The organism is Aeromonas sp. ASNIH1, from assembly GCF_002934285.1.
In the GTDB taxonomy this organism is placed as follows: domain Bacteria; phylum Pseudomonadota; class Gammaproteobacteria; order Enterobacterales; family Aeromonadaceae; genus Aeromonas; species Aeromonas caviae.
Genome location: NZ_CP026228.1, coordinates 682,501 through 794,250 on the forward strand (window position 1 = coordinate 682,501; position 111,750 = coordinate 794,250).

Consider the following 111,750-nt stretch of genomic DNA (forward strand, 5'->3'; position numbering starts at 1 on the left):
CCTGTCCAGTTCCCGGCCAGACATCCTGTCTTGGCTTTCATCCATCAGGCTCCTTGAGGTTCATTGCACATCGGGCCCGCGAAGGGCCCGAACGTGAAGTGTTAACGCACGCTGCGCAGCAGGAAGTCCGGCTGGCCACAGGAGCTGCGCTCCCGCTTCTGCATCTCGTCGGAGCAGGGAACGGCATCCGTCCCCTGCTTGTTGATGCAGATGTAGATCTCCCGCAGGAAACGGCCCCCATCGGCGCAGGCCACCGTGATGTTATCGGGGGCCAGCCACTCGTTGGCGCTCGCCAGATCGGCCTTGAGCTGGAAGCTGTTTTTGCGCAGCGGCTCTTCCGGCGATTGATAGGCGGCCGGGATCTTCACTTTCTGGCGCAGATCGCTGGCCAATTGGTGAAATGCCTCCTGGCTCAGCCCGGAACAGGTGCCGTGCTTCTCCCATTCATGGCGATAGAGGAAGCGGCTGGGGTAGAGCCCGGCAAACTGCTGCTCCATGTCCGCATCCAACCGCTCGCGGGTGCAGCTGGCGGGGTAGCCGCGCTGATACTGGGGCCAGAGACCGTGCAGCACGAACCCCAGCTTGCGGGCGCACTGCTCCCGATCCCCTGGCTTGATGGCGCAGTGCTCGGGCGACCAGGAGAGTGCCATGGCGTAATAGTCAAACTCCCCCGCATGGCCCTTGCCCTGTGCGGCGGAGATCCACAACAGCGACCCCACCAGCCATACCATGACCTGCTTCATCTCTCGTTCCCCCTCATCTCTTTGCACCCGGTGGCGCCCCATTTTGCGCCCTTATGCTCCCATAACAGGGAGTCAAAGAACAATCGCTCAAAATGGCCTTACTCACTGTGGGTCAGACCAGTAAAAGGTTTCCCCTGCCGGATCAGAGGCGTAAGCTGGCTCTCCGGCGGGCCTTCATGACGCGCCACGTTTCCCCGATTTCATCAGCAACAGGACGTAACATGATCCGCAAGAATCCCTCAGGTCACCTGCCCGTTATCGACGAATCCGCCTATATCGACAAGACCGCCATCATCTGTGGCAAGGTGATCATCAAGGAGAACGTGTTTGTCGGCCCCTATGCCGTGATCCGCGCAGACGAAGTGGACGAGAGCGGTGACATGGAACCCATCGTCATCGGCGCCAACTCCAACATTCAGGATGGCGTCGTCATCCACTCCAAATCCGGCGCTGCCGTCACCATCGGCGAGTTCAGCTCCATCGCCCACCGCAGCATCGTCCACGGCCCCTGCGAAGTGGGTAACCGGGTCTTCATCGGCTTCAACAGCGTGCTGTTCAACTGCCACATCGGCGAAGGGTCCGTGGTGCGCCACAACTCCGTGGTCGATGGCTGCGATATTCCCCCCGGCTTCTATGTTCCCTCCACCACCCGCATCAACCAGCAGACCGATCTGGCGCAGATCCCGCGCGTCACCGTGGACGCCACCGAGTTCTCCGAGGATGTGGCTCACACCAACATCGACCTGGTCAGGGGTTACAAGGCGCTCTCCAACGAGTTTTGATCCGGCGAGCGGTTCACGACACACAACGGGCGCCACGGCGCCCGTTGTCACAACTGTAAAGAGGGCGAAAAGAGGGTGTAAAGGTGGTTGAGCCGGGCGCACGCGTCGCGTTTGATGGGTGCGTTCCCATCAATGGAGTCATCATCATGTCACGCTATCCTGTCGCCCTTGCCCTGCTGCTGGGCACCACACTCCTTCATGCCGGCGAGATGCCGCCCCCGATGGGCGCCCGCCAGGGAGGCCCCATGACACCGCCCCCCTCAGTGCTCTATCACGCCAGCAAGCAGGGGGCGGATCCCCAGGCCCTGGTCCAGGCGCTGTCCAAAAACATTGATGCCGCCAAGCCGGATACCCGCTACGAGGTCACGGTCAGCGTGCGCGAACTGCCGCCCCAGCCACTCAAACCCCAGCCCGCCGGTGCGCCGCTCAAGGGGCAATGAGATGAGTCTGCACCGCCCTTCACTCTGGCTGCTTGCCATGGCCATCGCCCTGCCCGCCATGGCGGGTCCGGGGAACATGGGCAGACCGGGCGGATGGGAGAGCCCTGCCCCGCAGTACGGCCATGGGGCTGGCCCTGGCTTCGGCCACCGCGTCGACAGGCTGCCGGGAGGGGTGGAAACCCTGCTGCTGGCCGGGCTCACCTACTATGTGCTCGACGGCATTTTCTACCGTCGGCAGGAGAACCACTATGTGGTGGTCTCTCCGCCTCCTCAGGTCCTGGTGGTGGCAGAGACAGGGCTCATCCCCCTGGATCTGGATGGCCGCCGCTATTACGTCAGGGAGGGTCACTACTACCTGCGAGAAATAGACGGGCGCTACACCGAGGTGCCGCCGCCAGCGGCGCTGCGCTGAATCGCACGGAGGAACAGATACGAACAGGGGGCCTTGGCCCCTAATGCCGATCAGTTAAGGATCCATTGACCGATCCTCAGGCTGTGTAAGAATCCGAAACTCCTTGTTGGGTTTCGGATTTTTTTATGCGTATCGACCAAGCTCTCGACTTCATTCACGCCTGTCCTCCCGGAAAGTTTGAGTCCCTGTCTGACCTGCTGTCACCTGAACTGGTGCAGGCTTGCTTGGCCGAGACGGGCTCCGTCTCCTTGCGCCGACGGCGCATGCCCATGGAGCGGGTGCTATGGGCCATTATCGGGATGTCCTTGTTTCGTCATGTCCCTATGGCCCAGCTGGCCAACCAGCTCGATATCCTGTTACCCGGCGACCGGCCGTTTGTCGTCCCCAGCGCCTTCATCCAGGCGCGCCAAAAACTGGCTGACCAAGCCGTTCGACAGGTGTTCCAGCAGACCGCCACACTCTGGCATCAGCTGTGTCAGCACCCCACCTGGGCCGGCTTGCAGCTGCTGGCCGTGGACGGGGTGGTCTGGCGCACGCCCGATACTCCGGACAATGCCGGCGCCTTTGCCAAGTCGAAAACCGTCCAGGGGGAGACGCAATATCCCCAGGTCCGCATGTTGTGTCAGATGGAGCTGACCAGTCATCTGCTGACCCAGACAGTGATGGACTCCTGTGCGGTAAACGAGATGGTGTTGGCAGAGCAACTGATTGAAAAAACACCCGATAATAGCCTGACCCTGTTCGATAAGGGCTTCTACTCACTGGGGTTACTCCATGCCTGGCAACGCCAGGGCGTAGCGCGTCACTGGCTTATTCCGCTGAAAAAGGGGGCTCAATACGAGGTCATCCGCAAGCTGGGGCGGCAGGATGTGCTGGTACGCCTCAGAGCCAGTCCGCAGGCCAAGAAGAAGTGGAGCGAGTTGCCGGAGCAGTTCGAAGCCCGGCTGCTGACCCGGACGGTAAACGGCAAGGAGCGGCAGGTGCTGACCTCGCTCACCGACCCGCTGCGCTTCCCGGCCAGCGAGTTGATGGAGCTATACCAGAATCGCTGGGAAATCGAGCTGGGCTATCGGGAGATGAAACATAGCCTGCAACAGCACCGGCTGACGCTGCGCAGCAAGAAACCCGATGGAGTAAGGCAGGAGCTATGGGGCTTGGTATTGGCCTATAACCTACTGAGATATCAGATGGTTAGGATGGCGGCGAGCTTAAAGGGCTATACGGCCAGCCAGTTGAGCTTTCACATGGCATCGGTGTATCTGCTGCATGAACTCAGTTGCCTGCCGTTTGTGTCACCGGGCATGGTTCCAGGGCGTGTCGCTGAGTTGGACAAACAGGCAGAGCAGTTCAAGTTACCCGCCCGCCGAGAACGAAGTTACCCAAGGTGCATCAAAGCCAAACCACAGAAGTATGCGACGAGAAAACCTAGTAAAAACAATGCCAGTCAGGCTTAACTGACTGGCATTAGGCCTTGGCCCCCTCTTTCATTACCGGAGTGTTTACCCCACTCGGGCCTGAGCCGCGTACCTCAGGAGGGCTCATGCAGGGGCAGCGTCATGGTCACTCTCAGCCCCCCCTGTGCACGATTGCGCGCCTGGATGGTGCCGCCCTGCAGAATCACCGCCTTGCGGGCGATGGCGAGCCCGAGCCCGTAGCCCTTGCCCATGCGGGGTGAGCCGATGCGCACGAAGGGGTCGAAGATCCCCGCCAGCTTCCCCTCCTCCACCCCGGGCCCCCGATCGGCGATGGAGAGCTGCACCTCCTGGCCCAGGCGCAGCAAGCGAACACTCACCATCTGGCCCGACTGCGAGAAGCGCAGGGCGTTGCGCACCACGTTCTCCACGGCGCAGCGCACCAGCTCCGCATGCCCCAGCAGGAGGCAACCCTCCCCCAGCGCCGCCTCGAGCCCTATCTCGACCCCGGATTGCTGGGCTTCGAACCTGGCATCCTGGACGACGGTCTCTACCAGCGCCCGCAGGTCGTAGTGGCTCTGCTCAAGCCCGTGGCCCTGCTCGGCACGGGAGAGGGTCAGCAGCTCCCCAATCATCCTGTCCATCCGCTCCGTCTCGAGCCGGATCCGCGCCAGGGCGTCGCTTGCCTTCTCCGGGCGCTGCTCCGCCAGGCCGATGGCCATCTGGATGCGGGCCAGGGGGGATCGCAGCTCGTGGGAGACGTCGTGGAGCAGCTGCTCACGCCCCTCGACCAGTTGCTGCAGCCGCTCCACCATGAGATCGAACTCCTGCGCCACCTCCGTCAGTTCGTCCCGACGCCAGCGCAGGGCGGGCCACAGCCGCACCCCCAGATCCCCCCTGGCCACCCGATCGAAGCTGCGCCGCAGGGCGTTCATGGGCCGGGTCAGGTGCCAGGCGAACAGAATGCTGAACAAGAGTCCCCCCAGGCCGCCAATCCAGAGCATGGGCGGGGGAATGTTGAGCCAGGAGAGGGGGCCGGGAGCCGGCCCGCCGGGGAGGATACGCGGGTCCGCTCTGGTCTGCAGCAGATAGGTCTGCCCGTCGCTGGCAATCACGGTGCGTGTCAGCACGGTGCCCGGGCCAGGTTCCCCGGAGGCTGGCAGCTTGGATGCCCGGGGCGCTGGCCGGGGAGGCGCATCGGAGACATCGAGGAGTGTTATCTGCAGCAACGGCGGCGACATGGCCTGACTCAATGCCGTCGCAGCCTCGATTCCCCCCTTTGCCAGCACGGCTGCCGCCATCTCCAGATGCTGGCTCGCCAACTGCTGGGCCAGGTGCTCTTCCGGGGGAGCACGCTCGGCACGAAAACCGAGCCAGAGCAGTTGGCTGACCAGCACGATGGCCAGCCAGAACCCCAGCAGAATCTTCCAGAACAAACGTCCCTTGAGGATCACCGTATCTTGTACCCTATGCTGCGCACCGTCTCTATGGTGACGGCCTCCCCCGCCTTCTGCTGCAGTTTCTGCCTCAGGTTGCAGATGTGCACATCGACGCTGCGATCATAGGCCTCCCGCAGGCGCCCTACCCCTTGCAGGGAGAGGGTGTCCTTGGTGACCACCTGCTCCGGTGCTCGCACCAGCAACACCAGCATGTTGAACTCGGTGGCGGTCAGCTCCAGCGGCTCCCCCTGCCAGAGGCAGACCCGGTTGGCCGGGGTGACCGTCAGATCCCCCAGGATGAGGGCATCCGGCGAGGGGGTTGCGCTCCCCCCCTCGTTGACCCGCCGCAGAACGGCCCGCAGCCGGGCCACCAGCTCCCTGGGGTAGCAGGGTTTGGGCACATAGTCATCGGCCCCCATCTCCAGTCCCACCACTCGATCCACGTTGTCCCCCTTGGCGGTCAGCATGATGATCGGCAGGCGGCTGCGCTGGCGCACCTGGCGCAGCACCTCGGTGCCGCTCAAGTCGGGCAGCATCACATCCAGCAGCAGGGCGCTGTAACGGCCGGAGAGGGCATGGTGCACACCTTCCCCTCCGGTCAGCACCTGGGTGGTATCAAACCCTTCTCCCCCCAGGTATTCACTCAACATGGCGCCCAGTTCGGCATCGTCATCCACCAGCAGGATCTTCATATGCGGTCTCCCTTGTCGGCGGCCATTTTCGCCGCTTGCCACGCACTTGGCAGCCATTTTTACGAAACCCTTACGCTTGGCGCAAAGAGCCTTAACCCGGCTCTGGGGTAGAGTGCCGCCGTGATCGTCATTCAGGATACAGGTTGTCATGCCCACGTTCTCCCCTCGTCTCTTCTGGCTGCTGCCCCTGTGCGCCCTCGCCCTGTTGCTGGCCTGGCGCCCCCAGGCCAAGGCACCCGCCAGCGACTACATCACCGCCAGTGCAAAGACCCGGGATCTGGAGCAGCTCATCATGGCGGACGGCACCCTGAAGGCGCGCAAGCAGGTGAGCGTGGGCGCCCAGGTGTCGGGCCAGATCAAGAAACTGCACGTGACTCTGGGGCAGGAGGTCAAACAGGGGGATCTGCTGGTCGAGATCGACGATCTGCCCCAGCAGAACGCCCTCAAGGATGCCCTGGCCCAGCGCGACAACCTCCAGGCCCAGCTGGATTCCAAAGAGGCCACCCTTCGCAATGCCCGCCTGGCATACCAGCGCCAGCGGCAGATCGTCGCAAGAGGTCTTGGCAGCACGGCCGACCATGACAGCGCCAAGGCGACCCTGGACGAGACCCTGGCCGATATCCGGGCCCTCAACGCCCAGCGGGTGCAGGCCGAGATCGCGGTGGACACAGCCCGGGTCAACCTGGGGTATACCCGGATCCTGGCCCCCCTCTCCGGTACCGTGGTGGCCATGCCGGTGGAGGAGGGGCAGACCCTCAACGCCAGCCAGAGCACCCCTACCCTGCTCAAGATTGCCCAGCTCGACACCATGACGGTGGAGGCCAGGATCTCCGAGGCCGACGTCATCAACGTCCGGGTCGGCATGCCGGTCTATTTCACCATTCTTGGCAACAGCCAGCGCCGCTTCGAGGGATCCCTGCGGGCCATCGAGCCCGCCCCCGACACCATCAATGACGACGACACCACCAGCAGCAGCGACAGCAGCGCCATCTATTATCACGGCCTGTTCGAGGTGCCCAACCAGGATGGCCAGCTCAGGATCAGCATGACGGCCCAGGTCTATCTGGTGATAGCCCAACTCAAACAGGCGCTGGTGATCCCGGCCATCGCCCTGCAGGGGGATCAGGTCAGGGTGGTCGACAACGGGGGCAAGATCAGCCTGCGCCGGGTCAAGGTCGGTCTGAACAACAAGGTGGACGCCCAGATCCTGTCTGGCCTGAGCGCCGGTGAGCGGGTCATCGTCAGCGAAGTGAGCGCAGGTCAGAGCAACGCCGCCGGGGGCATGCCGCCCCCCATGGGGATGTGACCATGGGCGCCTTGTTGCAACTGCGCGGCATCCGCCGCCACTTCGGAGAGGGTGAGCGCACCGTCACCGTGCTCGACGGTATCGATCTGACGATCGCCCGTGGGGAGATGGTGGCCATCGTCGGCGCCTCGGGCTCCGGCAAATCCACCCTGATGAACCTGCTGGGCTGCCTGGATCAGCCGAGCGAGGGGGCCTATCTGGTGGCCGGGCGCGATACCGCCACCCTCAGCCGGGACGAGCTCGCCGCCCTGCGCCGGGAGCACTTCGGCTTCATCTTCCAGCGTTATCACCTACTGGCGGACCTCGACGCCCGCACCAACGTGGAGGTGCCCGCCCTCTACGCCGGCCTGGATCCGGCCGAGCGACGCCAGCGGGCCGAGGCCCTGCTGACCCGGTTCGGCCTCGCCAGCCGGCTCAACCACAAACCGAGCCAGCTCTCCGGCGGCCAGCAGCAGAGGGTCAGTATCGCCCGTGCCCTCATCAACGGCGGTGAGGTGATCCTGGCCGACGAGCCGACCGGGGCCCTCGACAGCCAGAGCGGCGCCGAGGTGATGGCGAGCCTCCAGGCCCTGCACCGCCAGGGCCACACCCTGGTGATCGTCACCCACGACATGGAGATCGCCCGCCACGCCGAGCGGATCATCGAGCTCAAGGATGGTCGGGTGATCGCCGATCGCCGCACCCGTGAGCCAGAGGTTGTTCCCCAGGCTTCCCAGGCCGCCGCCAAGACGTCCGCCAGGGGGCAGATCCCGCTGATGGCGGGGCTCGGCAATGCCCTGCGAATGGCGCTGCGGGCCATGGTTGCCCAGCGTCTGCGCACCTTTCTCACCATGCTCGGCATCATCATAGGTATCGCCTCGGTCGTGACCGTGGTGGCCCTCGGCCAGGGCTCCCGGGAGCGGGTGCTGGAGAACATCAACGCCATGGGCACCAGCACTCTGGAGGTGTTCCCCGGCCGCGGCTTCGGGGACATGCGCTCCGCCACCATACAGACCCTGAGGATCGGGGACGCCGAGGCCATCGCCGGGCTGAACTACGTGCACAGCGTCACCCCCAGCCTCAGCACCAGCGCCACCCTGCGTCTTGGCAGCACCGCCGTCTCCGGCACCATCAACGGGGTCGGCGCCCAGTTCTTCCAGGTCCGGGGCTATCGACTGGCCCAGGGCATGGGCTTCGATCGCCAGAGCGAGGAGAGCCTGGCCCAGGAGGTGGTGATCGACGAGCACACCCGGGACAAGCTGTTCGCCCCGACCCAGTCCCCCCTGGGCCAGGTGATCCTGCTGGGGGATCTGCCCTGCCGGGTGATCGGGGTCGCCATCAAGAACCAGAGCGGCTTTGGCAGCGACGAGACCCTCAACGTCTGGATCCCTCATACCACCGCCATGAGCCGCCTGCTGGGGCAGAGCCATCTGCGCAGCATCAGCGTGCGGGTGCGGGACGAGGTGAGCCTGGACGCCGCCCAGGATGGCATCAGCCGCCTGCTCACCCTGCGCCACGGCAGCCAGGACTTCTTCCTGCTCAACACCGACAGCATCCGCCAGACCATCAGCCAGACCAGCGCCACCCTGACCACGCTGATCGCCCTCATCGCCCTCATTTCCCTGATCGTCGGGGGCATAGGGGTGATGAACATCATGCTGGTCTCGGTCACCGAGCGCACCCGGGAGATAGGGGTGCGGATGGCGGTCGGCGCCCGGACCCGGGACATCCAGCAGCAGTTCCTCATTGAAGCCGTGCTGATCTGCCTGCTGGGGGGCGTGCTCGGCATCGTCCTCTCCCTGGTGCTGGGCCAACTGTTCGACCACTTCAGCAGCGGCGTCCGGATGAGCTACTCCCTTGCCGCCATGGGGGTGGCCTGCCTCTGCGCCAGCCTGATCGGGGTGATCTTCGGCTTCGCCCCGGCCCGCCAGGCCGCCAGGCTGGATCCCATCCACGCACTGGAGCGCGAATAGCCCGCCTTGACGCCGGGGTGACGCCACTCACCCCGACACCGGATCGGGGGCCGATGCCCGGCCCCGCCACCAAGCCTGAACGCCCGCACTTCTTCCCAGACTGCGCGGGTTCTTTGACCGGGTCCCGTACCCGGTCTTTTTTTGTCTCCCGCCCGCCACACCCACAAAAAAGCCGCCCGAAGGCGGCTCTTGTCATCACGGGCCAGGCGGTTATCCGGGCCATCAGGCGCCGATGATGCCGCCATCGTCCCGGGTGATCCGCAACACGGCGGAGCGGGGAATGGCGGTGCCGCCGTCCGGGAAATGGGAGGGCGCCCCCTCCTCACCCGGGTGCTGCACCCCGACGAACAGGGTGCGCCAGTCAGGCGTGAAGGTGAGGCCCGTTATTTCGCAGGCCACGGGGCCGGTCAGGAAGCGGCGCACCTCGCCGCTCGCGGGATCGGCGCACAGCATCTGGTTGTTGCCCATGCCGGCAAACTGCTTCTCGTTGGAGTAGTCGCCGTCGGTCTGGATCCAGAGCCGCCCCGCCTCGTCGAAACCGATGCCGTCCGGGCTGTTGAACATGTTGTCCGGATGGATGTTGGCACTGCCCGCCATCAGCCCCTCCTTGTGCACGCCGGGGTTGCCCGCCAGCAGGAAGAGATCCCACTCGAAGCTGTCGCTCCCGTGATCGTCCCCCATCGGGCGCCAGCGGATGATCTGGCCATAGGGGTTCTCGGCCCTGGGGTTGGCGCCATCGAGAGGTTGGTTCTCCTTGATGCCGCGGTTCTTGTTGTTGGTCAGGGTGCAGTAGACCTCGGCCCTGTGGGGATGCACGGCCACCCACTCGGGCCTGTCCATGGTGGTGGCGCCGAGCCGGGTCGCCGCCTCCCGGGCGAAGATGAGCACCTCCCCCTGATCGGCGAAGCCGTTCTCCCGGGTCAGGCCGTGCTGGCCGTGTACCAGGGGCAGCCACTGGCCAGTGCCCTTGAGCTCCCCCTCCTTGGCCTCGAAGCGGGCCACATAGAGGGTGCCCTCGTCCAACAGATCCCGGTTGGCGGGGTCATTGCCCGGCGCCACCTTGTTCTTCGAGACAAAGCGGTAGATGTGCTCCCCCCGCTCGTCGTCGCCGAGGTAGACCACGGCGCGGCCATCCTGGTTGACGGTGAAGGCCGCATTCTCATGCTTGAAGCGGCCAAGGGCGGTACGCTTCTTCGGGGTGGAGGCGGGATCGCGGGGATCGATTTCCACCACCCAGCCGAAGCGGTGCGGCTCCTGGGGATGCTTCGCGAGATCGAACCGCTCGTCAAATTTGTGCCAGCCAAAGCCTGCATCCTCGGCGGCCAGGCCGTAGCGGGCGGCGCGCTGGTCCAGCACCGGCTTGCCCTCGCTGCCGAAGTAGCCGTTGAAGTTCTCCTCGCAGGTGAGGTAGGTGCCCCAAGGGGTCTGGCCATTGGCGCAGTTGTTGAAGGTGCCAAGGGCGGTGCGCCCCTCGGGATCGGCCTGGGTCTTGAGCAGGGCATGGCCCGCCGCCGGGCCGCTCAATGTCATGGGGGTCGTGGCGGTGATGCGGCGGTTGAGGGCCCCCTTGGGGTTGGCCTGCCACTTGCCATCGACGCGCACCAGCTCCACCAGGGAGACCCCGTGGGCCGCCTGGGCCTTGGCGACGGCGCCGGCACTGAGGGCCTTGCCGCCATCCGCAAACAGGTATTCGTAGTTGGTGTATTCGTTGTTGACGGCGAGCAGGGCGCGATCCGGGCCCAGGGAGAAGAAGCTCATACCGTCGTTGTTGTCGCCAAACTGGCGGGCCTGGGCCTTGGCATCGTTGCTTTGGGCAAAGGCGGGGGCATCGGGGAAGAGGGCATCTCCCCAGGCGATCAGCACCTCGGCCTTGTAGCCGGGCGGCACCACTATGGTGTCGGCCACCGAGGCGGGCACGGCCTGGAAGCCAAGCAGCGGCTGGGTTGCGGCGGCCACGGCCTGGGCCACGGGGCTCGCGGCAAAGAAGGCCACCATGCTGGCGGCGCCCACCCCTTTGAGGAAGCCACGGCGGCTGAGATCCGCCTCGATGAGGCGGTTGAACGCCGGCTCCTGCTCGCGGGGGTGGTTGGCACTGTCTTTCTCGTCAAAACGGCTCATCGGCTTTTCCTTGTTATCTCGGCGCAATCATTGCGTCATCACGGCGTCCGGCCACAGCATGGCAGCGCTTTATTAAACGAGAATGACAAATGATGAGATAACCGGCTGGCCCGGCAAGACGCCACCGCCAACGACAAGGGGCGGTGGACACCAGTCCCACCGCCCCGAAAGACACATCGCCGACAGAAGCTCTCCCTTCTAGCCGCACTTCTTCAGGCTGATATGCCAGTTGGCGCCGGATTGCACCTGATGTTTGGCGGCGAAGCTGTCCATGTTCAGCGCCACCGACACCTGCAACAGGCTGTTGAGGTAGACCAGGGGCTGGCCCTCCGGCACATCGCCAAAGCTGCTGACGTAGGGGGCCTTGCCCTCGTATTTCAGCGCATCCCCTTCGCTGATCCTGATGCAGGCGTTGTCCCCCTTGTGGATACCCGCCTTGGTCAGCAGGCTGTCGTCGATATTGGTCCAGACGTTGCCGTACTGCACGTCCAGGATCGGAATGGTGCCCTTGAGGGTACCGTCTTGCTCGGTCACCGCCGGCTGATAGGGGATGGTCACCACCTCGGCGGGCAGCAGAGGCCCCACCTGCTCGAAGCTGATGGCACCGGAGGCGAGGCGCGCGCCGGTGTAGGCGTAGACGTCGCGGCCGTGGAAGGTGTAGGACTTCTCGGAGCCCTTGAGGCGGTTGGTTTTCTCGTCTATCTGGCGCACCGCCTCGATGCCCAAGTGCTCCGCCACCAGGGTCAGGGTGCCGTTGTCCGGGCTGACGATGTAGTGGCCGCTCCTGGTCTTCAGTACCACCGACTTGCGTTCGGTGCCGACACCGGGGTCCACCACGCTGACGAAGACGGTGCCCGCGGGCCAGTATTGCAGGGTCTGATAGAGGCGGTAGGAGGCTTCCCAGATGTTGTAGGCCGGGATCTCGTGGGTCAGGTCATGGAGCGGCAGGGTGCGGTCCACCCCGAAGGCGACCCCCTTCATGGCCGAGACGGCGCCATCCTTGAGACCGAAGTCGGTCTGGAACACCAGAGCCTCGTTGGCAAGGGCACTCGCCCCCACCAGAGAGAGAGCGAGCACGAGGGCGCGGGGGACGATACGAATATCCATGTCAGGGCTCCTTTAAAGACGTTTGGACGTCCAGATTGCCACTCATGGGGATCTTTGCAACCCCTGATGCCCGAATGGGGGGCGAAATGACTCGCCAATCCGCCCCGTGCGGGTGTATCCATGGGGCATCCAACGCCGGGAGCACACCAGATGACCAGAGAGCATCACGACACCATTTTGCTGAGCCTGGGCAATACCCGAAGCCAGGTCGCGCTCACCGCGGCCGATGGCACCAGCCAGACATTTGCATTGACACTGGGGCTCGATGCCCTGACCCCGGGACCCTTTCGCCGGGATCCGCCGACGCCCCTGGAGCTTGAGCAAGCCATCATGGTGGTGGAGGATGTGCTGATGCCCCTCGCGGCACGGATCCCGCCCCACCCCGTGCTGCACCTGCAAAGCCCGGAGCCCCTGGCCGAGGTGCTAGGCAACCGGGTGCAGAACCGGGAAAACATAGAGCGGTTGTTCGGCCAGCTTGCCGCCATGGTGGAGGGGGATCCCCTGGCCTCGGCCCAGTTGCCGAGGGAGAGGCGCATCGCAGCAGCCCTGCTGATCCTGCGGGAGTGGATGCACCACCTGGATGCCGGGAGCGTCGTCCTGGTCGATGGGTGATGCCCTGTCACACAGCGGGCTCGAAGGGATGCCGTGACACCGCCCAGGCCAGCCCCAGGCTTGTCAGGGTGCTGCCGACGAAGAGCAGATCCAGCGCGACGCCAAGACCGGCCCCGTCGCTCACCCAGCCCAGCAACACGGGTACCCAGTTCGCCACATAGGCGATCACATAGAAGAGGGAGAGCAGCCGCGCGTGGCTGGTCGGGGGCGCGATGCGATTGATCAGGGTCGCACTGCCCACGAACACGGCCCCCTGGGCATAGCCCGCCACCAGCAGCCCGAGTCCCGCCAGCCAGCTGGGCAGGCCGTGAACGGCCCCGGCAAAGAGCAGCACGCACAGCGCCAGGGCCAGCACGCCGCTTTGCAGGGTATGGCGGGCATCGAGGCGACGGGCCCAGAGCTGGCAAAGCCCGGAGAAGACCAGATAGGCCGCGACAAGATAGCCGAACAGCCCCAGATCCGTCATGCCCAGCATCTCGCTCACCACCTTGGGACCCATGGCCAGCAAGCTGGCCGCCACCGCCCAGGCGGTGAAGAGCGCCAGGGCGCAAAGGAAGAACCCGGCCCCCGTGGCCCTGAGCCCCTCTCCCAGGGAGCCGCCACTCTGCCCGCTCGGGGCGGCCTCCGTCGCCCTCACCCCTTTGGGCCAGCTCAACACCAGCCCCCCGATGGCGCAGGCCGCCATCCCCAGGATCAGCAGAAACGGCAGCGTGGTCGGGTAGAGATCCTGCTGCAGCGCCAGCCCGCTGAACACGGGGCCAAGGGCCAGCCCGGCGGTGAAAGACAATGTGGCGCTCAGCGCCGCCCGCTTGCCCCCATCCCTGGGGCCAAAACGTAGCAGCGCCACATTGGCGGCACCGGTCAGGCTGCCCGTGCCAATCCCGGCCAGCAGCCGCGCCAGCAAAAGGGTCCAGAAGCTGTCGGCCAGGGAGAAGAGCAGGGCCCCGCCCCCGACCGCCACCAGGGCAGGCAGGATCAGGGTGCGCAGATCCGCCACGCGTCCTGCCAGGTTGCCCACCCCGAACAAGGCGATGAGCACGCCCCCCGCATAGCCGCCATAGATGAGGCTGAGGCCGAGATCGCTCAGGGCCAGCGCCGCCTGGTAATGGGGATAGAGCGGGGTAGGCACGCTGCTGTTGAGCAGGGCCGACATCAGGGCGAGGGAGAGAAACCAGCGCAGACGAGGATGGACAACCTGACCTGGCTCGCAAGCCGGGACGCTTGAGACAGACATGGACACTCCAGTGGCAGACGAATGAAGCCGCAATCGGGAGCGACATCATAGCGATCCCGCCCACCCCGGACTGCGGCAGTTCTGCATCACGCCGACTCAATCCTGCATCACGTCGAGGTGGCGCGCGCCCTTGGCCGGGGAGCCGCAGGCACGCACCGGACCCGGTCTATCCCCTTGTGCTGCCATCCCCGCTGGCATCTAATATTGCGGCGCCAATCGGGCGTTCTGCTTGAGTGAGGAGCAAGCATGATCAACTGGGACGATGCCCGCTTCTTCCTGGCCCTGGCACGGCGGGGCAGCCTGCGACAGGCCGGACTCGAGCTCGGGGTGGATCAGGCCACCGTCGGGCGGCGGATCACCCTGCTCGAGCAGCAGCTGGGGGCCAAGCTGTTTATCCGCACCCCCAGACACTATCGGCTCAGCCCCCTCGGGGAAGCGCTGCAGCCCCAGGCCGAGGCCATGGCGCAGGCGGCCCTGGCCATGATGCGCACCGCAAGCCTGGGGGAGCTGGAAGGGGAGGTTTGTATCGCCACTACGGATACCCTGGCCCAGGGCTTCGTGCTGCCCGCGTTCACCCTGCTGCGCCAGCGCCACCCCGGCATCCGCCTCAAGTTGCTGACCGCCGTCAGCGTGAGCGACATCCCCAATCAGGAGGCGGATCTCGCCATTCGCAGCGTGCGCCCCGAGCAGGGAGATCTCGTGGTCAAACGGCTCGCCACCATCAAGATGGGGCTCTACGCCTCTCCCGACTACCTGGCCAGGCGAGGCACGCCCCGCTCGGGTCAGGCACTGCAAGAGCACGACCTGTTGCTCTTTCCCAGAGAGCTGGTGGCCCGTCACTGGCTGAGTCTGTGCGGCGAACCGCTCCACGAGCCCAACGTGGTCCTGCAGAGCAATGCCCAGCTGGTGCTGATGGCCGCCGCCCGGCAGGGGCTCGGCATCGCCCTGCTCTCCACCTTCCTCGCCGAGGAGGATCCCGCCCTGGTGCGCCTGCTGCCTGACCAGCACGATCCCATCGACATCTGGATGGTGCTGCACCCGGACGTGCAGAAGACGGGCCGAATGCGCGCCCTGGTGGCAGCCCTGGAGGAGGTGTTCCAGCCCCTGCAACAGACCCAGCCCTCCGCCACCCCCTGTCAAACGCACAGGGATTGAGCGGGTATGCCCCCCATACGGGGCACTTTCTTCGCAACGAACCATGTTAGAGTCCGCCGCTGTTTTTTCCTTTGATAACGGGGCCTTACATGAAGAAGTTTGTTGTTTCATCCAGTGTCATCCTGATGGCGGGCTTGCTGACAGCCTGTGCGAGCGAGTCGTCGCGCACCCTGGAGGTACCCAAGGTTGCCTCCTATCAGAGCCACTATCAGGGCGCACGCAGCCCCATCGCCGTCGGCAAGTTCGACAACCGTTCCAGCTACATGCGTGGCATCTTCTCCGACGGCGTGGACCGGCTGGGCAACCAGGCGAAAACCGTGCTGATCACCCACCTGCAGCAGACCGGCCGCTTCAGCGTGCTGGATCGCGACAACATGGCGGAGATCCAGGCCGAAGCCGGGATCAAGCAACAGGCTCAGCAACTCAAGGGCGCCGACTACGTGGTCACCGGCGACGTCACCGAGTTTGGTCGCAAGGAAGTCGGTGATCATCAGCTGTTTGGCATCCTGGGTCGCGGCAAGTCACAGATCGCCTATGCCAAGGTCAACCTGAACATCGTCAACGTCACCACCTCGGAAGTGGTCTTCTCTTCCCAGGGTGCCGGGGAGTACGAACTCTCCAACCGCGAGATCGTCGGCTTCGGCGGCACCGCCAGCTACGACTCCACCCTGAACGGCAAGGTGCTGGATCTCGCCATCCGCGAGGCCGTCAACAATCTGGTGAACGGCATCGAGACCGGTGCCTGGCGCCCGGCCCAATGAGGAGAGACGAGATGACGCTGTTCCGTCCTTCTCTGCTGCTGGTCAGCGGCCTGCTGCTGAGCGCCTGCGCCCAGGGGCCGCAGACGCTCTACAACTGGGAGCAATATCAGGGAGTGGTTTACCAGCACATGCAGGGTGACGACACCGGGGTCGAAGCGCAGATCGATGCGCTGGAGAAAAACCAGCAAGAAGCGAGCGCCAAGGGGCAGGCTGTGCCACCGGGCTTTCACGCTCACCTCGGCATGCTGTACGCCCAGCTCGGCAAGGATGCCCAGACTCGCGAGCAGTTCGAAACCGAGAAGCGCCTCTTCCCCGAATCGGCCCCCTTCATGAACTTCCTGATGTCCAACAAGAAGGGAGAGACCCAATGACCCTGCGCCCCCTCCTTGCCCTCACGCTGGGCGCCCTCCTCCTGGGCGGCTGCGCACAGGGCCCCGGCTACGACTACAGCAACTTCAAGGAGAGCAGACCAACCTCCATTCTGGTGCTGCCGCCGGTGAATCACTCGCCGGACATCAAGGCGGGCCCCAGCCTGCAATCCCAGATCACCTATCCGCTCGCCGAGTCCGGCTATTACGTGCTGCCGGTGGCGGTTACCAACGAGACGTTCCGGCAGAACGGCGTGACCGAGCCCGCCGACATCCAGGCGCTGCCCATCAAGAAGCTCCACGAGATCTACGGTGCCGATACCGCCCTCTACCTCGACATCAAGGAGTACGGCACCAGCTATCTGGTCATCTCCAGCGAGACAGTGGTCACCGCCAGTGCCCGCCTGGTGGATCTGCGCACCGGCAAGATGCTGTGGGAAGGCAGTGCCAGCGCCAGCAGTGCCGAGCAGCAGGGCAATTCGGGGGGCGGCCTCATCGGCATGCTGGTGGTGGCGGTGGTCAATCAGATTGCCAACACCCTGACCGACAAGGGCCATGAAATCGCCGGCATCACCAGCGTCAGGCTGCTCAGTGCCGACATGCCCAACGGCATCCTCCCTGGCCCCCGCTCGCCGAAATACCAGGCTCGCTAAGGCGCCTGTCACAGTCCACACAAGAGGGCGCCATGCCCTCTTGTTTCAGCCCCCCCCCCTTTTCCCCGCCCACCATCGAATACGATCTTATCGTCTATCTTTTTGATATTACTGGCTCATTTTTGTGCATACCCCATGGCACCCCACCAACTTCATCTGGTGATGCCCGGCAAAATCAGTTACAAAAAAGGCCTCTGTCACCACGGAAGCGTTCACGCCATGGCCGCCTCACTGCTGCGTTTCCTCCCCCGTCGATGGCTCACCCGACTTGGCTGGCTCTGCCTGGCCCTGATGGGGCTCGGATTGGTGTGCAACTACACCTACTTCGTCATCAGGCACGACATGGCGCTCATCACCGCCAAGCAGCCCAACCTGTTCGAGGTGTTCTATCAGCGGGCTCGCATCCTGGCGCCAGAGAAACTGGCCGCCTTCATCGACAACAGCAGCATCAAGATGCCCATCTTCAGCGAGAACGGGGATGCGACGGCCTATGCCTATGGCTATGATCTCCCCACCCTGAAGCGCCTGGCGGTCATTCCCGTGTTGCCCCCGGCCAACCAGATGCTCCTCGCCTACCAGTACGTCATCTCCAACCCCGAGGTCCTCAACCTCTACGCCTTCTATGATGATCGCCGCATGCTTGGCATGGTCGCCAGCAAGGGGATGCTGCCGAGCCAGTTGTTGCCCATCAACACCGACCTCAATGACATCGAGCCCTGGACCCACTATTTCGGCTGCGCCTTTTTCGCGGCCACCCATGTCCCCTGCAGCACGGATGAAACCTGGGTATCCGAGATCTACACCGACACCTTCACCGGACTGAATACCATCACCCTCTACTTCCCCTTCGTCTATTACGAGCCTGCCATCAAGGACTACCGCTATGGGCTCAAGGGCATCGACATCGCCGTCGACCGGGCGTTCAAGGAGGTGCTGCACCCCTTCGAGAGCCTCAATCCGACCCGGACCGTCCTCTCCTTCGAAGAGGTCGAGCCCTGCCGCCCGTTCCACCTCTGCCTGAGCACGCCGCTGATGCGCACTCAGGCAGGCAATGACCTCTACCTCAAGTGGTCATACAGTTACGGCGATTTCATCCGGTCCGTGCTCTACGGGGCGGCCTTCAAGCTCTATCTCATCATCCTGCTGCTGATCATGCTGACGGGGCGCAGCCTGGTTACCCGCCTGCGCACCCTAGCCCAGACCGACCACCTGACCCGACTGCCGCGCCGTGACATCCTGAACGAGGCGCTGCTGCAGGAGCACGACTACCTGATGATCCTCGACATCGACAACTTCAAGTCCGTCAACGATACCCATGGCCACGGGGTGGGTGACCTGGCGCTCGTCGCCTTCGCCGCTCACCTCAAGGCCAATATTCGCAAGGGCGATGTCGCCATTCGCTGGGGCGGGGAAGAGTTCATCGTGCTGTTCAAGGGGATGGACGATGACAACATGGTGCATCACTCCGCCGCCCGCCTGCTGGAGCGGCCATTGCGCATCCCCGAACTGCCCGCCCCCATCACCTTCTCCGCCGGAGTGACCCGCATTCGCGATTACCTGACGGTGGCCGAGGCGGTGCAACTGGCCGACGATCTGCTCTATCACGTCAAGCAGCACGGCAAACGCAATATCGCCTATTACCAGGGGCAGACCATCCGCCTTGTCCGCGATCTGGGCGCCGATTAGGCCCCCTGAGCGCCCCGGCTTCTGCCGCGCCCCCGCTATCTGTTACCATCCCGCCACGCTGATTGTTTCCGTCCCTGCCACGGGGCGGGATAACCCCATACTGGTGCCCTATGTCCATTGCCTCCTTCGCCGAACTGGCCCTCTCCCCCCGCTTGCAGCAAACCCTGACCGAGCTCGGCTACGCCGCCCCCACCCCGGTGCAGGCCAGCGCCATCCCCCTGATCCTCGCGGGGCGGGATCTGATGGCGGGCGCCCAGACCGGCACCGGCAAGACCGCCGCCTTCGTGCTGCCACTGCTGGAGCAGTTGCTGCAACACCCGACGAGCGATGGCCCTCGCCCCATTCGCGCCCTGGTGCTGGTGCCGACCCGCGAGTTGGCGGTGCAGGTTGCCGAGAGCGTCACTCGCTACGCCAGGGGCACCGACCTCACCAGCACCCAGGTCTACGGCGGGGTGAGCATCGCCGCACAGGTGGAGGCGCTGAACGCCGGGGTGGATATCCTCATCGCCACCCCGGGCCGCCTGCTCGATCACCTGCGCCAGGGGGCGCTCACGCTGGCCGAACTGCGTCATCTGGTGTTTGACGAGGCGGACCGGATGCTCGACATGGGCTTTATGGACGAGATCAAGGCGCTGCTGAAGCAAATCCCGGCGGATCGCCAGACCCTGCTGTTTTCGGCCACCTGCGACGACAACCTCTTTGCCCTCTGCAAGGTGCTGCTGCGCGACCCGGCGCTGGTGGAAATGGCACCGCGCAACACCACGGCGGCCGAGGTGGAGCAGCGGGTCTATGCGGTGGACAGCGATCGCAAGGTGGCACTGGTCCAACACATGCTGACCGTGAAGGGCTGGGCACCGGCGCTGATCTTCAGCCGCACTCGCCAGGGGGCCGACAAGCTGGCCCAGCAGCTTGGCAAGGGGGGCATCAATGCGCTGGCCTTCCACGGAGATCTGTCACAGAGCGCGCGGGAAAACGTGCTGCTGGCGTTTCGCGCCGGCACCTTGCAGGCGCTGGTGGCCACCGACGTGGCGGCTCGCGGCCTCGATATCAGCGATCTCAACCATGTGATCAATCTGGAGTTCCCCCATCAGCCCGAGGATTACGTCCACCGCATCGGGCGCACCGGCCGCGCCGGCAACAAGGGGCTCGCTATCACCCTGTTCAGCCCGGAAGACGCCCCCCTGCTGGAAAAAGTCGAAGCTGTGCTCGATACCCGCTTGCCCCAGCAGTGGTTCCCGGGCTTTGAACCGGATCTCACCCGCTTCGACCCCGAGCCGCGCCGCGCCAGCAAGGGCGCCCAGAAGCAGAAGGCCAGAAAGCAGGCCCTCGCGGGCAACAAGGGCGGCAAGGGACGAAAATCCTGACACGACTGTTTGCTGGGACAGCCATGCGCCTGCCCCAGCATCACCACTCTCCAGACCCTGGCCTGTGGGGTGACGCCAACCGCTTTCCTGCCTCTCCCCCTTGTTTTTCTCAACGCCCTCCTCCTCAGTCCGCTTGCCCTGACCCGGCGACCCTTTGCCACACTCTGCTACAAAAGAGGTAGTCAGGGGGCACACTTTCGCCACAAAGCAGGCGTGCAATGGAGGCATGGACAAGGAGGACATCATGAAACCCGCATCCCTCGTCTGGGCCCTGCCCCTGACCCTCACCCTGCTCTGGCTCGCTGGCCTCACCCAGTGGCCCGCCGGTCTCTGGCCCTGGCGCCACGAACTGCTGATCCTGACCGGTCTGATTGGCCTTGGCGCCATGACCCTCTCTTTGCTGCTCGCCCTGCGCCTGCCCAGGCTCGAAGCCTGGTGCGGCGGGCTGGATCGCATGTTGCACCTGCACCGCAGCAGCGCCCTCTGGGCCACCGGCACCCTGGTGGCCCACTGGCTGCTGGTGGAAGCCCCCAAGTGGGCTGTCGCCGCCGACTGGCTGACCCGGCCGGCGCGCCGCGGAGCTGGTGCTGGTGCTGGTGCTGGTGCTGGTGCTGGTGCTGGTAACGATGCCCTCTGGCACAACCTCGGCAATACCCTGGGGGAATGGAGTTTCTATCTGCTGCTGGCGCTGGTGGTGGTAAGCCTGCTGGCGGTGGTGCGCTACGAGCGCTTCAAGGTGGTTCACCGGCTGGCTCCGGTCATCTATCTGATGGGCTGGCTGCACGGGCTCTGCCTGCTGCCGCGCATCGGCGCCCTGACCCCGGTCGGCCTGACCCTGCTTATCGGCGGCGGGCTGGGGGCTCTGGGGGCGCTCTACTCCCTGTTTGGCCGGGTGGGGCGGGACGCACGCCGCCAAGGGGCGGTCAGCGCCCTCACCCCTCTGGACGAGCGCACCCTGGAGATCCGGGTTGGCCTCACCGCGCCCCTGCACGGCTATCGCCCGGGGCAGTTCGCCTTCTTCGACTTTGCCGGGCGCGGCGAGCCCCACCCCTACACCCTGGTCGATGTCTCGGCGGATGGCCGCACCCTCACCCTGGCGGTGCGCGCCCTCGGGGATCACACCCGCTGGCTGCACCGCCACCTCAAGGTGGGGAATGCGGTCACCGTGACCGGCCCCTATGGCGCCTTCGCCTTGCCGGATCCGGCCCCGGCGCTCTGGGTGGGCGCCGGTATCGGCATCACCCCCTTCGTCGCCTGGCTGGAGGCCCTGGTACGCCGTGGTGAACAACGCCCCGGCACCACTTTGCTGCAATGCGCCCCCAGCGCCGAGGCCGCCCCCTATCACGGTCGGCTGGCCGAGCTGTGCCGCCGGGTCGGGATCGATTACCGGCTACACCTGGAATCCGAGCGTGGCCGACTGGATCTCGCCGCCCTGGGCCAGCGCCAGCACACCCCGGTGTGGTTCTGCGGCCCCGAGCCCATGGCCCACACCCTGGATGCCCATCTGGCCACCCCGCTGCACCGGGAGCTGTTTCGCTTTCGCTGACGGGCCAGCCGGCGCAGTCAGCCATCGGCTGCGCCGTTTTTCTCGGTGCGGGGCGCAGGCGGGCCGGCAAACAGCAAGATTGTCCAAGCGAGAGGCACACCCTTGGGGCTAGATTAGGGGGGCAGTCTGGTACAGGAGGGAAAGATGGCGCAGGACAACCAGTTCATATTCGCACACAGTCAGCACCTGGCAAGCCTGACTGCGCTGCGGGTCAACATGACGGAATTTCGCTACGACCGTCACGCCCACGAGGAGTACTCCTTCGGGGTCACTCTGGCCGGGCGGCAGAACTTCTTCTGCCACGGCGGAGCCCACTCCAGCCCGGCAGGCAGCGTCATCCAGTTCAATCCCGGGGATGTCCACGACGGTCATGCCGGTGACAACGCCAGCCTCGACTACACCATGCTCTACATTCCGCCCCACGAACTCACCCCGCTGTTTGCCGATGCCGCGGGCGAGCGGGCAATGGGGACCTATCGGTTGTTGCAGCCCCTGGTGCGCGATGAGGCGCTGAGCGCCTGCATCCTCGAGCTGGCCCAGGCGGTGCGCGGCCAGGCCGACAGCATAGAGCAGGAGTTTGCCCTCTATCGCCTCGCCACCCGGGTGATGCAGCAGGCGGGACGTTTTGAGCCCAATGGCCGGGTGAGCCGCATCGATCGCCTCCTGTTGCAGGCCAGGGACTTTATCCACGCCCACTTCCAGCAGGATATCTCCCTGGCCGACATCAGCGCGGCGGCCAACATCTCCAAGTACCACTTCCTGCGGCTGTTTCGCCAACAGCTTGGCATCACACCCCATCAATACGTGATCAACTGCCGCATCAATGCCGCACGGCGCGCCTTGGCCGCCGGAGAGTCGGCGCAGGATCTGGTGTACCGCTACGGTTTCACCGATCTCAGTCACCTCAACCGTCGCTTCAAGCGCATCTATGGCATGACTCCCACCCAATACAGTGCCAGCCTGATCCGCTGAGCCCAAGGAACACCCCATGATTGAGCTTCTCGCCTATGCCATCGGCATCATGTATACCCCTGGCCCCGTCAACCTTATCGGCCTCAATGCAGGCCTGGGTGGCCGCACCCGCGCCTCCCTTGGCTTCTTCCTCGGGGTCGGCTTGGCGATGTTCGTGCTCCTGCTGCTCTTTGGCTGGGCGGGCACCCGCCTGGTGCGGGAAGATACCCTGATCTATGTCAGCCTGGTGGGGTGCCTCTATATCGCCTATCTCGCCATCAAGATTGCCAGCGACAGCGGCGAGCTCGGTGCCAACGAGGCGCCTGCCCGCCCTCTGGGGGTGCGCAGCGGCTTCGTCATCCAGTTGCTCAACCCCAAGGCCATGATCGCCACCCTGCCCATCACCAGCATCCAGTTCCCGGCAGCCCAGATCCACGGCTGGAGCCTGCTGCCCTGGTCCCTGCTGCTCGGTCTGCTGGCCGCCGGCGCCCCCGGCAGCTACTCGATGGCGGGCAGTCTCATCGGACGTCATCTTCAACATCCTCGCTGGTTCAGGTACTTCAACCTGCTGATGGCCGCCCTGCTGCTCTACAGCGCCATCGCCCTGGCCTACCAGCATGTCTATCTACCGCTGGCCGGCTGATCCGGCGAAGCGCTCCATCAAGAACCCCGGTGACACACCCACCTATGCCGGGGTTTCGCCTTCGCCGAGCAGACACAGGGCGGGCACTGCTGCACCGGCCTTTTCGGGTCATTTTCGCCATGGGCTGACTATCCTCAACAGGGTCTTGTGCCCAACGTGGAGCTACCCATGGATCGCTACTACAAACACCTGGCCATCAGCGGCCTCATCTCCTTCGGAGGCCTTGCCCTGATACTGCTGCTGCAAACCATCCCCCTCATTTCCAACATCATGACCGCCATCTTCTTCGCCGGATCGGTGGGGGCCGTCATCAACAACTATTACCGTCTCGCCAGGCTGCACGACAGCGACGCCATAACCCACATCAGCCAACCCCGGGTGATCGTCACGCAATTTTATGTCTCCCTGCTGTTTTCCGGCATTCTCGGCTTTATCGCCTACGGACTCTTTGCCAGCAGCCTGCTCCAGGGGGATCTGTTTCCCAAGTTCAAACACATGGAGCACCCCTATGTCTCCTTGCAGACCCTGCTGACCCTGGCCTCTCCTGCAACCAATCTGGATGCCGCCAAGGCCATCATCTGGGCCTTTATCGCCGGTTTTTCCGAGCGATTCGTCCCCAATGCCATCGACGCCCTGACCAAGGCAGTCCCCCCTTCCGGGCAAGACACCCCGGGATAAGGGCCCGGACAAGCAGGAGCATTGCCACCCCGGGTGCAGACCGGACTACCCGGCATCCGGATGCAACACGCTGGCGCCACCTGTTGTTCTCGTATCGCCATCACGGGCCAGCACTTTATCTCCTGGTGTCAACGCAGCAGTACAGCTGCCACGAGCAAGCCCTCATTCGGGTATTGATGCATTCGGAATGAATAAGCATCATCTTGCGGCCCCTGGTCATGGATAAGAATGTTGTATGTCCTTTGATAAAAAGCACGGTGAGTTCATCTTCAATGTGCAGGAACACCTGGTCACCTGCGAGCTGATCGGCCCTTTCAATGAAGAGGGTATGCTGACGTGGATTACGGAGATTAAGCGCGTAGTAAACAGTCTCGATGGTAAGCGTTTCTGCGCCCTGGTGGACCATCGCCAGCATCAGGGGGTGGTGCTCTCCGCCCTGCCCCATCTGCAAGAGACCTATCAGTGGCTGACACAGAAGAATCTGGTGGCCATCGCCTCCCTCTATTCGGCCAAGGTGCTCCATCACATCGCCCTCTCCTGCCTCTCTCTCACCCATCCGGACCATATCCGGGCATTCAACGACCCCCAAGAGGCCATCGCCTGGCTGGATGCGCAATATCGGGCTCAGTGACCAACCCGGCCTGTGTTGATACGCCATATGCCGCGCCCTCACCGCCCTGGTCCGGATAAACAGGCCCCAATCCCTGCCCTGAGGTGCTGAGCCCGGCAGCAACCGATGGCTATTCCCCGAGCGACAGGAAAGAGGCCACCGTCAGACCCGCCGCATCTTGCCCGGTTATCTGTACCGGCAGGGCAGCATCCCAGCCAAGGGGCATCTGGGCCGCCCGCACGCTGCCGCCCCAGAAGCTCGCCACCAGTATCAAGGCCCCGGCCAACCCGCACTTTATCCAACCTTTCATCATCTTGCTCCCTCGAACCAACCGGCCCCTCGTCACCCCTGTGACAAGCCGGGCCCATTATCAGTGGGCAGAAAATACGGGGGATTTATGAAGGGAAAATGGGCTTGTGTGAAGTGAAGGTGAAGTCCATGAACAACAATGTGTCTTTCCGATCAAAGATACATCGTTCTTTCATTGCCAAAGGGCTTCATATGAAATTAATGTGACGGTACACTAATGATCTAGTTAGAGTGAGACCTTGGTCACCTCCTATAAAGAACAGGGACAGATAAATATGGATATTTCAGTACTTATAGGTAAAAAACGTTGGGAAAATGAAATAAAGCGTAAATATTATAAACATACATGGCGTCCTAGAAAAAAAACAAAAGCATAGCTATGAGATAATTCATATTCATGAAGAGTTTTGTGTATACAAAGCAGTCAATGATAATATTCAAGACGTTGATACTGTTAGAAAAACCATCAACTTAATAAATCAGATAAGATCTTCCAATGAACAAAATTTATTAATCAGCTTCGTTGATACCAAGAGAATTACCGTCGCGGCAACAGTTCTTTTGTTTGCAGCAATTGATGAGGCGATTTCGAATGGATGCAAATTCTTAATCAAGTCCTCATATCAAAGCAACCAAGTAAATTCATTAATAAAAAGGGCAGGGATACATAACAACCAACTTAAACTTGTCTGTACATCTGATTTCACGTCTCAAAAGCCTATATCAATAATCCAAGGGCGTGGAGCACAGTTTCGAGAGGAAATAATAGACCATATAAAATCCTTTATTTACGACCAAAACTTGTCAGCCACAGAAGAGCATAGATATGGTGATGCCGTACATGAAACAATAAATAATGTTTTATTACATGCATATCCAGAAATTTCTGAACGCGACGATAAAAAATGGTGGATGCTCTGCGACATAGTACAAGATGAGCTTTACTTGGCTATATTTGACCAAGGTGTTGGCATTCCGAACACAGTCATAGAGAATGGATGGTTTAAGCCTAGTTTACAATCTCTATTCCCTAAAAAATATAGAGATATTGAAAGCATGATTGGGCTACATGGCTTTGCCAAATTAACCAGTCGAATAGGATATCTTGACATCAGTGATGAGCAGTTAATACAGATATCGATGATTGGCGATATTAGTGGCACCAGAGAATTAAAACATGGTCAAGGTAGTAAAAGTATTAAAGCACTTGTTGAAGACCACCAGAATGGAAAGTTATGGATATTTAGCAATGAAGGGCTTTACACTTTAAGTGGAAAAGATAAGAAGGAAAATGTACACTCATTACCTATTAGTATTGGCGGCACGATTGTGCAATGGAACATCAAGCTATGAAAAATATGATAACAATTACTGTTATTAATGACTTCAGCAAGAAACCATATGGTCGCTATGAGTCCGACGGTGGGAGTGACTGTGGTTATTTATTTAGAAAAAATAAGCTAGTTCCTGCTCTGAAAAAACATGAAAAAGTTCATGTTGTTTTAACCGGATATAATAGATATGGAAGGTCTTTTATCGATGAAGCATTTGGGGGGCTAATTCGTGAAGATGGGTATACTCTCGACTACCTGAAAGAACATCTTTCATATGAACATGCTGATGTTAAAAGTATCGAAGCTCTTGTAACAGAGAGATTAGAGGCTGCTGAGGCGGATCGTGGATAGTATTAATGAATACATAAAATTACTTATCACGCCAGTCCCTTGGATTATTGCTTTTTTTATAAGCTATGTGACATTTCGCAAAAATGATATATCACGGCAGAAAGACAAAATATTAAGCCTCATTGAAAAACTATTTGATGAGCTTATTGAAATTATTGAAAATGGTAAAGGTAGTGAAGAGGAACTTGATTCATTCCTTTCTTACAAGTCATCAATCATAGAAATCCAAATTAATAGCATTGAATCCCGAGCACGAAAAAAAATTGTAGATAGAAATCAATATGCAATCATTCGTTCGCTTCCTATCGATTTACTAAAAAAACGGATCAATGCAGAAGCACGTCTTCACGAAAAAGAAGATGAGTCTATAAGACTGGAAAGGATTCAAAATACAAAAATAAAAATAAATAACGAACTTTTTGACTTATCCATTTTGATAATTTCAGACATTGAAAATAACTACAACTCTTGGTTTTTCAAAAAATGGCTTAGTTTTCCAAGAGCAAACTTTAAAAAACACCATAAAACCATCATGATCATATTAATCAGCTTCATTGTTGGCTGGTTATCAAGAAACGCATTTATAAAAGATCCAATACCGTATAAACGTAACTTGTACAGATCTAGTTATCACCTGACACCGGCCTCAAACCGGTGTCTTGTTTACGCTACTTTAGTGCGCACTTCCTTCGGTATCAATTTCAGACCCTTCTTGAACATGCTGTAGGGGGTCTGACCCTCCATCATCCTGCCCTGATGTGGCCGCTGGGTGTTGTAGTGTCCCAGGTAGCTATCCAGGTCTGTCTGCATCTGCTCCACTGATTCATACCAGGTCGTCCTCCCCTTGATACGGAAGTGTTCATCCAGCAGGGTGCGATGTAGCCGCTCGATAAAGCCGTTGCTCTGCGGCCTGCGTACCTTGGTGGTCCGGTGCTCAATCCCCTCCAGTTGCAGGAACAGCTCGTAGGGGTGATGGTCAGGGCGCCCGCAGAACTCGCGCCCGTTGTCCGACAGGATGGTATAGACCCGCGCCTCGTGAGCCTCGAAGAACGGCAGGACCGTTTCGTTGAGCACATGGACCGCGGTCACCGGCAGCTTGCTGGTGTAGAGCCGTCCCCAGGCGTGGCGGCTGTAGCAGTCCAGTACGGTTTGCAGATACACCTTGCCCACCCCCTTGAGTGCGCCGACGAAGAAGGTGTCGACCGCCACCAGTTCCCCGGTGTAGTGAACCTCAATTTGGCGTTCGCGAAACTCGGGGCTGAAGCGCTCGAGCAGGCGGATCTGCTCGTCATTGAGCTCAATCGTCTGTTCCCTGTGGGTTTTCTCGAGGCGCAACAAGCGGTCATGCTTGGAGAGCAAGTCGTGACGTTGCCACACGCCACGCACACCGCCCGCACTGACGTTGATGCCTTGCAGAGCCAGTTCTTGCGCGACCCGCAGCGGGCCATGGGTTGGTCTGGTGAGAGAGTAATCGAGGATGGCCTGTTCAATCTCGGGAGCGACCCGGTTGGGATGAGCGCCTTTACAGCCGGGGAGTTTGTCGAGCAAGCCCTCGGCGCCATAGGTCTGATAGTTACGGCGAATTTCGTAGAACTGCTGACGGCTGTAGCCGATGAGCTTGCAGGCTTTGCTGACGTTATTGAGCTCTTTGGCGAGCTCTAGCAGGCTGAGTTTACGACGTGCTACTTTCTCGTTGGTGGTCATACGGTGACTCCGGATAACACGGTAGGGGTACCGTTTTGTTATCCGGTTTGAAGCCGTATGACCACTCCCTTTTGTGGGCAACTGTCAGGTGAATACCATCTCCATACACGTAACTCACATAACAATACGCAATATAACGAAAGCGAAAAGAAACCACCAGCATGATGCCGGCGGTTTCTTGTTTTGTGTGTACAGTTCTAACTCGAAATATTTAACTCACAACGGCGGCGTCCGTGGCGGCACCAGACGCTTGCTGCCGGTGGACTCGAAGGCCGAGGCGAAGCGCAGCAGGTTGTTGTCGTCATAGGCGCGACCGGCGAAGGTCAGCCCCACCGGCATACCGATATCGGCCATCACCCCCATGGGGACGGTGACGGTCGGCACGCCGAGGTGGCGAATGGCGAGGTTGCCGTTGGCAACCCAGATGCCGTTGCTCCAGGCGATATCGGCGGAGGCCGGATTCACATCCGCATCAGCCGGGGCGACGTCGGCGACGGTCGGGAAGAGCACGGCGTCGAGCTTGAGCCCGTCCATCCAGTCTTCCAGATCCAGCTTGCGGGTCTTTTCAAGGCCGCGTAGGCCGTCCGGCACAGAGGCAATCTCGTCAAAGCGCTTGAGACCGCGCTTGGCCATGTTGACGTACTCATCCATGCCCGCCGCCAGATCGCCCTCGCGGTTCGGCAGGGTGCCAGGATCGTGGGGGAAGATCTTCGGCCCATCGACATCTTCAAGTTTGTTCAATTTGGGATCGCCATTGGCGCGCAGGAAGTCGTCGAACGCCCAGCCGGATAGCTCCCACAGCTCGTCGTTGAGAAACTCCGGGCTCACGATGCCGCGATTGAACACGGTCGGTGCGCCGGGTCTGTCCCCTTCGCAGTTGGAGACCAGCGGGAAGTCCACTTCGATGACCTCGGCGCCAGCAGCTTCCAGCGCCTTGCGCGCCTCTTCCCAGAGGGCAATCACGGCCTCGCGGGTATGGATACGCTGACCGGTCGGGCCGCCGATGCCGGGGTTGTCGCTGGTGCCCGCCAGTTCATCCTTGTTGATAAACATGCGTGGCACGCCGAGGCGCTTGCCCTTGAGGGCATCGGGCTTGGCAGCCAGCTCCAGATAGGAAGCCGGACGCACTTCGGAGGCTTTGGGCAGCTTGACCCAGGGCTGCATGCGCCACAGATCGCCACGGGTGTCGGCATCGTCGGCCACCACCACGTCGAGCACTTCCAACAGATCGGCCATGGTGCGGGCATAGGGCACCACCACATCCATGGTCGGGGTCAGGGGCCAGTTGCCGCGCACCGAGATGACGCCACGGGACGGGGTGTAGGCGCACAGGCCGTTGTTGGAGGCCGGGCCACGGCCGCTCGACCAGGTCTCTTCCGCCAGACCAAAGGCGGCGAAGCTCGCGGCGGTGGCGGTACCGGCGCCGTTGGAGGAGCCGGAGGCAAACGGCGCGGTCAGGTAGTCGGCGTTGTAGGGGCTCTCGGCACGGCCATAGACGCCGCGCTGCATGCCACCATTGGCCATGGGGGGCATATTGGTCTTGCCAAGGCAGATGGCGCCGGCGGCGCGCAGGCGCTCGACGGTAAAGGCATCGCGCTGGGCCACCAGATCCTTGAAGGCCGGGCTGCCGGAGGCGGCGGTCAGCCCCTTGACCAGATAGCTGTCCTTGGCGGTGTAGGGGATGCCGTCGAGCGGCCCCAGGGTTTCGCCACGGGCGCGGCGGGCATCGGAAGCCTCGGCCTCTTTCAGGGCATCGGGGTTGGGCACCACGACGGCGTTGAGGCGGGTTGCTGTCTCGGGGCCGTCATAGGCGGCGATCCGGGCCTGATAGGCCTCGACCAGTTCGACCGCTGTGGTGCGGCCTGATTCGAGCGCGGCACGCAGCTCGGCAATGGAAACCTCGGTCACTTCGATCATGGGGATCTCCTGTAAAAGGGTGACTGTTTGCCATGATGATCGCCGCATCAGCGCCTGCGACCATCACACCATCAAGAGAGAAAACCCCACGGCGTGGGGTTTTGAATACCAACCTCAGCTGGCTTGGAACAGGTTCTTACTTCCCTGAGGGGATTTGCTGAGTAATGCAGTGGATATTGCCACCCCCCAGCAGGATCTCCCGGGCCGGCACGCCGACCACGGTGTGCTCCGGGAAGATCTCTTCCAGAATGCGCTGGGCTTCGCCATCGGTGGCGGCATCCAGCAGCGGATAGACGATGCGATCGTTGGTGATGAGGAAGTTCACATAGGAACCGGCCAGACGGCCTTCTGCCTCGCGCGGCACACCGGTACCACTCTCGACGCCGGCAGACTCCTCTTCGGTGCAGAATAGCGGGCCCGGCTGGGGCAGCTTCCACACTTTCAGCTTGCGACCTTTGGCATCGACCGCCGCTTCCAGCACCTTGAGGGCAGCCAGGGAGCGGGCGTACTGGGGATCGTTCTGGTCGTCAGTCCAGTGCAGGGCCACTTCACCCGGACGCACGAAGCAGCACATGTTGTCGATGTGGCCGTCGGTTTCATCCATATAGACGCCTTCGTCCAGCCAGATAAAGCTGGTGACGCCCAGATAGTCGCGCAGGTGCGCTTCGATCTGCTCTTTGGTCAGGTGCGGGTTGCGGTTTTCGTTGAGCAGGCACTCGGCGGTGGTCAGGCAGGTGCCTTCGCCATCGACGTGGATGGAGCCCCCTTCCAGAATGAGCGGCGCGTCGTAACGATCCATGCCGTGCTGTTCCAGCATCCGGGCAGCGACCTCTTCATCCTGGTTCCACGGGTAGTAGAGACCGCCCTTGTGGCCGCCCCAGGCGTTGAAGCCCCAGTCCACCCCACGGCACTCGCCTGCGGCGTTGGTGACGATGGTCGGGCCGGTATCGCGGGCCCAGCAGTCATCGCTGGCCATTTCCACCAGGGTAACGTGGGCGGGCATGATGCCACGGGCCTGCTCCATAAACTGGGCCGGCACCCCCATAAAGACCGGCGTCGCGCCACCGATGGCATCGGCCACCTTGGCGAAGGTGGCCTGGGCGAAGCGACCGGCTTCCCGCCAGTTGTCCGGGCGGAACGGCCAGATCATCCAGACGGCCTGCTGGTGAGCCCACTCGGCGGGCATGGTGAAGCCGTCGGCGGCCGGCGTGGAATTCATGGTCTTGATGCTCATCGCAAGGCTCCTTGCATGGATTGAGGCCCCCGATTTGCCTGGGAACCCTGAAAAAATAAGAGTGGGTCGCAGTGTAAGAAGTTGCGTGCCCATCCATCAAATGAATAGGATTAATTGTCCCATAAACACGGCGAATAATCCCCCCATGAAACTGCACCAGCTCGACCTCAATCTGCTGCTCGCCTTTGACGCCCTGATGACGCAAGGGAGCGTGACCCGCGCCGCCGAATCGCTCTTTATCAGCCAGCCCGCCATGAGCCACTCCCTCGGCCGGTTGCGGGCCTTTCTCGGCGACCCGCTGCTGGTGCGCACGCCCCAGGGGATGTTGCCGACTCCCCGGGCCCAGCGCCTGCATCTGGGGGTGCAGCAGGCGCTGCGGCTGCTGGAGCAGCAACTCTGGGAGGAGGACGAATTCGCGCCGCGTCAGTCGAAGCGCCGCTTCGTGCTCTGCACCACGGATTACGTGGAATGCGTGCTGATCCCCCCCCTTATCCAGCGCCTCAGGAAGCTGGCCCCCGGCGTCACCATCGAAATCCGCATCCTGCGCGATACCCTGCCCGAAGCCGAGCTGGCGAGCGGCGAGATAGATCTCGTGCTGGGGTTTGACGAGTACATGCAGGTGCCGGGGTATCTGGGCAAGGAGACCTGGCTCACCGAACCCCTGGCCGGGCTGGTGCGCGCCACCCTGGAGCTGGAGGAGGAGCGCATCACCCTCGACCAGCTAATCGAGATGCCCCATGTGTTCCACTCGCCGCTCGGCACCTCGGAGGCGAGCCTCGACCGCTATTTGCAGAGCCTGGGCCATAGCCGCACCATCTCGGTCAACAGCCAGAGCTATATGTCCGCCGCCGCCATCGTGAGCCAGAGCGATCACCTCTTGGTACTGCCCAGCATGGTGGCCGAGCTGCTCGCCAGCCACTGGCCGCTGAAAAGCCTGCCCCTGCCCGACGACGTGCCGGACTATCACCTCAACTGCGTCTGGCACCCGGTCCACGCCCAGCAACCGGCGTTGATCTGGTTGAAGGCCTTGATGAAGGATCTGGTGAATCCGGGCTAAGCGGCTGCGGCTGGCAGTTCCTCCCCCTCATCCCCAACCCTTCTCCCATTCTTTTGTAAATGAGCGGGAGAAGGGGGCAAACCCCCTGCTGCGAGGGGAGTTCCCAGCAACAACAAAGGCTCCCGCGGGAGCCTTTGTTGTTTCCATCCTCGCCATCACGCCCGCAGGGCGCGCATCATCCGGGCAACGACACCGGCCAGCAGAGGGCGGTCGGGGTGGCACTGGGCGAAGGTGACCAGTCCCTGGATATGGACCTGCAAGAAGGCGGTCAGGGTGGGGATGTCCCCCTCTTTTGCCAGCTCTCCCTGCGCCTTTGCCAGGGCCAGCTGCCCGGCCAGATCCTGTTCCAGCTCGCCGTAGATGGCCTTGAAGCGAAGGTGCAACTCCTCGTCCTGCTCCGCCAGCTCCATCAGGGTGCGGGTCAGCAGGCAGGAGCCTTGCAGGGCATCGTCCACCACCTGCTCGAGGAAGGCGTGCAGCCCCGCCAGCGGGCTGGGCTGTGCCAGGCAGCGACGGCGCAGGGCTCCCTTCTCTGCCACATAGTGATCGACCGCCGCCAGCAGCAGGCCGCGCTTGTTGCCAAAGGCGGCATAGAGGCTGCCCGGGTGCAGGCCGGTTGCGGCCACCAGCTCCTGCATGGTGGTCTTGGCATAGCCTTTGGCGCGAAAGGCTTCCATGGCGTTTCGCAAGACGGCATCCCGATCGTATTCGGCGCTGCGCATGGGGTCTCCGGTGGCAAGGTCCCGCGGGACGGAAAAAACAGGGCGGCAAGTTTACCCCAGCCTCCCCCGTCAATCCATGTTGAATGCTTGCTCAAAAAATACTTGCACACAAACCAAAAAACGTCTTGAATGCCCGTTCAAGAATCACTCCCTCAGGACAGACGATCATGAATACCCTGTTTCAGCCCTATCGCCTCAACGACACCCTCACCCTCGCGAACCGTTTCATGATGGCCCCCCTCACCCGCTGCATGGCGGGCCCGGGTCTGGTGCCCACCGAACAGATGGCCGCCTACTACGGCCGCCGCGCCGACATCGGCCTCATCATCTCCGAAGCCACCATCATCCGTCCGGACGGGCAGGGCTACCCCAATACCCCGGGGCTCTACAGCGCCGAACAGATCGCCGGCTGGAAGAAAGTGACCGGCGCCGTGCATGCCAACGGCGGCAAGATCTTCGCCCAGCTGTGGCACGTGGGTCGTCTCTCCCACCCCTTCTTCCACCACGCCGAAGTGCTGGCCCCCTCTGCCGTCGCCCATGAGGGTACGGTGCCGCGCATGCGCGAGCTGGTCTATCAGGTGCCGCGCGCCCTGACCGAGAGCGAAATCGCCCAGCTGGTCGAGGATTATGCCCAGGCCGCCGCCAACGCCATCGAAGCGGGCTTTGACGGGGTGGAGATCCACGGTGCCAACGGCTACCTCATCGATCAGTTCCTGCACCACGCCAGCAACCTGCGCACCGACAACTACGGCGGCAGCCCGGAGAACATGAGCCGCTTCGCGCTGGAGGTAGTGGATGCCATCAATGCCCGCATCGGCGGGGATCGCACCGGCCTTCGTCTCTCCCCCGGCGCCTATGTGCACCTGGAAGGGGATGCCCGGGATCGCGCCGTGTTCGACCACCTGCTGGCCGAGCTGAACCAGCGCACTCTGGCCTATCTGCACCTGGGCATCTTCGATGACAGCCTCACCTTCGACTACCTGGACGGCCGCGCCTCCGACTACCTGCGTGCCCGCTACGACGGCCACCTGGTGGGGGTGGGCAACTACAGCGCCGAGACCGCGCTCGAGGCCATCGAGGCGGACCGCTTCGACCTCGTCGCCATCGGTCGCCCCCTCATCGCCAACCCGGACTACCTCGCCAAGGTGAAGCAGGGAGAGGCGCTGACCCCCTATGCCGACACCATGCTGGCGGAACTGGTCTAACCCTCGCCGGCGCCTTGCCTGACCAAGGATGGGATCCGCGCCCCCGCGCGGGTTTCCAATGTTTGGGCCCTCTCCCGGGCCCTTTTTTCTGCCTGCCTTTCGCCCTTTTTCACGCAAATAGTTGTCATCAACAACCAAAAGATGGTATTGGTTGCGCATAACAACCAAATACCATCACAAGGAGACAACCCCATGGATCCCCGCCCCCTGCGCGCCCTGTCGAGGGAACTGGTACGCGAACTCGGCATGCTCTCCCAGCAGTGCGGCTCGCTGGCCCTGAGCCCCCTGGAGGCCCACCTGCTCATCGAGCTGGAGAACGGTCCCGCCACCAACCAGCAGCTTGCCGAGCGCCTTCGCATCGACAAGTCCAACGCCAGCCGCCCCCTGGCCCGCCTCGCCGAACGGGAGCTTATCGCCTGGCAACCCCACCCCTCGGACGGGCGCAGCAAGGAGGCGAGCCTCACCGCGCCGGGCAAGGCACAGCTTGAGGAGCTGCACCGGCAGATGGACGAGACCATGGCGGGGGCCCTGGCCCAGCTCTCCCCCGCCGAGTGCGAGCAGATCTGGGAGGGCATGCGGCTCTATCGCAGCGCCCTCTCCCGCGCCCGCCGCCAACAGGGGTTCGTCATCCGCCCCATCACCCCGGCCGACAATCCCCGGATCGCCGCCGTGGTGCGCGCCGTCTCCGCCGAATACGGCCTCACCGCCGACAAGGGGTACGGGGTGGCGGATCCCAACCTCGATTTTCTCCACGAAACCTATCAGGGGGAGCGCAGCCGCTACTGGGTGATTGAGGGACCGGACGGCGCCATTCTCGGCGGGGGCGGCATAGCGCCGCTGGCGGGGGCAGCGGATGTGTGCGAGCTGCAGAAGATGTACTTCCTGCCCGCCCTGCGAGGGCTGGGGCTGGGACGGCGGCTGGTCTTGCAGGCGCTGGCCGAGGCTCGCGCCCTGGGTTACCAGCGCTGCTATCTGGAGACCACCGCCGTGCTGCGGGAAGCCACCGCCCTCTATGAATCCCTGGGCTTCGAACACCTGCCGGGGCCCCTTGGCTGCACGGGCCACGACGCCTGCGAGATCTGCATGGTGCTGGCGCTCGACTAGCTCAAACAACAACAAGGGGCCCATGGCCCCTTATTGTTTCATCTTGCGCCCCCTGATCAGCCAGCGCGCTGCTCCAGGGTCCCAGCAGGCCGGGAAAGCGGTCGCTTGGCCCAGACCCCGGCCAGCAGAGAGCCGGACAGGTTGTGCCAGACCGAGAAGAGGGTGCCAGCCATGGCCGAGGCGGGAGTGAAGAATTTCATGGCCAGCGCCGTGGCGAGGCCAGAATTCTGCAACCCCACTTCGAAGGCCACGGTGCGGCAGATCCGCTCCTCAAAGCCCAGCCAGCGACTGACCCAGTAGCCCGCCGCAATGCCGATGCCGTTGTGCAGGATCACCGCCAGCGCCACGATGGGGCCGATGCTGGCGAACTGCCCTGCGTTGAGGGCGACCACGATGGCGATGATCATGACGATGGCGGCCATGGAGACGAGCGGCAGCACGGGCTCGATACGTGCCGTCAGGGAGTGGAGGAAGACATTGGCAACCACCCCGAACACCACAGGGATCAGCACTATCTTCACCAGGCTCAGCAGCATGTCCAGCACCGGCACGTCGACGCTCTTGCCAGCCAGCAGCTGCACCAGCAGGGGGGTGACGAGGACCCCGAGCAGGGTGGAGAGAGCTGTCATGGTGATGGAGAGAGCCACATCGCCCTTGGCCAGATAGCACATCACGTTGGAAGAGGTGCCACCGGCGACGCTGCCCACCAGCACCATTCCCACGGTCAACTCGGCATCAAAGCCCAGCAACAGGCTGACCAGCAGAGCGGCCAGCGGCATCACGCTGAACTGCAATACCAGCCCGAGGCCGATGGCCTTCTTGTTGCGCACCACGTCGAGGAAGTTCTGGGGTTTGAGGGTCAGCCCCATGGCCAGCATGATGATGGTCAGCAGCGGCACTATCTGGCCCTTGAGGCCGACGAAGGGCTCGGGCTGCCAGTAGGCCAGCAGGGAAAACAGCAGGGCCCAAAGCGGGAAGAGGTGGGTGATGCGTCCAAGCATGGTGTACTCCTTGTTATTGTCCAGACGCGGGCAGACCAGGGGATGCCCGCAGGGAACTTTCTCTTATACCAGCTTTGTCGCCGGCAGGCCCGTGTCGCGGCGCTCAGGAAGGGAAATAGAACCAGGCGGTCTGGATAAGACCCTCCTTCACCTCGAACACCGCCACGCTCTCGATGGGCTCAAGGGAGAGGCCATGGATCAGCTCGTGATCAAACACCTTGTTGCCCAAGACGGTGCGTGACAGCAGCTCGGCCTTGAGCAGCGGGTTGTTGAATCTGTGCTCCGCATAGAAGGCCCGCAGCGCCCCCTTGCCGACTGTGCTCGGCGTCTCGGTCGGCATGCGATAGCCTTTGAAATCCGGGGCAAAGCAGGCCACGAAGGCATCGAGATCGTGGGCATTGTAGGCGGCAAACTGCGCCTCTACGGGTTGGGTGACGGACATGTCTCTCTCCATGGGTGAAATTTAAATCACTTATCCTTGATTTTTATTCATTCATCAAGCCCCGGATGGGGATCGCCGCCCCTTCCAATGACACGCCCCATAACAAAAAACCCCGCCGAAGCGGGGTCTCTCTGGTCATCAGCCACCCGCTGGGTGCGGGCAGGGTGATCAGTGTTCGCGGGTCTGGCGGAAGTGAACGTCCGGGTGACGCTCCTGGGCCAGGCGCAGGTTGACCATGGTCGGCGCGATGTAGGTGAGGTTGTCACCCCCATCGAGGGCCAGGTTGACCTCGTTCTTGCGCTTGAACTCCTCGAACTTCTTGACGTCGGTCCCTTCCACCCAGCGGGCGGTGGCGACGTTGACCGCCTCGTAGATGGCCTCGACGTTGTACTCGCTCTTGAGGCGCGAGACCACCACGTCGAACTGCAGCACACCGACCGCACCGACGATGAGATCGTTGCTGATGAGCGGACGGAACACCTGCACCGCCCCCTCTTCGGAGAGCTGCACCAACCCCTTGAGCAGTTGCTTCTGCTTGAGGGGGTCACGCAGGCGGATGCGGCGGAACAGTTCAGGTGCGAAGTTCGGGATGCCGGTGAACTTGAGATCTTCACCCTGGGTGAAGGTGTCGCCGATCTGGATGGTGCCGTGGTTGTGCAGACCGATGATGTCACCGGCACAGGCCTCGACCGCCTGTTCACGGTCACCGGCCATGAAGGTGACGGCGTCGGAGATGTTCACGTCCTTGCCGATGCGCACGTGGCGCATCTTCATGCCCTTGCTGTAAGTACCTGACACGATACGCATAAAGGCGATACGGTCGCGGTGTTTCGGGTCCATGTTCGCCTGGATCTTGAACACGAAACCGGAGAACTTCTCCTCGGTCGCCACCACTTCGCGGCTCTCGGCCTTGCGCGGCATGGGGGCAGGCGCCCAGTCGGTCAGGCCGTCCAGCATGTGGTCGACGCCGAAGTTGCCGAGGGCGGTCCCGAAGAAGACCGGGGTCATCTCGCCGGCGATGAAGGCAGCGTGATCGAACTCGGGAGAGGCGCCCTGCACCAGCTCCAGCTCGCCACGCAGCTGGGCAGCCAGATCGTCGCCGATGGCGGCATCCAGCTCGGGGTTGTTCAACCCCTTGACCACCCGCTTCTCCTGGATGGTGTGGCCCTGACCGCTCTGATAGAGATAGGTCTCGTCCTTGTAGAGGTGATAGACACCCTTGAAGGATTTGCCACAGCCGATAGGCCAGGTGATGGGGGCGCACATGATGTTGAGCTCGCGCTCCACCTCGTCCATGACCTCCATCGGATCGCGCACTTCGCGGTCCAGCTTGTTCATGAAGGTGAGGATGGGGGTGTCGCGCAGCCGGGTCACTTCCATCAGCTTGCGGGTCCGGTCTTCAACACCCTTGGCGGCGTCGATGACCATCAGGCAGCAGTCGACCGCCGTGAGGGTACGGTAGGTATCTTCGGAGAAGTCCTCGTGACCCGGGGTATCAAGCAGGTTGACCAGGCAGTCGGCGTAGGGGAACTGCATCACGGAGGTGGTGATGGAGATACCGCGCTGCTTCTCCATCTCCATCCAGTCGGATTTGGCGTGCTGGCCCGAGCCACGGCCCTTGACGGTACCGGCGCGCTGAATGGCCTGTCCGAACAGCAGGACCTTTTCGGTGATGGTGGTTTTACCCGCATCCGGGTGCGAGATGATCGCAAAAGTGCGTCTCTTGGAGACTTCACTCAGAAATTCAGCTGACATAATTCGACGTTCTTCTATTGAGCGGCGGCCTGGAGCCACCGTGGGAAAAATGCGGGACAGCACCTTGGAATCAGGGCGCCCATGCAGACAACGACACCACGCGGGCGGGTCAGTGACCGCCGGTGGAGACAGGAGAAGCGCGTTGCATTACATGGGTCTGGCCCCGGATCAAAGCAAAATTGCGCGGCATTATACCCGCGCGAGTGAAAAATACCCAGCCCGCTATCACGGGGGCGCGGGGTCGGCCTTACCGGGCCGTCATCACCCGGTTGCGTCCCGCCAGCTTGGCCTCGTACATGGCTTCGTCGGCCCGGCGCGCCAGCTCGCCCAGGTTGTCATCCTCGGGTTTGTACTGGGCACAGCCGATGCTGATGCGAATGGGGTGATCCGCAGGCACCCCCTCAATCTCGAGACGGGCGACAGCCTGGCGGATCCGCTCCGCCACCTCGACGGCCTCGTTCAGGAGGGTATCCGGCAGCAGCACCAGAAACTCCTCACCGCCGTTGCGCCCCACCCTGTCGAGGCTGCGCAACTGCTCCTCGATGCACTGGGCCACGGCGGTGAGCACCCTGTCACCCACGTGGTGGCCCAGCTGGTCGTTCACCTTCTTGAAGTGATCCACATCCAGCAGCAGCACGCACAGGGGGTTGCCCTCCTCCCGCGCCTGGGTGAACCATTTGCGCCCCTTGGCCTGGATCTGGCGCCGGTTGTGGATGCCGGTCAGTTCGTCCGTCATGGCGAGACGCTGCATCTTGCGGGTGCGCCCGCGCTGGTGCACCACCAGGGTACCCATCACCACCAGCAGCAGGGCCACCACCAGGTATTGCCAGTAGCGCCGCTCCTGCAACTGCTTGAGTTTCTCCGCCTGCAACTGCTGCTGGGACCTGAGGGTCTGGTTTTCCAGCTCCTTGCGGGCGAGATCGAACTCGAAACGCATCTGCAAGGAGCGCTGTTCCCGCAATCTGAGCTCGAGGGCCTGGCGGGTCTCGACATAGGTCTTGAGGCTGGTGAGGGCCGACTGGATATGCCCCTGACGCTCCAGCACCCGGGCCCGTGTCTCATGCACCCGGGCGAGGAAGCGCAGGTTATGCTCCCGGGTAAAGATAGGCTCGGCCTCGTCCAGGTGCCGCAACGCCTCGCCGGGTCGGTTCAGGGCCTCGAGGACGTCGGCCATGACGAGGTGCCAGTGGCCCAGGGTGACGCTGTCCGCCCCCTCCCCCTGATGGAGGGAGGCTGCCGCCTGATCGAGCTTGGTCATGGCCTGGTCCGGCTTGCCCTGCTTGAGCAGGATGGTGGCTATCTCGATCCGGCTCCAGGCCAGGATCCCTTCCTGGTTTAACCCCAGATAATAGATCTCCGCTTCCGCCATCAGGGGCAGCGCCTTGTCGTACTCTTCGGTGTCGATGTAGAGGAGCCCCTGCTGGCTGTGAATGTCCACCAGGTGCTCCTCGTCCCCGAGCTGCCGGTAGTCGTGTTCCAGCTCGTTGAAGTAGCTCTCGGCCCGCTCATAGAGCCCCATCCTGCGATAGGCATTGGCAATATTGGCGAGCACCTCGCGCCCCTTGGCCTCCAGCCCGAGCGCCTCGTAGCGCTGGTGGGCATCGATGAGATCCATGAGCCCCTCCGCCAGCTCCCCCTGGTAGGAGTACATCTCCCCCCGCAGACTCAGGATGTCGGCACGCTGGCGCTCATCCCCGAGCCGGCGAGCCAGGGTCAGGGTCAGGGTCAGGGTCAGGGCGGCGTCGTAATCCTCCCCGGCCCCGGCCATGTTGCCGAGCAGTTGCCGGTGATACCCGCGGCAGGCGAGCAACCCTACCTCGGTGACCCTGTCCTTGCGGGCACGGGCCTGCGCCAGCTCCTGCTCGGCAAACGCCACCGCGCGGCGAAACTCCTCGTCCCGTTCACTCGGCTGGGCCCAGCACTGCAGCCGGGCAAGGCGGCCCTGCACCTCGGGCGGATAGTGTGCCTATCCGGCAGTCAGGGCGGCGACGCGCTCGCGAAACACCTGCACCGGCATCGTCGACTCTTCCAGTCGCTGCAACGCCAGTTGCAACTCGTACCCAGCCAGTGGCGTCGCCTGGGCCAGGGCAACCCCCAGCCACAGCAACAGACCACCTCCCATCAGGATCTTCATGCGGACATTTTCTCCTCTTCACTGGCCGGACGCCGCGCTCACCGCTGTCATCATATCCCCACAGACTCTGGGCGCACAGCCGCCAGAGGGTGAGAAAACGCCTCATATCGAACGAGAGCCTCCCCTATCTCCTTCTTTACAGAAGGAGAGAGTGCATCGACTATATATGCTTTCGAACAGGGGAAGGGATGAGAAATGACCTACGAGGAGCTGAGGGAGGCTTACGACAGGTTGTTGCTGGAGAACGAGCGTCTCAAACGCATCGCGGATGACGCGCGGGAGAAGCTGGACGCAGCCATGGACGGCACCGGCCTGTGCATCTGGCAGAACCATGTGCCCACCGGCAAACTCATCATCTTCAACCGGCGCTGGGGCTCCATGCTCGGTTACCAGCCCAAGGAGCTGTCGGCCCACTTCGACGTCTGGCGCGCCCACCTGCACCCGGAGGACAGGGAGCAGGTGCTGCAGGCCTTCTTCGACCATCTGGAGGGCAAGAGCCCGTTTTATCAGGCGATGCACCGCATGATCGCCAAGGATGGCAAGACCACCTGGGTGCTGGACCGGGGCCGGGTGGTGGAGCGGGATGATCAGGGCAACCCCGTCCGGGTGATGGGCACCCACATCGACATCACCCACGAGAAGGAGTACGAGCAGCAGCTCGCCCAGCTTGCCCACCGGGATCCCCTCACCGGCCTGTTCAACCGCACCGCGCTGCACCGCCACTTTCCCGGGGAGTACCAGGCCATCTGTTTCATCGATCTCGATGACTTCAAGCTGGTGAACGACAACCTGGGCCACCGGGCAGGTGACGAACTGCTGGTCTCCCTTGCCCAGCGCCTTCGCCACTGCTGCGGCGAGGAGGTACGGCTGGGGCGCATCGGCGGGGACGAGTTCGTGCTGCTGCTGCCCTGGGCGTGCGACGATCCCCGCACCAGCCACCTCGCCCGCCAGTGCATCGATGCCATCGCCACCCCCTTCGAGCTGCCCAACGGGGACGCCTCGGTGGGACTGAGCATGGGGATTGCGGCCATCCGGCCCCAGGACGATTTCGGCGCGGCGCTGGCCCGGGCGGATCAGGCCATGTACAGGGTCAAGCGCAGCGGCAAGCGGGGTTTTTACATTGCCCAGCCAAGCGGTCAGCCGCTGCTGGATCAGGAGCAGGTCAACGAACGGGGCCTCTACCACAGGCCCACTCTCTGAGCCTGAGTGTCCTCAATGGCGCTGCCAGCGCCGCAGCAGGCGTCCACGCAGGCCGCAATCGAGCAGCCAGCTGTTGTCGAACACCCGCAAAATGGCCGCCTTGGCGTGACGGGACATGGCGACCGCATGGAAGCGTGTCTGCTGCGCCCGTCGCCGGTTCATCCGCTCGAGCAGGGGGTGGGGCAGGTTCTGGGCGATGAAGTCGGAGATCACCAGCACGTCGGCCTTGGCAAAGGCGGGTTGTTCGAGCTGGGTCAGGGCCTGCTCCAGGCAGGGCACCAGATCGGTCCCCCCGTGAAAACTCATGGAGAGAAAGCGCTCCGCCTTCTCAAGCCCGGTGTCGGCGGTGATCTCCAGGGTCGCCACCTCGGTGGAGAAGAGCATCAGATAGCAGCCCCGCTTCTCCTCCATCGCCCCTTTGAGCAGGGCGAGAAACAGCGCCTTGGCACACTCCTCCGGATAGCCCCCCATGGAACCTGACGTATCGACGCAGACGATGAAAGGGCCACGCGGCTGCACCTCCTGCCCTCCCTGCTCGGGGGAGCGCAGCATCAGACGCTGGCGCGGCAGGGTGCCCCGCGACTGGTAGCTCAGCAGGCGCCGCTCCAGATAACGACGATAGAACTCCAGCTCCAGCTCCGGCAGCGCCAGCATCACCGCCTCGCTCGGCAGGAGGCGCATCAGATCGCTGGCCGGGTGCACCCCCACCAGATCGTCCGGCACATCGTCACTTTGCACCTCCTCCAGTTCGTGCACAGGCACCGGCGGCAGCGTCCTGTCCTCGCTGCGCCGCTCCCGCTCGCTGCGTCCAAGCAGGGCGGCGATCTCCGCGAGCAGAGGCTCCTGCTGCAACATGCGGGCGTACTGCTTCACCAGCGCCAGACTGCGCTTGTGCCAGCTCCCCTGGGCCAGATCCCAGAGCCCCCCGGCGGAGATCTGGTGCGGATCCAGGGCATCGGCCAGGGTCCGGTTGGCCAGCAGTTGATCCTCGATCTCCTGGCGCTGCTTCTCCCGCTCCGCCTCCGCTATCTGCTGCTGCAACTGCAACAGGCTGCCCACCAGGCTGGCACGCCACTTCTCGATGAAGAGCTGGCGCAACCCCTCGGTGGGCTGGGCCACTATCTGGCGCACCAGGCTGCGGGCATCCCCCGCAAAAGGGCTGTGCTGCTCAAGGGCTTCCAGCAGGGCGGGCAGGCGCCCCACCAGCTCCGGCAGGGGCAGTTGCCGATGGGCCTGATAGAGCAGGTATTCCCGCTCGAGAGCCACCGGCACCGGCTTGTGACGCATCTCCTCCCCAAGCTGTTCGCTCCAGGTCTGGATGCGCTTTCTGAGCAGCTTGCCCTGCAGGGGCGAGCGCTTGAGGAACTCGGAGATCTTGGGAGTGGAGGCAAGCAGCAGCGCCATCTCCCCCGCCAGCTCCCCCTCCCCCATGAGCAGCCCCAGGTCCATCATGCCGATCTCTAGCATGGGCCACCCCGGATGTTGAGATGTGATGGAGTATCATGCTGACGAAACATGTTTTTCATCCTGTTTATTTCACCAATCCCACGTCAAGCGCGACGTCACCCCTGTGCATCGAGAAGAGGCAGACGATCCCGCCACTGCTGCAGCTCGGCCCCCAGCCGCTCCAGGTCCCGGCTCAGCACGAAGAAGCTGTCCTCCACCTGACGCAACCAGTTGTCCCCCACGAACAGATGGGGCTGGTGACGGTCGAACAGGTTGCGCTGACCCTTGAGATTTTGCAGCACCCGGTTCACCTGGCCCGTCAGGTCGTCCAGGGCCGACAGCCAGGGGGCCATCACCACCTCGGGGATGGGGGTGCGCTCCACCAGCATCAGTGGCACGGGCTGGCGCTGGATATCCAGCACGTGCAGCCGCAACTGCTCGTCCAGCACCAGCTCGTAGTGCCCCTCCTTGGGGTTGCCGAGGGGCCAGCCCACCAGCGCCTCCCCGGTGGGGTGCCAGTGAGAGAGCAGGGTGCGATCGAAGGTGAGGGTGCCGGTGAGGCGCTCGGGATCGCTGCCATCCAGGGGCGCCGGGGTGAGCAGCTGGAAGTGCACCAGCTTGCCGAACGGCCTGGCGTTGGCCAGCGGCAGTTCGGTGCCGCGGGCGCGGCGGCCGAACCACTGCTTGCGCTTGACCGCCTTGCAGCCGATGCGCAGGGCGACCGCCCCCTGCAACTGCTTGAACTGCTCGCGCAGGGAGAGCAGCTCCCGGGTCAGCGCCAGTTGCTGGTAGCCGTAGAGGCGGGAAAACTCGCCGATCATCTCCAGCAGCGCGGTGCGGGAAGCCTCGTCGTGCCAGAGGCAATCCTTGAACAGCAGCAGATCCAGGGGAGCCACCTCGTCGCGACCATTGAAGAAGGCGCTCGCCTTGATGAGCCGCACCGCCTTCTTCCAGCGCCGATCCGAGACATAGCAGCCGTGCCCGAGCTGACTGTCGAGCTGCTGGCGCAGCTGGTAGATGAGTTCGAAACAGGCGTCCGGCAGGCGCACCTGCTCGATGGCATCCTGCCAGGCGTCGTACTCTTCCCCCCGAATCTGCACCGAGGGGGTCAGGTTCTGATGGGACTGGCCATCGCTCGCCAGCATGGCCTGGAAGTTGGATTTCTCCTGCACCCTGTCCATCCAGACCCGCACCAGCATGCGGTCGTAGAGCGCCTCCAGCCCGCTGTCCGGGGCCGGCAGCTCGTTCGAGGCGGTGACCAGCAGCCGCATGGGAATGGGATGCTGGCTGTCGCCGTTGCGAAACTGGCGCTCGTTGATGGCGGTGAGCAGGGTGTTGAGGATGGCGGGGCCCGCCTTCCAGATCTCGTCGAGGAAGACCACCTCGGCCTCCGGCAGGTAGCCGCTGGTCAACCGCAGGTACTTGCCATCCTCCTTGAGCGCCTGGATGGAGAGGGGGCCGAACACCTCCTCCGGCGTACTGAAACGGGTCATCAGGTATTCGAAATGGCGGGCATCCTGAAACGCCAGCTTGAGGCGCCGCGCGATCAGGCTCTTGGCGATGCCCGGGGGCCCCAGCAGAAAGACGCTCTCGCCACTCAGGGCCGCCAGCAGGCCGAGCCGCAGGGCATCCTGGCGCTCATACAGTCCCTCGCCAAGGGCGGAAAGGAGCCGTGGCAGGCGCTCATGAATGGGGGTGGCACGAACAGTATTCTGGGCTAAAGGCGGCATAGGCACAGTTCCGAAGCTGATAGGTCATCCGTGGTGACGGGGTCCGGCCTCTGGCCCCGCCCCACTCTCATTGTCTGTCATCTCTGCCCCCGGGGAGGCGCTCGTTTGCCATCGCCACAGGGCGAAAAGCGCACGTCCGGGGTGCAGCAAATCCCGCGAGAGTGTACTCTGCGCATCATTATTTACCCCAACGCAGATCAAGAGTGAGCCTTCGCCATGCAAGATCCCCTGCTGGACCCGCTGCGCCAGCGCATCCTGGCCCGCATGGGCATCCCCCTCTGGCAACAGAGAGGCCGACTCCTGGCGGGAGGCACCAGCCCCGACGGCGCCGCGCAGCCGGCAAACACGCCCGCCGACGAGGTGCTGGCTCCGCAGGAGACTGCCCCTCTGCCGACCGGCAAGCTCTGGCTGCTGGCAGAGACGCTGCCCGCGCCCTCCCTGCTCGGGGACATCTGCCGCTGGCTCGGCCTTGGCACCGACGAGGTCTCCCTGTTGTCCGAGATGCCTTCCCTACCCGCGGGGGCCACTTCGCCCCTGCTCTGGCTGACGGCGCCGGACCCTCGCTGGCCCGATGCCCTTGTCTGCCCGCTCAAGCCCGATGGGGCACACAAGCGCGCCCTCTGGCAGCAGTGCCGGCAGCGCCACACCCCTTGATGCTCACGACCATGGCACGGCCATGGTGTCCATCGCAAGCCTGAATCCCGTCCGGAGTGACCATGTCTGACCTCTTGCCCCACTTTCGCCCCCTGCTCGAATCCGACTTCGAAGCCATCTACCCCATCGAGCAGGCCGCCCACCAGGAGCCCTGGAGCCAGGCCAACCTGCTCTCCTGCTTCGGGCCGCGCTATCTCAACGGCCTGATGCTGGTGGACGGACGACCGGCCGGTTTCTACATCTCGGATCTGGTGGCGGGAGACAGCTCCCTGATGAACATCTGCGTACACCCCGACTTTCAGGGCAAGGGGCTGGGGCGGGCGCTGCTCAGGGAGTACCTGGCCCGCAGCAAGGCCGGCAAGGCCGAGGCCTGGTTCCTGGAGGTCAGGGCCGGCAACCGCACCGCCATCAACCTCTACGAGAGCGAGGGGTTTGCCGAGTATTGCCGCCGTGCCGACTACTATGGCACCGGGCAGGAGAGGGAGGATGCCGTGCTGATGTCCCGTCTGTTCGACTTCGGCTGACAACCCGCTGCAGACCGCTGTCAGCGGGCAACACCCTCTCTGACCTCCCTGACTCCCCCGCTTCGCTTCCCCCTCAGGGCAGGGGCGCGTTGTCGATGGAGGGGTCTTCCAGGCTCAGGGTCACCCTCAGCACGGCCTCGAAGGCGGCTCCCGAGAGAGGCATGAAGAAGCCGCGACCATAGGTGACGCCGGGCATCCAGATCTGTTCGATATCCACCGCGATCTTGATGGGGCGAAGCGGCTCACCCGGTCGCTGGACATAGATGCCAGGGGCCGTCGCAACCTGGGGGAAGCGGCGCAGAATGTGCTCGCTGCCATCCCCCGCATCCGGGTTGAGTCGCACCTTCACCAGCCCCGCCAGGGCGGATTGCATCTCGGGGGCACGCCACAGCCTGGTATTCAGCGCCTTGCAGCGTCGGCACTTGGCGCGCTCGATCACGTAGAGCAAGGGGTATCCTTCCCTCAGCGCCAGCCGCTGCGCCTGCTCATAGCCCTCGGCGCCGCTCAGCCAGGGATTATCCTGCTCCCCCGCGCCCCCCAGCAGATACCAGAGGGCGCCTGCCCCCGCCAACAGCAGCAACACGCCGGTGAACAGGCTCTTGATCCCGATATTCATGGTGCAACTCCCTGAATGAATCCGATCCCTGCCCCCTATCATGCCTCACTCTCATCTGGTTGACGACTTTGTGATCCAGGACAAATGGCGCACACTTGTAAGCTGTAATGTTAGAGTTTAAACTCCAGCCCCGATTTTGGTGCCCCCTGCGGGCGCACAACTGTTACTTGAGGATGCGTGAGATGTCGCAGTTTCATCTGGTTAGAGTGATGCGCGAGCGTATTGCCCGCCTTGGCAACAAGGCCGCCCTGCGCGTCCAGCAGGATGGCCAGTGGCGCGCCATCGGCTGGCGAACCCTGGGTCAGGCCATGGATTATTGCGCCCAGGGACTGATCCGGGCGGGCCACCAGTCCGGCGAGATGGTCGGCATCTATGCCCGCAACATGCCCGAGTGGACCCAGGCCGACCTCGGCATCCTGGCCGCCCGCGGCGTCAGCGTGCCCATCTACCCCACCAGCACCCTCGATCAGCTGCGCTACATCGTCAAGGATGCCGGCATCAGGATGCTGTTCGTGGGGGAGCAGCCCCAGTTCGATCAGGCGCTGCACCTCATCGACAGCGGCGAGATAAGCCACATCGTCGCCCTGGACGGCACCGTCGATCTGCGCGGCTGCGCCTCGGCCAGCCACTTCCAGACCTTCCTCGTCTCCGGCAACCACCAACCCAGCGAGCAAGTGCTGCGCGAGCGCGAGCGCCACTACCGCATGGACGACCTGCTGACCCTCATCTACACCTCGGGCACCACGGGCGAACCCAAGGGGGTCATGCTCGATTTCGCCAACATGGCCGCCTGCTTCGAGATGCATGACGCTCGCCTCGACCTCAGCGAGCAGGATGTCTCCCTCTGCATGCTGCCGCTGAGTCATGTGTTCGAGCGCGCCTGGAGCTACTACGTGCTCTATTGCGGCGCCGAGAACGTCTACATTCGCGACCCGCAGAAGGTGATGGATGTCATCGGCGAGGTGAAGCCCACCGTGATGTGCGCCGTGCCCCGCCTCTACGAGAAGGCCTACGCCATGATCCAGGCCAAGGTCGCCCAGGCGCCGCGCCTGCGCCGCGCCCTGTTCGGCTGGGCCACCCGGGTGGGCAAGCAGATGGTCGCCACCCGTCAGGCGGGCAAGTCCGCCTCTCCCCTGCTCTATGGCCAGCTCTGGCTTGCCGAGCGCCTGGTGTTTCGCAAGCTGCGCGCCCGTTTCGGCGGCCGCACCCGCTTCCTGCCGGTGGCGGGCGCCCGTCTCGCGGACGAGGTGAATCTCTTCTTCCAGGCCATGGGGCTCAACCTCAAGTACGGCTACGGCATGACCGAGACCACCGCCACCGTCTGCTGCTATGAAGACACCCAGTTCAGGCTGGGCTCCATCGGCACGGCGCTAAACGGCATCGAGGTGAAACTCGGCGAGAACAACGAACTGCTGGTGCGCGCCCCCACCGTGATGTGTGGCTACTACAACAAGCCGGAGGCCACCGCCGAGGTGATGACCGAGGATGGCTTCCTGCGCACCGGCGATGCAGGCGAGCTGGATGACGAGGGCAACATCTACTTCACCGAGCGCTTGAAGGAGCTGATGAAGACCTCCAACGGCAAGTACGTGGCGCCGCAACTGGTCGAGGGGACCCTCGGCAAGGATCGCTTCATCGAGCAGATTGCCATCGTCGCCGATGCCCGCCACTTCGTGTCGGCGCTCATCGTGCCCTGCTTCGAGTCCCTGGAGGAGTACGCCCGCTCCATCAACCTGCAGTACCAGTGCAAGACCGAGCTGCTGCGCCACTCCCGAGTGATGGAGTTCTTCGAGGCCCGCATTCAGGATCTGCAAAAGGAGCTGGCCAAGTTCGAGCAGGTGAAGAAGTTCACCCTGCTGCCGAGCGCCTTCTCCATGGAGCTCGGGGAGATCACCCCCACCATGAAGCTGCGCCGCAAGATCATCGAGGCCAAGTACCAGCGCGAGATAGAAGCCATGTACAGCCACGTCTGATCGACGGGCCTGATATGAAAAAGCCGCTCATGGAGCTAATGCCAGTCAGTTAAGCCTGACTGGCATTGTTTTTACTAGGTTTTCTCGTCGCATACTTCTGTGGTTTGGCTTTGATGCACCTTGGGTAACTTCGTTCTCGGCGGGCGGGTAACTTGAACTGCTCTGCCTGTTTGTCCAACTCAGCGACACGCCCTGGAACCATGCCCGGTGACACAAACGGCAGGCAACTGAGTTCATGCAGCAGATACACCGATGCCATGTGAAAGCTCAACTGGCTGGCCGTATAGCCCTTTAAGCTCGCCGCCATCCTAACCATCTGATATCTCAGTAGGTTATAGGCCAATACCAAGCCCCATAGCTCCTGCCTTACTCCATCGGGTTTCTTGCTGCGCAGCGTCAGCCGGTGCTGTTGCAGGCTATGTTTCATCTCCCGATAGCCCAGCTCGATTTCCCAGCGATTCTGGTATAGCTCCATCAACTCGCTGGCCGGGAAGCGCAGCGGGTCGGTGAGCGAGGTCAGCACCTGCCGCTCCTTGCCGTTTACCGTCCGGGTCAGCAGCCGGGCTTCGAACTGCTCCGGCAACTCGCTCCACTTCTTCTTGGCCTGCGGACTGGCTCTGAGGCGTACCAGCACATCCTGCCGCCCCAGCTTGCGGATGACCTCGTATTGAGCCCCCTTTTTCAGCGGAATAAGCCAGTGACGCGCTACGCCCTGGCGTTGCCAGGCATGGAGTAACCCCAGTGAGTAGAAGCCCTTATCGAACAGGGTCAGGCTATTATCGCAATGCTGTTCACTTAAGCGGAGCCGCATTGCGATTTACCGGAAAACGGGTCTTTGATATCTTCACCGCCCTGGGTCTCGATGGCCTGGGGCGTTTTTCTATGAACATGACGCCTATGCAGCCCCGCAACTCCGCCAACCTCCGTGGCGTATGGGCTGGCGATAACGCGCCCGCCATCACTGCCATCTGGTTCGCGATGAACTGACAGGCAAACTTAAAGCTCACCTCATTGGGCGCTCGCTGATGGGCTACGGCGGCCTGGCTGGCCTCCCGCCTGACCAGATTGTATCCAAGCAGCAATCCCCACAGCTCCTGATAGACCAAGTCCACTTTCTTGCTTCTCAGCGTGATGGCGTTGTGCTGCATCGCGCTTTTGATATCCCGGTATCCCAGCTCGATTTCCCAGCGCTCGTGGTACAGGGTCGCCACCTGAGCTGCGCTGAATCGCGCCACGGGCAGGGAGGTAAAGACCGTTTTCTCCTTGCCTGCCACCTCATAGGTCACTGCGCGAACTTGCCAGTGTGTCGGCAACGCCGGGTTTTTCTTGCGAGCCTGAGGCGAGACCGTCATTTGCAACAGACGGTCACCGTCGCCATAGCGCTCAAGTTCCGTGTATACCAGCCCCTTGCGTTCCGGGATGAGCCAGTGACGGTCGGTGTCTTCGGCCTGAATACGCAGCAACAGGTCGGCACCGAAGAAGCCTTTATCCAGCAGGGTCACTGACTTGTCCGGCAATGAGTGAATGAACTCGCTGGCCAGGGGGATTTCCCCTTTGCGGTACGGGCTGATGGCCGCGTTGGCAATGACATGCGAGCGGACATTCATGAGCGTGACCAACCGCAGCATCGGGTAGGGTGTCTGCCGGTTGGTTGAGGTGTTACCCGAGCCGAAATGTGCTCTGAGTTCAGGCATATCCTGGGTTCGGAACAGGGCCCCATCGATGGCAAAGACCTGTAAACCGTGCCAATGGTCTTCAGGATAACGTTCCCGCCCCCACACATCGGCGCACTGTTTGAACAGCCACTCGAGCGGCTGTTTGCCGAGTCGCTGACGGGCCTGAGACAGGGCACTGTCCGCGAGCAAGGCATCATTGGCCAACCCTTCTGCACAGATGTTGAGGCGCCGAGCGACCTCGGAGATGGGCTCATTGCGGAAAAAGGCCATCCCCACGACGAGCCACAAGACCATATCAGAAGGTAAGCGGCGTCGGCGGATAGTGGCCTTTTCAGACAAGGCGGCAGCGGCAGTAATCCATTCGTCGGGAATATGGTCGGCAAAAATGGCCAACCGAGCCAGCATGTCGCCAGATGCCTCAACAACATCGTTCAGATCGTTTGCAATAGACATAAAAAATCCGGAACCAGTGATTGGTTCCGGATTGTCCTACAGCAGAAGGATCGGTCAATGGATCCTTAACTGATCAGCATTGAGGCTATTATCGGGTGTTTTTTCAATCAGTTGCTCTGCCAACACCATCTCGTTTACCGCACAGGAGTCCATCACTGTCTGGGTCAGCAGATGACTGGTCAGCTCCATCTGACACAACATGCGGACCTGGGGATATTGCGTCTCCCCCTGGACGGTTTTCGACTTGGCAAAGGCGCCGGCATTGTCCGGAGTATCGGGCGTGCGCCAGACCACCCCGTCCACGGCCAGCAGCTGCAAGCCGGCCCAGGTGGGGTGCTGACACAGCTGATGCCAGAGTGTGGCGGTCTGCTGGAACACCTGTCGAACGGCTTGGTCAGCCAGTTTTTGGCGCGCCTGGATGAAGGCGCTGGGGACGACAAACGGCCGGTCGCCGGGTAACAGGATATCGAGCTGGTTGGCCAGCTGGGCCATAGGGACATGACGAAACAAGGACATCCCGATAATGGCCCATAGCACCCGCTCCATGGGCATGCGCCGTCGGCGCAAGGAGACGGAGCCCGTCTCGGCCAAGCAAGCCTGCACCAGTTCAGGTGACAGCAGGTCAGACAGGGACTCAAACTTTCCGGGAGGACAGGCGTGAATGAAGTCGAGAGCTTGGTCGATACGCATAAAAAAATCCGAAACCCAACAAGGAGTTTCGGATTCTTACACAGCCTGAGGATCGGTCAATGGATCCTTAACTGATCGGCATTACGCTCATGGAGCGGCTTTTTGCTGGGCGTCTCTCCCTTATGGCAGCTTGACCAGGGGTTGCTCGCGCAGCTCGGTGGCCCGACCGTCCTGGATCTTCTCCACCTGGGCCAGGGCCTGCTTCACCTCGTCGGCATTTTGCAGCAGGCGATAGGTCAGATCGAAGGTCTTGGTCTCCCCCGGCTGGATCTTGGGGACCAGCCCGAGCGGGCGCTGGTACTTGGTGCTGTAGGCATAGCTGGTACCGGGTTCGATGCCGGTCACATAGCCCTGGGCCCGGGTGTCGGTGTTCTTCCACAGGGTCAGCACCGGCAGCTGTCGGGTGTTGTAGCCCACCGCCACTCCGGCGTTGCCGGCCCGGTTGTTCAGCACTGCCAGGGTATTGCCGTCGGCGTCGCTGTAGGGCACCAGGTTGAACACCATCTCGTCGAAGCCCTTGGTGGGCCCCAGATAGGTTTGCCAGCCCTTGAGTCCGGCCTTGGCGTAGTCATTGAACGGGGAGATCTGCTTCACCGGCGTGCTCACCCTGGCACCCTCCTCCAGAATGGGGGCCCCGAAGTTGCCGTGATAGATGATCTGGTACTCGTTCTCGTAGTCAGCGTGGTTGGTCAGCTTGTCCTGCAGGGCAAACTCCGCCTGACCGGGCACCACGCTCAGCTGGGTCCAGGTGACCAGTTCGCTCATCTTGAAGGTGCGCTCGTCCACCCGGCCCAGCACGTGGATGGCATAGGGCGGCTCGTCGTCCACGGTCACGCTGACCACGGAGGCGGGAATGTTCTGCACCCGGCCATGGAGGCTCTTGAGGCGGCCGTCGTCATCCACCCCGGGATGACCCGTCCACTCGTAGCCGCAGCGCACCAGCATCTCGTTGAAGCCGTCGAGCCAGCCGAGGCCCCCACGGCTCTCGAGATCGATGAAGGCGGGGTTGACCACCTCCTTGACCGGTGAATCCCAGCCGAGGCGCAGATCCGCCGCCTTGACCTCCTTGATCCCCATGCCGCGGGTCGGCACCAGGGTGATCTTCATGACGCCGTTGTCGACGATGAGCAGATCCACCCCTTCCTGGCGGCCACCGTGCAGGCGTTTCTTCTCGATGGTGAAGGGAACCGGACTCTTGATGCCGAGCTTCTCGCTGGTGATCTTCCAGTCGCCCACATCCAGCCCTTGCTGGGAGTCGGTCAGCAGAAATTCGGCGGCGTGACCCGCGGTGGCGCCCAGGGCGAGCAGCACGGCAATGGAGAGTTTCTTCAACATGGATTTATCCTCGTGTCTCTTGTTTTTGTGAAAGCTGAATCGTTTCAGTGATCGAAAACTAGGCGTCTGACGCCCCGGACTCAAGAGACAAACGGAGGAAATGTGAGCCGATTGACAATAAAAACGGCTTCAGCCCTGCTGAAATGAAGGCTGACTCACAGTTATGAAAGGAGGAAAAAACAGGCGGGGCGCCGAGAGGGTCACCCCGCCCGCACCACATCAGGCAAGGGCCAGTGCCACCGCGGCTTCGGCGTGGATGGCGGTGGTGTCATAGAGGGGCACGGCGGCCTGGCACGCCCCCACCAACAGGGCGATCTCGGTGCAACCCAGGATCACCGCCTGGGCACCGGCCTGTGCCAGATCGGCGATGATGGCCAGATACTCGGCCTGAGACGACTCGCGAATGTCGCCGAGGCAGAGTTCGTCATAGATGATGCGGTGCACCCGCTCCCGTGCAGCGTCATCAGGCACCAGCACCTCCAGCCCGAAGCGCTCCTGGAGCCGCCCCTTGTAGAAATCCTGCTCCATGGTGAAGCGGGTGCCGAGCAAACCTACCCGGGTCACCCCGTCGGCCTGGAGGCGATGGGCCGTGGCATCGGCGATGTGGAGCAGGGGAATGTCGATGGCGGCCTCGATCTCCGGCGCCACCTTGTGCATGGTGTTGGTCCCGATCAGCAGAAAATCGGCGCCACCGGCCTGAATGGCCCTGGCCTCGGCCGCCAGCAGACGGGCGGTGGCGGGCCAGTCACCGGCGTGCTGCAACCGCTCTATCCCGGCAAAATCCACGCTGCTCAGCAGCACCCGCGCCGAGTGCAGACCGCCGAGCCGCTTGCGTACCCCCCGGTTGAGGGCCTGGTAATAGCTGACGGTGGACTCCCAGCTCATGCCACCCAGCAGACCGATACATTTCATGGGATCTCCTTATGTAACCCGATGGTGCAAACCAATGCTGCAATCCCTCAGGGGGCGCGTTTGATCGCACCGCCCCGGCAATAAAAAAGGCCCCGAAGGGCCAACAAGACAGCCGGTAAAGGCTCAGGCCGAGGCCTAAACCCAGATCATCAGCACGCAGGCCGCCGTGGCGAGCCCCATGCCCAGATTGAAACGACGCCAGCCGGTGGCGGTGCGGATGAGGCGGCGCACCTGGGCACCGAACAGCACCCAGAAGGCACCGGTATAGAGGCCGGTCACGAAGAAAATGCCGAGCACCCAGCCTGCGGACGGCCAGTAAGCCTCCCCCGCCAGGGTGAAGCCGCTGATGGCGGAGAGCGCCATCATCCAGGCTTTGGGATTGAGCAGTTGCAGCATGGCCCCCTGATGGGCCGGGATGAGCGGCCGGTTCCCCTCCGCCGGGCCACTGGCGTTGGCCACCTTCCAGGCCAGCCAGAGCAGGTAGGCAGACCCCACCAGCTTGAGGCCGTCGTGCAGCAGGGGCAGACGCTCGAACACCACCCCAAGCCCCAGGGCCGTGGCCAGGATCATCAGGTTGATGCCCCCCACCACCCCCACCAGCAGAGGCACGGAGCGGCGAAACCCCTGGGCGGCCCCGGCACTGGTGAGCAGCATGTTGTTGGGGCCCGGCGTGCCACAGGTGATAAGGGCAAAGCCCGCCAGGGGGAGCAACCAGTTCAGATCCATCTCAACCTCGTTCAGATACGGCAAGCCTCCTAATATGCAGAGCCGACGCCCTGACGACAAGGTCAGCAATGCATTTTCTTTGCATGAATAATCAAGGCGCTGTTAATACCAGAGCATCACCACGCACAGGGCGGTCAAGGCACCCAGGCTGCCGTTGAGACGACGCCACCCCTTGTCCGAGTTGATCCAGCGGCTGAGTTGATGGCCAAACATCACCCAGGCGAAGCAGACCGGGAACCCCGCCATGGGGAAGACACTCATGATGCCCCACATGCTCGGCCAGTAGTCGCTCCCCGGCAGGCTGAACAGACTGATGGCCGAGATCCCCATCATCCACGCCTTGGGATTGAGGAACTGGAAGCCCAGCCCTTCAAGCAGGGTCAAGGGGCGAGCACGGCTGGCGGGATCTCCGGGGGCGCCTGCCACCGCGATACGCCACGCCAGCCACAGCAGGTAAAGGCTGCCCAGCACCTGCAGGCTCAGCTTGAGCAGGGGCCAGCGCTCGAACAGCGGATAAAAGCCGAGCGCCAGCACCAGTTGCAACACAGGCTGGCCCACCGCCACCCCGATGAGATGGGGCAGGGTGCGCCGCACGCCGAAGTTGGCGCCGGACGCCGTCAACATCAGGTTGTTCGGCCCGGGCGTGCCACAGGTGAGCAGGGCGAAGCCAAACAGGGTGGCATACCATTCGATGGTCATGGGAGACTCCTTTCTCGTCACATTGTACCGATACAATGTGTGCTTGTTGGTTGTGTAAAGACTGATAATCACGCTATATTGCGGACAATCTTGGATCAATGGATTTATTGTCACCATGACAATCTGGACGCCCGACCTCACCCCCTTCGAGGGGCCCCTCTACCTCAAACTGGTCAAGGCCATCGAGCAGGCCATCGCCACCGGCATCCTCTCACCCGAGACCCGGCTGCCGACCCACAGGGCCCTGGCAGACAAGCTGGGGGTCACCGTGGGCACCGTCACCCGCGCCTACACCGAGGCGGAGCGACGGGGCCTGCTGGCGGCCCGGGTCGGGCACGGCACCTGGGTCAGGGGAGCGGCGGATCCTGCCAACGAATGGGTGATCCGCAATGAAGACAGCCAGCGCATCGAGCTGTGGCAGAACCTCCCGGTCCAGCTGGACAGGGGCGCCATCATCAGGCCCCTGCTCACCGATCTGGCGCAGGGGGATCTCAACGGCCTGCTCGGCTATGACAAGGAGGCGGGACGCCCCGCACAGCGCCAGCTGTTTGTCGACTGGCTCGCCGAGCAGGGCATCACGGCGAGCGAAGATCGCCTGCTGTTCAGCCATGGCGCCCAGCACGGCATCATGCTGGCCCTGCTGGCCACCGGCTGCGTGGGAGAGACCCTGTTTTGCGAGGGACTGAGCTACCCCGGCATGCTGGGCAATGCACGCCAGCTCAAGAATCAGGTGGTGGGACTGGCGATGGATGAGGAGGGACTGCTGCCAGAGGCGCTGGATGCCGCGTGCCGTACCCGCCGGGCCAAGCTGCTCTACCTCACCCCCACCCTGCAAAACCCCACCACGGCCACCATGAGCCTGGCGCGGCGCGACGCCATCGTCGCCATCGCCCGTCGCCACGATCTGCTGATCGTCGAGGATGACGTCAACGGCCTGCTGCCCGAAAGTGCGCTCCCTCCCCTGGTCAACCTGGCACCGGAGCGGGTCATCTACCTTGGCAGTCTCGCCAAGATCGCCTGCGGCGGCCTGCGGGTCGGCTTCGTGTTGTCCCCTCCCGCCCTTCGCAACGGCTTCGCCCAGGCGATGCGGCTGTCGAGCTGGATGGTGAGTCCGCTGCTCATCGAGCTGGCCTGCAAGCTGGTGAGCCAGCGCCAGATCATGCCGCTCATCGAACACCAGCGAAAAATCCTGGCGCGCCGGGGTGAGCTCCTGCGCCACCTGCTGCCGGGAGCGCGCTGGCAGGCGGGGTCCATGCACGCCTGGCTGCCACTGCCCGAGCCCTGGCGCAGCCAGGAGTTTGCGGAGGCCGCCAACGCCCTTGACGTGGGGGTCGCCAGCGGAGAACACTTCGCCGCCGGCCAGTTTGCCGCCCCGCAGGGAGTACGCCTCAGCCTGAGCCAGCCCGCCACCGACGCCCGCGTCGCCGAAGGGCTGGAGCGCCTCGCCGGGCTGCTGAGGGGCACGCCGCCCACCAATCCCCTGCTATAGTCATTGACCCTGGCACCCGAGGAGCCTTCATGTCTGCCGTCCGTCCCGCCCTGCTGATCGCAACCCTGCTGCTGGGAGGCTGCGCCTCCCCGGCCCATCAACAGCTTGGCGCCGCCCTGAGCGGACTGGAGGGGGAGCTGACGCGGCTGGAGGAGGAGTTGGCAGCCATGAACGGCCTTCACTATCAAAAAGCCATCGACGCCCCGGTGGCGCTGCGCCGCTATCTCAAGGCCCCCGCACCGACGGCGGAGGGGCTGGTGCCCGTGCAGAGCCGGCTGCAAGATGGCCCCCTGCTGCGCTACGACTACCGGCTGCCCGCCGGGATGACACAGCTGCCCACCGACAACCCCTGCCTGCGCTACGAGTTCGAGCTGCGCCACCTCGGGCGCCTGGGCCAGCTCGAGCTCGCCTGGCAGGGAGAGGCGGGCGCCGGGGAGCTGCGTGTCCCGCAGCGGGACTGCCCCTTCTCGGCCAGGGGGCCCGGCCTTCAGTGACGCTTTCTTTGCCCCGCCGAAGGCCGGCACTGAGCCATCCCTGACCCAGGTGGGGTATTGACCCCCTCTGGCTCTCGCGGGAGAGTGGAGGCTAACTTTGAATCCAACCTCGCCACCCCCGACCGGCGAAGGAGCGTCAAAGATGCAGATCCTCCTCATCGAAGACGATGCCATGATGGGCTCGACCCTCACCCAGGGACTGAGTGATCTGGGGCTGCCCCCCACCGAGCTGCTCCACTGCAAAGAGATAGCAAGCCTGCCCGCCCTGCTGCGCCAGCACGCCTTCGATGCCATTCTTTGCCGCCAGTATCACCACCAGGCCCACGAGGGAGTCAGGCTGCTGCATGAAGCACACCACCTGGGCCTGCTCGCGCCCGGCTGCGTGCTCCTGCTGCTGGAGCAGGACGAGGACACCGGCCAGTTCCCCCCCTCCGACCTCTATTTCGCCCTGCGTCTGGCCGTGCCCTTCACCACGGAGCAGCTGGCGCACAGCCTGCAAGCGCTGCTGGCACTGACCACGGTGACCCGCCCCCTGGCCACCCCCATGGCGCTCAGGGAGTGGCGCAGCGCCTGCGCCCAGTGCGAGGATCTGCTTTACCGGCACGCCAGCCACAAGGGGCTGGAAGCACAGATGGACAGGGTAAAGGGCTACATGCTGCTGCAAGCCCGGGAACGGGTGCAGGCCGCCCAGCACTACGCCATCTGCACCACGGAGTACGATGCCTGGTGGCCACGCCAGGGGCTGAACCAGGCCCTGCTCGGGCTGAACCGGGTGGAGAGTGCCCACAAGGATCTGGCCCGCAACCGGGAGCGACTGCCCCCCGTCATCCATCAGGCGCTGGTTCTCGCCTGCCAACTGCACGAGGCGCAGTGGGATCCTGCCTGGGAAACCTTGTCAGGCTTGCTGCAACGCTGCCCCTGGCAGCCGCAGTGGCGCCAGGTGGCCATTTTGCTGGCCTTGCTGCGAAGGGATGAAGGTCAGGTGCTGACGCAGGCCACCGATTTCATCCTGCGCTACTTCCCCAAACAGACGTTTCGCCACTCCGTCGAACGCTGCCTGCTGGATGCGACCCTGGCGGTGCTATGGCATCCACCGGGAGAGGCCAGAGTTCATGAGCTGCAGCAGGCCCTGGAGGAGCTCGGTCAGCAGGCCGTGACCCTGCGGGCCCACGAGCAGGGGCTGCTGCGCGCCCTGATGCTGGGTCTGGATTATCGATTCGATGACGCCTTGATGCTGCTGGCCAAGCACCCGCCGGAGGCGGCGCGGGACAATCACCTCAACCAGTTGCTCGGGGTGGCCGTCAGCCAGTTCTGCGGGCTTCCCCACCATGCCCAGCGTTATCTGGCCCAGCTCGGCCAGTATCAGGGGCCGGTGGCACAGACCCCGCTGCTGCAGGGGCTCATTTTGCAGGTGGTCGACGATCTGGCGCGGCAACTGGCGCAGCGGGAGCAGCAGCTGACCCAGCTGCGCGAGGAGCGGCAACGGGCCATGACCATGGGTCAGCTCCAGCTCGCCGTGCAGAGTGCTCTGACCCTGCAGGAGCGATTCCCGGCCCAGGCGGGGGATGCCTGGCAACTGCTGGTATTGCTGACCCAGTGCTGGCCCGCCGGCATGGCGGCCCCGGCGGTGGCCCGCCTGGTGGACAGGCTGGAGCAGCGTCTCAACCACAGTGCCGCCTTCCTGGAGCACCATGGGAACGCCTATCGGGAGACACTGCAACAGGTGAGATCCCACCTGGCCCCCAAACTGCCGCCCCCCGGTCCCCACCAGGGCCTATAGCCATCCAGGGCGGTGCATGCCGCCCTGGCTGGTGCGTTACAACAAGCCCCGCACCAGGATCCCCGCGATCAGCAGGGGGGCGATCAGCCGCCAGCACCAGAGCAGCGCGCCACGCATCAGCGGCGAGAGATCCGCCGGCACAATACTGTCCCCCAGCTTCCAGCCAAGCAGCAGGGTCAGCACCAGACCGAACAGGGGCATCATCAGGTTGGAGGTGAGGTAATCCAGCAGATCGAACAGGGTTTTGCCAAACAGGGTGTAGTCCGCCCAGGGGCCGAACGACAGACTGACCGGAATGCCGCAGGCCATGATGAGCAGGGTCAGCACCCGGCAGGCATTGCGGCGCGACCAGCCCCACTCCTCGGTGGTGAAGCGCACCAGGTGCTCCAGCATGGAGATGGAGGAGGAGAGCGCCGCCACCAGCAGCAGCAGGAAGAAGATCACCGCCAGCCCCTTACCGAACGGCAGGTGGTTGAACACCGCCGGCATGGTCATGAAGGTGAGGCCGGGGCCGGCGGCAGGATCGATGCCGGTGGAGGCCAGCACCGGGAAGATCATCAGCCCCGCCAGCACCGAGATGCAGCTCGCCAGGGTGACTACCCAGACCCCGGAGCGCAGCGCCCCGTCACTGCTCGGCAGGTAGGCGCCATAGGTGGTGTGTACCCCGAGGCCAATGGAGAGGGAGAAGAACGCCAGCCCCAGGGCGTCGAGCACCCCCTGCCCCGTCAGGTGGGAGAAGTCGGGCATCAGGAACTGGCGTACCCCGGCCATGGCCCCCGGCATGGAGAGCCCGGTCACCACCAGGAGCAGCATCATCACGAACAGGGCCGGCATCATCCAGCGCAGCGCCCGCTCCACCCCCTGTTGCAGCCCTCCCTGCACGAACCACCAGGTGAGCCCGGCGAAGACGAGATGGGTGAGGACCGGCCAGAGAGGATCGCTCACATAACCGGTAAAGAGTGCGGTGAGGGTGCTCGCCTCACTCAGGTTGAGCTCGCCGCCCACGGCCAGGGCCGCATAGCCCACGGTCCAGCCCCCCACCACGCTGTAGAAGCTGTAGATGAAGAAGCCACACAGGATCCCCATGTAACCCATCCAGCGCCAGTTCGGCCCCACCAGCTTGTGGAAGGCGCCGAGCACGCCGCGCTGGCTGCGGCTGCCGAGCAGGGTCTCCCCCACCAGCACCGCGACCCCCAGGGTGAAGCTGAAGAGCAGGAACACCAGCAGGAAGGCACCGCCCCCGTTGGTGGCTGTCACATAGGGAAACTTCCAGATGGCGCCAAGGCCGATCGCCGAGCCGGCGGCCGCCAGCACATGACCAATACGGGAAGACCACTGAACCTGGCTCATACAACCTCCGGGCAAGACAACATCAGTTCGATACTCCATGGCTAGACGCGGTGTGTGCCGCAACAAAAAAGGCCGCCTGAGGGCGACCTTTGCAATGAACAGTCAGACAAACGACACCTGCAAGGTCACCTCTCCAGGAAGGGGCTAAATCGGCCACAGAGAGCGATAAGGGGTGACATGGGAGGGCGACGCCTGCACGGTAAGAAGGAGCCACAGCCTAAACCATGGCAAGAGAAGTTGACAGGAAATAGTCTAAAACAGAACCAAAAACAGATTTAATCAAAACAAAATATCGAAATTACAGGCCGTTACTCTGTTTATTTTTATTTAACAGATTTTTATAAAGAGTCAATCCTGCCACCCCACTCCCCGGCCAGCCCGGTTGGGGAGTGGCACAGATGACCACCCCTCCCTACACCAGGCCGCGCACCAGAATGCCGCCAATGAGCAGGGGAGCCAGCCAGCGCCAGCAGCCCATCAGCAGGGCTCGCCAGTGGGGAGCCAGCCCTTCGGGCAGCGCCTGGCGACCGAGCCGCCAGCCCAGCAGCAGCGTCAGGGCCAGCCCGAACAGGGGCATCATCAGGTTGGAGGTGATGAAGTCCAGCAACTCGAAGATGTTCTTGCCAAACAGGGTCAGGGTGGCCCAGGGACCGAACGACAGGCTCACCGGGATGCCACCCGCCATCACCAGGGCAATGACCAGGTTGCACGCCGCGCGGCGGGACCAGCCCAGGCTCTCGCACAGGAAGCACTGCAAATGCTCCAGCAGGGAGATGGAGGAGGAGAGCGCCGCCACCACCAGCAGAGAGAAGAACACCACCGCCAGCCCCTGGCCGAAGGGCAGTTGCTGGAACACCGCTGGCATGGTCATGAAGGTGAGGCCCGGGCCCGAGGCCGGGTCAATACCGGTCGCCGCCAGTACCGGGAAGATCATCAGACCCGCCAGCACGGCGATGACGCTCGCCAGCAGCACCACCCAGAGGCTGGAGCGACCGACCCCTTCGCTGGAAGGCAGGTAGGCGCCATAGGTGGTGTGGATGCCAAGGCCGATGGAGAGGGAGAAAAAGGCCAGCCCCATGGCGTCCAGCACACCCGACATGCCGAGCTTGCTGAAATCGGGCATCAGGAAGTGGCGCACCCCGGCCATGGCGCCCGGCAGGGTGAGGCCGAAGGCCACCAGCAGCAGGATCATGATGAAGAGGGCCGGCATCATCCAGCGCAGGGTGCGCTCCACCCCTTGTTGCACGCCGCCCCGCACGAACCACCAGGTCAAGCCGGCAAACAGCAGGTGGGTCAGCACCGGCCAGAGCGGATCACCGACGTAGTCGTTGAAACGGGCGGTCAGTGCCGCGCCGTCCCCCTGTTGCAGCTCCCCCGCCAAGGCCATGCCCGTGTACCCCAGGGTCCAGCCGCCCACCACGCTGTAGAAACAGAAGATGAGCAGGCTGCACAGCAAGCCCATGGCACCGACCCAGCGCCAGCGCCTGCCCATCAGTTCGCCAAAGGCGCCCACCACCCCGCGCCGGGTCAGGCTGCCGATCAGGGTCTCCCCCATCAGCACCGCCACCCCCAGGGTGAAGCTGAACAGCAGAAAGACCAGCAGGAAGGCGCCGCCACCGTTGGCGGCGGTGACATAGGGGAACTTCCAGATGGCGCCGAGACCGACCGCGGAACCTGCGGCGGCCAGGATGTAACCGAGCCGGGATGACCATTGGGACTGCTTCATAAGAACTCCACGCGAAAGGCCTGCCAGCGAGGCCCGAAATGGCGCTCAGAGTACGCCCGCGGGCGCGCAATCACTCGGCGTATATCCGATATAAAACTCAGTTTTTAGCATCATTAACCAATAAAATTCGGATAACCCACCAATCGTGCCACAAAATAAAAACCGGAGCGGGTATGCTCCGGTTTGTTGTCTGCCCGGGTCTGGCGGGATTAGATCACCCCCAGCTCCCGTAACCGCTCCATCAGATAGCTGTGGGCGGTGTGACGCTCCGAGAGCACCACGTCCGGACGGGGGTGCAGGAAGAGCGGCAAGGAGATGCGGGACTTGGCGGCACTGCCCCCGGTCGGGTTGATGACCCTGTGGGTGGTGGAGGGGTAGTAGCCGCGGGAGGCCTCCTGCAGCATGTCGCCGATGTTGATGATGAGGGTGCCGAAATCGCAGGGCACATCCATCCACTCCCCGTCTGAACCTTTCACCTGCAGGCCCGGCTCGTTGGAAGCGGGCAGAATGGTCAGCAGGTTGATGTCTTCATGGGCGGCGGCGCGGATGGCACCCGGCTCCTCGGTGCCGTCGAAGGGCGGGTAGTGCAGCACCCGCAGCAGGGTCTTGTGGCTCTCTTCGATCATGGAGGAGAGCGGGCAGCTGTAGTGGGCGGCGATGTCGCCCGGGGTGTGCTGCTCCACCCAGCCCAGCAGCTCGGCGGCCAGATCGTTGGCGAGGCGGTAGTACTCCATCGCCTGCTCTTTCAGCTCTGCCGGCATCTGGCCCCAGGGATAGATGTGGAAGTACTCCTTGATGTCCTTCTGGCTGTGACCCTTGGCCACCTCGGACACCGAGGGCGGGAAGTAGCCGTCCTGGGTCTCGCGATTGAACAGGAAATCCTGTTTCTGTTCGCTCATGAAGAAGCGATACCAGTTGTCATAGATGGACTGCACCAGCTCCTTCGGGATGGGGTGGTGAGTCAGCACCCCGAAGCCGGTGGTGCGCAGGGATTCGGTGAAGCGCTCGGCCGCATCGGGGGAGCGATAATCGACGGTCAGGACTTTCATTGTTTTTATGTTACATGCCAGTTAAAAGTAGGCGCAGTTTACCCTGCCTCCCCCGGCAAGAAAAGGCTGCCGGAAGCCCGTCTACAACGGCTTGAAAATACTGATAAAAACATCATGATACGGCCCCCCTCGCCCGGTGCTTGTCCCGGACGGGCCTCCTCTTCTAGAATGCCCCACCCCCTTTGCTGTCGGAGCCCCCTCATGTCCCCCAAGATACTGTTGTTGACCCTTCCCTTCCTGCTCGCCGGGTGCAGTTCCCTCTCGGAGGAGGAGTGCCGTGCCATGAGCTGGTACAACCAGGGCTATCAGGACGGGGAGCAGGGCAAGACCCGGAGCGCCACCCGCGACTATCAGAAGACCTGCGGGGAGTACGGCCTCAAGGTGGATGAGGCGGAGTGGCAGCGCGGCTACGCCAAGGGACTGGAGCTCTATTGCATCCCCGAGCTGGCCTACAGCAAGGGACGGGAGGGGAGCGAATACCTGGGGGTCTGCCCCAACGACACCAGCTTCCTCACCCAGTTCGAGCGCGGCCGCAAGGAGTACCTGCTGGAGCAGCGCCTCGGCGAATTGCAGCAGGAGCTGGAGCGCACCGAGCGGAGCATCCACCAGCTGGATCAGCAGATCCGGGGCGAGAGCGACAGCCGCCAGCGCGACTACTATCGTGCCCAGCGCGAGCGCGCCATCCGTCACTACGAAGGGGTATACCGGGACTACAACCGGCTGCGCTTCCCGGATCGGGTGATCCAGTTCTCCTTCGGGAGCTGACAAAAAGGGGCCGACATGGCCCCTTTCTGTTTATGCCGCAGACTGTTTTTCCCCTCAGGCGGGCAGGACCCAGCGCTGCAACGCCAGGGCGATGCCATCCTCGTTGTGATCCGCGGTGACCCGATCTGCATGGGCCTGGATCTGGGGCGCCGCATTGCCCATGGCCACCGCCAGCCCCACCTGCTCGAACATGCTGATGTCGTTGTTGTTGTCGCCAAAGGCCACCAGGTTCTCCATGGCGATCCCCTCGCTCGCCGCCCATTGGGCCAGCCGGTTGCCCTTGCTGCAACCTGGCTGCACCAGCTCCACCGCATAGGGGGCCGCCCAGTCACGGGTGAAGGGCAGTCTCTCCACCACCTCCCCGACGAAACGGTGCAACCGGCCGGGGTCCTGGTTGAACAACTCCAGCTTCCAGATGGGGGACTGCAACCAGAGCTCGATATCCTCGGCGGGCAGCAGGGAAACCTTGAGGTGATCCGGCTGGGTTGCCGACCAGCGCCGCATCCGGCCCACGTGCTCCTCGCAGCCCAGGTAGCCGATGCCGTCCCCCAGGTGGAACAGCGCCCCCATCTGCTGGGCTTGCACCTCCTCCAGCAGGGCGGTGAGGGGCGCCACGGCCAGGGGATCCCCGGCGAGGATCCTCTCCTGTACCGGATCATAGAGGTAGGCACCGTTGCTGCAGATGATGGGGGTGTCGAGGGCCAGCTCGTGGTGGAAGGGACGGGCCGTCATGAAGTGGCGACCCGTCACCAGCAGCACCTTGATGCCGTGGGCCCGGGCCTGGGCAAGGGCCGCCCGGGTAGCGGACGAGATCTTGTGATCCCGGTTCAGCAGGGTACCGTCCATGTCCAATGCAATGGCCTGATAACGACTCATATCACCTCCAGGAATGTCGAGACGGGTGCGGCGCCATCCCTCCCGTTTCCAGTGCCATGACGACACATCTCACCGCCGGGAATGCGGACTGGGCATCGCAAGGCCCATGATGGGAGACGCGCTCGCCGGGGGGTCGGGAAAAGCGGAGCAAAGAGCCATACCGTCCCAGACTCGGCGCCGCGATGCAAGTCCGGCCCGTCATCCCGTCGCCGAACTGTGATCCCCGCGCCCTTCGTCAGCCCGCCTCGGCGCACCCGGCCACGGCGTTTCGCCTGTCCGCCCGTCTGCGCAATCCGTAGAAACCGAAGGCACAGATCACGCCGCAGAGGCCGGCCAGGTAGAAGGGCCACTCGGTCCCCGCCAGCAGCACCAGGCTGCCCAGCACCACCGCCAGGATCTCGCTGCCCACCGCCAGACCGCGGTAGAGCCCCATCGCCTGCCCCTGCTGGCTGGCATGGCTGCGGTTGGAGACCGCCACCGAGGTGGCCAGCTCCCCCAGACTCATGCCGATGCCGGCCGGGATGAAGGTGAGCGCGAGCCCCCACCACTGGGTCGGCAGGATGAACATCAGCATGCCCGCCGCCATCACCAGGTGGCCGACGATGCCAAGGGAGCTGCCGCGCCAGTGCCGTGCCAGCTGCTCACCGATCCAGGAGCCCAGCATCATGGGCACGCTCACCAGCACGGCGGCTTGGGCCAGTTGCACCGGATCCCATGCCAGCCGCTCCACCAGCCAGACATTGAAGTAGGTGAAGTAGAGCTGCACCGCCCCGTAGCTTGCCAGGGTCAGGACAAAGTAGGGCAGGAGACGAGGTTGCAACAGCAATTGGCGGGTCGAGAGAGGGGCCTCATCCCGGGTCGCCGGCACCGGGGGACGATTGGGCAGCAGCCAGAGCACCAGCAGCAGGTTGATCACCGTCATCCCCACCGCCAGCCAGGCCGCCAGGCTGTAATCTCCCGAGACCACGGCCGCATAGCCTCCGATCATGGGACCCACCACCCAGCCCAGGTTCATGCCGATGTTGATGCGGGCGAAGTTGCGGGCCTTGGTCCTGGCCGTGCTCATGTCCGCCGCCATCGCCTGCACGATGGCGATGTCTCCGTTGAAGAAGCCCTCCACCACCCGGCTCAGCAGCAAGAGCGGCAGGGAACGCCAGGCGATGCCGAGAGCCATCAGCACATACCCCGCCAGCACCCCCACCAGACAGAGGGTCAGCACCGGCTTGCGCCCATGGCGATCGGAGAGACGGCCAAGCAAGGGGGCCCCCAGCAGTTGAAACAACGGATAGAGCCCCATGATGACGCCAAGCCACACCTTGCGGCTCCAGTCCGACGCCTGTGGCGTCAACATGCCCTGGGCCGGATCCAGCAGCAGCGGCGCCAGGACGGGGGAAGGCAGGCTGAACCCCGCCACCGCCAGCGTCACCGTCACCGTCATCACCAATACCCAGAGGGTCGCCTGTCCCTTGATCCCTTCCATCTTCGCCTCATTAAATAAAGTTATCGGTTTATTTATATTGTGAGGGGTCGTCCATTAAGTAAAGCAGATTGTTGATTTAAATCTCCCTGCTAACCATAATGACCTCATCCAGGCGGTCACCGCACCGATACCCACCACCGGAGCCCCCATGAACGCCAGTACCGACAAGATCCTCTATCTGCTGAAAACCCGCGGCCCCCAGAGCGCCGCCGAACTCGGCGACCAGTTGCAGATGACGTCCATGGGCGCGCGCCAGCACCTGATGGCCCTGGAGTCCGAGGGCTGGGTAGGGTTTAGCGACGAGGCCCGCGGCCGCGGTCGCCCGGTGCGTCTGTGGCACCTCACCGACCAGGCCTGGCAACGCTTCCCCGACACCCATGGCGATCTGACCCTGCAGCTGATCGACGATATCCGGCAGGTGTTTGGCGACGCGGGCATGGAGCAGCTCATCACGCGGCGGGAGCAGCAGATGCAGGCACGCTATGAATCCAGGCTGACCCAGCCGGCGCTGGCAGACAGGCTGATGACGCTCAAGGCGCTGCGCACCCAGGAGGGGTATATGGCGGACATGTCGCAGGAGGAGGACGGCAGCTGGCTGTGGTGGGAGAGTCACTGCCCCATCTGCAGTGCGGCCAGAGCCTGTCGGGGCTTTTGCCGCAGCGAGCTGGCGCTGTTTCGCCGGTTGCTGGCGCCGGCCGAGGTGGAGCGGGAGCAGTATCTGCTGGAGGGGGACAGCCGCTGTCTCTATCGCATCCGGCCGCCCCGCCCCTGAGCGGGCGGAACGCAAAAACAACAAAGCAGGCGCCGGGATGCCTGCTTTGTTGCCTTCGGGGAGGGGGTGCTCTCGTTCCAGCCCGTTGTTTCCCGATAAGGTCGAACGGCTGATGGGGCTCTTGACCCGGTAAGGTCCTTCACCACAGGTGCCTGGTCGGGCGCCTGTCTTGCCACCGGAAGATGTAACCATGGTACTCCCCGCGGTGCGGTGAGTGGTTGTGAAGTAGCAGGTATTTTCAGTTGTTTTTGCAATAGTTCACCCTTAATCTAGGAAAAGTGGATTAGTAATTGCGAAGAGGTACGGAGAATGCTGAAACTTGATCGTATAGACAGGCATATTCTGGAGCTGATGCAGGAAAATGGCCGCATCAGCAACCTGGAGCTGGCCGAGCTGGTCGGGCTCTCTCCCTCCCCCTGCTCGCGCCGGGTCAAGGCGCTGGAGGATGCCGGTCTCATCGATACCCATGTCACCCTGCTCAATGCCCGCCAGCTGGGGCTGACCCTCACCGCCTACATTCACATTTCCATGGACAGGCACACTCCGGAGCGGTTCGAGAACTTCGATCGCGCCGTCAAGGATCTGCCCGAAGTGCTGGAGTGCGACCTCATCACCGGCAACGATGCGGATTACCAGCTCAAGGTGGTGGTGCGGGACATGGAGCACTACCAGCACTTCCTGCTGGACAAGCTGACCCACATCTCCGGCGTGACCGGGGTGCGTTCAAGCTTCGTGCTGCGCCGCATCAAACACAAGACCGCCCTGCCCCTCAACCACCTGGGCTGACAACCCACCCCGCATCCGAGGAGCACCAAAAGCAAGAGGAGGCCCGGGCCTCCTCTTCTTGTCTCTGCTATCAAGGGCATTCGCGGTCAACACAGCCCGCGGGCGCCATCGCGCCGCCAGGTGGTGGACGCCTCGTCATGCCTCGACCTGGCTGACGTCCTGCACCTGCAGCAACCAGCCGCTCTGCTCCTGCAGGGGTTCGCCGCGCAGCCGCAGCCGCTCACCGGTCGACACCCACTGCCCTTTGGGCAGAGAGATTTCCAGGCTCTCGCTGCCGTTGTCGAACACCCAGCGATCGGCGCCCAACGACTCCATCAAGTACCCTTCCATCTCCACTCTGGACTCGGCCTGCCAGGAGGGGGAGGCGGTATCACGGCTCTCGATGAAATCCCCCTGAACACCAAAGCTGGCCAGCCCCCACAGAATGGAGAGCCCGACGATGGATGATTGCATCTCTCTCTCCTGTTGGTTTGCTACCTTGAGGGCCAGTATGGGAAGAGAAAAATGAGTGCACCATGAACAAGGTGCCAAAGTGCTGGCAAGATCGCGAAAAAAACCGGCCCCATGGCCGGTCATGTCATTTTATGTCGTACAGGTCACACTACTTGGCCGCTTCTTCTGCCATCCGTGCAGCCCTTGGTTTATTTGTCCACATGGCCACCCCGCGGTGATCCGCACAGATCCCCTCGTCGGTGACCGCCCTCACCCGGACCCCGTCCTTGCAGATGGCCTGCCAGGCATCGGCATCGTCGATCTGCAGCTCGGAACGGGGATAGGAGGTATCGGCGCAGGCGCACAGCAGGATGGCAAACAGAGGCAGCAGGGATTGCATGGGTTTCATCGGGTCACTCCTGACGGGAAAAGGGATCAGCGCCCCAGCTGCGCCGCCACGCGATCGCAAAGCTGCTTGAGCTGGGCCAACTCAGCATCGGCCAGATCCACCTGGTTGCGCAAGCTGTCCGCCAGACAGCACTCCCTGACCTCCTGCTGCAACTGGCGTCCCGCCTCGGTCAGACTGATGCACTTTTGCCGCTCATCCTCGTGGGAGACGGTGCGGGTCAGCCACCCCTTGCTCTCCAGCCGCTTGACGATGGGGGTCAGGGTGCCCGCATCCAGTCCGGTCTCCTGCCCTATCTCCTTGAGGCTGACCTCGTCCCGGGCCCAGAGCGAGAGCATCACCAGGTACTGGGTATAGGTGAGATCCAGCTTGTCCAGCAGCGGCCGATAGGCACGCATCACCGCATTGGAGGCGCTGTAGAGGGCAAAACAGACCTGCTTTTTCAATTCGCTCATGGAGGACCTCGCTGACGACAAGGGGGGCAGTATACCCCATCAACTTCGGGGCTGAATAGTTTGCACACAAAACAGTTGCCAGCCCCCGCGTTCAGGACTACCCTGATTTTAGTTTGCACACAAACAAAAATACCAGGCCGCCGCCCGACGCGCGGCCCCACTGCCGGAGAATGCCCATGAATGCCATCAGCCATCAAATCCAACTGCTGCGTCGCCCCACCGGTCTCCCCACCCTGGAGGACTTCGCCCTCCGGGACGTGCCCCTGCCCGCCCTGCAGGAGGGAGAGGTGCAGGTCGCCAACCAGTGGCTGTCGGTGGACCCCTACATGCGCGGCCGCATGAGCGAGGCAAAAAGCTACGTTCCCCCCTTCCCCCTCAACGGTCCCCTCGACGGCGGAGCCATCGGCACGGTACAGGCATCGCGCCATCCCGATTTCAAGGTGGGGGACAAGGTGAGCAGCATGCTGGGCTGGCGGGATGCCTTCGTGGCAAACGCCGCCCAGCTCACCCGCCTGCCCGACACCACCCTGCCGCCCCAGCGCTTCCTCGGCGCCCTCGGCATGCCGGGCATGACCGCCTGGGCGGGCCTGCACAAGGTGGCGCACCTGAAGGCCGGTGAAACCCTGCTGGTCTCGGCAGCCTCCGGGGCGGTCGGCACCATGGTGGTCCAGCTCGCCAAGCAGGCGGGAGCCAGGGTCATCGGCTCCACCGGCTCGGCCGACAAGGTCGCCTACCTCAAGACCCTGGGGGCCGATGCGGTGATCAACTACCGGGAGACCCCTGATCTCGACGCCGAGCTGGCCCGCCTCGCCCCCGAGGGCATCCACGTCTACTTCGAGAACGTGGGGGGCACCATGCTGGATGCCGCCCTCAACCACCTGGTGGTGCACGGGCGCATCGTGCTGTGCGGCCTCATCGAGCAGTACAACAGCAACGGCCAGGCCAGCGGCCCGCGCAACCTCTCCCAGATGATCCGCAAGCGCATCCTCATGCAGGGGCTGCTGGTCTCCGATCACTGGCAGCACTACGGGGCGTTCCTGGCAGAGGCCATGCCGGCCTTCGAGGCGGGCACCCTCCAGGCCGAGGAGACCGTCAGCGAGGGGCTGGCCAGCATGCCGCAAGCCTTTATCGGACTGTTCCAGGGCCGCAATACCGGCAAGATGCTGGTCAAACTGCCCTGATCCGGGGGCATTCCCCATCTATTTAACAGATAGAATGTCGCCAGAACCATCCGTTTAAGCGATGGAAAATAGGCATCCGATCGCCCTTGAACAGGTGGCTTGCGCAACGGGCCCATCCCCCCTAAGGTGGGCCCGTTTTCCCTGGCGCACCCCGCCGTCTCAGCAAGGAGCCTCCCCTATGTCTACCCCCTATCCCCGCGTCGGTGTCGGCGTCATTCTCACCAATGGCCAGGGCCAGGTACTGCTTGGCAAGCGCAAGGGCAGCCATGCCCCCTACTGGTCCATCGCTGGCGGTCATCTGGAATTGGGGGAGACCTTCGAGTCGGCAGCCATCCGGGAGGTGGCGGAGGAGACCGGCTTCGTCATCCGCCAGCCTCGCGTCATCGCCGTCACCAACAACCTGGAGACCTGGCGCGAGAGCGGCCTGCACTACATCTCGGTCACCCTGCTGGCAGAGGTGGACGGGGAGCCGCAACTGCTGGAGCCGGAAAAATGCGAGGGCTGGATCTGGTGCGACCCGCACACTCTGCCCGAGCCTCACTTCGATGCCAGTCGCCAGTCCATCGCCTGCTGGCTGGCGGGACAATGCTACCTGCCCCAGGCACAACCTGCCCCCTGACCCTCACCGGCAGGCTGCTGCGCGTCATCCCGGCACCTCTCGTCAGCTGGCGGAGGCGACCAGCCCCCCCGCCAGCCCCTGTTGATGGCAGGCTGCGCGGGAGGGCGTACCGTCACCAAACTGTCACTTTTTTGTCATATTATCCGGGCCAGGATGATGACGAGGAGGGGAAGATGGGACAGGTATTCATGCAGTTCTTGTGGCTGGGATGCATCAGTGTTGGCGGGCCGGCCGCCCATATCGGCTATTTTCAGCGCACCTTTGTCCAGCGGCTGGGCTGGCTGAACCAGGCGGAGTTCGCCCAGTTGCTGGCCCTGTGCCAACTGCTGCCGGGTCCGGCCTCCAGCCAGCTCGGCTTTGCCATCGGCCGCCACCGCGCCGGCATCGGCGGCGCCCTGGCCGCCTTCGTCGGCTTTACCCTCCCCTCCTTCCTGCTGTTGCTGGCGGCCGCCGTCGGTCTGGGTCAGCTTGCGGGCAGCCTCTGGCTGGACGCCGCCCTGCACGGCCTCAAGCTGCTGGCGCTCGTCGTGGTGGCGGATGCCGTGCTCACCATGAGCCGCCAGTTCTGCAAGACGGCGCTGCAACAGGGGGTCATGGTGGCCACCGCCGCCGCCCTCTGGTGCGCCCCCGGTCTTCTGACCCAGGTCGCCATGCTGCTCGGCGCGGCCCTCCTCTGTGCCTTGCGCGAGCCGCATCCGGGGAGTCAGGGCCTCGCGTCCACTCCTGCTCGCCAGCCTCACTGGCCGACCCTGCTGCTGTTCGCCCTGCTGTTCGTCGGCCTGCCCCTGGTGGCGAGCGGCCCCGTCAGCCAGTTGCTGGCCGACTTTTACCGGGCAGGCAGCCTGGTGTTTGGCGGTGGTCACGTGGTGCTGCCCCTGTTGCAGGAGAGCCTGGGTCACCACCTGAGCGAGCAGCAGTTCCTGACCGGCTACGGCCTGGCCCAGCTGGTACCCGGCCCCATGTTCACCCTGGCCACCTACCTGGGCGCCGTGCTGCTGCCCGCCACTCCCTTCATCGGAGCGCTGCTGGCGACCCTGGCGCTCTTCCTGCCGGGTTTCTTGCTGCTCTGGGCGCTGGGCCCCTGCTGGCAGCACTGGCTGGCCCGCCCCCGTCTGGCGGGGGCCGTGGCCGGCATCAACGCCGCCGTGGTGGGGCTGCTGCTGGCGGCCCTCTATCAGCCGGTGTGGCAGAGCGCCGTGCTCTCCCCCACCGATCTGGCGCTGGCCGCCGCCGGCTTCTACCTGCTGCGGGTGCCACGGCTCCCCGTTCTGCCCCTCGCCACCCTGCTGACGGGGGCGGCCCTGCTGCTGGCCTGACGAACCCGCGACAAGTCAGGCAGCGCCCGCCGGGCTGTCGGTCATGGCTCTTCTCCTCGAGGGGAACCAAAGAGAGCAAGATCCGTCAGGACAGCTCGGGCCCGTTGGCCGATAGTGGGCAGCACAGAGGAGAGACCATGGATCACAACCAGACAGAGGCCTACCGCCGACGCTTTCAAACGGTGACAGAGCACATCGAACGCCATCTCGACGACGACCTGTCGCTGGAGCGGCTCAGCGCCGTGGCGCACTTCTCGCCCTTTCACTTTCATCGGCAATTTGCCGCTTACTGCGGCGTGCCGCTGGGGCGTTACATCCAGCTGCTGCGGCTGAAGCGAGCCTCTTACCGGTTGGCATTCGCTCCTCTGGACAAGGTGACTGATATCGCCCTCGATGCCGGCTTCCAGCATGGCGAATCTTTCAGTCGCGCCTTCAAGCAGACGTTCGGCCTGACGCCCAGCCAGTTCAGGCTGCACCCGGACTGGGCCAGCTGGCATCGCTGCCTGCCACGGCCCCCCACAAAGAGGATTGACCCCATGCGAGTCGACATCATCCAGTTCCCGCAGACCGCCGTCGCCGCCCTGACCCATCAGGGCCTGCCCGAGCGCATCAACGACACCGCGGCGCGCTTCATCCAGTGGCGCAAGGCCACGGGCGGCTCCCCGGTCGCCACCAGCCGGACCTATGGCCTGGCGCCGGACGACCCCGCCACGACGGAGGGTGCGGCGTTTCGCTTTACCCTCTGTGGCAGCGTCGAGGCCCCCGTCGCCGAGGACAATGAGTGGGGCGTGATGAATGCCCTCATCCCGGCCGGGCGCTGCGCCGTGGTACGCCACCACGGCTCCCACGACCTCCTGGCCGACTGTGCCCGAGCGCTCTACCGCGACTGGCTGCCCGCCAGCGGCGAAGAGCTGCGGGATTTTCCGCTCTTCTTCCACTACCACAACTTTGTACACGAGGTGCCCATCCATGAGCTGGTCACCGACATCTACCTGCCGCTGGCATAGCCCGGCACCTGACAGGGGGAGATAAAAAAGCGGCGCCTCCGAAGGGAGGCGCCGCTGGTCGTGTCGGGGATCAGGCGTCGGGCTCGAAATCCAGGCTCAGGCTGTTGACGCAGTAGCGCTGGCCGGTCTCGGTCGGCCCGTCGGGGAAGACGTGGCCGAGGTGGGAGCCGCACTGGCTGCAGGTGATCTCCACCCGCTTCATGCCGTGGCTGTTGTCCTCGGTGTAGGTCACCGTCCCCTCGATGGCCCGGTCGAACGAGGGCCAGCCGCAGCCCGCGTCAAACTTGGCTCCTGAGTGGAACAGCACCTGCTTGCAGCAGACGCAGTGGTAATCGCCGCTCTTGCGGTTGTGCAGCAGGGCACCGCTGTAAGGACGCTCGGTCCCTTTCTCCCAGCAGACGTGGAACTGCTCTGCACTCAGCTTGTCGCGCCACTGTTCAGGGTTGTTACTGCTCATTCCGGCTCCTCACCACTGATAACGGTGCCCAGCATACCGAGTCAGGGCGCCTGGCTCTACCCCGCCAGCGGGAACTGTGATCCCGTTGGCAACACGGCGACAATATCCGCTGCCACCACCCCTTCACTCGCCAGCACCGCCGCCGGCAGGGCGACCCGCTCCAGCAGCTTGAGGGAGTGGGCACGCCCCACCGCCACCTGCCGCTTGATGTCGTCCGGCAGGAAAGGCAGGCCGTCGTTGGTGGCGGTGTCGATGGTCTGGATCCACTCCATGCCCTCCCCCGGCGGCGGCAGGCGGAACTGGATGTCATAGTCGCTGGCGTTGAACAGCACGTACCAGCGCTCCCCGGTGCAGCCGATCATGCCGATGTCCATGGCAAACGCCTGCCCCATGGGGGCGTGCCAGTCCTGATCGGTGAGCTGATGGCCGTCCGGGTGATACCAGTTCACCTGGTGACAGCTGGTCGCCTTGCCGTTCCAGCCGTCGTCGCTCAGTTGCAGGTTGGAGAAGACCCCGGACTCCGCCCGCAGCGCCATCATCTGGCGGGTGAAGGCGAGCAGCCGCTCGTCCTCCGGGCGCAGTTGCCAGTTCACCCAGCTTATCTGGTTGTCCTGACAGTAGGCGTTGTTGTTGCCGAGCTGGCTGCGGCCCATCTCGTCCCCGGCCAGAAAGTGGGGCGTCCCCTGTGACAGCAGCAGGGTGGCGATGAGGTTGCGCTTCTGCTGCTGGCGCAGGTTGTTGATGCGCGGGTCCAGGGTCGGCCCCTCCACCCCGTGGTTGCTGGAGAGGTTGTTGCCGTGGCCGTCCCGGTTGTCCTCGCCGTTGGCCTGGTTGTGGCGCTGGTTGTAGGAGACCAGGTCCTCGAGGGTGAAGCCGTCGTGATAGCAGAGGTAGTTGACGCTGGTGTGGGGGGAGCGCCAGTTCTTCGGGAAGAGATCCCGCGAGCCCACCAGACGGGTGGCAAAATCCCCCATCTTGCCCGCATCCCCGCGCCAGAAGGCGCGCACCGTGTCGCGGTAACGATCGTTGATCTCCAGCCACTGGCTCGGAAACTGGCCGAGACGATAGCCGAAGGGGCCGATGTCCCAGGGTTCGGCGATGAGCCTGACCCGCGCCAGCACGGGATCCGCCATCATGGCCTTGAAGAAGGCGCTCATGGGATCGAACTCCCCCGCCTCCCGCGCCAGGGTGACCGCCAGATCGAAGCGAAAACCGTCCACCTGCATCTCGGTGACCCAGTAGCGCAGGGCATCGAGCACCAGCCGCAGGGTGTTGGGGTGATCCAGATTGACACTGTTGCCGCAGCCGGTGACGTTGGCGTGGCGATGGTAATCCGGACCGTGGGCCCCCGACTCGAAGGCGTAATAGCCCGCGTTGTCAAACCCCTTGAGGGAGAGCATGGGGCCGTCGAAGCCCGACTCCGCGGTGTGGTTGTAGACCACATCCAGGATCACCTCGAGCCCCGCCCGGTGCAGCTCGCGCACCATGGTCTTGAACTCGGTCACCGCATCCTTCGCCCCGTAGCGCGGTTCGGGCGCGAAGAAGGCGATGGGGTTGTAGCCCCAGTAGTTGGTGAGCCCCAGTTGCTCGAGCCGGGGCTCGGACATGAAGGCCGCCACCGGCATCAGCTGCACCGAGGTGACCCCCAGGGAGAGCAGGTGCTCGATCATCAGCGGGTGGCTGATGCCCAGATAGGTGCCCTGCAACGCCTTGGGGATGCCGGGGTGCTGGCGGGTGAACCCCTTGACGTGGGTCTCGTAGAGCACGACCCGCTCCGGCGGGATGCCGGGCTTGCCGACCCCCTGCCAGTCGAAGGCATCGTCCACCACCACCGACTTGCCCACCATGGCCGCGCTGTCCCCCTCGTAGAGGGCATCGTCCCAGTGGGTGGCACGGCTGAGCGCCCTGGCATAGGGGTCTATCAGCAGCTTGTCCGGGTCGAACAGCAACCCCTCCTGGGGAGAGCCATGCACCCGGTAGCCATAGCGCTGACCAGCCTTGACCCCGCGCACGTGGCCGAACCAGTACTGGCCGCGCCGACCGGGCAAGGGGAGACGCGCCAGCTCCTGCTCCTCGTCGTCGAACAGGCAGAGCTCCACCTTGTCCGATTGGGGAGCCCAGACACAGAAGTGGCAGCCCGTCTCGTCCAGACGGGCGCCAAGCGGGTGATCTACCCCGTTTTCCATTTCAAACATCAGGACTCCTGTTTGATGAACAAGGTCGCGAGCGGCGGCAAGTCCAGCACCAGGCTGTGTGCCATCCCCTGCCAGGGGGTCGCCTCGGCGACGAAGACCAGACCCACATCATAGTTGCTGCCCCAGTAATACTCGCTGTCGGTATTGAGCACCACCCGATAGTGGCCCGCCGCCGGTACGCCAATCCGGTATTCGATGCGCGGCACCGGGGTGAAGTTGCACGTCACCATGATGGCCTGTTTGCCCTCTTTGTCCGCCCGCAGCCAGGCAAAGATGCTGTTGTCGGCATCGTTGTGATCCAGCCAGCGGAAGCCGTTCTGCTCATAGTCCGCCTGATACAAGGCAGGTTCATGACGGTAGAGGTGGTTGAGATCGTGGATCAACCGCTGCTGGCCGCCGTGCTTGGGATATTGCAGCAGGTGCCAGGGCAGCTGGGCGTCGTGGTTCCACTCGTTGCTCTGGGCGATTTCGGTGCCCATGAAGTTGAGCTTCTTGCCCGGGTGGCCGTACATGAACCCCATGTAGGCGCGCAGGTTGGCGGCCTGCTGCCACTCGTCCCCCGGCATCTTGTAGAGCATGGAGTGCTTGCCGTGTACCACCTCGTCGTGGGAGAGGGACAGGATGAAGTTCTCGTCATAGTGGTAAACCATGGAGAAGGTCATGTCGTTGTGGTGGTAGCGACGGTGGATCGGCTCTTTCTGCATGTAGCTGAGGGTGTCGTGCATCCAGCCCATATTCCACTTGAAGCCAAAACCCAGGCCACCGAGGAAGGTGGGGCGGGAGACGCCGGCAAAGGCGGTGGACTCCTCGGCGATGGTCATGGCGTGGGGGTACTTGCGATAGACCTCCTCGTTGGTCCACTTGAGCAGGCTGATCGCCTCGTAGTTGTGGTTGCCGCCATCGACGTTCGGTACCCACTCGCCGGCGTTGCGCGAATAGTCCAGATAGAGCATGGAGGCGACTGCATCCACCCGCAGGCCGTCGATGTGGAACTTGTCGAGCCAGAACAGGGCGCTCGCCACGAGGAACTGGCGCACTGTGTTGCGGCCGAAGTCGTAGATGTAGGAGTTCCAGTCCGGGTGCCAACCACGGCGCGGATCTTCGTACTCGTAGAGTGGGGTGCCGTCGAAGCGGGCCAGCCCGTGGGCATCGGACGGGAAGTGGGCGGGCACCCAATCCAGAATGATGCCGATGCCGGCCTGGTGGCACTGGTCAACGAAGTATTTGAAATCATCAGCCGTGCCGTAGCGGCTGGTGGGGGAGAACATGCCCACCGGCTGGTAGCCCCAGGAGCCGCTGAAGGGGTGCTCGGAGACTGGCAGCAGCTCGATGTGGGTGTACTCCATCTCCTTGATGTAATCCACCAGTTCCACCGCCAGCTCGCGCCAGCTCAGGCTGTCGCCGTTGGAGTGACGCTTCCAGGAACCCACGTGCAGCTCGTAGATGGAAAGGGGTTGTTCGCGCTTGTCATTGAGCTGACTCTCGCGCCAGGCGGCGTCCTGCCACTGGTACTGACCGTGGTCATAGACCACGGAGGCGAACGAGGGGTACTGCTCGCAGTAGAAGCCCACCGGGTCGCTCTTGTGGGGCAGGCGATTGCCCGCCGGGTCCTTGAGTTCGAACTTGTAGCGATCCCCGGCCTTGAGCCCCGGCACGAACAGCACCCAGTGGCCGCACTGGCTGCGCTGCATGGGGTGACGGCGGCCATCCCAGAAGTTGAAATCGCCGATGAGGCTCACCGCCGTGGCGCTCGGCGCGTAGACGGCAAAGCGTACCCCTTCCACCTGCTGGCCGAGGTGCGTCACGGTGCGCAACTGGGCGCCGAGGGTGTGGTAGAGGTTTTCCGGTTGCCAGGTGAGTTCCGCCAGCCCTTCCCAGGCGGCAGCCTGGAACTGATAGGGGTCGATGATGTCGGCACTGGCGTCGGCGTAGGTCGCGATGAGCTGGTAGGGGAAGGGATTCTTGCGGCGGGTGAAAACAGTTTCAAAGAGGCCCGCTTCGTCAGCGGCGGTCAGGGTGGCAACTATCTTGCCTGACTTGAGATCCCTGACCCGGACCTCGAGTGCATCGGGCAACCAGGCGGTGAGTTTCAGGCCTGGCCCATCCGGATTGGCCAGCAGGCCTAGATGGGAGAAGGGATCGGCACAGCGGGCGGCAACCAAACGTTCAACGGGCATCGACATTTCCTTTGATGGCTGAACATCCGCTTCGGCCGAAGCCGAAGCGGATGAAAGTGAGTCACATGTTGGCGTTCAAGGCTCAACGGCTGGCCTCGTCACGGGCCCGGCTCATCTTGCCCGCCAGATTCTTGAGCGCCTCGTCGGCGAAGATATCCTCCAGATCCCGGGAGAGCTTGCGACGCCAGTTGGGGTACTCGTAGCTGGTACCCGGCACGTTGACCGGCTTGTCCATCTCCAGCCAGTCTTCGAGCTGGGTGCTGAACAGGGCACAGCTGCCACGGGACATGTGCAGTTGCAGACCGTGGTTGAGCTCGGTATTCATGCCGACCCAGTTCACGTCTTGACTGATATTGCCAGAGATGACCCCATGAGCATGCAGGCTGTCAAGGATCCGCTGCTTGGCCTGGTGGCGATCAGCATACAGGGTCTTGAGTACGTCTTCATCCGGGTACAGGCCCAGTTCGCGTCCCAGCGCCAGATCGTCGCAGTGCCAGAAGCCTTTGAGGGTCGGCATGTCGTGGGTGGTCAGGGCGGACATCGCCTGCTCGGCGTAGTGCGCCGGGGAGATGAAGCCACCATCGTCCTTGGAGCGCTCGAAGAAGAACACCTTGTAGGAGTGGACGCCGTTCTCTTTCAGGGTCACGTCGATCCCCTCCGGCACGGTCCCCAGATCCTCGCCGATCAGCAAGCACTGGTTGCGATGAGACTCGAGGGCCAGGATCCCCAGCAGATCGTTCACCGGGTAATAGATGTAGGCCCCCTTGGCGGCCGACTCTCCGGGCGGCACCCACCACAGGCGCAGCAAGGCCATCACGTGGTCGATGCGCAGGGCGCCGCAGGAGCGCATGTTGGCACGGAACAGATCCACCATGGGCTGGTAGGCGGCCTCGAACAGCTGGTTCGGGTTCATGGGGGGCAGGCCCCAGTTCTGGCCGAGGGGGCCGAGGATGTCGGGCGGTGCACCGACCGAGGCTTTCGGGCAGTAGAGATCCCGGTTTGCCCAGATCTCGGTGGAGCCTTCGGAGACGCCGACCGCCAGATCCCGGTAGATCCCCATCACCATGCCGGCGGCCTTGGCGCGGGCATCGGCCCGGGCCAGCTGCTCGTCAGCCAGGAACTGCAGATAGAGATAGAAGGCCACATCCTGCTGGTGCTCGGCCATCCAGGCCGCCACTTCGGGGTTGTGGTAATCGCGCAGCGCCTCGGGCCAGACCGGCCAGCCCCAGGCATTCTCGCCTTTGGCATAGAAGTGGGCCTGCAGGGCGTCAAACGCTGCCTGCTGTTGCAGGCTGTCACCGCCGGCAGCCACAAAGGCATCGAACGCAGCCTGACGCTCGGCGCTGAAGCTGGTCTGGTCGAACACCTGGCGCAGCATCCCGATCTTGGTCTGGATGACGCCGGTGTAATCCACATTGTCCTTGACCCGCAGGGAGGTGAGGTGCTGCTGGAAGGCCGGGCTCGCCACTTCCGCTTTCAGGCGATCGTTGCCCAGGAATTCGGGCACCGCTTCCACATCGATATAGGCGACGTTGAGCCAGCGACGGGAAGAGGGGCTGTAGGGGCTGGCACTCTCCGGGTTGGCCGGATAGAGGGCATGAATGGGGTTGAGACCGACGAAGTGGGCTCCCCAGGCGGCTGCGTTCTCAACCAGCTGGCCGAGATCGCTGAAATCGCCGATGCCCCAGTTGTGGCGGCTGCGCAGGCAGTAGAGCTGGACGCTCGGGCCCCACACCTTGCGACCATTGGCGATGGGCGCCTGCTTGTAGCAGGACTTGGGGGCGACGATGAGACGCATGGTGGCCAGCGGCTCGTCATTGCCCTCTTCCAGCAGGATGAGCTGGTGATAACCCAGCGCAGGCTGCACATCCAGGGTGACGCGATAGGCCTGACACTCCATCTCCTCGAACTCGGCCACCCCGACCAGCTCACCCTCGATGGGAGTGAGTTGACCGGACAGCACTGCACCCTGCTCCTGCTGGAGCTGCCAGGTGAGGGCATCGTTGACGAATTCGATGGGGAGGCGAACCTCAAGAGTAACGGCATCGCCGCTGCGTACCACCATCACGGGATCCAGCGCGCGCAGCCAGTGCTGGCGGTGCTCCTGCTCAAGCTGTTCGGACAGGGCGGCCTCGTCATCGACGCGGTAGCCCATGGCGCCCAGCATGGCGGCCTTGCTCTCTTCCGATACCAGGGCCGGCTGGCCCCAGGCATCAACATACTCACTGGCAATGCCTTTGGCGGCAGCCAGCTGTTCAATCAGGGTGGTCATAGTTTGAGAATTCCCGCTGTGGATTCTGTCTACGCTATTTTGTGATTAATTTTTATGGTTGGTACTTGAACAGTGGCTCTTTGGCCATGCTAAACCGCGCACATTTTTACATATCTCCCCGGCTGGATGTGTGACCGGGCAGGCACTATTGTTGTTCTCTGCCACCGACTTTGCTGATGATGCATTCAACAAAAGTTGGTAGCCAGTTACATAAACCGAAAATAAATTTCACAGTTTTTCATGATATAGCGCAATTTCGCGCAGATTGTTGGTTGACTCGCGAGGGAGTTCTAGTAAATTTACAAACGGAATTTTCTTTGACTACTGAACAGTTAGGTAACCAATTATGACTATCAAAGTAGGTATTAACGGTTTTGGCCGTATCGGTCGTTTCGTTTTCCGTCTGGCCGCTGAGCGTGCTGACATCGAAGTGGTTGGTATCAACGACCTGATCGACGTTGACTACATGGCTTACATGCTGAAGTACGACTCCACTCACGGTCGCTTCAAGGGCACTGTTGAAGTCAAAGACGGCAACCTGATCGTCAACGGCAAAACCGTACGTGTTACCGCTGAACGTGACCCGGCCAACCTGAAATGGGGCGAAATCGGTGTTGACGTTGTTGCCGAAGCAACCGGTCTGTTCCTGACCGACGAAACCGCTCGCAAGCACATCGCTGCCGGTGCCAAGAAAGTCGTACTGACCGGTCCGTCCAAAGACGCTACCCCGATGTTCGTCATGGGCGTCAACCAGGATTCCTACGCTGGCCAGGACATCGTTTCCAACGCTTCCTGCACCACCAACTGCCTGGCCCCCATCGCCAAGGTTCTGAACGATACCTTCGGTATCGAATCCGGCCTGATGACCACCGTTCACGCTACCACTGCTACCCAGAAGACCGTTGATGGTCCGTCTGCCAAAGACTGGCGCGGTGGCCGCGGTGCGGCTCAGAACATCATCCCGTCCTCTACCGGTGCTGCCAAGGCTGTTGGCGTGGTCATTCCGGAACTGAACGGCAAGCTGACCGGCATGGCCTTCCGCGTTCCGACTCCGGACGTGTCCGTTGTTGACCTGACCGTCAACCTGAAGAAAGAAGCGTCCTACGCTGAAATCTGCCAGGCCATGAAGGCTGCCTCCGAAGGCGCCATGAAGGGCGTGCTGGGCTACACCGAAGACGAAGTGGTTTCCACCGACTTCCTGGGTGAGCGTCAGACTTCCGTGTTCGATGCCAAGGCTGGTATCCAGCTGAACAAGACCTTCGTGAAAGTCGTCTCCTGGTACGACAACGAAATGGGCTACTCCAGCAAGGTTCTGGACCTGATCGCTCACATCTCCAAGTAATTTGGGATGCGCAATCGCGTAGCTTGAAAAAAGGCGGCCAATGGCCTAATGCCAGTCAGTTAAGCCTGACTGGCATTGTTTTTACTAGGTTTTCTCGTCGCATACTTCTGTGGTTTGGCTTTGATGCACCTTGGGTAACTTCGTTCTCGGCGGGCGGGTAACTTGAACTGCTCTGCCTGTTTGTCCAACTCAGCGACACGCCCTGGAACCATGCCCGGTGACACAAACGGCAGGCAACTGAGTTCATGCAGCAGATACACCGATGCCATGTGAAAGCTCAACTGGCTGGCCGTATAGCCCTTTAAGCTCGCCGCCATCCTAACCATCTGATATCTCAGTAGGTTATAGGCCAATACCAAGCCCCATAGCTCCTGCCTTACTCCATCGGGTTTCTTGCTGCGCAGCGTCAGCCGGTGCTGTTGCAGGCTATGTTTCATCTCCCGATAGCCCAGCTCGATTTCCCAGCGATTCTGGTATAGCTCCATCAACTCGCTGGCCGGGAAGCGCAGCGGGTCGGTGAGCGAGGTCAGCACCTGCCGCTCCTTGCCGTTTACCGTCCGGGTCAGCAGCCGGGCTTCGAACTGCTCCGGCAACTCGCTCCACTTCTTCTTGGCCTGCGGACTGGCTCTGAGGCGTACCAGCACATCCTGCCGCCCCAGCTTGCGGATGACCTCGTATTGAGCCCCCTTTTTCAGCGGAATAAGCCAGTGACGCGCTACGCCCTGGCGTTGCCAGGCATGGAGTAACCCCAGTGAGTAGAAGCCCTTATCGAACAGGGTCAGGCTATTATCGGGTGTTTTTTCAATCAGTTGCTCTGCCAACACCATCTCGTTTACCGCACAGGAGTCCATCACTGTCTGGGTCAGCAGATGACTGGTCAGCTCCATCTGACACAACATGCGGACCTGGGGATATTGCGTCTCCCCCTGGACGGTTTTCGACTTGGCAAAGGCGCCGGCATTGTCCGGAGTATCGGGCGTGCGCCAGACCACCCCGTCCACGGCCAGCAGCTGCAAGCCGGCCCAGGTGGGGTGCTGACACAGCTGATGCCAGAGTGTGGCGGTCTGCTGGAACACCTGTCGAACGGCTTGGTCAGCCAGTTTTTGGCGCGCCTGGATGAAGGCGCTGGGGACGACAAACGGCCGGTCGCCGGGTAACAGGATATCGAGCTGGTTGGCCAGCTGGGCCATAGGGACATGACGAAACAAGGACATCCCGATAATGGCCCATAGCACCCGCTCCATGGGCATGCGCCGTCGGCGCAAGGAGACGGAGCCCGTCTCGGCCAAGCAAGCCTGCACCAGTTCAGGTGACAGCAGGTCAGACAGGGACTCAAACTTTCCGGGAGGACAGGCGTGAATGAAGTCGAGAGCTTGGTCGATACGCATAAAAAAATCCGAAACCCAACAAGGAGTTTCGGATTCTTACACAGCCTGAGGATCGGTCAATGGATCCTTAACTGATCGGCATTACGGCCAATGGCCGCCTTTTTGTATTCTGAATCACGGACCCTTTCTGAATGTCCCCGAGCACTGGAGCCTTTATGACACCGACACGTACGCTGACTGCCCACTGCACCCTGAGCCAGGATAGCCTGCCCCTGCTGACCATAGACAATGAGCACGCCAGGGCCGAGATAAGCCTGTTTGGCGCCCATGTGCTGCGTTACCAACGCCATGGTGAGCCGGCCTCTCTCTGGCTCAGCGACAAGGCGATACTGGATGGCAGCAAGCCCATTCGCGGCGGCATTCCCCTCTGCTGGCCCTGGTTCGGCCCCTCCCCCGCTCGCGTTGGCAGCGGCAAGCCGGCTCATGGCTTCGCACGCAACTGCCTGTGGACGCTGGATGGGGTCTCCGATCACGGGGATGGCACACTCGTCCACCTCTCCCTGCGTGACAACGATGCCAGCAGGACGCTCTGGCCCCATGCCTTCGAGCTGGAGCTGGACGTACTGGTCGGCAAGGAGCTTTCCCTGGTGCTGACCACCCGCAACACCGGCAAGTCAGCGCTCACCTACAATGCCGCCCTGCACACCTACCTGCAGATCAGTGCGCCGGAAGCGGTAACCGTGACCGGCCTCGGCGAACCCTATCTGGACAAGCTGACCGGCCGAAACGAACTGCAACAGGGAGCGCTGACCGTCACCGCAGCCATGGATCGCATCTACCGCCAGCCCGATGCCATGGTCAGCGTGCAGGATGGTGAGCGCACCACCCGGGTGGTCAGCGGCAACCACGACAGCGTGGTGGTCTGGACCCCCTGGCAGGAAGGGGCCAGCGCCATGGCCGACATGAGTGACGAGGGTTATCGCACCATGCTCTGTGTCGAGGCGGCCATCACTGCCGAGGACGGGATCACCGTCGCGCCCGACGAGGAGCACAGCTTCTCCACCGTCATCATCTGACGATACGGCTGACGGATAAATTAAAGAGGGCTCCCGCGGGAGCCCTCTTTGCATCTTGCCATCAGAGTCAGTCAGGCGTTGCCCTGGGTCTTGAGCTTGAGCTCGGCGGCGAAATCCAGCATGCGATCGAGCGGGACAAGCGCTTTGAGACGCAGTGCCTCATCCACATGGATCTCGTGACGCTCTGCACCGTCGGTCAGGGCTTCCTTGATGGCCACCAGGCCGTTCATCGCCATCCAGGGGCAGTGGGCGCAGCTGCGGCAGGTGGCACCATCACCACCGGTGGGTGCCTCCACCATCTCTTTCTCCGGGCATGCCTGCTGCATCTTGTAGAAGATGCCGCGATCGGTCGCCACGATCAGTTTCTGCTGGGGCAGCTCTTTGGCGGCCTTGATGAGCTGGCTGGTGGACCCCACCGCATCCGCCAGCTCGATGACGGAGGCCGGAGACTCCGGGTGCACCAGCACGGCGGCATCCGGGTTCTGGGCCTTGAGCTCGCGCAGCGCCTTGGCCTTGAACTCGTCGTGCACGATGCAGTGCCCCTGCCAGCGCAGCATCTCGGCGCCGGTCTTCTTCTCGATGTAGGCGCCGAGGTGTCTGTCCGGGCCCCAGATGATCTTGTGACCCTGACTGTCCAGATGTTCGACGATCTCCAGCGCAATGCTGGAGGTGACCACCCAGTCGGCACGTGCTTTCACCGCTGCCGAGGTATTGGCATAGACCACCACGATGTGATCGGGGTGGGCATCGCAGAAGGCGGAGAACTGGTCGATGGGACAACCCAGATCGAGGGAGCACTCGGCCTCCAGCGTCGGCATCAGCACCCGCTTGTGGGGGCTCAGGATCTTGGAGGTCTCTCCCATGAAGCGCACACCGGCCACGATCAGGGTCTGGGCCGCATGGTCGCGACCGAAGCGGGCCATCTCCAGGGAGTCACCCACGAAGCCACCGGTGGCTTCTGCCAGGGCCTGGATCTCGGGATCCGTGTAGTAATGGGCAACCAGCACGGCCTGGCGCGCCTCGAGCAGCACCTTGATCTCGGCGATCAGGGTCGCCTTCTGCTCGGGAGTCAGGGGCTGTGGTTTGGCCGGGAAGGGGTAGTCCATCTCGACTACCGGCGGAATACTGCTCAGTGCATTGCTCATTGCGACTGTTCCATCAACGCTCGGGAAGGCCAAAATTATAACCAGAAGCCGTGCACAAACCCATCAACAAATCCAGTACAGTACAACTGTCAGGACCCGCTCCGACCATATCGTTGTCATTCTTGCCAAAAGGAGTTGTCGAATGAAACAACGTTCGCTCAAGACCAAGTTGTTATTGCTCACGCTGGGACTTTTTCTCGCCAGTGGCGTCGCCATGACATGGCTACAGTCCTCCTCGCTGAACGGCCTGCGTGATGACATCATGGCGCAGACCCGTGGCGCCCTGGAGCAGGAGGTTTCCCGTTCCCTGCAATTCCAGGCAGAGCGGTATGCCGTACAGATCGAAGACCAGTTGCAGCAGGCCTATCAGATACCGCTCGGCATGGCGGCGCAGCTTGAAGGAAGCATGGCCCAGCCGGACCAGCGGCTGAGTCGCCCACAAGTGGAGCTGCTGCTTGGCAGCCGCCTGCGCCAGGCAAACGGGATCAGCTCCATCTACGCCCAGTTCGAACCCAACGGTTACGACGGACAGGACGCCGACTGGCAGACAGGCGCCAGCCATTCGGTTGTCGGCAAGGGCAGTCTCGAGGTCTACTTCACCCGGGAACAGAACGGAAACATCGCGCAGCAGACCATAGATGCCGACACCAGTGACGCCAAGTTCGACACCTCGCGCAATGAATTCGGCATTCGCAACAGCGAGTGGTATCTCTGCGGTCGCGAGACTCGTCGCCCCTGCCTGATGGAACCCTACCTCTACGAGATAAGCCCTGGCCAGAAGATGCTGATGACCAGCCTGACGGTGCCCGTCCTCAAGGATGGCAAGTTTGCCGGGATCACCGGGGTCGACATGAACCTGCCCATCTTTCAGCAACTGGCCGAGCACCTTGGCAAGAGCCTCTATGACAACCAGGCCGAGGTCACCCTGGTCAGCAAGACGGGCTTCATCGTCGGCAGCAACCGCCATTCGGACAAACTGGGTCGCCCCCTGACAGAGGCTGGACTGGTTGCCCCGAATGGACACCCCGCCGATACCGACAGCGATTTCATCCTGCAGCAGCCCATACGGATCGAGGCCGCCGACAACCAGTGGTGGCTGATGATCAAGGTGCCCAAGGCCCTCGCCCTCAGCCAGGCCAACACCATCAGCCAGCAGCTCGGCAGCCTGTTGCAGGCTACCCAGCAGCAGCAGCTGGTTGCCATCGTTGTCATCACCCTGGTGGCCCTGGGCCTGCTTGTCTGGTTCATCCAGACCATCACGGCGCCCCTCTCCCTCATCAGCCGCCACGTCTCCCACCTCGCCAGCAATGAAGGCGACCTGACCCAGCAGATGCGTATCGACACCCACCAGGAGCTCATCGAGCTGGGCAGGCATCTCAATGCCTTCCTCGGCAAGCTGAGGGCCATGGTGCAGGGCAGCAAGCAGATAGGGCAACAGGTGCATCAGCAGGCCAGGGGCATGAAACAGACGGCCGATGCCATGCGCAGCAGCCTGGATGATCAGAGCCTGGAGCTGGAGAGCGTGGTCAGCGCCATGCACGAGATGAGCACCACGGCAGTCAGTGTGGCGGGCTATGCGGAACAGGCGGCGCAGGAGTCGGAAGCGGCGACCCACCATGTCAGCACGGCCCAGCAGACATTGAGCAGGGCCCGCAGCGAGATCCATACCCTGGTCGAGGACATGCATCAGGCCGACAAGGCGGTCGCCCAGGTCGCCCAGCGCAGCACCAATATCAGCCATATTCTCGATGTGATCCGGGCCATTGCCGAACAGACCAACCTGCTGGCCCTCAACGCAGCCATCGAGGCGGCGCGGGCCGGCGACATGGGCAGGGGGTTTGCCGTCGTGGCGGACGAGGTGAGGGCGCTGGCCAACAAGACCCGCTCATCCACCGACGAGATAGGGCAGCTCATCGGCAGCCTGCAAACCGAGGTCACCAGCAGCCAGCAGTTGATGAGCACGGGGATCGCCCGCTCGGTGAGCACGGTTGAAGGCACGGAGCAGGCCTTCGAGGCACTCAATCAGGTGGTCACCCAGATCCAGCAGATCCATGATCACATCAGCCAGGTGGCGACCGCCGCCGAGCAGCAGAGTGCCGTGAGCGACACCATCAACCAGAACCTGATGCGCATCGGCGACGCCGCCACCACCCTGGGACAAGAGGCCAATGCCAGCCAGCGCCTGAGCGAGGCACTGGAACAGGCAGCCACCACCCTGGCAAGCGAGCTGGATCGACTGCGAACCTGATGGGAGACGGAAACGAAAAAGCCCGCATCGCTGCGGGCTTTTCAATATGGTGGTCGTTACTGGGCTCGAACCAGTGACCCCCTCCTTGTAAGGGAGGTGCTCTCCCAGCTGAGCTAAACGACCTGGGACAAGACTGAAATGATGGTGGGTCGTGCTGGATTCGAACCAGCGACCAATTGATTAAAAGTCAACTGCTCTACCGACTGAGCTAACGACCCATCTAAATCATTTTTAAAGCATGGTGGTCGTTACTGGGCTCGAACCAGTGACCCCCTCCTTGTAAGGGAGGTGCTCTCCCAGCTGAGCTAAACGACCTGGGATAAGACTGAAATGATGGTGGGTCGTGCTGGATTCGAACCAGCGACCAATTGATTAAAAGTCAACTGCTCTACCGACTGAGCTAACGACCCATCGAAATCATTTTTAAAGCATGGTGGTCGTTACTGGGCTCGAACCAGTGACCCCCTCCTTGTAAGGGAGGTGCTCTCCCAGCTGAGCTAAACGACCTGGGATAAGACTGAAATGATGGTGGGTCGTGCTGGATTCGAACCAGCGACCAATTGATTAAAAGTCAACTGCTCTACCGACTGAGCTAACGACCCATCTAAATCATTTTTTAAAGCATGGTGGTCGTTACTGGGCTCGAACCAGTGACCCCCTCCTTGTAAGGGAGGTGCTCTCCCAGCTGAGCTAAACGACCTGGGATATGACTGAAATGATGGTGGGTCGTGCTGGATTCGAACCAGCGACCAATTGATTAAAAGTCAACTGCTCTACCGACTGAGCTAACGACCCATCTAAATCATTTTTAAAGCATGGTGGTCGTTACTGGGCTCGAACCAGTGACCCCCTCCTTGTAAGGGAGGTGCTCTCCCAGCTGAGCTAAACGACCTGGGATTCAATGTTCAGAGTGGTGGGTCGTGTAGGGTTCGAACCTACGACCAATTGATTAAGAGTCAACTGCTCTACCGACTGAGCTAACGACCCACATCCTGAACCTTTCACCAACCGCATGTGGCGGCCAGTATTACAACATGGTGGTCGTTACTGGGCTCGAACCAGTGACCCCCTCCTTGTAAGGGAGGTGCTCTCCCAGCTGAGCTAAACGACCTGGGATTCAATGTTCAGAGTGGTGGGTCGTGTAGGGTTCGAACCTACGACCAATTGATTAAGAGTCAACTGCTCTACCGACTGAGCTAACGACCCACATCCTGAACCTTTCACCAACCGCATGTGGCGGTTAGCGTTACAACATGGTGGTCGTTACTGGGCTCGAACCAGTGACCCCCTCCTTGTAAGGGAGGTGCTCTCCCAGCTGAGCTAAACGACCTGGGAATATTGTCTTCACCTGCTGTGAAGAAATGGTGGGTCGTGCTGGATTCGAACCAGCGACCAATTGATTAAAAGTCAACTGCTCTACCGACTGAGCTAACGACCCTCACCACGACCAGTGCCGACTGCATTACTGCTCCGGCTCTGACGGCGGCCTATATTACGGATTTATCATCCTGGCGCAATAGAAAAATCTTAAATTAAATCTGATTGTTCACTGCGCATACAAAGCACGGCGGTATTTACAAGAGTGTTACGAAAACAGTGACATGCAGCAATGTCACAGCTTGGCCAGACTCTGTTTGGCCAGCTGGGCCGGCGAGGTGTTGGGGTAACCCTTGATCACCTGCTCATAGAAGGCCTTGGCCTCTGCTTTTTTGCCGTCAAGCTGGGCGAGCATGCCGAGTTTCAGCAGGGCATCGGCCCGCTTGGGTGACTTGCTGTATTTGTTCGCCACCGTGGAGAACTGGCTCGCGGCCCCCGCCCTGTCACCCTTGTTGAACATCAGCTGGCCGAGCCAGTAGTGGGCATTGGGAACATAGCTGGAGTTCGGGAACTGCTTGATGAACCCTTCGAAGGCAGGAATGGCCTTGTCATAGTTCTTCTCCTTGAGCACCATGTTCACGGCCGCGTCGTAGGCCTGGTTCTCATCCTGGTTGGTGGAGTAGTTGGCTGCCGCGGCAGGAGGCGTTGCAGCACCTGCAGCAGGTGTTGCGGGCGCGGCGGCAGGCTGGCTGTTGGCCACCTTGTCGAGCTCTTGGTAGAGTTGGCGCTGGCGCTCCTGGGACTGCTCCATCTGGTAGGTCTGCTGTTCCAGCTGACCACGCAGCTCGGAGACCTCCCCTTGCAGGGAGTCGACCTGTTGCTGCAGTTCGGCCTGCAGACGCAGACGGGCGTTGAGGGTACGCTCCAGCAGAGCAACCCGGTCTTCCAGGCTGCCGGTCGGTACGATGGCACCATTGTTGCCGCTCAGCACCACGCCGCTGCTGCCAGAATCCCCGCTCAGATCGCTCACGGGTGCCGCTGCTTGCGCATTCAAAGCAACCAACACGGCCAGCGCAACACCAGCTTGCTTGTACACAGATTTCATTCGGATCAAACCTTAGCGTTTAGTGCAAATAAAACGGTCAGCGCATAGTCGCTCGCTGATACAGATTTCATTCGGATCAAACCTTGACGTTTAGTGCAAATAAAACGGCCATCGAAATGGCCGCTTGCATATAAACGAACTTCGTTCGACTCAAACCTTAGTAAACCAGGACCGCACGGCGGTTCTTGGCAAAGGCTTCCTCGGTGTGGGACAGATCCAGCGGCTTCTCTTCGCCATAGCTGACGATGGAGAGCTGCTCGGCCTGCACACCCAGGGTTTGCAGATACTTGGCAACAGCCTTGGCACGACGCTCACCCAGCGCGATGTTGTATTCCGGCGTACCGCGCTCGTCGGCGTGGCCTTCGATCAATACCTTGACGCTCGGACGTTCACGCAGGTAGCTGGCGTGGGCATCCAGCAGGTCGGCGTACTGACCCTGAATGTCGTAACCATCGTACGGGAAGTAGATCACGTTGTCGCGTTGCAGCGCTTCGAACTTCTGACGCATCTGCTCTTCCGGGGACAACATGCCGTTGGCGCCGCCGGTTTGTACACCGCCCATGCCGTCAGTCATGCCGGACTCGGCGCCAGCGGCGTCGGAGTCGGAAGAGGAGCTACAGGCAGCCAAGGTGAACAGTGGCAGTGCGATGGCCAGACCCTTGAGCAGTTTATTGAGTTGCATGCTATTTCCTTAAACCTTTATAACAAAACAAAAAACAATCGATTTTTATCAATTCAAGAAGGGCGACCAAGCTGGTGCACGAATTTCACCGCTACTGGTCGGAAGCACTGCCTTGAAGCGACCGTCGGTCGACACCAATGCAAGACTCTTACGACCCTGATAGATGGTGGCATAAATGATCATGCTGCCATTGGGAGCCACACTTGGCGATTCATCCAGAGCACTCTGGGTCAGTACCAGCATGGCTCCATTTTCCATATCCTGGCGAGCGATGCGATATTGTCCCTGAACCCGGGTCACCATCACCATGGACTTGCCGTCCGGTGTGATGGATGCCCCCTGGTTGGAATCCCCTTCCCAGGTCATCCGGCGAGTCATGCCAGTCGCCAAATTTACGCTATAAATCTGGGGTTTGCCACCACGTTCAGAGGTGAACAGCAAAGTTTGACCGTCCGGCATCCAGGAGGGTTCGGTGTCGATGGTACGGTTATTTGTGACTCGGGTGAGTTGCTTGCTAGCAACATCAACGACATAGATGTCAGGCTGCCCATCTTTGGACAGAACAATAGCCAAACGACGACCATCTGGAGACCACTCCGGCGCACCGTTGATGCCACGGAAGCTGGTGATCAGACTGCGCTGCTGGGTGTAGATGTCCTGCACATAGATCTCGGACTTCTGGTTCTCGAAGCTCACGTAAGCCAGCTTGCTGCCATCCGGCGACCAGGCCGGGGACATCAGGGGTTCACGGGAGCGCAGCAGGGTCTTCTCGTTGTAGCCGTCGTAGTCGGAGATCCGCAGCTGATACGGGAACTGGGTGCCCTGCTGCACGGAGACATAGGCCAGACGAGTCAGGAAGGCGCCACGCTCACCGGTCAGACGCTCGTAGACGATGTCGGAGATGCGGTGGGCAAACTGGCGCATCTGGGCACCCGGGATGGTCGCCATGCGGCTGTCCAGGATGTAACCGTTCGCTTCACCGCCCTGGGTCTTGGCCAGCTGGCCTTTCAGGACGTCGACCAGCTCGAAGTTGATCTTGTAGGTACCATCACCCACGGCGGCGATGGAGCCGACCACCACGGCTTCGACCCCCTGGGAAGCCCAGGGTGCGAAGTTGATCTCGCCGCTGGTGCTCGGCGTCTGCGGCATCTGGCCACGAGCCAGCGGCTTGAACTTGCCGCTGCGCATCAGGTCGTTGGAGACCACTTCCGCGATATCCTGCGGCAACTGGCCATTGCCCTCCCACTTGAAGGGGGCGATGGCGATGGGGCGCGCACTGTCGATACCGCCGGTGATGACGATGTCCAAGGCCGCCTGAGCACTCTGGCCCAGCAACAAACAGCCAACCAAAGCAAAAAACACTTTTCTTATCATGGCTTAAACTCTCAGTTCCAATTTGAGACTCAGTTCTCTGATCAACAACCCTTGCCAATCAAAGCAGAAACACTCTCTTAAATCGTTGGCGCTAGCTGAAGGCGTAGATCCTTCATCAATTCGAATGCCGCCGGATCCTTCGGCACCGGCAACTGGTTGGCCTTCAGAACCGCCGCCTTGCCGGAGCGACAGACCGCCGGATCACCCTGACCGTTGTCCACCGAGATGACGAAGCCGCTACTGGCCAACTTGACACCGATAGTACATGTTTTGCCCCGCATGGTGGGATCCAAAATCATGTAGCGCTCGACCGTGGCCTTGATGAGGGCGGCATACTTGTCGACCTCACCCTTGGCGGCTGCCGATGCGGCCTGACTGCGCGCATTGGCCTCGGCGGCCAGCTGCTGCTCCATCATGGCTTCCATCTCTTTTTGCAACTTGGCCTCTTCGGCCGCCTTGCGCTTGCGCTCCGCCTCAATCTTGGCCTTTCTGTCGGCCTCGGCCTTCGCCTTCTTCTCTGCGTCAGCTTTTGCCTTCTTGTCAGCCTCTTCCTTCGCCTTCTTCTCGGCCTCGGCCTTGGCTTTCTTCTCGGCTTCCGCCTTCGCCTTTTTCTCGGCTTCGGCCTTGGCCTTCTTCTCGGCTTCCGCTTTCTTGGCCTTGGCCTCTTCCGCCTTGGCTTTCTCTTCAGCCTGCTTCTTCTCCAGCTCTTCTTTTTTCTTCTTGAGCGCCAGCGCCTTGGCCTCTTCCGCCGCCTTGCGTTCGGCTTCGGCCTTCTTGGTCTTCTGCTCTTCCAGCTTGCGGGCTTCCTCGGCTTTCTGGGCCTTCTCTTCCGCCTGCTTCTGTTCAGCCTCTTTCTTCTGCTTGTCGGCTTCGGCCTTGCGGGTCGCCTCTTCGGCCTGCTTGCGCTTGGTCTCGGCGATACGCAGACGCTCCTGCTCCTGTGCCAGCTCGCGTTTGACGCGCTCAGCGTCTTCCTTGTCCTTCTGCTGCTGTGCAGCCTTGGGCTGGGCCTGCTTCTGCTGCTGGACCTGCTGCATCTGCTGCTCCAGCATTTCGCTGTCCATCATGACCGCATTGACGATCTGTCCCTTGGACTCGGGGCGCTTGGGTTTGCTGAAGTCGACACCGACCAGCAGGATGATGCCGATGATCAGATGCAGCAGCAGCGACGCGACGAGATAACCGGAAATACCACGCTTCACATCCATCTCCGTCAGTTCACCGGATCCGTCATCAGACCAACCTGAGGCACACCGGCTTTCTTGAGGGCCACCATCAGCAGGATCACCTCCTCGTAGCGTACGGACTTGTCACCGGCGACCACCACGGGCGCGTTCTGGTTGATGGCCAGATAGCCCATAGCCTTCTCGGTGATGTACTGCTGCATCGCCTCTGGGGTGCCGCTCGGTACGGGTTCGTCATCCGCCTCGCCGGCCTTGATGACGTACTCACCCTCGGTATTGACGCTGACGATGAAAGGCGGCTTGGAGTCTTCCGGCAACTGCTCGGACTCCGCCTGGGGCAGGTCGACCTTGACCCCCTGCGTGATCACGGGCGTGACCGCCATGAAGATGATGAGCAGCACCAGCATGACGTCGATATAGGGCACCACGTTGATCTCGGCGACCTTCTTGCGTTTGAGCCGCTGATAGGTTTGCATTACTTCTCACCCTGCTGTGCGATTTGGCGGTTCAGAATGGTGGTGAACTCGTCCATGAAGTTGGCGTAGGCGTTTTCCAGCCGTTCGACCTTGTTGGTGAAGCGGTTGTAGAAGATAACGGCCGGGATGGCGGCAAACAGACCCATGGCGGTGGCGATCAGCGCCTCCGCGATACCCGGTGCCACCATCTGCAGGGTCGCCTGCTGAACCTGACCCAGAGCGATAAAGGCGTTCATGATCCCCCAGACGGTACCGAACAGACCGATATAGGGGCTGATGGAGCCGATGGTCGCCAAGACCGGCAGGTTGGACTCGAGATCGTCCACTGCTCGGGACAGGGAGACGCGCATGGCACGATAGGTACCGTCCATCACCGCATCCTGACCACGGGCACCGGCCTTGAGCAGGCGGGCATACTCCTTGAAGCCGGAGTAGAAGATGTCTTCCATGCCTTCGATGTCGTCACGACGGGAGGAGGACTCCTGGTAGAGACGATTGAGGTCGACCCCGGACCAGAATCTATCTTCAAACTGCTCCGAGGCGAGGTTGGCCGCCTTGATGGCCTTGGAGCGCTGGATGATCAGCGCCCAGGAGACGACCGACATGCCCATCAGGGTCATCATGACCAGTTTCACCAACAGACTGGCTTGCCAGAACAGGCCAATAAACGAAATTTCAGCGTGCACTTAACAGCACTCCCTTGATTTTTTCAGGTATTGCAACAGGTTTCATTTGCGGATGACTGACACAGGCGATCTGTACCATGGCCTGAGTGATCAGCCGTCCATCAGCCGCCAGGATCTGCTGTGAAAAACGCATGGAAGCGCGTTTCACTTCAGTTACTTGCGTCATTACGGTCAGCAGTTCATTGAAACGGGCCGCCGCGCGGAAGTCGATTTCGGTGCGACTCACCACAAACGCGATCCCCGCCTGCAGCAGGACATCCTGTTCGATGCCGCCTGCGCGCAGGAATTCGGTGCGGGCCCGTTCCATAAACTTGAGATAATTGGCGTTGTAGACGATGCCTCCGGCATCCGTGTCTTCGTAGTAGACACGCACCGGAAACTCAGAGACTTCCCCCATAAAAATCTGTGATCCATTCGACAGTCAGATGGGGGGCTATCATAGCGCAGGGCTGAATAGGAAAGAAGCAGGGGGAGACAGGGAAATCCCCTCTCCCCCTGTTTTTTATGGCGTGCTGCGGCGCCGACAGGCCGAAGACCACAGGGCTGTCAGCATCACAAGAAAAGCGGACAAGAGAAGTGGCTGCGAGCGGCGTGACAAGCGAGGTTCTGTCGCTCTGACCGGGCGGCGGCACGCCCCTCAAAAAAGAAGAAGGAGGTGGGCTCATGCCGACCTCCTTCATCATTTATGGCAGGTAGTAGCTGCTGGTCAGCCAGAGCCCGCAGAGCAGGCTGGGCAGGGCGAGCCAGGGGAAGAACAGCACGCGGCCCACCAGGCTGCGCGGGTGAAATCCCAGTCCATGCATGACACCGCAACAGACCGCCCACATCAGCCAGGGCGCAAGCCAGAGGCCGTGCTCACTGGTGTTGGCCGCGACCAGGTTGGGCGCCTGCAAGATGGCGACAGCCAGCAGGGCCGCCGCCAGCAGCATCAGACCTTGCCATGGCTGGCGCTCCAGAGGAGCGGCCAGCCGGGCGAGCCTGTCACTTGTCTTCATCAATCTGACGATCCAGGTTCTCGGTGTGCTCCAGCCAGAGCGCATTGATAATCCCAAACGCACAGGCCAGCAGCAGCCCCAGGATCCAGGTGAAATACCACATATCAGGGCACCTTCTTAGTAGAGCGATTGTTGGTTGTCTTCGATGTGCTTGTTACTCACCCGGCCGAACATCTTGATGTAGGTCCAGATGGTGTAAGCCAGCACGGTCGGCACGAAGACGACTGCGACTACCGTCATCACCTTGAGGGTGTTGAAGGAGGCGGTGGAATCCCACATGGTCAGGCTCTGGGACGGCTCGAGGCTCGAGGGCATCACGAACGGGAACATGGAGAAGCCCGCGGTCAGGATGATGCCGGCGATGGCCAGGGAGGAGAACAGGAACGCCACCCAACCCTTGTCCAGCTTGGCCGCCACGGCGGTCAGCAGACACATCACCAGACCCAGCACGGGTGCGGCAATCATCCAGGGATAGAGGTTGTAGTTCTGCATCCAGGCACCGGCCTGCACCACCACTTCCTTGTGAAGGGGGTTGGTGACGGCGTCGGTGGCGACGGAGCCCACAATCACATAACCATCCATGCCGCTCACCCAGACACCGGCCAGGGCGAACAGCACCAGGGTCAGCAGGGAGAAGATCATGGCGGCGGTGCGAGAGCGCGCCAGCACTTCACCTTCGGTCTTCATCATCAGCCAGGTTGCACCCTGGGTGATGATCATGAAGAGGCTCACCAGACCGGCCAGCAGGCCGAACGGATTGAGCAGACCGAAGAAGTTGCCGTGATAGGTCATCATCAGGAACTGGTTGAAGCTGAACGGTACACCTTGCAGCAGGTTGCCGAACGCCACCCCGAAGATGACAGGGGGAATGGCGCTACCGGCAAACAGAGCCCAGTCCCAGTTGGAGCGCCACTTGGCATCTTCCTGCAGGGAGCGGTACTTGAAGCCGACCGGACGGAAGAACAGCGCCATCAGGGTCAGGATCATGGCAATGTAGAAGCCGGAGAAGGCCGCCGCATAGACCATGGGCCAGGCGGCGAACAGGGCGCCACCGGCGGTCACCAGCCAGACCTGGTTGCCTTCCCAGTGCGGCCCCATGGTGTTGAGCATCACGCGACGCTCCACATCCTTCTTGCCGACGAAGGGGAGCAGGGCGCCCACCCCCATATCGAAACCGTCGGTGATGGCAAACCCGATCAGCAGCACGCCGACCAGCACCCACCAGACCAGACGCAACAGTTCGTAATCAAACATGGGTCACTCTCCTTATGCCTTGCTCTGTTCGAAGTGGTACTTGCCCGTCTTCAGGCTGCTTGGGCCCAGGCGCGCATACTTGAACATCAGGTACATCTCGATGATCAGCAGTACGGTGTAGAACAGGAAGATCCCGATCAGAGAGAACCAGATCTCGGACGCAGGAATGTTGGATGCAGAGACATAAGTCGGCAGCATCTCGGCGATGGTCCAGGGTTGACGACCATATTCAGCGACAAACCAGCCTGCCTCGATGGCGATCCAGGGCAGCGGAATGCCGTACAGCAGCGCCTTGAGCAGCCACTTGCGCTCGCCGATCTTGTGGCGGGTGCTGTCATAGAAGGCCAGACCGATCAGCACCAGCATCAGGATGCCGCAGGCGACCATGATGCGGAAGGCGAAGAACAGCGGCAGTACCTGCGGGATGGAGTCATCCACGGCAGCCTTGATCTGCTCGTCGGTGGCGTCGGTCACGTTGGGGGTGTAACGCTTGAGCAGCAGACCGTAGCCCAGATCCTGCTTCACTTCGTCGAAGCGGGCGCGGGTATCGTCGGACTTGTCACCGGATTGCAGCTTGGTCAGCAGGTCGTAGGCGGTCATGCCGTTGCGCACGCGCAGCTCATGCTCGCTCTTGAGATCCTTGAGACCAGTCACCTGACCGTCCAGGGAACGGGTGGCGATGATGCCGAGGGCATAGGGTATCTTGATGGCGTAGTCGGTGCGCATCTCCTCCTGGTTCGGGATCCCGAACAGGGTGAAGGATGCCGGAGCCGGCTCCGTGTTCCACTCGGCCTCGATGGCCGCCAGTTTCACCTTCTGCACTTCCCCGGTCTCGTAGCCGGACTCGTCACCCAGCACCAGCACGGAGAGGATGGAGGCCATGCCGAACGCGGCCGCGATGGCGAAGGAGCGACGAGCGAACGCCACATCACGATTCTTCAGCAGGTAATAGGAGGAGATCCCGAGCACGAACATGGCGCCCGTGGTATAGCCTGCCGCCACGGTGTGGACGAACTTGACCTGTGCAACCGGGTTGAACACCAGGTCGGCGAAGCTCACCATCTCCATGCGCATGGATTCGAAGTTGAACTCGGCACCCACCGGGTTCTGCATCCAGCCGTTGGCGACCAGGATCCAGAGTGCGGAGAGGTTGGTCCCGAGCGCCATCAGCCAGGTAGCCGCCAGGTGCTGACGCTTGCTGAGACGATCCCAACCGAAGAAGAACATACCGACGAAGGTGGACTCCAGGAAGAAGGCCATCAAGCCTTCGATGGCCAGCGGGGCCCCGAAGATGTCGCCGACATAGTGGGAGTAGTAAGCCCAGTTGGTACCGAACTGAAACTCCATGGTGAGCCCGGTGGTAACCCCGAGGGCAAAGTTGATACCGAACAACTTGCCCCAGAACTTGGTCATGTCCCGGTACACTGTGTTGTTGGTCATCACATAGACAGACTCCATGATCGCCAGGATGAAGGCCATCCCCAGCGTCAAGGGTACAAACAGGAAGTGATAAAGGGCCGTCGCAGCAAATTGGAACCGCGATAGGTCTACCACATGCTCAGCAATCATGATGTTTCCTCACCGATTATTGGCACGGCTATTTTAAGTTTTAAGGACAAAGCTTCCATTGGAAGTCCCCGAACGGTCGGTCACCCCTCGCGGACTGACCGGATTCGACTGCCACCACATTAACAACAAGGCAATATACAGGAACAAAAAAAGCTAATGTTTAACATCTAATAAACAATAACCAGGATTCTATTCCCGCCTATAATGATCGCTGTTTTATATCACCTTTATTTGATTGAAATCAATGTAAAACCACCCTCAATACATGCTTTTTCAAGGTAACTTATAGGGCTTTCCCCATTAATTATGGGAGCTTCATCACAAAAAACAACAAGTCGTAAATAATTGATTTAAATCAATTTTATGACTCACTAAAATAGTTTCAATTCTGTTAAACAAATACACAACCCCGGGAATAAAGCCTTCGCATCTCGATTATTTCAATAAATGGCCAGGCTCATCCAAAAATCAATTTAAACCCAGTAAAAACACATGTTTATGCGGATTGACACCCCCACCAAAGCCATTAGTTTATCTAATCAAAAGCCCATAGATTTTCTTGTTTGCCCCACCCGGAAAGAGCTCCTACAATGCGCCTCGCAGTGAGGGCATACCTCTGAATACAGGCCGGTCATTCCGGGTTCCCGGTACGTATTCGATGAACATTTCGAACCTGTTTGTTGGGATTAATGATGAAAAAGTTTGTTGCCAAGACCATCCGTTACTACAAGCTTTCTTTCGTTCAACTCTATCAAATGAACCGACTCTGAAGCCTCGCGACGGCTCCTCTGTTTTTTCCCGACCGGTCTGCAGACGCGCTCACTGTCTGTGAACATCCATCCTGAATTGTCTTTTCCCACCGCCTGTGCCGTGGGCTTTTTTTTGCCCGCAAAACAAAAAGCCGCCTCAAGGGCGGCTTTTTGGTTCATATCGCAACGTCTACTGATCTGCCGGTCGTTCCAGGCCAAAGTGTGCGTAGGCTCTCTGAGTTGCGATCCGCCCTCTGGGTGTACGTTGCAAATAGCCTTGCTGGATCAGATAAGGTTCCAGCACGTCTTCTATGGTGTCCTTCTCCTCACCGATGGCGGCGGCCAGATTGTCGAGCCCGACTGGCCCCCCCATAAACTTGTCGATGACGGCCAACAATAGCTTGCGATCCATGAAGTCGAAACCTTCGTTGTCCACGTCCAGCATGTCCATGGCTCGGGCCGCAATGGGTCCGTCAATTCCCCCGTCAGACTTCACCTGGGCAAAATCTCGTACCCGCCTTAACAAACGGTTAGCAATCCGCGGTGTCCCCCGGGAGCGACGGGCTACCTCGAGAGCGCCGTCTTCCGTCATGTCGAGCCCGAGGCAGCGGGCGCTGCGAGAGACGATGTCGGTCAGGTCCTTGACGTTGTAAAACTCGAGGCGCTGCACGATGCCAAACCGATCCCGCAGGGGGCTGGTGAGGGAGCCGGCCCGGGTGGTGGCACCGATCAGGGTGAAGGGAGGGAGATCGAGCTTGATGGAGCGGGCCGCCGGCCCCTCCCCTATCATGATGTCGAGCTGATAATCCTCCATGGCCGGGTAGAGCACCTCCTCCACCACCGGGCTGAGACGGTGGATCTCGTCGATGAAGAGCACATCGTTCGGTTCCAGGTTGGTGAGGAGCGCCGCCAGATCGCCGGCCTTCTCCAGCACGGGGCCCGAGGTGGTCTTGATGTTGACCCCCATCTCGTTGGCGACGATGTTGGCCAGCGTGGTCTTGCCAAGGCCGGGAGGCCCGAAGATCAGCAGATGATCGAGGGCCTCCCCGCGCTGGCGGGCGGCCTCGATGAAGATCTCCATCTGATCGCAGACGTGATCCTGCCCGGTATAATCGGCCAGCTTTCTGGGCCGGATGGCCCGATCGATGATCTCGTCCTCACGGGCGGCACCGGCCGAGATGAGGCGATCCGCTTCAATCATTGTCTACCTCACACCAGGCTGCGCAGGGATTCACGAATGATCTCCTCTACCGACATGCCGTCGGCGGCCACCTTGCTGACGATCTGGCTGGCCTGCTGCGGCTTGTAGCCGAGGGCCACCAGTGCACTGGCCGCCTCCTCGCTCGCATCCGGGGCACGCAGCGGGCTCTCTTTCGCGGGCAGGGTGATTTCGGCCGGGGAGAAGAGATCGTGGCTGACCCAGCCCTTGAGGCGGTCTTTCATCTCCACCACCAGGCGCTCGGCGGTCTTCTTGCCCACGCCGGGCAACTTGACCAGTGAGCTTATCTCCTCGCGCTCGACGCTCATCACAAACTGGGTGGCCGTCATGCCGGAGAGAATGGCCAGTGCCAGCTTGGGGCCGACCCCGTTGGTCTTGATCAGCTCGCGAAACAGCGCCCGCTCCTGCTTGTGGTTGAAGCCGTAGAGCAGCTGGGCATCTTCACGCACCACAAAGTGGGTGTGAATGACGGCCTCCTTCCCGAGTTCGGGCAGATCATAGAAGCAGCTCATGGGCATATGAACCTCATATCCCACCCCTCCGACTTCCAGCAACACCTCGGGGGGTTGCTTCTCGATGATGACGCCTCTCAAGCGACCGATCATGTTCTTTTCCTCGCCACGCAGACTCTCGCAAATTGGGTCATAGCATAAAGAATAACTGGATAAGTATCCAGCATAGGTCCATGCAGATCATGGGATGACCCGCTCTTCATACCCGGCCATTTCCCTCGTTCAGAACACTGTCTGTCACTTTATTTTCCATCGGGGATGGCACATCTTCGTCATTGATTGAACACTGAAATGGTCTTGTTCGGCACCAGGGAAGGCTTGAGTCATGAAAATCGTCACCACATCCAACCTCGGACTCACCATTCTACTCGGCTGCACCCTGGGCATGGGGGCGATCGGCTGGTATGGCAGCCAGCGGCTGGCTGATCTGCTCTCCTACGTCCTGGGTGCCGCCTAGCAGACGGCAGATGGTGCCATGGAGGGCTCCATCGAACTCGGCAACCAGTCGCTCTATATCCAGAAGATGCTCTCGGGGATCCCCCTCGACGCACCGGAGCTGCAACGGGCAAAAGAGGCGGCCAGCGACGCTTTGCGCCGGGTGGAGCAAGGCGGGCTCATCGATGCGGCAGCCATCACCACGCTGAAGCAGCATGAGCAGACCTATCAGCAAGAGCAGGCACAGCTGCTGACCCTCTATCGCACCTTCACGAGCGCCGATGAGGCGCTGCGTGCCAGTTCTGAACGCATGTCACGCCTCTCGACCAGGCTGGAGGTGATCGGTGACGAGGCCGTCGAGAGCCTCACCCGCTCACCGGAGCAGGCCATCAGCTGGAACGGCGGCCTCGCGACCCGCTGGCAGGCGGCCGATGGCGGCATGGAGGCCAACATCGGATTCTTGCGCCAGCTCTATGCGCTGGAGAAGATGCAGAGCGAAGGCCCTACTCCTGCCATCCAGGCCGAGCTGGCACAAGCCACCCGCTTCTATCAGGACGCGGTTGACGGCATGCTGGCAACCGGCCAGTTCGATGTGCCCGGCGACGGGGAGTTTGCAGGCCAAATGCTCTCCACCCAGTATCGTGCCCTGCAAGCCGACAATGCCCGCCTGATCCGTGAATGGACCACAACCCTGAGCGCTTATCAGAACCAGCTGGCCCGTTACGAAGGCAGTGCCGACCAGCTCAGGCTGGCGCTGGTCGAGGTCGAGGCCCAGGGGGACGCCACCGTCGAGGATCAGGTTCACCAGCTCAACGCCATCATCGACTACACCAGGGGACTCATCCTAGGGGGCTTGCTGCTCAGCCTGCTGATCGTCACCTGCTGCGGCTTCTGGCTGGTACGCACCATTGTTCGCCCGCTACTCCAGGTCGACAAGCGCATGCAGGGCATCGCCGCCGGGGAAGGGGATCTCAATGCCCGCATCAACCTCTCACGCGACGACGAGATTGGCTCCCTTGCCGGCAGCGTGGATCGCTTCATCGAGAAGCTGCAGAAGATGATCAGCGCCACCATGGACAACAACCAGCACATCAACCAGCACGTGCACACCTCGGTCAACCGGGTCCAGGCCATCAGCCAGAGCAGCCGCCAGACCGCAGCGCATGCCCAGGCGCTGCACCACGACAGCGAGCAGATGGTGCAGGTGGCCACCACCATCTCGGACAACTGCAACCTGGCGGCACACAACGCCAACGAGGTGCGCCAGCTCACCACGCAAAGCAGCCAGTATGTCTCTTCCGCCACCGCCGGCATGCAGCGGGTGGTCATGGAGGTGAGTGAATGTGCCACTGCCATCAATGCCCTCAAGGAGCAGGCAGGGCAGATTGGCCAGATCATCTCCACCATCAGCAATATCTCGGAGCAGACCAACCTGCTGGCACTCAATGCCGCCATCGAAGCCGCCCGGGCGGGCGAGATGGGGCGCGGTTTTGCCGTGGTGGCCGACGAGGTGCGCACCCTGGCCAATCGCACCGCCACCTCCAGCGCCGAGATAACGGATGTGATCAACAGCATCCAGCAGCAGACAGAGCAGGCCTATCTGATGATGCAACGCAACCTGAAAACCGTGGAATCGGGTATGGCGGACTCCGACAACACCAAACAGATCCTGTTCAAGGTAGAAGAGGCCATCGATCAGCTCGCCGACATGGTGCAACAGGTGGCAGAGGCGACCAGCCAGCTCTCCCACACCCTGGGGCACACCACGGGCAAGGTTTCGGATATCAGCCTGCAGGCCCAGACGGGCGAACAGGAAGCCCAGGAGTGCCTGCAACTGGCCTCCTCCCTCCATCAGGCCAGCCAGCAGCAACAGCAGTTGCTGTCGCAATTTCGGGTCTAGTGCGGGCGAGGCAAGGCCCCCGCCCTCCCCCCAGCGCCGCTGAATTTAGCCCTTGGGCCGGGGGGCTTCGCCTGTTAAAATTCCGCACTTGAAATTTTCCAGGGCCAAGCCGCCCGAACTAGCGAAGGTCTACCGCGATGCGTACCAGCCAATATCTGCTTTCCACTCTCAAGGAAACCCCCTCCGACGCTGAAGTTGTCAGCCACCAGCTGATGCTGCGCGCCGGGATGATCCGCAAACTCGCTTCCGGCATGTACGCCTGGCTGCCGACCGGCCTGCGGGTCCTGAAGAAGATTGAAAACATCGTCCGCGAAGAGATGAACAATGCGGGTGCCGTCGAAGTGTCCATGCCGGTGGTACAGCCCGCCGAGCTGTGGCAGGAGTCCGGCCGCTGGGATGACTACGGCCCCGAGCTGTGCCGCCTGACCGACCGTCACAACCGCCCCTTCGTGCTGGGTCCGACCCACGAAGAGGTGATCACCGCGCTGGTCCGTTACGAAGTGAACAGCTACAAGCAACTGCCGCTGAATCTGTACCAGATCCAGACCAAGTTCCGCGATGAAGTGCGCCCCCGTTTCGGCGTGATGCGCGGCCGCGAATTCCTGATGAAGGATGCCTACTCCTTCCACATCGACAAGGCTTCCCTGGTCGATACCTATGAGAAGATGCACGCGGCCTACTGCACCGCCTTCACTCGCATGGGTCTGAACTTCCGCCCGGTGCAGGCCGATACCGGCTCCATCGGGGGCACCGGCTCCCACGAATTCCAGGTGCTGGCTGAGAGCGGTGAAGACTTGATCGCCTTCTCCGATACATCCGATTACGCCGCCAACATCGAGATGGCCGAAGCGCTGGCACCGGCTGGCGAGCGCGCTGCCGCAACCAAAGCCCTGACCAAGGTGGCCACCCCGGCCGTCCACACCATCGATGAAGTAGCCGCTTTCCTGAACGTGGCGCCGACCGCCATCGCCAAGACCCTGCTGGTACTGGCCGAGGAAGACGAGCACGGCAAACAGGCCGTCATCGCCCTGGTACTGCGTGGCGACCACGAGCTGAACGAAATCAAGGCCGAGAAGCTTTCTGGCGTGGCTAACCCGCTGACCTTCGCCAATGACGAGCAGATCAAAGCGGCCGCTGGTTGCGACGCAGGCTCCATCGGCCCGGTCGGCTTTGCCGGTCGCATCATCGTCGATCGCAGCGCCGCCCATCTGAGCGATTTTGTTTGCGGCGCCAACGAGACCGGCTTCCACCTGACCGGTGCCAACTGGGATCGCGACATCGCCTCTTTTGAGGTTGCCGACCTGCGCAACGTGGTGGAAGGCGACCCGAGCCCGTGCGGCCAGGGCAAGCTGCTGCTCAAGCGCGGTATCGAAGTGGGCCACATCTTCCAGCTGGGCACCAAGTACTCCGAAGCGATGAAGGCGAGCGTGCTGAACGAAGGCGGCAAGTCCGTCACCATGGAGATGGGTTGCTACGGTATCGGGGTTTCCCGCCTGGTGGCTGCGGCCATCGAGCAGAACAACGACCAGTACGGCATCATCTGGCCGGATGCCATCGCCCCGTTCGAAGTAGCCATCGTGCCGATGAACATGCACAAATCCGAGCGCGTGGCCGAGCAGGCGCAACAGTTCTACACCGAGCTCAAAGCCGCCGGTGTGGACGTGCTGTTTGACGACCGCAAGGAGCGCCCGGGTGTGATGTTCGCCGACATGGAGCTGATCGGTGTGCCCCACGCCATCGTCATCGGTGACCGTGGTCTGGACAACGGCGTGGTGGAGTACAAGTGCCGCCGCTCCGGCGAGAAGCAGGAAGTGCCCATCGGCGAGATCGTTGCCATGCTCAAGGCCAAGCTGGGTCGCTGATAACGCCGACACCGCCTATCGCTTTTCATAGGAAAGCCCCGAGTGCCACGGCATTCGGGGCTTTTTATATGGCTCTCAGCCATGATGCACAAAAATGCGTCTCCAGCGTGAACCAATGAGATAACTGCATTGCCCTGTACACGGTACGGCTGATTTCCTAGACTGGCGCTCTTTACCCAGCTTGCCCGAGAAGTTATGTCCATCGCCTCAGCCAATACCGTTGTCGTGCTCGACTTCGAGACCACAGGGCTTTCACCCGGACAAGGGGATAGAGCCATCGAGATCGGTGCCGTCAGAATCAAGGATGGCCATATCAGTGAGCGTTTCTCGGCATTGATGAATCCGGGCTTCAACGTGAGCAGCTTCATCGAGCAATATACCGGGATCAGCAATGCCATGCTGAAACAGGCTCCCCCCTGTAACGTGGTGATGGCGGATTTCGTCGACTTTATCGGTGATGACAATCTGGTCGCCCACAACGCCTCCTTCGACAAGCGCTTTCTGGATGCGGAAATAGAGCGATTGCCGGCGCAATACCGCGGCCAGTTCGCCTGTTCCCTGCTGCTATCGAGGCGCCTGTTTCCCGATGCCCCGGATCACAAGCTGGGTACCCTGGTGCAATACCGGAGCCTGCCCAATGACGGGGTGTTTCACCGTGCCCTGGCGGATGCAGAGGTGACGGCCCACCTCTGGCTTGCCTTGTTGGAAGAGCTGGCGTGTCGACATGGTATTATCGACCCGGACTTTGAATGGCTGCTGACCCTTGGCAAGAAGCCAAAACAGGTGATTCCATCCTTCCTGCGGGAATATGCGACTCGGAAATAATATGTGCCGACATGCATCATCAATCATCCACGCCATGTCGGCACTGAATTTCCCCGCCTTCACATCCATGATGGCCCGGCGTAAAGAGAGGCAGGCAAGCAGATAATTTAGCACTGCACATCAATGAAAAAGCGCGCCAAATGGCGCGCCTTTTGTTTCTGCTCTTCTGGGCGGCAAGGGCCGGAGCCCACTATCTCAACTATTGCGACCGATAAAGAGATCGGTCACATGGCAGCTGCTTCTCGCGGCCAGCGCATCCAGCATGTAGGCTGCCGCGTCTTCCGGCGTCATGAAGCCACTCGAATCCACGTGATCCGAATTCTCCCAGAACTCGCTGCGGATCCCGCTCGGATAGAGGTTCACCAGTCGCAGGGGAGCACTCTTCAGCTCGGCCCGCAAGGATTCGAGAAAGCCGCGCATGCCCCATTTGGAGGCGCAATAGAGGCTCTCGTTGGCCTTGCCGGTCTGGGCGGCAGAGGAGAGCACATTCGCCAGCACGCCGCCCTTGTCACCGATGAGGCGCACCGTCTGCTGGGCCACCAGTATGGTGGAGATGAGATTGCTCTCCACCACCCGGCGGATCTGCTCGGCGGTGTAGACACCCACCGGGCCGAACTCGCCGACACCGGCACAGTGGATCACCATGTCGGGCAGGCCGCCCCACTCCACCGCAGCGGCAAAGGCGACATCCACCTCTTCGTGGTGCGCCAGATCGGCGGCAATGCCGATCACCGCCTTGCCGAGCAGCTCTTCCTGCTCCTGCAGTTTCTGGTAACGGCGACCCATCATGGAAACCTGATGGCCGCGTTCAACCAGCCCTATGGTCAGGGCGCGGCCCAGTCCGGACCCCGCGCCAGTCACTATGATGTGGCCCATGTGTGCTCCTCAGGGAGATCAGAAGGTGAATTCACCACCGATGAACCAGCCGTCGATGGTCTGATCGACGCGATCGAAGTCCATCTCGGCCTCACGCCAGCCGGCGCGGATCTTGAGCGGCACGGAAGAGAACTTGTAGGAGCCGCCCAGACGGTAGTCGTAGTTGTCGGCATCCTGCAACCGCATATCGCCAAACGCGGCGAAGCCGGTCCCCGGGATGCGTACTTCACCCCCGGTGTAGGCCATCAGCACATCCTTGTCATAGGAGTAGTGCTGGGTGTTGAAATCACCGTCGTAGCGACGACCGGTCAGACCCAGATCGATCTGGAACAGATCGTTGTTGAACAGGCGATAGTAGAGGCTCAGGTCGTAAGCCAGCAGATCGTTGTTGAAGCTGCCACCGCTGCTGCTAAAGTCGGACATTTCAAACTTGGCGTTGGGCAGCAGCAGGATGCCGTGCTCCAGTTGCAGGTAGCCGCTCCAGTTGTAGTTCTCGTCGTAGCTGCCATCGGCACCCACGCTGCTGACCTGGCCACTTCCCTGGGCATTCCACAGATCGGCACCCGCCGCAAAACGCCAGTCATTGGCGGCCATGGCCCCATGGCTGAGCAGAGCCATCACAGTGCCGGCAATCAGGGTCTTCTTCATCACTTCGCTCCATTTTGGACTGGAAAGGCCATCATTTTACCCGCTGGGCAAGGAATACCTAGAGTAAAAAGCTGAACAAGCGTCCATAAATGTCAGTGCTTCATCCCTTTCATGGGTTCGACCGGCTTCACGGGCAGGCTCAGTGACAGCGTCTGCCCATCGTCCAGGGTCAGGGTCAGCGGGAAGGGCGTGCCCTGGGCCAGGGTATGGATGTCGAACAACATGATGTGCAGGCTGCCGGGCTTGAGCACGGCCTCCCCCTTGGCCGGGATCTCGATGCTCTCCACCTGGCGCATCTTCATGACGCCGTTCTCGTGCAAATGGGTGTGCAGCTCGACACGGCCCGCCTCAGGGGACGCTCCCACCACCAGTTTCACCGGTTTGTCCCCATCGTTCCTGAGCACCATGAACGCCGCCGTGTTCGGCGAGCCAGGGGGCAGCAGGCGCACATAACCATCGACTGCGTCGACCTTGGCCAGGGCCGGGGCGGCCAGAAGCAGTGCCATGGTGGAATAAAACGCACGTTTAAACATGGTTGAAATCCTTTTATGATGTTGTTAAACGAGACAAAGCTTACCCCTATGGCAAGCTTTTGACAGCCCCCGACAACAAGGATTCAGATATGGCCCTCACAATTCTGGCCGAACAGCAGGACGGCTTGCTCACCCTGACCTTCAATCGACCGGAAAAGCGCAATGCCCTCAACACGGAGACGTATCTGGCGCTGACCGACGCACTGCGCCAGGCCGCCCGGGACGAAGAGGTCCATGTGCTGCTGTTGCAGGGCCAGGCGGAGTGCTTCACCGCCGGCAACGATCTGGCCGACTTTGTTGGCAAGCACGCCCTTGAGCCGGACGATCCCATCCTGCAATTTCTGCACACCCTGGCCGACTTCCCCAAACCGGTGATCGCCGCCGTGGGCGGCCCGGCAGTCGGCATAGGCACTACCCTGCTGCTGCACTGCGACCTGGTCTATCTGGGTGACAACGCCCGGCTGCAGCTGCCTTTCGTCGAGCTGGGACTGGTGCCGGAGTTTGCCGCCAGCCTGCTGCTGCCACGCGCCGTCGGTCACCTCAAGGCGGCGGAGCTGTTGCTGCTGGCAGAGGCCATCGATGGGGAAGAGGCGCTGCGTCTCGGGCTCGCCAACCGGGTGCTGGCCCCCGCGGACCTGCTCCCCTTCGCTCGGGAGCAGGGACTGAAACTGGCGGCCAAGCCGCCGATGGCGCTCCAGAAGAGCAAGGCGCTGCTCAAGCAGGAGCTCAAACAGGCTGTGCATTTCGTCATCGACCTGGAAGCGCGCGCCTTCGCCCAGGCCCTGCAAGGGGAAGAGGCGCAAAGCCGCATCGCCAGCAAGCTGCAAAAACGGCGCTGAACTCAGTTGAGACGGAACCGGCCTATCAACTCGCAGCCCTGTACCCTGTCCTGCACCTGGATAAGCCGGGCAATCTCCGGATTGGGGTGGCGCTTCAAGAAGGAGAGCAGGGCGGCGCGGCAGCAGCCCAGCTCACTGATGAGGGATTCGCACGCCCGGTTGGGGCACTGGGGCACCAGGGCGGTGACCAGCTCGGAGGCGAGCTTGAGGTAGCGCAGTTCATAGGCGGGCTCTTCCATGGCACGCCAGAAATCGGCCATGCGGTGACAGGTGGCGACCCGCATGCTGGCCAGTTCGTCCAGATCCCCGGAGGCCAGCTCATACACTTCCCCCAGGGCCTGCTGATAGAGGCAGATCGCCGTGCCCAGAGCCCCCATGCCAAGGGCATTCTCCGCCTCCAGCATGTAACGTTGCCAGTTCTGATGTTCCATGTTCCTCTCCTTTGCCGACACGAGTGGAGTTTGTATCATGGCCAATCGAGAACAAATATCAACCAGACCCTTTGTGCAGGATCCCTCAACCCGCCGTTCTGGGCTGATTGACGCGACACTGCTTGCCGGGGTAACCAGGCAGATCCGACGCCTTGCTGCTGCACGCCAGCCGTTTGGCTTCGGCGAGACGATCCGCGAGGTTGACCTCATCGATCGGCTGCCAGGCCATCTGCTGGCCGAGCCAGCTGGCCCAGGCAAACTCGACGAAGTAGACCTGACCCTTCTTGCTGAAGTAGCCCGCATCCTGCAGCAGCCCCGCCAGGGTGCGGTAGGGATAATCCGGCAACTCACCGATATGGCCGGGCAACTGCTCGGGAGTCAGGGGTTGACCCCGTTCATCCTTGAGCCAGGCCCAGTGGTTGTTCTGCATCTGGCTCCAGAAATTGGCCCAGTCCTGCAACCGTGCAATCACCTTGACCCTGACCTGCTTCACCCCCTGCTGCCACAGCGCCTTGGCCAGGTGGTGCCTGTCCACCAGCCAGTAACCCCCATCCGGCGCGATGACGATGGGGATCTCTTTCTTTTTCATCAGCTTGTCGAGCTGCTTCTCGCTCTTGTCCGCCAGCTCCCGGGCTGTGGTATCCACCTGCAACTGACCGACGCCGCCCTGGGTGGGGTGCAGCGCCTCTATGTTCACTTCGCACCAGCTTCCCACCGAGCTGCTCTTCTCGCACGGGGACAACGCCCAGGCGCCCTGGCTCAGCACGCAGGCCAACAAGATCCATGCTCTCATCATTCTCTCCTTTTCCTGGCGCTCACGGCGCCCCTTCGTTGACAGCCGCATCGGATATCAATGGGACTCATGCTGGCGGTCTGACCAGCAAAGGGGATATCATGATTTCCCATCTGCCGGCGATGCATTCTCGCCGAGTTTTCTCCCCGCTTCACACATTTTGAAGGATTCACCATGAAAGGATGGAGCCCCCTGCTGGCCCTGCTGGGCTGTGCCTGCGTCCAGGCCGCCGATGTGCCGCCCGGTACCCCACTCGCCGCTGAACAGGCCGTCGTCCGTCATCTCAAGGATGAACCGGCGAGCCTGAGCCCCCTCAAGCTGGTGGGACTGCCGGAGCTGCAGGTCCTCAGGGACCTTTACGAGGGGCTGCTGACCCAGGGGCCGGACGGCAAGGTGCTGCCCGGGGTGGCCGCGAGCTGGGAGAACAAGGACAACCGGCAGTTCACATTCCATCTGAGGCAGGATGCCCGCTGGTCCAACGGCGACCCCGTGCGCGCCGCCGACTTCGTCTATGGCTGGCGCAAGCTGGTTGACCCCAGGGAAGCCGCCACTTTCGCCTGGTTCGCCCAGCTCGCCCGCTTCGACAAGGTGGACGACATAGTGGCAGGCAAGCTGGCCCCCGATGCGCTCGGGGTGGAGGCCGTCGATGACCATACCCTGAAGGTGACCCTCTCCCAGCCGGTGCCCTATTTCCTGAGCCTGCTGACCCATCCCAGCCTATCGCCCCTGCACCGGGCCAGCATGGAGCAATATGGCAACCAGTGGACCCAGCCCGGCAAGCTGGTGGGCAACGGCGCCTTCGTGTTGAGTCACCGGGTGGTGAACGAGAAACTGGAGCTGACGCCCAATCCCTACTACTGGGATCGCGCCCACACGGTACTGACCCGCGTCACCTTCGTGCCCATCAATCAGGAGAGCGCGGCCACCCACCGCTATCTGGCCGGGGATCTGCACATCACCGAATCCTTCCCCAAGGAGCAGTACCAGAGCCTGATGGCCCAGATCCCGGGGGAGGTCTATACCCCGGAACAGCTCGGCACCTACTACTACGCCTTCAACACCCAGCGCCCACCCCTCAATGATGTACGGGTTCGCCAGGCGCTCTCCTATACCATCGACAGGGGCCTGATTGCCGACAAGGTGCTGGGCACCGGGGAGAAACCGGCCTACCACTTCACCCCGGACGTGACCGCCGGCTTCGACCCCAAGCCCAATCTGCTCTCCACCAGCAGTCAGCAAGCGCTGGACGAGCGTGCCAGAGCCCTGCTGAAAGAAGCGGGCTACGGCCCAAGCAATCCCCTCAGGCTGACCCTGCTCTACAACACGGCGGAAATTCACAAGAAGATGGCGCTGGCCATCGCCAACCTGTGGAAACAGAAGCTAGGGGCCCGGGTCGAGCTCACCAACCAGGAGTGGAAAACCTATCTCGACAGCCGTCAAAGCGGCCAGTTCGAGGTGATCCGCTCCTCCTGGGTCGCCGATTACAACGACCCCTCCGCCTTCCTCGGGCTCTGGGGATCGGGCCACAGCGGCAACATGGCCCGGTTCGCCAACCCGGCTTACGACAAGCTGCTGGCGCAGGCGGCCAACAGTCAGGATCCCGCAGAGCGGGCCCACCTGTTCGATGAGGCCGAGGCCATCTTGCAGAAGGAGGCCCCCATCGCCCCCATCTACCAGTACACCAATGCCCGGCTCA

At 62.2% G+C, this 111,750-nt stretch carries 101 protein-coding genes, 14 tRNA genes and 4 pseudogenes (1 of these 119 only partly in view); 46 read left to right on the forward strand and 73 right to left on the reverse strand.

Annotated features, from left to right (window positions below; translation table 11 throughout):
* Positions 1-101 precede the first annotated feature (101 nt).
* Entirely contained in the window at positions 102-743 is a 642-nt protein-coding gene (locus C2U37_RS03260) for a ribonuclease T2 family protein (RefSeq protein WP_104451806.1), read from the reverse strand.
* Between the two features lie 221 nt (positions 744-964).
* Between C2U37_RS03260 and C2U37_RS03265 the strand changes: the two genes are divergently transcribed.
* The 4 genes from C2U37_RS03265 to C2U37_RS03280 all read left to right on the forward strand — a co-directional run bounded on the left by C2U37_RS03265 (position 965) and on the right by C2U37_RS03280 (position 3,831).
* Positions 965-1,525 carry a gamma carbonic anhydrase family protein gene (locus C2U37_RS03265; RefSeq protein WP_104451807.1) on the forward strand — a complete coding sequence of 187 codons (561 nt, stop codon included), beginning with the start codon at positions 965-967 and terminating at the stop codon, positions 1,523-1,525.
* A 146-nt stretch (positions 1,526-1,671) separates the two neighbouring features.
* Positions 1,672-1,965: a hypothetical protein gene (locus C2U37_RS03270; protein ID WP_042877801.1), complete on the forward strand. Its 294-nt coding sequence runs from the start codon at positions 1,672-1,674 to the stop codon at positions 1,963-1,965.
* Position 1,966: 1 nt separating this feature from the next.
* Positions 1,967-2,377: a DUF6515 family protein gene (locus C2U37_RS03275; RefSeq protein WP_010672950.1), complete on the forward strand. Its 411-nt coding sequence runs from the start codon at positions 1,967-1,969 to the stop codon at positions 2,375-2,377.
* A 125-nt stretch (positions 2,378-2,502) separates the two neighbouring features.
* On the forward strand, positions 2,503-3,831 hold the full coding sequence (locus tag C2U37_RS03280; protein WP_010676218.1) for an IS4 family transposase: 1,329 nt from the start codon (positions 2,503-2,505) through the stop codon (positions 3,829-3,831).
* A gap of 74 nt (positions 3,832-3,905) precedes the next feature.
* Here C2U37_RS03280 and C2U37_RS03285 read toward each other — a convergent pair whose 3' ends face one another.
* The gene (locus C2U37_RS03285; protein ID WP_233768452.1) at positions 3,906-5,225 is read right to left on the reverse strand and encodes a HAMP domain-containing sensor histidine kinase; all 1,320 of its coding nucleotides are present in this window, start codon (positions 5,223-5,225) and stop codon (positions 3,906-3,908) included.
* A 14-nt stretch (positions 5,226-5,239) separates the two neighbouring features.
* Positions 5,240-5,920 (reverse strand): response regulator transcription factor, encoded by a 681-nt coding sequence (locus C2U37_RS03290; protein ID WP_104451809.1) that lies wholly within the window; start codon positions 5,918-5,920, stop codon positions 5,240-5,242.
* A gap of 148 nt (positions 5,921-6,068) precedes the next feature.
* On the opposite strand from C2U37_RS03290, the gene C2U37_RS03295 reads away from it, so the two are divergent.
* Together C2U37_RS03295 and C2U37_RS03300 are read left to right on the forward strand one after the other, a co-directional pair.
* On the forward strand, positions 6,069-7,226 hold the full coding sequence (locus C2U37_RS03295) for an efflux RND transporter periplasmic adaptor subunit (RefSeq protein WP_104451810.1): 1,158 nt from the start codon (positions 6,069-6,071) through the stop codon (positions 7,224-7,226).
* Between the two features lie 2 nt (positions 7,227-7,228).
* Positions 7,229-9,178: a MacB family efflux pump subunit gene (locus C2U37_RS03300; RefSeq protein ID WP_104451811.1), complete on the forward strand. Its 1,950-nt coding sequence runs from the start codon at positions 7,229-7,231 to the stop codon at positions 9,176-9,178.
* Positions 9,179-9,400: 222 nt separating this feature from the next.
* On the opposite strand, the gene C2U37_RS03305 is transcribed toward C2U37_RS03300, so the two are convergent.
* Entirely contained in the window at positions 9,401-11,296 is a 1,896-nt protein-coding gene (locus tag C2U37_RS03305) for a PhoX family protein (RefSeq protein WP_104451812.1), read from the reverse strand.
* Between the two features lie 198 nt (positions 11,297-11,494).
* Positions 11,495-12,403 carry an SAM hydrolase/SAM-dependent halogenase family protein gene (locus C2U37_RS03310; protein WP_104451813.1) on the reverse strand — a complete coding sequence of 303 codons (909 nt, stop codon included), beginning with the start codon at positions 12,401-12,403 and terminating at the stop codon, positions 11,495-11,497.
* Between the two features lie 150 nt (positions 12,404-12,553).
* On the opposite strand from C2U37_RS03310, the gene C2U37_RS03315 reads away from it, so the two are divergent.
* On the forward strand, positions 12,554-13,015 hold the full coding sequence (locus tag C2U37_RS03315; RefSeq protein ID WP_104451814.1) for a hypothetical protein: 462 nt from the start codon (positions 12,554-12,556) through the stop codon (positions 13,013-13,015).
* Between the two features lie 7 nt (positions 13,016-13,022).
* On the opposite strand, the gene C2U37_RS03320 is transcribed toward C2U37_RS03315, so the two are convergent.
* On the reverse strand, positions 13,023-14,249 hold the full coding sequence (locus C2U37_RS03320; RefSeq protein ID WP_104451815.1) for an MFS transporter: 1,227 nt from the start codon (positions 14,247-14,249) through the stop codon (positions 13,023-13,025).
* A 246-nt stretch (positions 14,250-14,495) separates the two neighbouring features.
* Here C2U37_RS03320 and C2U37_RS03325 point away from each other — a divergent pair, with 246 nt between their 5' ends.
* The 11 genes from C2U37_RS03325 to C2U37_RS03375 all read left to right on the forward strand — a co-directional run bounded on the left by C2U37_RS03325 (position 14,496) and on the right by C2U37_RS03375 (position 24,685).
* Positions 14,496-15,404, forward strand: a complete 909-nt coding sequence (locus C2U37_RS03325) for a LysR family transcriptional regulator (RefSeq protein ID WP_104451816.1) — start codon at positions 14,496-14,498, stop codon at positions 15,402-15,404.
* Between the two features lie 89 nt (positions 15,405-15,493).
* Positions 15,494-16,165 carry a CsgG/HfaB family protein gene (locus tag C2U37_RS03330; protein WP_029313711.1) on the forward strand — a complete coding sequence of 224 codons (672 nt, stop codon included), beginning with the start codon at positions 15,494-15,496 and terminating at the stop codon, positions 16,163-16,165.
* A gap of 11 nt (positions 16,166-16,176) precedes the next feature.
* On the forward strand, positions 16,177-16,536 hold the full coding sequence (locus C2U37_RS03335) for a DUF4810 domain-containing protein (RefSeq protein WP_042016536.1): 360 nt from the start codon (positions 16,177-16,179) through the stop codon (positions 16,534-16,536).
* The gene (locus C2U37_RS03340; protein WP_104451817.1) at positions 16,533-17,186 is read left to right on the forward strand and encodes a DUF799 domain-containing protein; all 654 of its coding nucleotides are present in this window, start codon (positions 16,533-16,535) and stop codon (positions 17,184-17,186) included. Before C2U37_RS03335 ends, C2U37_RS03340 begins: the two co-directional genes overlap by 4 nt.
* A gap of 219 nt (positions 17,187-17,405) precedes the next feature.
* Positions 17,406-18,872, forward strand: coding sequence for a GGDEF domain-containing protein (locus C2U37_RS03345; RefSeq protein WP_104451818.1), 1,467 nt, complete (start codon positions 17,406-17,408; stop codon positions 18,870-18,872).
* Positions 18,873-18,982: 110 nt separating this feature from the next.
* On the forward strand, positions 18,983-20,236 hold the full coding sequence (locus C2U37_RS03350) for a DEAD/DEAH box helicase (protein WP_104451819.1): 1,254 nt from the start codon (positions 18,983-18,985) through the stop codon (positions 20,234-20,236).
* A gap of 226 nt (positions 20,237-20,462) precedes the next feature.
* Positions 20,463-21,782 carry a ferredoxin reductase family protein gene (locus C2U37_RS03355; RefSeq protein WP_104451820.1) on the forward strand — a complete coding sequence of 440 codons (1,320 nt, stop codon included), beginning with the start codon at positions 20,463-20,465 and terminating at the stop codon, positions 21,780-21,782.
* A 144-nt stretch (positions 21,783-21,926) separates the two neighbouring features.
* On the forward strand, positions 21,927-22,754 hold the full coding sequence (locus tag C2U37_RS03360; protein ID WP_010672934.1) for an AraC family transcriptional regulator: 828 nt from the start codon (positions 21,927-21,929) through the stop codon (positions 22,752-22,754).
* 16 nt (positions 22,755-22,770) lie between these two features.
* Positions 22,771-23,376 carry a LysE family translocator gene (locus C2U37_RS03365; RefSeq protein WP_010672933.1) on the forward strand — a complete coding sequence of 202 codons (606 nt, stop codon included), beginning with the start codon at positions 22,771-22,773 and terminating at the stop codon, positions 23,374-23,376.
* 168 nt (positions 23,377-23,544) lie between these two features.
* Positions 23,545-24,054: a hypothetical protein gene (locus C2U37_RS03370; RefSeq protein WP_041212376.1), complete on the forward strand. Its 510-nt coding sequence runs from the start codon at positions 23,545-23,547 to the stop codon at positions 24,052-24,054.
* Positions 24,055-24,289: 235 nt separating this feature from the next.
* On the forward strand, positions 24,290-24,685 hold the full coding sequence (locus C2U37_RS03375; RefSeq protein ID WP_010672931.1) for a hypothetical protein: 396 nt from the start codon (positions 24,290-24,292) through the stop codon (positions 24,683-24,685).
* A gap of 196 nt (positions 24,686-24,881) precedes the next feature.
* On the opposite strand, the pseudogene C2U37_RS25340 reads toward C2U37_RS03375, so the two are convergent.
* Positions 24,882-24,977: pseudogene (locus C2U37_RS25340) on the reverse strand (subclass B2 metallo-beta-lactamase); the annotation flags it as partial.
* A gap of 557 nt (positions 24,978-25,534) precedes the next feature.
* Between C2U37_RS25340 and C2U37_RS24530 the strand changes: the two are divergent.
* From C2U37_RS24530 to C2U37_RS24535, 3 genes are read left to right on the forward strand one after another with little or no spacing between them, the layout of a single operon-like run.
* The gene (locus C2U37_RS24530) at positions 25,535-26,326 is read left to right on the forward strand and encodes an ATP-binding protein (RefSeq protein ID WP_158656225.1); all 792 of its coding nucleotides are present in this window, start codon (positions 25,535-25,537) and stop codon (positions 26,324-26,326) included.
* On the forward strand, positions 26,308-26,658 hold the full coding sequence (locus C2U37_RS03385; RefSeq protein ID WP_199770504.1) for an STAS-like domain-containing protein: 351 nt from the start codon (positions 26,308-26,310) through the stop codon (positions 26,656-26,658). Before C2U37_RS24530 ends, C2U37_RS03385 begins: the two co-directional genes overlap by 19 nt.
* Positions 26,651-27,385 carry a hypothetical protein gene (locus tag C2U37_RS24535; RefSeq protein ID WP_158656226.1) on the forward strand — a complete coding sequence of 245 codons (735 nt, stop codon included), beginning with the start codon at positions 26,651-26,653 and terminating at the stop codon, positions 27,383-27,385. The genes C2U37_RS03385 and C2U37_RS24535 overlap by 8 nt, the downstream gene beginning before the upstream one ends.
* Here the strand turns inward: C2U37_RS24535 and C2U37_RS03390 are convergent.
* The 3 genes from C2U37_RS03390 to aguA form a co-directional block, all read right to left on the reverse strand.
* The gene (locus tag C2U37_RS03390; RefSeq protein WP_104451821.1) at positions 27,322-28,362 is read right to left on the reverse strand and encodes an IS481-like element ISAs19 family transposase; all 1,041 of its coding nucleotides are present in this window, start codon (positions 28,360-28,362) and stop codon (positions 27,322-27,324) included. The genes C2U37_RS24535 and C2U37_RS03390 overlap by 64 nt on opposite strands.
* Before the next feature lie 216 nt (positions 28,363-28,578).
* A complete protein-coding gene (locus tag C2U37_RS03395) occupies positions 28,579-30,279 on the reverse strand; it encodes an amidase (protein ID WP_104451822.1) in 1,701 nt (566 codons plus the stop codon).
* 136 nt (positions 30,280-30,415) lie between these two features.
* Positions 30,416-31,513 (reverse strand): agmatine deiminase, encoded by a 1,098-nt coding sequence (gene aguA / locus C2U37_RS03400; RefSeq protein WP_104451823.1) that lies wholly within the window; start codon positions 31,511-31,513, stop codon positions 30,416-30,418.
* A gap of 145 nt (positions 31,514-31,658) precedes the next feature.
* On the opposite strand from aguA, the gene C2U37_RS03405 reads away from it, so the two are divergent.
* Complete coding sequence (locus tag C2U37_RS03405) at positions 31,659-32,570, forward strand: LysR family transcriptional regulator (RefSeq protein WP_048206938.1); 912 nt, start codon at positions 31,659-31,661, stop codon at positions 32,568-32,570.
* A gap of 155 nt (positions 32,571-32,725) precedes the next feature.
* On the opposite strand, the gene C2U37_RS03410 is transcribed toward C2U37_RS03405, so the two are convergent.
* Entirely contained in the window at positions 32,726-33,292 is a 567-nt protein-coding gene (locus tag C2U37_RS03410; protein WP_104451824.1) for a TetR/AcrR family transcriptional regulator, read from the reverse strand.
* A 167-nt stretch (positions 33,293-33,459) separates the two neighbouring features.
* Here C2U37_RS03410 and C2U37_RS03415 point away from each other — a divergent pair, with 167 nt between their 5' ends.
* Both C2U37_RS03415 and C2U37_RS03420 read left to right on the forward strand, forming a co-directional pair.
* A complete protein-coding gene (locus C2U37_RS03415) occupies positions 33,460-34,497 on the forward strand; it encodes an alkene reductase (protein ID WP_199770505.1) in 1,038 nt (345 codons plus the stop codon).
* A gap of 192 nt (positions 34,498-34,689) precedes the next feature.
* Positions 34,690-35,601, forward strand: coding sequence for a MarR family transcriptional regulator (locus C2U37_RS03420; protein WP_104451826.1), 912 nt, complete (start codon positions 34,690-34,692; stop codon positions 35,599-35,601).
* A gap of 56 nt (positions 35,602-35,657) precedes the next feature.
* On the opposite strand, the gene C2U37_RS03425 is transcribed toward C2U37_RS03420, so the two are convergent.
* The 5 genes from C2U37_RS03425 to C2U37_RS24995 all read right to left on the reverse strand — a co-directional run bounded on the left by C2U37_RS03425 (position 35,658) and on the right by C2U37_RS24995 (position 40,933).
* Positions 35,658-36,602, reverse strand: a complete 945-nt coding sequence (locus tag C2U37_RS03425) for a bile acid:sodium symporter family protein (protein ID WP_041211045.1) — start codon at positions 36,600-36,602, stop codon at positions 35,658-35,660.
* Positions 36,603-36,705: 103 nt separating this feature from the next.
* On the reverse strand, positions 36,706-37,044 hold the full coding sequence (locus tag C2U37_RS03430; protein WP_104451827.1) for a nuclear transport factor 2 family protein: 339 nt from the start codon (positions 37,042-37,044) through the stop codon (positions 36,706-36,708).
* Positions 37,045-37,212: 168 nt separating this feature from the next.
* Positions 37,213-38,802 (reverse strand): peptide chain release factor 3, encoded by a 1,590-nt coding sequence (gene prfC, locus C2U37_RS03435; RefSeq protein ID WP_104453182.1) that lies wholly within the window; start codon positions 38,800-38,802, stop codon positions 37,213-37,215.
* A 244-nt stretch (positions 38,803-39,046) separates the two neighbouring features.
* Positions 39,047-40,747, reverse strand: a complete 1,701-nt coding sequence (locus tag C2U37_RS03440) for a diguanylate cyclase (RefSeq protein WP_233768455.1) — start codon at positions 40,745-40,747, stop codon at positions 39,047-39,049.
* 18 nt (positions 40,748-40,765) lie between these two features.
* Complete coding sequence (locus C2U37_RS24995; RefSeq protein ID WP_223931233.1) at positions 40,766-40,933, reverse strand: hypothetical protein; 168 nt, start codon at positions 40,931-40,933, stop codon at positions 40,766-40,768.
* Positions 40,934-41,128: 195 nt separating this feature from the next.
* Between C2U37_RS24995 and C2U37_RS03445 the strand changes: the two genes are divergently transcribed.
* On the forward strand, positions 41,129-42,133 hold the full coding sequence (locus C2U37_RS03445) for a sensor domain-containing diguanylate cyclase (protein WP_039039409.1): 1,005 nt from the start codon (positions 41,129-41,131) through the stop codon (positions 42,131-42,133).
* A 12-nt stretch (positions 42,134-42,145) separates the two neighbouring features.
* Here the strand turns inward: C2U37_RS03445 and viaA are convergent, their stop codons facing one another.
* Together viaA and C2U37_RS03455 are read right to left on the reverse strand one after the other, a co-directional pair.
* Positions 42,146-43,600, reverse strand: a complete 1,455-nt coding sequence (gene viaA, locus C2U37_RS03450) for an ATPase RavA stimulator ViaA (protein WP_029313704.1) — start codon at positions 43,598-43,600, stop codon at positions 42,146-42,148.
* Positions 43,601-43,695: 95 nt separating this feature from the next.
* On the reverse strand, positions 43,696-45,309 hold the full coding sequence (locus C2U37_RS03455) for an ATPase RavA domain-containing protein (protein ID WP_041211041.1): 1,614 nt from the start codon (positions 45,307-45,309) through the stop codon (positions 43,696-43,698).
* A gap of 216 nt (positions 45,310-45,525) precedes the next feature.
* Between C2U37_RS03455 and C2U37_RS03460 the strand changes: the two genes are divergently transcribed.
* Together C2U37_RS03460 and rimI are read left to right on the forward strand one after the other, a co-directional pair.
* A complete protein-coding gene (locus C2U37_RS03460) occupies positions 45,526-45,963 on the forward strand; it encodes a DNA polymerase III subunit psi (RefSeq protein ID WP_049635924.1) in 438 nt (145 codons plus the stop codon).
* Positions 45,964-46,037: 74 nt separating this feature from the next.
* On the forward strand, positions 46,038-46,487 hold the full coding sequence (gene rimI, locus C2U37_RS03465; RefSeq protein WP_029313700.1) for a ribosomal protein S18-alanine N-acetyltransferase: 450 nt from the start codon (positions 46,038-46,040) through the stop codon (positions 46,485-46,487).
* 73 nt (positions 46,488-46,560) lie between these two features.
* Here the strand turns inward: rimI and C2U37_RS03470 are convergent, their stop codons facing one another.
* A complete protein-coding gene (locus C2U37_RS03470; RefSeq protein WP_042016521.1) occupies positions 46,561-47,103 on the reverse strand; it encodes a hypothetical protein in 543 nt (180 codons plus the stop codon).
* A 182-nt stretch (positions 47,104-47,285) separates the two neighbouring features.
* Between C2U37_RS03470 and C2U37_RS03475 the strand changes: the two genes are divergently transcribed.
* Entirely contained in the window at positions 47,286-49,076 is a 1,791-nt protein-coding gene (locus tag C2U37_RS03475) for an AMP-dependent synthetase/ligase (protein WP_104451828.1), read from the forward strand.
* A 49-nt stretch (positions 49,077-49,125) separates the two neighbouring features.
* Here the strand turns inward: C2U37_RS03475 and C2U37_RS03480 are convergent.
* The 7 genes and pseudogenes from C2U37_RS03480 to C2U37_RS03510 all read right to left on the reverse strand — a co-directional run.
* Positions 49,126-49,857, reverse strand: a pseudogene (locus C2U37_RS03480) (IS4 family transposase); the annotation flags it as partial.
* A gap of 10 nt (positions 49,858-49,867) precedes the next feature.
* The gene (locus C2U37_RS03485) at positions 49,868-51,205 is read right to left on the reverse strand and encodes an IS4-like element ISAeme15 family transposase (protein WP_041205253.1); all 1,338 of its coding nucleotides are present in this window, start codon (positions 51,203-51,205) and stop codon (positions 49,868-49,870) included.
* An 81-nt stretch (positions 51,206-51,286) separates the two neighbouring features.
* A pseudogene (locus tag C2U37_RS03490) lies at positions 51,287-51,895 on the reverse strand (IS4 family transposase); the annotation flags it as partial.
* A 120-nt stretch (positions 51,896-52,015) separates the two neighbouring features.
* The gene (locus C2U37_RS03495; protein WP_104451829.1) at positions 52,016-53,230 is read right to left on the reverse strand and encodes an aldose 1-epimerase family protein; all 1,215 of its coding nucleotides are present in this window, start codon (positions 53,228-53,230) and stop codon (positions 52,016-52,018) included.
* 219 nt (positions 53,231-53,449) lie between these two features.
* A complete protein-coding gene (locus C2U37_RS03500; protein WP_104451830.1) occupies positions 53,450-54,142 on the reverse strand; it encodes an aspartate/glutamate racemase family protein in 693 nt (230 codons plus the stop codon).
* 135 nt (positions 54,143-54,277) lie between these two features.
* Entirely contained in the window at positions 54,278-54,868 is a 591-nt protein-coding gene (locus tag C2U37_RS03505) for a LysE family translocator (protein WP_010672906.1), read from the reverse strand.
* Between the two features lie 102 nt (positions 54,869-54,970).
* Positions 54,971-55,567, reverse strand: a complete 597-nt coding sequence (locus C2U37_RS03510; RefSeq protein ID WP_039039402.1) for a LysE family translocator — start codon at positions 55,565-55,567, stop codon at positions 54,971-54,973.
* A 115-nt stretch (positions 55,568-55,682) separates the two neighbouring features.
* Here C2U37_RS03510 and C2U37_RS03515 point away from each other — a divergent pair, with 115 nt between their 5' ends.
* From C2U37_RS03515 to C2U37_RS03525, 3 genes are all read left to right on the forward strand, one after another.
* A complete protein-coding gene (locus C2U37_RS03515) occupies positions 55,683-57,056 on the forward strand; it encodes an aminotransferase-like domain-containing protein (protein ID WP_104451831.1) in 1,374 nt (457 codons plus the stop codon).
* 29 nt (positions 57,057-57,085) lie between these two features.
* Positions 57,086-57,550 carry a hypothetical protein gene (locus C2U37_RS03520; protein WP_042016517.1) on the forward strand — a complete coding sequence of 155 codons (465 nt, stop codon included), beginning with the start codon at positions 57,086-57,088 and terminating at the stop codon, positions 57,548-57,550.
* Between the two features lie 142 nt (positions 57,551-57,692).
* Positions 57,693-59,330 carry a hypothetical protein gene (locus C2U37_RS03525; protein WP_104451832.1) on the forward strand — a complete coding sequence of 546 codons (1,638 nt, stop codon included), beginning with the start codon at positions 57,693-57,695 and terminating at the stop codon, positions 59,328-59,330.
* Between the two features lie 36 nt (positions 59,331-59,366).
* Here the strand turns inward: C2U37_RS03525 and C2U37_RS03530 are convergent, their stop codons facing one another.
* From C2U37_RS03530 to C2U37_RS03540, 3 genes are all read right to left on the reverse strand, one after another.
* Positions 59,367-60,680: a sodium-dependent transporter gene (locus C2U37_RS03530; RefSeq protein WP_104451833.1), complete on the reverse strand. Its 1,314-nt coding sequence runs from the start codon at positions 60,678-60,680 to the stop codon at positions 59,367-59,369.
* Between the two features lie 412 nt (positions 60,681-61,092).
* Positions 61,093-62,406 carry a sodium-dependent transporter gene (locus tag C2U37_RS03535; RefSeq protein WP_042015790.1) on the reverse strand — a complete coding sequence of 438 codons (1,314 nt, stop codon included), beginning with the start codon at positions 62,404-62,406 and terminating at the stop codon, positions 61,093-61,095.
* A 209-nt stretch (positions 62,407-62,615) separates the two neighbouring features.
* Positions 62,616-63,455, reverse strand: coding sequence for an isopenicillin N synthase family dioxygenase (locus C2U37_RS03540; protein ID WP_010672899.1), 840 nt, complete (start codon positions 63,453-63,455; stop codon positions 62,616-62,618).
* A 201-nt stretch (positions 63,456-63,656) separates the two neighbouring features.
* On the opposite strand from C2U37_RS03540, the gene C2U37_RS03545 reads away from it, so the two are divergent.
* Positions 63,657-64,220, forward strand: a complete 564-nt coding sequence (locus tag C2U37_RS03545) for a DUF2799 domain-containing protein (RefSeq protein WP_010672898.1) — start codon at positions 63,657-63,659, stop codon at positions 64,218-64,220.
* Between the two features lie 54 nt (positions 64,221-64,274).
* On the opposite strand, the gene C2U37_RS03550 is transcribed toward C2U37_RS03545, so the two are convergent.
* Together C2U37_RS03550 and C2U37_RS03555 are read right to left on the reverse strand one after the other, a co-directional pair.
* On the reverse strand, positions 64,275-65,096 hold the full coding sequence (locus C2U37_RS03550; RefSeq protein WP_104451834.1) for a Cof-type HAD-IIB family hydrolase: 822 nt from the start codon (positions 65,094-65,096) through the stop codon (positions 64,275-64,277).
* Positions 65,097-65,331: 235 nt separating this feature from the next.
* Positions 65,332-66,576, reverse strand: coding sequence for an MFS transporter (locus C2U37_RS03555; protein WP_104451835.1), 1,245 nt, complete (start codon positions 66,574-66,576; stop codon positions 65,332-65,334).
* A gap of 148 nt (positions 66,577-66,724) precedes the next feature.
* Here C2U37_RS03555 and C2U37_RS03560 point away from each other — a divergent pair, with 148 nt between their 5' ends.
* Together C2U37_RS03560 and C2U37_RS03565 are read left to right on the forward strand one after the other, a co-directional pair.
* Positions 66,725-67,348, forward strand: coding sequence for a helix-turn-helix transcriptional regulator (locus tag C2U37_RS03560; RefSeq protein WP_041214535.1), 624 nt, complete (start codon positions 66,725-66,727; stop codon positions 67,346-67,348).
* 309 nt (positions 67,349-67,657) lie between these two features.
* The gene (locus C2U37_RS03565) at positions 67,658-68,134 is read left to right on the forward strand and encodes an Lrp/AsnC family transcriptional regulator (protein WP_010672894.1); all 477 of its coding nucleotides are present in this window, start codon (positions 67,658-67,660) and stop codon (positions 68,132-68,134) included.
* Between the two features lie 135 nt (positions 68,135-68,269).
* On the opposite strand, the gene C2U37_RS03570 is transcribed toward C2U37_RS03565, so the two are convergent.
* The 3 genes from C2U37_RS03570 to C2U37_RS03580 form a co-directional block, all read right to left on the reverse strand.
* Positions 68,270-68,587, reverse strand: coding sequence for a hypothetical protein (locus C2U37_RS03570; RefSeq protein WP_041211026.1), 318 nt, complete (start codon positions 68,585-68,587; stop codon positions 68,270-68,272).
* A 148-nt stretch (positions 68,588-68,735) separates the two neighbouring features.
* The gene (locus tag C2U37_RS03575) at positions 68,736-68,966 is read right to left on the reverse strand and encodes a hypothetical protein (RefSeq protein ID WP_029313696.1); all 231 of its coding nucleotides are present in this window, start codon (positions 68,964-68,966) and stop codon (positions 68,736-68,738) included.
* Between the two features lie 35 nt (positions 68,967-69,001).
* Positions 69,002-69,427, reverse strand: a complete 426-nt coding sequence (locus C2U37_RS03580; RefSeq protein ID WP_029313694.1) for a MarR family winged helix-turn-helix transcriptional regulator — start codon at positions 69,425-69,427, stop codon at positions 69,002-69,004.
* Positions 69,428-69,603: 176 nt separating this feature from the next.
* Between C2U37_RS03580 and C2U37_RS03585 the strand changes: the two genes are divergently transcribed.
* The 4 genes from C2U37_RS03585 to C2U37_RS03600 all read left to right on the forward strand — a co-directional run bounded on the left by C2U37_RS03585 (position 69,604) and on the right by C2U37_RS03600 (position 73,550).
* On the forward strand, positions 69,604-70,608 hold the full coding sequence (locus tag C2U37_RS03585; RefSeq protein WP_104451836.1) for an NADP-dependent oxidoreductase: 1,005 nt from the start codon (positions 69,604-69,606) through the stop codon (positions 70,606-70,608).
* A gap of 178 nt (positions 70,609-70,786) precedes the next feature.
* Positions 70,787-71,227: a nucleotide triphosphate diphosphatase NUDT15 gene (locus tag C2U37_RS03590; RefSeq protein WP_039039391.1), complete on the forward strand. Its 441-nt coding sequence runs from the start codon at positions 70,787-70,789 to the stop codon at positions 71,225-71,227.
* Between the two features lie 173 nt (positions 71,228-71,400).
* Entirely contained in the window at positions 71,401-72,543 is a 1,143-nt protein-coding gene (gene chrA, locus C2U37_RS03595; protein ID WP_104451837.1) for a chromate efflux transporter, read from the forward strand.
* 137 nt (positions 72,544-72,680) lie between these two features.
* The gene (locus tag C2U37_RS03600; protein ID WP_104451838.1) at positions 72,681-73,550 is read left to right on the forward strand and encodes an AraC family transcriptional regulator; all 870 of its coding nucleotides are present in this window, start codon (positions 72,681-72,683) and stop codon (positions 73,548-73,550) included.
* A 70-nt stretch (positions 73,551-73,620) separates the two neighbouring features.
* Here the strand turns inward: C2U37_RS03600 and msrB are convergent, their stop codons facing one another.
* The 4 genes from msrB to malQ form a co-directional block, all read right to left on the reverse strand.
* Positions 73,621-74,007, reverse strand: a complete 387-nt coding sequence (gene msrB, locus C2U37_RS03605; RefSeq protein ID WP_010672886.1) for a peptide-methionine (R)-S-oxide reductase MsrB — start codon at positions 74,005-74,007, stop codon at positions 73,621-73,623.
* A 56-nt stretch (positions 74,008-74,063) separates the two neighbouring features.
* Positions 74,064-76,202 (reverse strand): glycogen debranching protein GlgX, encoded by a 2,139-nt coding sequence (gene glgX, locus C2U37_RS03610; RefSeq protein ID WP_104451839.1) that lies wholly within the window; start codon positions 76,200-76,202, stop codon positions 74,064-74,066.
* Complete coding sequence (glgB, locus tag C2U37_RS03615; protein WP_104451840.1) at positions 76,202-78,379, reverse strand: 1,4-alpha-glucan branching protein GlgB; 2,178 nt, start codon at positions 78,377-78,379, stop codon at positions 76,202-76,204. Before glgB ends, glgX begins: the two co-directional genes overlap by 1 nt.
* Before the next feature lie 82 nt (positions 78,380-78,461).
* A complete protein-coding gene (gene malQ, locus C2U37_RS03620; protein WP_104451841.1) occupies positions 78,462-80,651 on the reverse strand; it encodes a 4-alpha-glucanotransferase in 2,190 nt (729 codons plus the stop codon).
* 346 nt (positions 80,652-80,997) lie between these two features.
* Here malQ and gap point away from each other — a divergent pair, with 346 nt between their 5' ends.
* Positions 80,998-81,993, forward strand: a complete 996-nt coding sequence (gap, locus tag C2U37_RS03625) for a type I glyceraldehyde-3-phosphate dehydrogenase (protein ID WP_010672882.1) — start codon at positions 80,998-81,000, stop codon at positions 81,991-81,993.
* Between the two features lie 59 nt (positions 81,994-82,052).
* Here gap and C2U37_RS03630 read toward each other — a convergent pair whose 3' ends face one another.
* Positions 82,053-83,381, reverse strand: a complete 1,329-nt coding sequence (locus tag C2U37_RS03630) for an IS4 family transposase (protein ID WP_010676218.1) — start codon at positions 83,379-83,381, stop codon at positions 82,053-82,055.
* 155 nt (positions 83,382-83,536) lie between these two features.
* Between C2U37_RS03630 and C2U37_RS03635 the strand changes: the two genes are divergently transcribed.
* Entirely contained in the window at positions 83,537-84,397 is an 861-nt protein-coding gene (locus C2U37_RS03635; protein ID WP_104451842.1) for a D-hexose-6-phosphate mutarotase, read from the forward strand.
* Between the two features lie 71 nt (positions 84,398-84,468).
* On the opposite strand, the gene nadA is transcribed toward C2U37_RS03635, so the two are convergent.
* Complete coding sequence (nadA, locus tag C2U37_RS03640; RefSeq protein ID WP_052816503.1) at positions 84,469-85,542, reverse strand: quinolinate synthase NadA; 1,074 nt, start codon at positions 85,540-85,542, stop codon at positions 84,469-84,471.
* Positions 85,543-85,684: 142 nt separating this feature from the next.
* Here nadA and C2U37_RS03645 point away from each other — a divergent pair, with 142 nt between their 5' ends.
* On the forward strand, positions 85,685-87,790 hold the full coding sequence (locus tag C2U37_RS03645; protein ID WP_104451843.1) for a methyl-accepting chemotaxis protein: 2,106 nt from the start codon (positions 85,685-85,687) through the stop codon (positions 87,788-87,790).
* A 47-nt stretch (positions 87,791-87,837) separates the two neighbouring features.
* Here C2U37_RS03645 and C2U37_RS03650 read toward each other — a convergent pair.
* From C2U37_RS03650 to ruvA, 28 genes are all read right to left on the reverse strand, one after another.
* Positions 87,838-87,913 (reverse strand) — tRNA-Val (locus C2U37_RS03650).
* Positions 87,914-87,932: 19 nt separating this feature from the next.
* Positions 87,933-88,008, reverse strand: a tRNA-Lys gene (locus tag C2U37_RS03655).
* A gap of 21 nt (positions 88,009-88,029) precedes the next feature.
* Positions 88,030-88,105: transfer RNA gene (locus C2U37_RS03660), tRNA-Val, on the reverse strand.
* A 19-nt stretch (positions 88,106-88,124) separates the two neighbouring features.
* Positions 88,125-88,200 (reverse strand) — tRNA-Lys (locus C2U37_RS03665).
* A 21-nt stretch (positions 88,201-88,221) separates the two neighbouring features.
* Positions 88,222-88,297, reverse strand: a tRNA-Val gene (locus C2U37_RS03670).
* Positions 88,298-88,316: 19 nt separating this feature from the next.
* Positions 88,317-88,392: transfer RNA gene (locus tag C2U37_RS03675), tRNA-Lys, on the reverse strand.
* A gap of 22 nt (positions 88,393-88,414) precedes the next feature.
* A tRNA-Val gene (locus C2U37_RS03680) sits at positions 88,415-88,490 on the reverse strand.
* A 19-nt stretch (positions 88,491-88,509) separates the two neighbouring features.
* Positions 88,510-88,585: transfer RNA gene (locus C2U37_RS03685), tRNA-Lys, on the reverse strand.
* A gap of 21 nt (positions 88,586-88,606) precedes the next feature.
* Positions 88,607-88,682 (reverse strand) — tRNA-Val (locus C2U37_RS03690).
* Between the two features lie 19 nt (positions 88,683-88,701).
* Positions 88,702-88,777, reverse strand: a tRNA-Lys gene (locus C2U37_RS03695).
* A 48-nt stretch (positions 88,778-88,825) separates the two neighbouring features.
* Positions 88,826-88,901 (reverse strand) — tRNA-Val (locus C2U37_RS03700).
* Between the two features lie 19 nt (positions 88,902-88,920).
* Positions 88,921-88,996, reverse strand: a tRNA-Lys gene (locus C2U37_RS03705).
* 48 nt (positions 88,997-89,044) lie between these two features.
* Positions 89,045-89,120, reverse strand: a tRNA-Val gene (locus C2U37_RS03710).
* A gap of 32 nt (positions 89,121-89,152) precedes the next feature.
* Positions 89,153-89,228 (reverse strand) — tRNA-Lys (locus tag C2U37_RS03715).
* Positions 89,229-89,402: 174 nt separating this feature from the next.
* A complete protein-coding gene (gene ybgF / locus C2U37_RS03720; protein WP_041211017.1) occupies positions 89,403-90,212 on the reverse strand; it encodes a tol-pal system protein YbgF in 810 nt (269 codons plus the stop codon).
* Positions 90,213-90,369: 157 nt separating this feature from the next.
* Positions 90,370-90,894 (reverse strand): peptidoglycan-associated lipoprotein Pal, encoded by a 525-nt coding sequence (gene pal / locus C2U37_RS03725; RefSeq protein ID WP_010672877.1) that lies wholly within the window; start codon positions 90,892-90,894, stop codon positions 90,370-90,372.
* Positions 90,895-90,942: 48 nt separating this feature from the next.
* Positions 90,943-92,268: a Tol-Pal system beta propeller repeat protein TolB gene (gene tolB, locus C2U37_RS03730; RefSeq protein WP_010672876.1), complete on the reverse strand. Its 1,326-nt coding sequence runs from the start codon at positions 92,266-92,268 to the stop codon at positions 90,943-90,945.
* 77 nt (positions 92,269-92,345) lie between these two features.
* Complete coding sequence (tolA, locus tag C2U37_RS03735) at positions 92,346-93,476, reverse strand: cell envelope integrity protein TolA (protein ID WP_010672875.1); 1,131 nt, start codon at positions 93,474-93,476, stop codon at positions 92,346-92,348.
* Positions 93,477-93,481: 5 nt separating this feature from the next.
* Positions 93,482-93,928 (reverse strand): protein TolR, encoded by a 447-nt coding sequence (tolR, locus tag C2U37_RS03740; protein ID WP_010672874.1) that lies wholly within the window; start codon positions 93,926-93,928, stop codon positions 93,482-93,484.
* Complete coding sequence (gene tolQ, locus C2U37_RS03745; protein ID WP_010672873.1) at positions 93,928-94,614, reverse strand: protein TolQ; 687 nt, start codon at positions 94,612-94,614, stop codon at positions 93,928-93,930. The genes tolR and tolQ overlap by 1 nt, the downstream gene beginning before the upstream one ends.
* Positions 94,604-95,011, reverse strand: a complete 408-nt coding sequence (gene ybgC / locus C2U37_RS03750; protein ID WP_010672872.1) for a tol-pal system-associated acyl-CoA thioesterase — start codon at positions 95,009-95,011, stop codon at positions 94,604-94,606. Before ybgC ends, tolQ begins: the two co-directional genes overlap by 11 nt.
* Positions 95,012-95,297: 286 nt before the next feature.
* Positions 95,298-95,609 carry a cyd operon YbgE family protein gene (locus C2U37_RS03755; protein WP_039039483.1) on the reverse strand — a complete coding sequence of 104 codons (312 nt, stop codon included), beginning with the start codon at positions 95,607-95,609 and terminating at the stop codon, positions 95,298-95,300.
* The gene (cydX, locus tag C2U37_RS03760) at positions 95,596-95,712 is read right to left on the reverse strand and encodes a cytochrome bd-I oxidase subunit CydX (RefSeq protein WP_005331536.1); all 117 of its coding nucleotides are present in this window, start codon (positions 95,710-95,712) and stop codon (positions 95,596-95,598) included. Before cydX ends, C2U37_RS03755 begins: the two co-directional genes overlap by 14 nt.
* A gap of 14 nt (positions 95,713-95,726) precedes the next feature.
* Positions 95,727-96,863: a cytochrome d ubiquinol oxidase subunit II gene (gene cydB / locus C2U37_RS03765; protein ID WP_010672870.1), complete on the reverse strand. Its 1,137-nt coding sequence runs from the start codon at positions 96,861-96,863 to the stop codon at positions 95,727-95,729.
* 12 nt (positions 96,864-96,875) lie between these two features.
* Positions 96,876-98,432: a cytochrome ubiquinol oxidase subunit I gene (locus tag C2U37_RS03770; RefSeq protein WP_010672869.1), complete on the reverse strand. Its 1,557-nt coding sequence runs from the start codon at positions 98,430-98,432 to the stop codon at positions 96,876-96,878.
* Positions 98,433-99,118: 686 nt separating this feature from the next.
* Complete coding sequence (locus C2U37_RS24540; RefSeq protein ID WP_029313687.1) at positions 99,119-99,361, reverse strand: hypothetical protein; 243 nt, start codon at positions 99,359-99,361, stop codon at positions 99,119-99,121.
* A gap of 10 nt (positions 99,362-99,371) precedes the next feature.
* Positions 99,372-100,382: a Holliday junction branch migration DNA helicase RuvB gene (ruvB, locus tag C2U37_RS03775; RefSeq protein ID WP_104451844.1), complete on the reverse strand. Its 1,011-nt coding sequence runs from the start codon at positions 100,380-100,382 to the stop codon at positions 99,372-99,374.
* An 8-nt stretch (positions 100,383-100,390) separates the two neighbouring features.
* Entirely contained in the window at positions 100,391-101,005 is a 615-nt protein-coding gene (gene ruvA, locus C2U37_RS03780) for a Holliday junction branch migration protein RuvA (protein ID WP_010672867.1), read from the reverse strand.
* 232 nt (positions 101,006-101,237) lie between these two features.
* Between ruvA and C2U37_RS03785 the strand changes: the two are divergent.
* From C2U37_RS03785 to C2U37_RS03795, 3 genes and pseudogenes are all read left to right on the forward strand, one after another.
* A pseudogene (locus C2U37_RS03785) lies at positions 101,238-103,247 on the forward strand (methyl-accepting chemotaxis protein).
* Between the two features lie 137 nt (positions 103,248-103,384).
* A complete protein-coding gene (locus C2U37_RS03790; RefSeq protein ID WP_104451845.1) occupies positions 103,385-105,109 on the forward strand; it encodes a proline--tRNA ligase in 1,725 nt (574 codons plus the stop codon).
* Between the two features lie 195 nt (positions 105,110-105,304).
* Positions 105,305-105,934 carry a 3'-5' exonuclease gene (locus tag C2U37_RS03795; protein WP_104451846.1) on the forward strand — a complete coding sequence of 210 codons (630 nt, stop codon included), beginning with the start codon at positions 105,305-105,307 and terminating at the stop codon, positions 105,932-105,934.
* 195 nt (positions 105,935-106,129) lie between these two features.
* Here the strand turns inward: C2U37_RS03795 and C2U37_RS03800 are convergent, their stop codons facing one another.
* From C2U37_RS03800 to C2U37_RS03810, 3 genes are all read right to left on the reverse strand, one after another.
* Entirely contained in the window at positions 106,130-106,810 is a 681-nt protein-coding gene (locus tag C2U37_RS03800) for an SDR family oxidoreductase (protein ID WP_041214522.1), read from the reverse strand.
* Positions 106,811-106,828: 18 nt separating this feature from the next.
* On the reverse strand, positions 106,829-107,458 hold the full coding sequence (locus C2U37_RS03805; protein ID WP_104451847.1) for a TIGR04219 family outer membrane beta-barrel protein: 630 nt from the start codon (positions 107,456-107,458) through the stop codon (positions 106,829-106,831).
* 92 nt (positions 107,459-107,550) lie between these two features.
* A complete protein-coding gene (locus C2U37_RS03810) occupies positions 107,551-107,991 on the reverse strand; it encodes a copper chaperone PCu(A)C (protein ID WP_104451848.1) in 441 nt (146 codons plus the stop codon).
* Between the two features lie 89 nt (positions 107,992-108,080).
* Between C2U37_RS03810 and C2U37_RS03815 the strand changes: the two genes are divergently transcribed.
* Complete coding sequence (locus C2U37_RS03815) at positions 108,081-108,830, forward strand: enoyl-CoA hydratase-related protein (RefSeq protein ID WP_041211009.1); 750 nt, start codon at positions 108,081-108,083, stop codon at positions 108,828-108,830.
* Between the two features lie 2 nt (positions 108,831-108,832).
* Here C2U37_RS03815 and C2U37_RS03820 read toward each other — a convergent pair whose 3' ends face one another.
* Positions 108,833-109,261 (reverse strand): DUF2753 family protein, encoded by a 429-nt coding sequence (locus C2U37_RS03820; protein ID WP_039039476.1) that lies wholly within the window; start codon positions 109,259-109,261, stop codon positions 108,833-108,835.
* An 85-nt stretch (positions 109,262-109,346) separates the two neighbouring features.
* Entirely contained in the window at positions 109,347-110,054 is a 708-nt protein-coding gene (locus C2U37_RS03825; protein WP_104451849.1) for a ParB-like protein, read from the reverse strand.
* A 174-nt stretch (positions 110,055-110,228) separates the two neighbouring features.
* On the opposite strand from C2U37_RS03825, the gene C2U37_RS03830 reads away from it, so the two are divergent.
* On the forward strand, positions 110,229-111,750 hold the 5' portion of the coding sequence (locus C2U37_RS03830; RefSeq protein WP_104451850.1) for a peptide ABC transporter substrate-binding protein. Its footprint extends 83 nt past the window's final position; only the first 1,522 of its 1,605 coding nucleotides appear in the window; the start codon lies at positions 110,229-110,231; the stop codon falls past the right edge of the window.

What these genes read in the sequence shown, in the direction of transcription:
- C2U37_RS03545 (WP_010672898.1), top strand. Translation starts at nt 63,657, where the DNA reads ATGTCCCCCAAGATACTGTTGTTGACCCTTCCCTTCCTGCTCGCCGGG.
- C2U37_RS03430 (WP_104451827.1), bottom strand. Translation starts at nt 37,044, where the DNA reads ATGTCCGTCACCCAACCCGTAGAGGCGCAGTTTGCCGCCTACAATGCC.
- C2U37_RS03360 (WP_010672934.1), top strand. Translation starts at nt 21,927, where the DNA reads ATGGCGCAGGACAACCAGTTCATATTCGCACACAGTCAGCACCTGGCA.
- C2U37_RS03365 (WP_010672933.1), top strand. Translation starts at nt 22,771, where the DNA reads ATGATTGAGCTTCTCGCCTATGCCATCGGCATCATGTATACCCCTGGC.
- viaA (WP_029313704.1), bottom strand. Translation starts at nt 43,600, where the DNA reads ATGCTAGAGATCGGCATGATGGACCTGGGGCTGCTCATGGGGGAGGGG.
- glgB (WP_104451840.1), bottom strand. Translation starts at nt 78,379, where the DNA reads ATGCCCGTTGAACGTTTGGTTGCCGCCCGCTGTGCCGATCCCTTCTCC.
- C2U37_RS03580 (WP_029313694.1), bottom strand. Translation starts at nt 69,427, where the DNA reads ATGAGCGAATTGAAAAAGCAGGTCTGTTTTGCCCTCTACAGCGCCTCC.
- cydB (WP_010672870.1), bottom strand. Translation starts at nt 96,863, where the DNA reads ATGTTTGATTACGAACTGTTGCGTCTGGTCTGGTGGGTGCTGGTCGGC.
- C2U37_RS03790 (WP_104451845.1), top strand. Translation starts at nt 103,385, where the DNA reads ATGCGTACCAGCCAATATCTGCTTTCCACTCTCAAGGAAACCCCCTCC.
- ruvB (WP_104451844.1), bottom strand. Translation starts at nt 100,382, where the DNA reads ATGATTGAAGCGGATCGCCTCATCTCGGCCGGTGCCGCCCGTGAGGAC.
- C2U37_RS03460 (WP_049635924.1), top strand. Translation starts at nt 45,526, where the DNA reads ATGCAAGATCCCCTGCTGGACCCGCTGCGCCAGCGCATCCTGGCCCGC.
- tolR (WP_010672874.1), bottom strand. Translation starts at nt 93,928, where the DNA reads ATGCAAACCTATCAGCGGCTCAAACGCAAGAAGGTCGCCGAGATCAAC.
- C2U37_RS03415 (WP_199770505.1), top strand. Translation starts at nt 33,460, where the DNA reads ATGAATACCCTGTTTCAGCCCTATCGCCTCAACGACACCCTCACCCTC.
- C2U37_RS03385 (WP_199770504.1), top strand. Translation starts at nt 26,308, where the DNA reads ATGGAACATCAAGCTATGAAAAATATGATAACAATTACTGTTATTAAT.
- C2U37_RS03770 (WP_010672869.1), bottom strand. Translation starts at nt 98,432, where the DNA reads ATGATTGCTGAGCATGTGGTAGACCTATCGCGGTTCCAATTTGCTGCG.
- C2U37_RS03260 (WP_104451806.1), bottom strand. Translation starts at nt 743, where the DNA reads ATGAAGCAGGTCATGGTATGGCTGGTGGGGTCGCTGTTGTGGATCTCC.
- C2U37_RS03505 (WP_010672906.1), bottom strand. Translation starts at nt 54,868, where the DNA reads ATGGATCTGAACTGGTTGCTCCCCCTGGCGGGCTTTGCCCTTATCACC.
- msrB (WP_010672886.1), bottom strand. Translation starts at nt 74,007, where the DNA reads ATGAGCAGTAACAACCCTGAACAGTGGCGCGACAAGCTGAGTGCAGAG.
- C2U37_RS03395 (WP_104451822.1), bottom strand. Translation starts at nt 30,279, where the DNA reads ATGATCGAAGTGACCGAGGTTTCCATTGCCGAGCTGCGTGCCGCGCTC.
- C2U37_RS03645 (WP_104451843.1), top strand. Translation starts at nt 85,685, where the DNA reads ATGAAACAACGTTCGCTCAAGACCAAGTTGTTATTGCTCACGCTGGGA.
- C2U37_RS03320 (WP_104451815.1), bottom strand. Translation starts at nt 14,249, where the DNA reads ATGTCTGTCTCAAGCGTCCCGGCTTGCGAGCCAGGTCAGGTTGTCCAT.
- C2U37_RS03515 (WP_104451831.1), top strand. Translation starts at nt 55,683, where the DNA reads ATGACAATCTGGACGCCCGACCTCACCCCCTTCGAGGGGCCCCTCTAC.
- C2U37_RS03295 (WP_104451810.1), top strand. Translation starts at nt 6,069, where the DNA reads ATGCCCACGTTCTCCCCTCGTCTCTTCTGGCTGCTGCCCCTGTGCGCC.
- C2U37_RS03575 (WP_029313696.1), bottom strand. Translation starts at nt 68,966, where the DNA reads ATGCAATCCCTGCTGCCTCTGTTTGCCATCCTGCTGTGCGCCTGCGCC.
- C2U37_RS03470 (WP_042016521.1), bottom strand. Translation starts at nt 47,103, where the DNA reads ATGAATATCGGGATCAAGAGCCTGTTCACCGGCGTGTTGCTGCTGTTG.
- C2U37_RS03265 (WP_104451807.1), top strand. Translation starts at nt 965, where the DNA reads ATGATCCGCAAGAATCCCTCAGGTCACCTGCCCGTTATCGACGAATCC.
- C2U37_RS03405 (WP_048206938.1), top strand. Translation starts at nt 31,659, where the DNA reads ATGAAACTGCACCAGCTCGACCTCAATCTGCTGCTCGCCTTTGACGCC.
- pal (WP_010672877.1), bottom strand. Translation starts at nt 90,894, where the DNA reads ATGCAACTCAATAAACTGCTCAAGGGTCTGGCCATCGCACTGCCACTG.
- C2U37_RS03275 (WP_010672950.1), top strand. Translation starts at nt 1,967, where the DNA reads ATGAGTCTGCACCGCCCTTCACTCTGGCTGCTTGCCATGGCCATCGCC.
- C2U37_RS03340 (WP_104451817.1), top strand. Translation starts at nt 16,533, where the DNA reads ATGACCCTGCGCCCCCTCCTTGCCCTCACGCTGGGCGCCCTCCTCCTG.
- C2U37_RS03495 (WP_104451829.1), bottom strand. Translation starts at nt 53,230, where the DNA reads ATGTTGAAGAAACTCTCCATTGCCGTGCTGCTCGCCCTGGGCGCCACC.
- C2U37_RS03345 (WP_104451818.1), top strand. Translation starts at nt 17,406, where the DNA reads ATGGCCGCCTCACTGCTGCGTTTCCTCCCCCGTCGATGGCTCACCCGA.
- chrA (WP_104451837.1), top strand. Translation starts at nt 71,401, where the DNA reads ATGGGACAGGTATTCATGCAGTTCTTGTGGCTGGGATGCATCAGTGTT.
- C2U37_RS03290 (WP_104451809.1), bottom strand. Translation starts at nt 5,920, where the DNA reads ATGAAGATCCTGCTGGTGGATGACGATGCCGAACTGGGCGCCATGTTG.
- C2U37_RS03420 (WP_104451826.1), top strand. Translation starts at nt 34,690, where the DNA reads ATGGATCCCCGCCCCCTGCGCGCCCTGTCGAGGGAACTGGTACGCGAA.
- C2U37_RS03590 (WP_039039391.1), top strand. Translation starts at nt 70,787, where the DNA reads ATGTCTACCCCCTATCCCCGCGTCGGTGTCGGCGTCATTCTCACCAAT.
- C2U37_RS03565 (WP_010672894.1), top strand. Translation starts at nt 67,658, where the DNA reads ATGCTGAAACTTGATCGTATAGACAGGCATATTCTGGAGCTGATGCAG.
- C2U37_RS03445 (WP_039039409.1), top strand. Translation starts at nt 41,129, where the DNA reads ATGACCTACGAGGAGCTGAGGGAGGCTTACGACAGGTTGTTGCTGGAG.
- C2U37_RS03485 (WP_041205253.1), bottom strand. Translation starts at nt 51,205, where the DNA reads ATGTCTATTGCAAACGATCTGAACGATGTTGTTGAGGCATCTGGCGAC.
- C2U37_RS03270 (WP_042877801.1), top strand. Translation starts at nt 1,672, where the DNA reads ATGTCACGCTATCCTGTCGCCCTTGCCCTGCTGCTGGGCACCACACTC.
- C2U37_RS03425 (WP_041211045.1), bottom strand. Translation starts at nt 36,602, where the DNA reads ATGCTTGGACGCATCACCCACCTCTTCCCGCTTTGGGCCCTGCTGTTT.
- C2U37_RS03795 (WP_104451846.1), top strand. Translation starts at nt 105,305, where the DNA reads ATGTCCATCGCCTCAGCCAATACCGTTGTCGTGCTCGACTTCGAGACC.
- C2U37_RS24995 (WP_223931233.1), bottom strand. Translation starts at nt 40,933, where the DNA reads ATGAAGATCCTGATGGGAGGTGGTCTGTTGCTGTGGCTGGGGGTTGCC.
- aguA (WP_104451823.1), bottom strand. Translation starts at nt 31,513, where the DNA reads ATGAGCATCAAGACCATGAATTCCACGCCGGCCGCCGACGGCTTCACC.
- C2U37_RS03800 (WP_041214522.1), bottom strand. Translation starts at nt 106,810, where the DNA reads ATGGGCCACATCATAGTGACTGGCGCGGGGTCCGGACTGGGCCGCGCC.
- C2U37_RS03500 (WP_104451830.1), bottom strand. Translation starts at nt 54,142, where the DNA reads ATGAAATGTATCGGTCTGCTGGGTGGCATGAGCTGGGAGTCCACCGTC.
- tolA (WP_010672875.1), bottom strand. Translation starts at nt 93,476, where the DNA reads ATGGATGTGAAGCGTGGTATTTCCGGTTATCTCGTCGCGTCGCTGCTG.
- C2U37_RS03825 (WP_104451849.1), bottom strand. Translation starts at nt 110,054, where the DNA reads ATGAGAGCATGGATCTTGTTGGCCTGCGTGCTGAGCCAGGGCGCCTGG.
- C2U37_RS03510 (WP_039039402.1), bottom strand. Translation starts at nt 55,567, where the DNA reads ATGACCATCGAATGGTATGCCACCCTGTTTGGCTTCGCCCTGCTCACC.
- C2U37_RS03530 (WP_104451833.1), bottom strand. Translation starts at nt 60,680, where the DNA reads ATGAGCCAGGTTCAGTGGTCTTCCCGTATTGGTCATGTGCTGGCGGCC.
- C2U37_RS03755 (WP_039039483.1), bottom strand. Translation starts at nt 95,609, where the DNA reads ATGAAGACAAGTGACAGGCTCGCCCGGCTGGCCGCTCCTCTGGAGCGC.
- C2U37_RS03305 (WP_104451812.1), bottom strand. Translation starts at nt 11,296, where the DNA reads ATGAGCCGTTTTGACGAGAAAGACAGTGCCAACCACCCCCGCGAGCAG.
- C2U37_RS03390 (WP_104451821.1), bottom strand. Translation starts at nt 28,362, where the DNA reads ATGACCACCAACGAGAAAGTAGCACGTCGTAAACTCAGCCTGCTAGAG.
- ybgF (WP_041211017.1), bottom strand. Translation starts at nt 90,212, where the DNA reads ATGAAATCTGTGTACAAGCAAGCTGGTGTTGCGCTGGCCGTGTTGGTT.
- C2U37_RS03350 (WP_104451819.1), top strand. Translation starts at nt 18,983, where the DNA reads ATGTCCATTGCCTCCTTCGCCGAACTGGCCCTCTCCCCCCGCTTGCAG.
- C2U37_RS03585 (WP_104451836.1), top strand. Translation starts at nt 69,604, where the DNA reads ATGAATGCCATCAGCCATCAAATCCAACTGCTGCGTCGCCCCACCGGT.
- C2U37_RS03560 (WP_041214535.1), top strand. Translation starts at nt 66,725, where the DNA reads ATGAACGCCAGTACCGACAAGATCCTCTATCTGCTGAAAACCCGCGGC.
- gap (WP_010672882.1), top strand. Translation starts at nt 80,998, where the DNA reads ATGACTATCAAAGTAGGTATTAACGGTTTTGGCCGTATCGGTCGTTTC.
- C2U37_RS03600 (WP_104451838.1), top strand. Translation starts at nt 72,681, where the DNA reads ATGGATCACAACCAGACAGAGGCCTACCGCCGACGCTTTCAAACGGTG.
- C2U37_RS03535 (WP_042015790.1), bottom strand. Translation starts at nt 62,406, where the DNA reads ATGAAGCAGTCCCAATGGTCATCCCGGCTCGGTTACATCCTGGCCGCC.
- C2U37_RS03820 (WP_039039476.1), bottom strand. Translation starts at nt 109,261, where the DNA reads ATGGAACATCAGAACTGGCAACGTTACATGCTGGAGGCGGAGAATGCC.
- C2U37_RS03375 (WP_010672931.1), top strand. Translation starts at nt 24,290, where the DNA reads ATGTCCTTTGATAAAAAGCACGGTGAGTTCATCTTCAATGTGCAGGAA.
- C2U37_RS03355 (WP_104451820.1), top strand. Translation starts at nt 20,463, where the DNA reads ATGGACAAGGAGGACATCATGAAACCCGCATCCCTCGTCTGGGCCCTG.
- nadA (WP_052816503.1), bottom strand. Translation starts at nt 85,542, where the DNA reads ATGAGCAATGCACTGAGCAGTATTCCGCCGGTAGTCGAGATGGACTAC.
- C2U37_RS03300 (WP_104451811.1), top strand. Translation starts at nt 7,229, where the DNA reads ATGGGCGCCTTGTTGCAACTGCGCGGCATCCGCCGCCACTTCGGAGAG.
- C2U37_RS03335 (WP_042016536.1), top strand. Translation starts at nt 16,177, where the DNA reads ATGACGCTGTTCCGTCCTTCTCTGCTGCTGGTCAGCGGCCTGCTGCTG.
- tolB (WP_010672876.1), bottom strand. Translation starts at nt 92,268, where the DNA reads ATGATAAGAAAAGTGTTTTTTGCTTTGGTTGGCTGTTTGTTGCTGGGC.
- C2U37_RS03310 (WP_104451813.1), bottom strand. Translation starts at nt 12,403, where the DNA reads ATGGATATTCGTATCGTCCCCCGCGCCCTCGTGCTCGCTCTCTCTCTG.
- C2U37_RS03630 (WP_010676218.1), bottom strand. Translation starts at nt 83,381, where the DNA reads ATGCGTATCGACCAAGCTCTCGACTTCATTCACGCCTGTCCTCCCGGA.
- C2U37_RS03315 (WP_104451814.1), top strand. Translation starts at nt 12,554, where the DNA reads ATGACCAGAGAGCATCACGACACCATTTTGCTGAGCCTGGGCAATACC.
- C2U37_RS03555 (WP_104451835.1), bottom strand. Translation starts at nt 66,576, where the DNA reads ATGGAAGGGATCAAGGGACAGGCGACCCTCTGGGTATTGGTGATGACG.
- ybgC (WP_010672872.1), bottom strand. Translation starts at nt 95,011, where the DNA reads ATGGGGGAAGTCTCTGAGTTTCCGGTGCGTGTCTACTACGAAGACACG.
- C2U37_RS03520 (WP_042016517.1), top strand. Translation starts at nt 57,086, where the DNA reads ATGTCTGCCGTCCGTCCCGCCCTGCTGATCGCAACCCTGCTGCTGGGA.
- C2U37_RS03815 (WP_041211009.1), top strand. Translation starts at nt 108,081, where the DNA reads ATGGCCCTCACAATTCTGGCCGAACAGCAGGACGGCTTGCTCACCCTG.
- C2U37_RS03475 (WP_104451828.1), top strand. Translation starts at nt 47,286, where the DNA reads ATGTCGCAGTTTCATCTGGTTAGAGTGATGCGCGAGCGTATTGCCCGC.
- C2U37_RS03550 (WP_104451834.1), bottom strand. Translation starts at nt 65,096, where the DNA reads ATGAGTCGTTATCAGGCCATTGCATTGGACATGGACGGTACCCTGCTG.
- C2U37_RS03455 (WP_041211041.1), bottom strand. Translation starts at nt 45,309, where the DNA reads ATGCCGCCTTTAGCCCAGAATACTGTTCGTGCCACCCCCATTCATGAG.
- C2U37_RS03410 (WP_104451824.1), bottom strand. Translation starts at nt 33,292, where the DNA reads ATGCGCAGCGCCGAATACGATCGGGATGCCGTCTTGCGAAACGCCATG.
- C2U37_RS03805 (WP_104451847.1), bottom strand. Translation starts at nt 107,458, where the DNA reads ATGAAGAAGACCCTGATTGCCGGCACTGTGATGGCTCTGCTCAGCCAT.
- malQ (WP_104451841.1), bottom strand. Translation starts at nt 80,651, where the DNA reads ATGACCACCCTGATTGAACAGCTGGCTGCCGCCAAAGGCATTGCCAGT.
- C2U37_RS03540 (WP_010672899.1), bottom strand. Translation starts at nt 63,455, where the DNA reads ATGAAAGTCCTGACCGTCGATTATCGCTCCCCCGATGCGGCCGAGCGC.
- ruvA (WP_010672867.1), bottom strand. Translation starts at nt 101,005, where the DNA reads ATGATCGGTCGCTTGAGAGGCGTCATCATCGAGAAGCAACCCCCCGAG.
- C2U37_RS03330 (WP_029313711.1), top strand. Translation starts at nt 15,494, where the DNA reads ATGAAGAAGTTTGTTGTTTCATCCAGTGTCATCCTGATGGCGGGCTTG.
- C2U37_RS24540 (WP_029313687.1), bottom strand. Translation starts at nt 99,361, where the DNA reads ATGAACCAAAAAGCCGCCCTTGAGGCGGCTTTTTGTTTTGCGGGCAAA.
- C2U37_RS03810 (WP_104451848.1), bottom strand. Translation starts at nt 107,991, where the DNA reads ATGTTTAAACGTGCGTTTTATTCCACCATGGCACTGCTTCTGGCCGCC.
- cydX (WP_005331536.1), bottom strand. Translation starts at nt 95,712, where the DNA reads ATGTGGTATTTCACCTGGATCCTGGGGCTGCTGCTGGCCTGTGCGTTT.
- C2U37_RS03370 (WP_041212376.1), top strand. Translation starts at nt 23,545, where the DNA reads ATGGATCGCTACTACAAACACCTGGCCATCAGCGGCCTCATCTCCTTC.
- C2U37_RS03635 (WP_104451842.1), top strand. Translation starts at nt 83,537, where the DNA reads ATGACACCGACACGTACGCTGACTGCCCACTGCACCCTGAGCCAGGAT.
- C2U37_RS03570 (WP_041211026.1), bottom strand. Translation starts at nt 68,587, where the DNA reads ATGCAATCATCCATCGTCGGGCTCTCCATTCTGTGGGGGCTGGCCAGC.
- C2U37_RS03280 (WP_010676218.1), top strand. Translation starts at nt 2,503, where the DNA reads ATGCGTATCGACCAAGCTCTCGACTTCATTCACGCCTGTCCTCCCGGA.
- C2U37_RS03525 (WP_104451832.1), top strand. Translation starts at nt 57,693, where the DNA reads ATGCAGATCCTCCTCATCGAAGACGATGCCATGATGGGCTCGACCCTC.
- C2U37_RS03325 (WP_104451816.1), top strand. Translation starts at nt 14,496, where the DNA reads ATGATCAACTGGGACGATGCCCGCTTCTTCCTGGCCCTGGCACGGCGG.
- glgX (WP_104451839.1), bottom strand. Translation starts at nt 76,202, where the DNA reads ATGTTTGAAATGGAAAACGGGGTAGATCACCCGCTTGGCGCCCGTCTG.